Genomic DNA, 95386 nt, shown 5'->3' with positions numbered 1-95386 from the left:
CATCAGCGACAGACCGATCGCGGAGTCGTACGAGTACCGTCCGCCGACCCAGTCCCAGAACTCGAACATGTTGTCCGGGTCGATGCCGAACCCGGCGACCTTCTCTGCGTTGGTCGACAGCGCCACGAAGTGCTTGGCCACCGCGGACTCGGCACCGAGCGCGTCCAGCAGCCATGTGCGGGCCGAAGTGGCGTTGGTGATCGTCTCGATGGTGGTGAAGGTCTTGGAGGCGATGATGAACAGCGTCTCGGCCGGGTCCAGGTCACGGGTGGCCTCGTGCAGGTCGGCGCCGTCCACGTTCGAGACGAAGCGGACGGTGAGATCGCGGTCGGTGAAGCTGCGCAGCACCTCGTAGGCCATCGCGGGTCCCAGGTCGGAGCCGCCGATGCCGATGTTGATCACGTTCTTGATGCGCCTGCCGGTGTGCCCCGTCCACTGCCCCGAACGGACGCGCTCCGCGAAGTCGCCCATCTTGTCCAGCACGGCGTGCACGGCCGGGACGACGTTCTCGCCGTCGACCTCGATCACCGCGTCCCGCGGGGCGCGCAGCGCGGTGTGCAGCACCGCCCGGTCCTCGGTGACGTTGATCTTCTCGCCGCGGAACATCGCGTCCCGCAGGCCGAAGACGTCCGTCGCGGCGGCCAGCTCGCGCAGCAGCCGCAGTGTCTCATCGCCGACCAGGTGCTTCGAGTAGTCGATGTGCAGGTCACCGACCTGCAGGGTGTACCCGGCGCCGCGACCCGGATCGGCGGCGAACAGGTCCCGCAGATGGGTGTCGGCCAGCTCCTCCCGGTGCTTGGCGAGAGCGGTCCACTCGGGCGTCTGGTTGAGCCTGGTACGGCCGTCTGCGTTCATTTCCGACTTCAGCCTTCTTTCCTGCGACCTGTCCTGTTGCGTACCTTGCCCCGCTGCCGGTTCCAACCTAGTTGATCAGCGGGTTCCAGGAGCTCTTGTGGAGCCCTCCTCCGGGGCAACAACAGGTACGTCCGGCTTGCGCGCAGGTATCAGCGCGGTGACCGCGAGGACGAAGAACGCGGCCGTGAGCAGCGGCGGCGTGTTGAGGCCCCAGGCGGTCGCGACGGCACCGCCCAGCAGGGCGCCCAGGGGCACTCCGGCGTAGGCCAGGGTCCGGAAGGCCGCAGCGACCCGGCCGAGCAGTGCGGCGGGGCTGCGCTGCTGCATGAGGGTCGTCGTGTTCACGTTCCACACCATGCCCATGAGCCCGAAGACGGCGAGCGCCCCCACCAGCACGGCCAGGCTGCGCACGGTGCCCATGACGACGAGCGCCCCGGTCTGCACCGTGCCGGCGAGCAGGACGGCACCCGTCCGGCCGAGGCGGTGCACCAGCCGGCCGTTCACCAGCCCTCCGGCCAGGCTGCCGAGCGTGACGGCAGTGCCCGCCGCCGCGAATCCCGCGGGTCCCGCGCCCAGCCATCCGGTCACCAGGACGACCAGGGTGGCGAGCAGTGCGCCCATGCCGATGTTGCACAGGGCGGTGGCGGCACAGAGTCCGCGCAGGGGGCTGTCGCCCCACAGCGTGCGCAGTCCGTCCGTGATCTCCCGGCGCAGAGTGCTGCCCCCGGGGTCGGCCGCCCGCCGGGGCCGCGTGGCCGGGAGGGACACGACCAGGGCGGCCGCCACCAGGAACGTGACCGCGTCCACGGCGAAGGGGAGGGCCGCTCCGGCGGCGATCAGCAGCGGCACGGCAGGCCCGCCGAGCAGACCGCCGGCGATCCGCTGCCCGGTCATCAGCCGGGCGTTCGCGCTGCCGAGGGCCTCGGCGTCCACCAGGGCGGGCAGCAGGGCCGTCGACGCGTTGTCGAACAGCGTCTGAAGCGCGGTCAAGGTGAAGGCCAGCAGGATCAGCAGGCCGATCGAGGCGTGGCCCAGCCCGACGACGACCGCGAACCCCGCGACCAGCAGGCCCCGTACCGCGTCCACGGTCCACATGGCCCGCCGCTGGTCCACCCGGTCGGCGACGGCGCCACCGAGCAGCCCGAAGGCGATCCAGGGCAGATAGCCGCAGGCGGTGACCGAGGCGATGAGCAGGGGTTCGTCGGTCAGCGAGGCAGCCAGCAGGGGCAGCGCGGCCGTACGCAGCGCGTCACCGAAGCTGGAGAGCACCGCGGCACCCCACAGCCGTCCGAATCCCCCGCGCCACGCGGGCACACCTGGCTCCGCCGTCCCGACCGCCGCCACAACTCCCCCTCGCGGTTCTCGCCTTCACGAAAACCGTAGGGGGTGCCACTGACAGTCGGCCGGAGGCGAGGGAAGGAACGGCTTCGGCCAGGCGCCCTGGGGCACCCGGCCGATGACAAGTCCTAGATCTCGCCGCGCAGTTTCGCGAGCGCCTCGGCGAGGATCGCCTCGCCGTCCGCGTCGCTGCGCCGCTCCCGTACGTACGCGAGGTGCGTCTTGTACGGCTCGGTGCGCGGCGGGTCCGGCGGGTTGTCCCGGTCCTGGCCGGCCGGGAAGCCGCAGCGCGGGCAGTCCCAGGTGTCGGGAACCTGCGCGTCGCTGGCGAAGCTCGGCTGCGTCTCATGCCCGTTGGAGCACCAGAAGGAGATGCGCAGACGCGGCGCGGACTCGCCACGCTCGGCCTCGCCCATCGGCCCCGCCCCGACCCGGCTTCCTCGGATCGCGTTGCCACTTGCCACGGTCGTAACTCCCTGCGTGATGGTGCCGCGAAGCGAGTCGGCGTTTCGCTTCGTTGCGAGCGCCTCAGTCTACGTAAGGCCCAACGCGCGTCCAGTGATTGGAGTTACAGCCCGCACACCTAGACGCAAGCCCCATGATAGGCCGCGCTCACGAGCGCGTACCGAACATGGGGCCTTACGTACGGAATGTATGTGCTTGTGAGACGGCGATCAGTTGTTCGTCTTCATGAGGATGCCGAGGACGACGATGCACGCGAACCACAGCAGACCGATCACGATGGTGATGCGGTCGAGGTTGCGCTCGGCGACCGAGGAGCCGCCGACGGACGACTGCATACCGCCACCGAACATGTCGGAGAGACCGCCGCCCTTCCCCTTGTGCATCAGCACCAGCAGCATCATCAGCAGGCTGAAGACGATCAGGGCGATCGAGAACCCCAAAACCACGGCTGGACCAACTTCCTCGGATTCGGATGGACGACGGGGACACAGCACCACGGCTGTGCCCCCGCAAGGGTACGACGGATCGCGTCTAGCGCATACTCACTGGTCGCGGAAGCGCACGATCTTGACGAACTCGTCGGCGTCCAGCGAGGCGCCCCCGACCAGGGCTCCGTCGATGTCGGCCTGCGCCATGATCTCCGCGACGTTGCCGGACTTCACGGAGCCGCCGTACTGGATGCGGACCTTGTCGGCCACCTCCTGTGTGTACAGCTCGGCGAGCTTGCCGCGGATGGCCGCGCAGACCTCCTGGGCGTCCTCGGCGCCGCAGACCTTGCCGGTGCCGATGGCCCAGACGGGCTCGTAGGCGATCACGATCGACTCGGCCTGCTCGGCCGGGAGGTCCTTCAGACCGCCCTCGATCTGGGTGAGGGTGTGGGTGACGTGGTTGCCCGCCTCGCGGACGTCCAGCTCCTCGCCGACGCACAGGATCGGGGTGAGGCCGTGCTTGTAGGCGGCCTTGACCTTGGCGTTGACCAGCTCGTCGGTCTCGTTGTGGTACTGGCGGCGCTCGGAGTGACCGATCGCCACGAACGAGCACTTCAGCTTGGCCAGCATCGGACCGGAGATCTCGCCGGTGTACGCGCCGGAGTCGTGCGCCGAGATGTCCTGGGCGCCGTACTTGATCTTGAGCTTGTCGCCGTCGACCAGGGTCTGCACGGAGCGCAGGTCGGTGAAGGGCGGCAGGACGGCGACCTCGACGGCCTCGTAGTCCTTGTCGGCCAGGGCGAAGGCGAGCTTCTGGACGTGCGCGATGGCCTCGAGGTGGTTGAGGTTCATCTTCCAGTTGCCCGCCATCAGCGGCGTGCGCGTGCTCATCTAGGTCAGTCCTCCAGTGCGGCGAGGCCGGGGAGCGTCTTGCCCTCGAGGTATTCGAGGGAGGCGCCGCCACCGGTCGAGATGTGGCCGAATGCGTTCTCGTCGAAGCCGAGCGTGCGCACGGCGGCGGCGGAGTCACCGCCGCCGACGACCGTGAAGCCCGGCGAGTCGAGGAGGGCCTGGGCGACCGCCTTGGTGCCCTCGGCGTAGTCGGGGTGCTCGAAGACGCCCATGGGACCGTTCCAGAAGACGGTCTCGGCGTCGGCGAGCTTCGAGGCGTACAGCTCTCGGGTCCTGGGGCCGATGTCCAGCCCCTCCTGGTCGGCGGGGATCTTGTCCGCGTCGACCACGGTGTTCTCGGTGGGAGCCTTGGCCTTCAGGTCCGGGAATTCCCGGGAGACCACGACGTCGACGGGGAGCAGCAGCTCGACGCCCTGCTTCTCCGCACGCTCCATGTACTCGGTGACGGCCGGGACCTGGTCCTCCTGCAGGAGGGAGATGCCGACCTCGTAGCCCTTGGCCTTGAGGAAGGTGTAGGCCATGCCGCCGCCGATGAGCAGCCGGTCGGCCTTGCCGAGCAGCTCGTCGATGACGGCGAGCTTGTCGGAGACCTTGGCGCCGCCGAGCGCGACGACGTAGGGGCGCTTGACGTCCGCGGTGAGCTTCTTCAGGACGCCGACCTCGGTGGCGATCAGGTAGCCGGCGTAGTGCGGCAGGCGGGCCGGGAGGTCGTACACGGAGGCGTGCTTGCGGTGCACGGCGCCGAAGCCGTCACCGACGTAGACGTCGGCGAGGGCCGCGAGCCGGTCGGCGAACTCGCCGCGCTCGGTGTCGTCCTTGGAGGTCTCGCCGGGGTTGAAGCGCAGGTTCTCGATGACCGCGACCTGGCCGGGCTGGAGGCCGTTCACGGCGTCGTGGGCGGCGGGGCCGACAGTGTCCTGGGCGAACGCGACCGGCGCGCCGAGGAGTTCACCGAGCCGCTCGGCGGCGGGCAGCAGCGAGAAGGCGGGGTCCGCAGCGCCCTTGGGGCGGCCCAGGTGCGAGGCGACGACCACCTTGGCGCCCGCCTCGGCGAGGGCCTTGACGGTACGCAGGACGGCGCGGATGCGGCCGTCGTCGGTGATGACGCCGTCGGCGAGCGGAACGTTGAGGTCGGCGCGGACGAAGACCCGCTTGCCGTCCACACCCGCGGTGAGAAGTTCGTCGATGGTCTTCATGGGAGGGGACTCCTGAGGAGGGCTCTTTGATCCTACGGGGCCTGATCTTCGCAGGTCGGCCGGGTCGGCCTGTACGCGCGTAAGGGCTCGGACAGCGCGACGGTGCGCTGCCCGAGCCCTGCTTTAACGCATCGACTGCCCGCTGCGGGCGATCAGAGCTGGTTGCCGACGAAGACCGTCAGGTCCACGAGGCGGTTGGAGTAGCCCCACTCGTTGTCGTACCAGCCGATGACCTTCACGTTCTTGCCCTCCTGGACCATGGTCAGGGAGGAGTCGAAGGTGCAGGACGCCGGGGCGTTGACGATGTCGGAGGAGACGATCGGGTCCTCGGTGTAGTCGAGGAGGCCCTTCAGCTCGCCCTCGGCGGCCTTCTGGAAGGCGGCGTTGACCTCTTCCTTGGTGACCTCTCGGCCGAGCTCGACGACCAGGTCGGTGACCGAGCCGGTCGGGACCGGGACGCGCATGGCGATGCCGTCCAGCTTGCCCTTGAGCTGCGGCAGGACCAGGGCGGTTGCCTTGGCGGCACCGGTGGTCGTCGGGATGATGTTCTCGGCGGCGGCACGGGCGCGGCGCAGGTCCGTGTGCGGGAAGTCCAGGATGCGCTGGTCGTTCGTGTACGCGTGCACCGTGGTCATCAGACCCTTGACGATGCCGAAGTTCTCGTCCAGGACCTTCGCCATCGGCGCCACACAGTTGGTGGTGCAGGAGGCGTTGGAGATGACGTGGTGGTTGGCCGCGTCGTACTTGTCCTGGTTGACGCCCATCACGATGGTGATGTCCTCGTCCTTGGCCGGGGCCGAGATGAGGACCTTCTTCGCGCCACCGGCGATGTGCTTCGCGGCGTCTACCTTCTTGGTGAAGATGCCGGTCGACTCGATGACGATGTCGACGCCCAGCTCGCCCCAGGGGATGTCGGCCGGGTTGCGCTCGGAGAGCACCTTGATGGTGTGGCCGTCGACGGTGATGGTGTCGGCGGTGTGGGTGACCTCCTGCTTGAGGCGGCCCAGGATCGTGTCGTACTTCAGCAGGTGAGCGGTGGTCGCGGTGTCACCCAGGTCGTTGACAGCCACAACCTCGATGTCGGCACCCTGCTCCAGCAGTGCGCGGAAGTAGTTACGCCCGATACGGCCGAAGCCGTTGATGCCTACGCGGATCGTCACGAACCGATCTCCTCGTTGGTACGCCGGCCATGCGGTGCCGGCGAGCTGTATTTGGGATGTCCCCGACCACCCCCGACCCTACCTCTCTGAGGCCCCCGCAGTGACATCGAGATGCCGCATACACGGGCAGGCGGTCCGTACCGGCCAGTAGGGTACGGACCACCTCGGATCGACGGTCGTTTCGCGGGTCTTTGTTACGTAATGCCGCCGCCCGTTGGCGCTCTTTTCACTCGTTCGTGAGCGGGTCGGCTCACCTGAGGGGTGACGCTTTCGCGCACCGTTGAGAGAGGGTCCCGCTCACCTGTCGAGTGGGGCCTGCGCTCACCCGTCAAGAGAGGCGAACGCCTTCCTCAACAGGGCCACTCGGTCGGCCGCCGACGGCACCTGTTCCAGACCGAAGCCGAGCAGCACGGTCCTGTCGGTGGTGACCGCTCCGTACGTCTGGAAGAGCGTTCCGGTGCGCGTCCAGTCCTTCAGGACGGCCGGGCTGCCGGCAGGCGGTCCGGCCACCTTCCAGGCACCCAGGGACGTCTCGAAGCCCTCGGTCTCCTTCGCCGCGCCGCCGACGACGAGCGAGGCGTCGTCGGCGAGGACGCCGTGCCCGCCGCTGCCCGGGTCGGTGATGTAGCCGATCGAGACCTCGACGGACTTGCCGGCGTACGCGCTCAGGTCGAAGCCCACCTGCTGCCAGCCGCCGGAGCTGCCGGTGAGGCTGTTCCACGAGCCGCTGGTGCCGGTCGCGGTACAGGCGTTGCCCTCGAGCGTCAGGTAGTGCTTCAGCCAGGGGTGCTCGCCGATCAGGAACCCGGCGCCGCACTCGGCCGGCACAGCCGTCCTCGTGGCCCCGCCGGTCTCCGGGAGGGTCGTCCAGTCGTCGGCGCCCACGGTGTGGGCCTCGACGACCGCGTGGTCGTAGCCGGGTTCGGTGTCCCACAGCAGCCGGGTGCTCAGCGTCGGCCGGTCGGCGGCGGTGACACCGGTGAGGTCGACGGTGCGGGTCAGGCGCTTGTAGGCGTCGTCGGTGTGCAGGGCCGCGGCCATGTAGGAGCCGGAGTACGGGCCGTACGGGCTGACGGTCCCGGCGAACCGGCCCGCGCCCGCGCTCTTGAACTGCGGATATGCGTCGGCGGACAGCTCGTCCGAGGTGACGCCGTAGGTGCCCGCCTTCTCCAGCGGGTTGCCGGGCGCGTCACCGAGGGCGCCGGTGTAGCCGTCGAGGCTGCCGGAGCCGGTGAAGCCGGAGGCTCCCTTGGTCGACGTACGGCTGTAGGCACCCAGGTAGTACTGGCTGAAGTCGTCCGAGAGGGTGCCGTCGCCGAGGTCGACGCTGCCGCCGGCCAGTTCGCCGGCCTCGATCAGCCGTCCGCCCTCGTTGAGGTAGGCGCGCAGCTGGAGCTGGGTGGCGTTGGCCGGTCCGCCGGCACCGGAGTAGTGCACGACCGTCCTGAAGTGCCCCAGCACGCCGAGCGCGTCGGGCGCGCCCTGGGTGGCGACGTCCCAGACGATCGCCCTGTGGCCGCTCGCCTTCAGCGCGTCCACGTACTTCTGGGCCTGCGTGGCGGCCGCGCCCTCCTCGGCGACCACGAGGGTGTCCGCCCGGGGCCGCTCGGCGACGGTGTAGGTGAAGTGCGAGCTGGAGACCTTCCTGCCGTTCTTGGTCTCACCGGTGAACCACACCTCGACCTTGTCGCCCGGTTCGCCGTCCTGGACCTTCGCCCGGTACTCGTCGAAGTAGAGGTCGTCCTCGCCCCCGTAGGTCTCGCCGCCCTTCCAGTGCCTGAGCGTCTGGTCCCACGTACGGCCGCCGTTGACGCGGTACTTCAGCTCCTTGTCGCGCACGGACTTCCGTACGACGACCGAGACCTCCTGGTCCGCGCCGCGCGCGTACGACGTGGAGAACGCGGCCGGGGTGAAGTCGGGGGCGCTCAGGCCGACCGAGGAGACCGGTCGGTCGGGGTGGCCGGCGGTCTCGGCGACGGAGAGCGCGAACGGGACGTTCTTCTCGAACTCCTGCCGGATCAGCTTCTCGTCGTCGGGGAAGTTGAACACCGACTGGCAGTCGGCTGGGTTCCAGGCGTCGTTCGGGTCGATGTTCGACGCGGTCTGGCAGGTCGACATCTCGGGGGTGAACATCGCTATGCCGTTGACGTTCGAGGCATGGCCGTCCGCCTCGCCGTTGGTGGTGTACAGCTCCGAGGAGATCTGCGAGCGGTAGCCGGGGATGGCCGGGTTGTCGGGGGTGCCCGCGAGCGCCTTGTAGAGCACGTCGTCCGGGGTGGGGGTGGCCACCTGCCAGCCGACGCCGTACAGGAGGAGTTCGGCGGCGGAGTGGTAGTTGATGCTGTACCTGAAACCGATGCGCTTCTCGAAGCCGTCGAGCGCCTTGGTCTCGGGCTCGGACTCGGGGCTCGCGCCGCGGTAGGTCTGGCTGGTGGGGTTCGGGGACGAACCCTCGTCGTCGTAGCCCCACTTGTAGGGGAAGTTGCGGTTGAGGTCGACGCCGTCGCCCGCGCTGATGACGCCGTCGCCGTTGACGTCCCGGAGGTTCTTGCGCCACAGGCGGGTGGTGGAGTCCTTGAACGTGTAGTCGTAGCCGTCGGGGTTGGCCGAGAGGACGAACCACAGCTCGGTCGAGTCGACGATCTTCTTGATGCGCTTGTCGGTCTTGTAGTTGTCCAGGTAGTAGTGCATCAGACGCCGGGTCATCTCCGGTGTGATCCACTCACGCGCGTGCTGGTTGGACATGTACAGCACGGAGGGTTTCGAGCCGTCCTTCGACTTCTTCGCGTTCTTGGTCAGTTTGAGCGCGAGGATGTCCTGGCCGTTGATCGTCTTGCCGATTGACTCGACCTTGGTGAGATCGGGGTGGGCCTGCCCGGTCCGGACGATCTCCTGTTCCAGGCCTCCGCTTCCGCCGTACGGACGGAACACGCTCTGGGAGGCGTCCTGGACGCGCGCCTCGGCCCTGGCCGAGAGGGTGTGCTCGGTGAGGTCGACGCCCTGCTGCTCGAGCTTCTTCGCCTGCTGGTCGGTGAGGTAGACCTCGACCTTGGTCTTCCCCTTCCCGGCCACCTGCTCGCCGAGTTCATGGCCGTCCTGTCCGGCCTTGAGGAGCAGGGGAATCTGCTGCTGGGTGACGTCGGCTCGGAAGACCTTGACCTCGTCGGGGTCGGACGGGGAGGGACTTCCGCTCTGGGCCTGGGCGATGGGTGCAAGGCTCGCTCCTCCGATCAGAAGCGTGCCGACAGCGAGGATCGATCTCGCTCTGTGTCTCATGAACCCCCCTACCGGTGGTCCGCCACAGCGGCGAACAGGTTGCCAGGCTCATGTCACTCCATGATCGAGTCAAGAGCGCCTCACGGACACGCAAACGCCGGTGCCGATCACCCGAACGGGCGTCGGCACCGGCGAATTGACGGGGCTTCGGATCAGCCGACGAGGTTGTCGGCCAGCTCCTCCGAGAGGTTGGCCTCCGTGCCCGGGATGCCCAGGTCGGCGGCGCGCTTGTCGGCCATCGCCAGCAGGCGGCGGATACGGCCCGCGACCGCGTCCTTGGTCAGCGGCGGGTCGGCGAGCGCGCCCAGCTCCTCCAGGGAGGCCTGCTTGTGCTCCATGCGCAGCCGGCCGGCGGCCGCGAGGTGCTCGGGCACCTCCTCGGCGAGGATCTCCAGAGCCCGCTGGACGCGGGCACCGGCGGCCACGGCGGCGCGGGCCGAGCGGCGCAGGTTGGCGTCGTCGAAGTTGGCGAGCCGGTTGGCGGTGGCCCGCACCTCGCGCCGCATCCGGCGCTCCTCCCAGGCCAGCACGGACTCGTGCGCACCGAGCCGGGTGAGCAGGGCGCCGATCGCGTCACCGTCGCGCACGACCACCCGGTCCACCCCGCGCACCTCGCGGGCCTTCGCGGCGATGGAGAGCCTGCGGGCGGCGCCGACCAGCGCGAGCGCGGCCTCCGGACCCGGGCACGTCACCTCCAGGGAGGAGGAGCGGCCGGGCTCGGTCAGCGAACCGTGTGCCAGGAAGGCCCCGCGCCAGGCCGCCTCCGCGTCACAGGTGGCCCCGGAGACCACCTGCGGGGGCAGGCCGCGGATCGGGCGGCCCCGGCCGTCGACGAGGCCGGTCTGGCGGGCCAGCTGGTCGCCGCCCGCGACCACGCGCACCACGTAGCGCGAGCCACGGCGCAGTCCGCCGGGCGCCATCACGATCAGTTCCGAGCTGTGACCGAAGATCTCCAGGATGTCCCGCTTGAGCCGACGGGCCGCCATGGCGGTGTCCAGCTCCGCCTCGATCACGATGCGCCCGCTCACCAGGTGAAGGCCGCCGGCGAACCGCAGAATGGCGGAGACCTCCGCCTTCCTGCAGCAGGTCCGGGTGACGGGGAGCCGGGAGATCTCGTCCTTCACCGCTGCCGTCATCGCCATGGGCCGATCCTTCCATGCATCCGAAAAATACGGTCGTACGCGGCGGCCAGCAGCTCCGGGTCGTGCCGGGGGCTGCCGTCGGTCCGGGCCACCGGCGCCAGCTCGACCGCGGCCCCCAGCCGCTTGCCGGCCTCGGTGAGCGAGTCGCGGTCGGGCACCGCGGCCTCGTCGGCCAGCACCACGTCCAGGGCGAGTTTAGGGGCGTGTCGCCCCAAAACCTCCAAATGACGCTGCGGGGAGAAGCCCTCGGTTTCTCCGGGCTGCGGGGCGAGGTTCAGGGACAGGACCTTGCGCGCCTTGGTCTCGGTGAGGGCGTCCAGCAGCTCCGGGACGAGCAGGTGCGGTATCACCGAGGAGAACCAGGATCCGGGGCCGAGCACCACCCAGTCCGCGTCCAGGACCGCGGCGACGGCCTCGGGGACGGCGGGCGGGTCGTTCGGCACGAGGTGCACGGACTGCACCTCGCCGGGCGTGAGGGCGACCGTCGCCTGCCCGCGCACCGTGTCGACGTCGTCCGGGCGCTCCGGGTCGTGCCCCTTGACCAGGGCCTGAAGCTCCAGCGGTACGGCGGACATGGGCAGCACGCGCCCGTGCGCACCGAGCAGCTTGCCGACCAGGTCCAAGGCCTGGACGTGGTCGCCGAGCTGCTCCCACAGGGCCACGATCAGCAGGTTGCCGACCGCGTGGCCGTGCATCTCGCCCTGGGACTGGAAGCGGTGCTGGATGACCCGGGCCCAGGTCTGGCCCCAGTCGTCGTCGCCGCACAGCGCGGCCAGCGCCTTGCGGAGGTCGCCGGGCGGCAGCACGCCCAGCTCGTCGCGCAGGCGCCCGCTGGAACCGCCGTCGTCCGCCACGGTGACGACGGCGGTGAGGTCGCCGGTGATCCGGCGCAGCGCGGCGAGCGAGGCGGACAGGCCCATGCCGCCGCCGAGGGCGACGACCTTGGGCTGGGCGCCGCGCCGGCGGACCCGGCCGCCGCGGGCCTCGGCGGGGCGGGCCGCCCTTGCCTCGGCCGCGGCACGGCTCGAACGGCCCTCCGGCACCACCCGGCGCAGTCTGCTCAGCCGCGGTGTACGTTCCGTCATTCCCGTCCCATGTCCCGGTGTACGACCACCGTCTCCACGCCCTCGGCCGCGAGGCGCGCGGCGAGCTTCTCCGACACCGCGACCGAGCGGTGCTTGCCGCCGGTGCAGCCGATGGCGATCGTCACATAGCGCTTGCCCTCGCGCCGGTACCCGGTCGCGATCAGCCGCAGCAGCTCGGCGTACCGGTCGAGGAACTCCTTGGCCCCGGGCTGGTTGAAGACGTAGGCGGACACCTCTTCGTTGAGGCCGGTGAAGGGGCGCAGCTCCGGGACCCAGTGCGGGTTGGGCAGGAACCGCATGTCCGCGACCAGGTCGGCGTCGACCGGCAGGCCGTACTTGAAGCCGAAGGACATCACGGTGGCCCGCAGCTCGGGCTCCTCGTCGCCCGCGAACTGGGCGTCCATCTTGGCGCGCAGCTCGTGCACGTTGAGGCTGGAGGTGTCGATCACCAGATCGGCGTCGCCGCGCAGCTCGCGCAGCAGCTCCCGCTCTGCGGCGATGCCGTCGACGATGCGTCCGTCGCCCTGGAGCGGGTGCGGGCGGCGCACCGACTCGAAGCGGCGCACCAGGGCCTCGTCGGAGGACTCCAGGAAGACGATCCGCCGGGTCACGCTCCGGGTGTCGAGGTCGGCGAGGGATTCGCGCAGGTTGTCGAAGAAACGCCGGCCGCGTACGTCGACGACGACCGCGATCCGCGCCACGTTGCCCTGGGACCGGGCGCCCAGCTCCACCATGGTGGGGATCAGGGCCGGCGGGAGGTTGTCCACGACGAACCAGCCGAGGTCCTCCAGACACTTCGCGGCCGTCGACCGGCCCGCTCCGGACATGCCGGAGATGATCACCAGCTCGGGGATGGCCGCCTCTTCGGGGGCCCCGGCCGGTGTGACGTCGGTACTCACCTGTGCTCCGTTTTCCTCAGCCGCCTGCTGCGGCTCCCCCGCGACCGCCTGTTCTCGGTCCGCTGTGGGCTGTGCGTCGTGCTCGTTCATGTCTCCTGCCCCCGTCGTTCGTCCGGGAGGCCCGCGGTCACGGGCTCCCCCGAGGAACCCCCCGTCGTATCGGGTTCCTCGTCCTCAATGATCTCTCCGGTCGCCGTGTTCACGGCGGGTGCGGCCGGAGCCGCCCGGGCGAGGGCCACGGCGATGGTCTCGGCCGTCTTCCGACCTATGCCGGGCACCTCCTGGATCTGCTCGATTGTGGCGGACCGCAGCTTCTTCACCGAGCCGAAATGCTTGATGAGCGCCTGTTTACGGGTCTCGCCCAGACCGGGCACGTCGTCCAGGGGGCCGGCGCGGAAACGCTTGGCGCGCTTGGTGCGCTGGTAGGTGATCGCGAAGCGGTGGGCCTCGTCGCGGACACGCTGGAGCAGATAGAGGCCCTCGCTGGAGCGGGGCAGGACCACCGGGTCGTCCTCACCGGGCACCCAGACTTCCTCCAGGCGCTTGGCAAGGCCGCACACGGCAATGTCGTCGATGCCCAGCTCGTCCAGCGCCCGCCGGGCCGCCGCGACCTGCGGCTGCCCGCCGTCGACCACGACGAGCTGGGGCGGGTAGGCGAACTTCCTGGGGCGGCCGTCGTCGTCCTTGAGGGCCCCGGTGAGGGGATCGCCGTCGACGAGGACGCTCTCACCGTCGGCGAGGCCGGCCTCGCCGTCCGTCCACTCGCCCGTCCTCTCCTTCTCGGCCAGGTAGCGCCGGAAGCGGCGGGTGATCACCTCATGCATGGAGCGGACGTCGTCCTGACCCGCGAAGCCCTTGATCTGGAAGCGTCGGTACTCGCTCTTGCGCTGCAGGCCGTCCTCGAAGACGACCATGGAGGCGACCACGTCGTCACCCTGCAGGTGCGAGATGTCGTAGCACTCGACCCGCAGCGGGGCGCTGTCCAGGTCGAGGGCCTCCGCGATCTCCTCCAGCGCCCGCGAGCGCGTGGTCAGGTCGGAGGCGCGCTTGGTCTTGTGCAGGGCGAGGGCCTGCTGGGCGTTGCGCTGCACGGTCTCCATCAGCGCCTTCTTGTCGCCGCGCTGCGGGATGCGCAGCGAGACGTTCGACCCGCGGCGGCCTGTCAGCCACTCCTGGACCGGCTCGACCGGCTCGGGCAGGGCCGGGACGAGGACCTCCTTGGGGACGGCGTCCCCCGTCTCCTCGCCGTACAGCTGCTGCAGGGCGTGCTCGACGAGGGCGGCGGTGGTGACCTCCTCGACCTTGTCGGTCACCCAGCCGCGCTGCCCGCGCACCCGGCCGCCGCGCACGTGGAAGATCTGGACGGCCGCCTCCAGCTCGTCCTCCGCGACGGCGATGAGGTCGGCGTCGGTCGCGTCGGCGAGCACGACCGCGTTCTTCTCCATGGCCTTCTTCAGGGCCTCGATGTCGTCGCGCAGGCGGGCGGCCCGCTCGTACTCCATCTCCTCGGCCGCCTCCGTCATCTGCTTCTCCAGACGGCGGAGGTAGGTGCCGGTCCGGCCCGCCACGAAGTCGCAGAACTCCTCGGCCAGGTCCCGGTGGTCCTCCGGGGTGACGCGGCCGACGCAGGGGGCGGAGCACTTGCCGATGTAGCCGAGCAGACAGGGGCGGCCGGTGCGGGCGGCGTTCTTGAAGACGCCGGCCGAGCAGGTGCGCACCGGGAAGACCCGCAGCAGCAGGTCGACGGTGTCCCGGATGGCCCACGCATGGCCGTAAGGGCCGAAGTACCTGACGCCCTTCTTCTTGTGACCGCGCATCACCTGCACGCGCGGGAACTCCTCGTTCATCGTCACCGCGAGGTACGGGTAGCTCTTGTCGTCGCGGTACTTGACGTTGAACCGGGGGTCGTACTCCTTGATCCAGGAGTACTCCAGCTGCAGTGCCTCGACCTCCGTGGACACCACGGTCCACTCCACGGACGCGGCGGTGGTCACCATCGTCCGGGTGCGCGGGTGCAGGTTCGCCAGGTCCTGGAAGTAGTTCGCCAGGCGCTGGCGCAGGCTCTTCGCCTTTCCGACGTAGATCACCCGGCGGTGCTCGTCACGGAACCTGTACACCCCCGGGGAGTCCGGGATCTCACCCGGCCTGGGGCGGTAGCTGGAGGGGTCGGCCATGTCTCACACCCTACTGGCGAGCACCGACACCGCGTCGGGCCTGTGGACAACGCCCACCGGCGCGGCCCGCCGTCCGGCGCAGGTCGGCGCGGTCAGGGCCGCACGGCCCCTGAGGGCAGCATTCCGGCCATGCTGCACCCTGTGGAGCCGCCCGCCGGGGCACCTCGGCGGGCCGTCCCGCGGACCGTCCGGGCCCCGGCCCGCAGGTGCGGGGGTCGCGGCTCGGCCGGGAGTACACCCTGACCGGGCCCGAGGTGTTGTCGGGGTCTTGTCAACACGCTTCAATGCGGGGGAACTCGGGGCCGTGCACGCCGACGAACGGACGCGGCATGCGCAGACACGGGCGCCCCTGCGCCCACGGGGGTGGCCCCGCACACCTGCGCCGACGGTCCGACCAGCCGTCGTGACACCTCATAGAAAGGCCCCTGTGCATGCGGCACGCCACCGAGCACGCGGACGTCCCCACCGCGGAACTGGACACGGCCCTGCGGGGCGGCCCCTTCCACGTGGCGCTGCGCGCCGCGATCGCCGCCCGCGGACTGCCGCTCCAGCGCGTGCAGCACCATCTGTCGCGTCACGGGGTCAAGGTCGGGGTCACCAGCCTCAGTTACTGGCAGCAGGGCGCCCGCCGCCCGCAGCGTCCCGAGTCACTGCGGGCCGTACGAGCCCTGGAGGAGATCCTCCAGCTGCCCGACGAGTCCCTGATCCGGCTGCTCGTCCAGGCCGGCGAGCCCGCCTCCCACGGCCGCCCCTCGGCCCGCTCCTACCGCTCCCTGGTCGAGGCCTCCGACGTCCTGAACCGGCTCCAGACCGGCCTGGGCTGGTCCCTCGACGGCGGGCTGCACACCCTCGGCCATCACGAACGCGTCCGGATCGGAGCCCACCGCGAACTGGCGGGCCGCGAGTCCCACCACATCGTGCGGGCCCACCGCGACGGCGTCGACCGCTTCGTCGCCGTCCACCACGGCGACCCCGGCTGCCGACCGCGCGACATGACGGTGCACGCTCTGGAGAACTGCCGCACGGGGCGCGCCCGTTGGGACCAGGACACCGGCGTGCTGGTGACCGAACTCCTCTTCGGCACCCGACTGCGCGCCGGCGACACCTTCCTCTTCCGCTACGGCATCGAGGACGGCACGGCCGGGGTCTCGCACGAGTACGTGCACCGGTTCGGCTTCCCGGGCGGCCAGTACGCGCTCCAGGTGCGCTTCGACCGGGCCGCACTGCCGACGCACTGCCAGCGCTTCGCCCAGCACTCGCCCGCGGCCCCCCGCAGCGGCCGCCACGAGCTGGCGGTCAGCGGACCGCACCACAGCGTCCACGTGGTCGAGCCCCGGATACGGCCGGGCGTGGTCGGGATCGCCTGGGACTGGGGGTGACGGGGACACGGCCTGCCGGGCCCGGCAGGAGAGGAGTGGGCGTGAGGGGTGTCCGCGAGTGAGCGCCTGACCGTCGTTCGGCCGTGCGCGCAGGTCAGGCGCCCGGACCGGCGATGATCCTGCCGTTCGACGTCTTCACCGGCAGCTCGTTCAACGGCTCCGTGGCCGGCGCCTGGACCACCTTGCCCGTCACAGCGTCGAACTGGCTCCCGTGGCAGGGGCAGATCAGGGTCGTCCCCTGGAGCTTGTTGATGGGGCACCCCGCGTGCGTGCAGATGGTGCTGTAGGCCTTGAGGGCCCCGCTCCCGTCCCGGCTGACCACGACGTTGTGGTCGCGGTAGAGCTGGGCGCCGCCCTTCGCGACCTCGCTCTCGGCGCCGAGGTCGACCGGTGCGGTCGGGGTCGCGTCGGCCGTGGTGCCTCCCGGAGCCGAGCAGGCGGCCAGCCCGAGCCCGGCGACCGGGGCCACGGCGGCTCCTCGAAGGACGGTACGACGACTCGTGGACGGGCGGGCCGATCGGGCGGGCATCAGGTCTCCACTGGTCAGAGGGCGTGCAGGCCGACGATACCCGGGCAGAACGGCCGGCTTCGGAGCGGGGGCGGGGCAGGGCAGGAGGGGGGCCGGGCAACGGGGACGGGAGGTGAGCGAGGAGGTGGGCGGTGTCGGTGCGTAATCGATTGCGTAAGCGTTTACGCGAGGGTGGTGGATGGGATACCTTCCCGGCGTTCAGCGGCGCAGCGACTCAGTGGTTTGGCTACGTGACCGGCTCGGCGACGTGACCGGCTCGGCGGCTCAGGAAAGGGGAAGCGCGATGCCCACCATGGCGGACGTGGCCCGGAGTGCCGGTGTCTCCGTGGCAACCGTCTCCCACGTGCTCAACGGCACGCGTCCGGTGCTGCCCCACACCCGCCAGGCCGTACTGGACGCCATGGACGCCCTCGACTACACGCCCAACACCCTCGCCCGCTCCCTGGTGACCTCCCGCACCCGCTCCATCGGCCTCGCGGTGTCGGCGATCAGCAACCCGTACTTCACGGAGATCCTTCAGGGCGTCGAGGCCGCCGCCGTGGACGCGGGCTACAGCCTGCTCATCGCCGACCCGCACGACGACCCCGCGCACGAGCGGAAGGTCGTCCAGCTCCTCCACGAGCGCCGGGTGGACGGCATGATCGTCGCCCCGTCCGCACGCCCGGACGACCTCGTCGCCTACCTCAGCCGCCACGCCGTGCCGACGGTGTTCCTGGACCGGGTCCTCCCGACCGGCGCCTCTGCCACGGACGGTCCGGGAGCTGATCAAGCTCGCCTCGACCCGGGTAGCTTCGATCAGGTCTGCGCCGAGAGCGCCGAGCCGATGGCCCGGCTCGTCGCCCACCTCGCCGGGCTCGGCCATCGCCGAATCGGCCTGGTCGCGGGCCTGCCCGGACTCAGCACCACCAGCGAGCGGATCACGGGCTACCAGCAGGCCCTCGGCGCCGCCGGCCTTTCTCTGGACGACGACCTCGTGGTGTCCGGCAACTCGGAGTCGTCCGGCGCCGAGCGGGCCACGAACGTCCTGCTCTCCCTCCCCTCTCCGCCCACGGCGCTGGTCACCGCCAACAACGCCATGACCATCGGTGCCCTGCGCACCCTGCGCCGCCAGGGGCTGGTGGTACCGGACGACATCGCCCTGTGCTGCTTCGACGACTTCGCCTGGGCCGACCTGTTCTCGCCCCGGCTCACCGCCATCGCCCAGCCCAGCAGGGAGATCGGCGCCCAGGCCGTCCGGGTGCTCCTGGACCGGTTGGCCACGCCCGACCGGCCGGCCCGGACCGTACGGCTGCCCTGCGCCTTCGTCCACCGCACCTCCTGCGGGTGCCCGGAGGACCGGGACGGGGCCGGAGTCCCCTGGCCGGCCGGGCCCGGCGGGCAGACCGAATCATCCGCACCCTCCACGTCGTCTGCGCTTTCCGCACTGTCCGAGAAGGGAACCGCCTCGTGATCGTCGTCGCCGGTGAGGCACTGATCGACCTGGTACCGCACGGCCCGGGTGCCCTGGCGGACCTGAAGCCGGCGCTCGGCGGCGGCCCGTACAACACCGCCGTGGCCCTCGGCCGCCTAGGCTCCCCGACCGCCTTCTGCTCCCGCACGTCGTACGACGCCTTCGGCGAGGCCCTGCTCGACGGGCTGCGCCGGGCCGGGGTGGACGTGTCCGGCGTGCAACGCGGCCCCGAGCCGACCACCCTCGCGGTGGCCACCATCGACGCCGGCGGCTCGGCCGCCTACTCCTTCTACGTCGACGGCACCGCCGACCGCATCTTCAGCACCCCTGCCGGTCTCCCCGCGGGTACACGCGCGGTGTCCTTCGGTACCTGCTCGCTCGTCCTGGAACCCGGGGCGAGCGCCTACGAGGAGCTGATGCGGACCGCGGCCGCACAGGGCCTGTTCACCGCCCTCGATCCCAACATCCGAGCCGGACTCATCCCGGACGCCGATGCCTACCGGGCGCGTTTCAAGAGCTGGCTGCCCTCGGTGACGCTGCTGAAGCTCTCCGCGGAGGACGCCGAGTGGCTGGGTGGCACCCCACGCGAGTGGCTGGCCGCGGGACCGGCGGCCGTCGTGGTCACCCGCGGCGGTGACGGCCTCACCGCGCACACCCGGGAGGGCGCCGAGTACTCCGTACCCGGTGAGAAGGTCGAGGTCGTGGACACCATCGGAGCCGGTGACACGGTGAACGCGGCCCTGCTGCACGGCTTGTCCGCTCAGGACGCGCTGACGCCGGAGGCGCTCGCCGCTCTGGGCGCGGACGGCTGGCAGCGGCTGCTGCGGTTGGCGGCGCGCGCGGCAGCGATCACCTGCTCACGCGCGGGGGCGGAGCCTCCGTACGCGGCCGAGCTGGGCGAGCTGTAAGCCGACCGCGGAGGACGTCCGAGTCCTCGGTGATGTTGTCAAGGTGCAGCTGGACCTGCAGTCCGTGCGGCCGGTCGTGTCTGTCGCACCGCAGGGCCAGGGTGGCTGATGGTGGAACGAGCGGCGCCCCGCGGGGAGTTCCCGCGGGGCGCCGTATTTTTGATGTCGTGTCGGAGCTTTGATGATGTGTCAGGGCATGTCCCGAACCGACCTCAGGCCTTGCGGGCCCGCGTCGTCTTCTTCGCCGGTGCCGTCTTCTTCGTGGCTGCGGCGGCCTTCTTGGTCGCCGTGTTGTTGGCCTTGGCCGTCACCGTCTTCTTCGACGTCGACCTGGCCGCGGCCGTCTTCTTGGCCGCCGTGCCGCGCGGTGCCTTCACCGGCTCCGCGTCACTGATGCGGTCGGCGCCGAGGATCTCGCGCAGGAACTTGCCGGTGTGGCTGTCCGGAACGCCGGCGACCTCTTCGGGTGTGCCCTCGGCGACCACCAGGCCACCGCCGGCGCCACCCTCCGGCCCCATGTCGACGATCCAGTCCGCGGTCTTGACCACGTCGAGGTTGTGCTCGATGACGATGACCGTGTTGCCCTTGTCGACCAGGCCGGCGAGGACCTTCAGCAGCTTGCTGATGTCCTCGAAGTGCAGACCGGTGGTCGGCTCGTCCAGGACGTAGACCGTGCGTCCGGTGGAGCGCTTCTGCAGCTCGCTGGCGAGCTTCACGCGCTGCGCCTCACCGCCGGAGAGGGTGGTCGCGGACTGGCCGAGCCGGACATATCCGAGGCCGACGTCCTTCAGCGTCCGCAGGTGCCGGGAGATGGCCGGAACGGCCTCGAAGAAGTCGGTCGCCTCCTCGATCGGCATGTTCAGGACGTCGGCGATGGACTTGCCCTTGTAGTGAACCTCCAGGGTCTCCCGGTTGTACCGGGCGCCGTGGCAGACCTCGCACGGGACGTAGACGTCCGGGAGGAAGTTCATCTCGATCTTGATGGTGCCGTCGCCCGCGCAGTTCTCGCAGCGGCCGCCCTTGACGTTGAAGGAGAAACGCCCGGGCAGATAGCCGCGGACCTTCGCCTCGGTCGTCTCGGCGAACAACTTGCGGACGTGGTCGAAGACACCGGTGTACGTCGCCGGGTTCGATCGCGGGGTGCGGCCGATGGGCGACTGATCGACGTGGACGACCTTGTCGACGAGGTCGTCTCCGTCCACGCGCGTGTGCCGTCCCGGGACGCTGCGCGCGCCGTTCAGCTCACGGGCCAGGTGCGTGTAGAGGATGTCGTTGACCAGCGTCGACTTGCCGGATCCGGACACCCCCGTGACGGCCGTGAACACGCCAAGCGGGAAGGACACGTCGATGTCCTGCAGGTTGTTCTCACGGGCACCGTGCACGGTCAGCTGCCGGGACGGGTCGAGGGGCCGTCGTACGTCCGGGAGCGGAATGGACTTGCGGCCCGAGAGGTACTGGCCGGTCTGCGACTCGGTGTTGGCGAGCAGCTCCTTCAGATGGCCGCTGTGCACCACCTTGCCGCCGTGCTCGCCCGCGCCGGGACCGATGTCGACGATCCAGTCGGCGACCTTGATCGTGTCCTCGTCGTGCTCCACGACGATGAGCGTGTTACCCATGTCACGCAGCCGGACCAGGGTCTCGATCAGTCGATGGTTGTCGCGCTGGTGCAGGCCGATGGACGGCTCGTCCAGGACGTACAGGACGCCGACGAGGCCGGAGCCGATCTGGGTGGCCAGGCGGATGCGCTGCGCCTCGCCGCCGGAAAGGGTGCCGGCGGCACGGTTGAGGGAGAGGTAATCGAGGCCGACGTCGACCAGGAAGCGCAGCCGCTCGTTGACCTCCTTCAAAACGCGCTCGGCGATCTTCTTGTCGCGGGCGTTCAGCTTCAGCTCGCCCAGGAAGTCAGCGCAGTCGCTGATCGACATCCCCGAGACCTCGGCGATCGACTTCTCCATGATCGTGACCGCGAGGACGATCGGCTTCAGGCGCGTGCCCTCACAGGAGGGGCAGGGCACCTCACGCATGTAGCCCTCGAAGCGCTCGCGACTGGCGTCGCTCTCGGCTTCACCGTGCCGGCGCTTGATGAAGGGGACGGCGCCCTCGAAGGGGGTGGTGTACACGCGCTCGCGGCCGTACCGGTTGCGGTACCGGACCTCGATCTGCGTCTTGTGGCCGTAGAGCAGGGCCTTCCGGGCACGCTGCGGCAGGCCCGCGAAGGGAATGTCCGTCCTGAATCCCAGCGCGTCCGCGAGGGCACCGATCAGGCGGCCGAAGTAGTCCTTGGTGTGTCCGTGCGACCAGGGGTGGATGGCGCCCTCGTCCAGGGACTTGTCCTCGTCCGGGACGATCAGCTCCGGGTCGACCTCCATACGCGTGCCGATGCCGGTGCACTCGGGGCACGCACCGAAGGGCGAGTTGAAGGAGAAGGAACGGGGCTCCAGCTCCTCGAAGGACAGGTCGTCGTACGGGCAGTACAGGTGCTCCGAGTACATGCGCTCGCGCTCGGGGTCGCCCTCGGGGAGGTCCACGAAGTCGAGCACGACCATGCCGCCGGACAGGCCGAGGGCGGTCTCCACGGAGTCGGTGAGGCGGCGCTTGGCCGTGTCCTTCACCGTCAGGCGGTCGACGACCACCTCGATGGTGTGCTTCTCCTGCTTCTTCAGGGTCGGCGGGTCGGAGAGCTGGATGGTCTCGCCGTCCACACGCGCGCGTGAGTAGCCCTTGGTCTGGAGGTCCGCGAAGAGGTCGACGAACTCGCCCTTGCGCTCGCGCACCAGCGGCGACAGCACCTGGAAGCGGCTCCCCTCCGGCAGCTCCAGGACCCTGTCGACGATGGCCTGCGGCGACTGGCGCGAGATCGGGCGACCGCACTCCGGGCAGTGGGGCTTGCCGATGCGCGCGAAGAGGAGACGCAGGTAGTCGTAGACCTCGGTGATGGTGCCGACCGTCGAGCGCGGGTTGCGCGAGGTCGACTTCTGGTCGATGGAGACAGCCGGGGACAGACCCTCGATGAAGTCGACGTCCGGCTTGTCCATCTGGCCGAGGAACTGCCGGGCGTACGAGGAGAGCGACTCCACGTAGCGCCGCTGGCCCTCGGCGAAGATCGTGTCGAAGGCCAGGGAGGACTTGCCCGACCCCGACAGGCCCGTGAAGACGATGAGCGAGTCACGCGGCAGGTCGAGCGAGACATTCTTCAGGTTGTGCTCGCGCGCGCCACGGACGATGAGACGGTCGGCCACGCCGGTCCGCACCTTTCTTGAGAGAAGTGACAGGGGCGGGGCCCCCGTGCTTCTTCGAGACTAGGGGGAGCCACTGACAACGCCGGTCGGATTCCCGAGTTGCATAACAACCCCCGGCCATCCAGCATGCCCGACGCCGCTCCCGACGATATAGCACGCGCATTCGATTTGCGGGCAGGGTTCACCACCTTCACCCGAAGGTGTGGCGGGATTAAGGTCAGGCCCATGATTGATCACGCTCATGACCTGGACTGTGTACGTGACGCGACCGAGCGGCTCCTCACCGCTGTCGCCAAACTGGACAACGCCTCGCTCACCGAGCCGTCACGCCTGCCCGGCTGGACCCGTGGCCACGTCCTCGCGCACCTCGCCCGCAACGCGGACGCGCTCGTGAACGTCCTCGAGGGCCGGCCCATGTACCCGAGCGCCGAGACCCGGGACGCCGACATCGAGCGGGACGCCCCGCGTCCCCTGGACGTCCAGCTCGCCGACGTGCGCGAGAGCGCGGCCGGCTTCCAGGAGACGGGGGCCGCTCCGGCGGACTGGACGCGCACGGTGGAGCTGCGCAACGGGGTCACCGACTCCGCCTCCCGGGTGCCGTTCCGACGGTGGGTCGAGGTCGAGCTCCACCATGTGGACCTCGGGGTCGGCTACGAGCTGGAGGATCTTCCGGCGGAGTTCACGGAGCGGGAGATCGACTTCCTGGCGCGGCGGTTCTCCGGGCACCCCGACGTCGCGGCGACCCGCGTCACGGACAGCACGCGCGCGTGGAGCACGGGACGCGAGGCGGCCGAGCCCGAGGTCACGGTCAGTGGTTCGCCGGCGGATCTGTTGGGCTGGCTCGCCGGACGCCGCGACGGGGCCGCATTGGCAGCGACGGGCGGCATGCTTCCACAACTGCCGCCGCTCTAGGGCCTGTCGGCGGATCAGGCCGGCTTCAGCCAACGGTGCCTCATGACCACAGGTGAGCGGGGCGTGGTGCGTCCAGCTGCAAGGCGGAGGAGGGAGTCGACGCCATGGGGTCCCCCTCCCCCGCGAGCGCAGCCGAGCGTGGGGGAGTCGGCAACCGGCGACAACGCGGTTGCGGGTACCCCCTCTGGGGGGAGGGCGTGCCACGCCCCGCGATTCCGGCACGATCCGCCGGACAGGCCCTGGCGCGACGTCGGCCCGCCGGACGCTCCCCCGCTATAGGCTGATCGCCATGATGTACAGCGGAGAGGTCAGGGTCGGCGGACCGGCCGACGTGCATGAGCTGAAAGACCTGATGATCACCAAGATCGCGGTCGGCCCGATGAACAACAACGCCTATCTGCTGCGCTGCCGGGCCACCGACGAGCAACTCCTGATCGACGCCGCCAACGAGGCGCAGACCCTGCTGGGCATGATCGGTGACGACGGCATCGCGTCCGTCGTCACCACCCATCAGCACGGCGACCACTGGCAGGCGCTCGCCGAGGTGGTCGCGGCCACCGGTGCCCGTACCTACTCCGGCCGGGAGGACGCCTCCGGCATCCCGGTCCCCACCGACGTCCTGGTCGACGACGGTGACGTCATCCAGGTCGGGCGCGTGGAACTCACGGCGCGCCATCTCGTCGGGCACACTCCGGGCTCCATCGCACTGGTCTACGACGACCCTCACGGCCACCCGCACGTGTTCACCGGGGACTGCCTGTTCCCGGGCGGTGTCGGCAACACGCGCAAGGACCCGAAGGCGTTCGCCAGCCTGATCCACGACGTCGAGACGAAGATCTTCGACGTGCTGCCCGACGAGACCTGGGTCTACCCCGGGCACGGCAACGACACCACGCTGGGCGCGGAACGCCCGCAGCTGCCGGAGTGGCACGCGCGCGGGTGGTGAGTGGGCCGAGCACCCCATGGCAAGGGGCTGATTTCGTGTGCGCCTGCGGGTGCGTGGGGGTTTGTCGCGCCCACGCGGCGGAGCCTCACAGAGATACAGCCCCACGCCCCTTGTAGCGCGCGGCTCGAGAAGCAAGTTTTCTGCACGACCGGCGCACGCCCGCACGTACGCCCGGCGCGCACTCGACCGCTCGCGCCCCGTGTGAACACTTCGCACACACCGGACTCGCGTGCGCGCTCCCGAAGGCCGACGTCACGCAGTCAACTGGGAGCAGCCCCGCACGGGATGAGGCTCCTGCGCGGTATGGGCCGCCGGTCTTCCCACCCCGCCCTCGGCCGGCGGCCCAGGCCAGCGCCACAGCTCAGACCCGGTTCAGGGGCAGATTTCACACGGCTGCAACACCGGTTCCCACGATGCGGACAGTGAACGGCGTGACCTGGACAAACGGGGGGTTCGCTGCCAATCTCCCGCCATGCACCTTGCCCCCCGCACACTGCGCGGCGCGGTAGCCGCCGCCACCGTAGCCCTGCTCGCCACTGCTGTCGGCTGTGCTCCGCAGCCAGAGGAGAAGGGGGCGGCCGCCCCGTCCGGATCCGCCGCGAAGAGCTGTGCCAAGGGCAAGTTGGCCACCAAGACGTCCGGGAAGCTGACGATCGCGACGGACGAGCCTGCTTACGAACCGTGGTTCAAGGACGACAAGCCCGCGAACGGCAAGGGCTTCGAGTCTGCGGTCGCCTACGCCGTGGCCCAGCAACTGGGCTATGACAAGAGCGCGGTGGTCTGGCAGAGCGTGCCCTTCAACAAGGCGTTCGCGCCCGGTGTGAAGACCTTCGACTTCGACATCAACCAGGTGTCGATCAGCGCCGAGCGCAAGAAAGCCGTGAACTTCTCCTCCGGTTACTACGACGTGCGCCAGGCCGTCATCGCGCTGAAGGGCAGCAAGGCCACGAAGGCGACCGGCATCGCGGACCTGAAGGACCTCAAGCTGGGTGCCCAGGTGGGCACCACGAGCCTCGACTACATCACCGATGTGGTGAAGCCGAAGCAGGAGGCCGCCGTGTACGCGAAGAACGACCAGGCGAAGTCCGCGCTGAAAAACGGTCAGGTCGACGCCATCGTCGTCGACCTGCCGACCGCGTTCTACATCACCGCGGCCGAGGTGACGGACGCGAAGATCGTCGGCCAGTTCGAGAACCGGAGCGGCACGCCCGAACAGTTCGGGCTCGTACTCGACAAGGGCAGCGCGCTGACGTCGTGCATGACCGGTGCCGTGGACGCCCTGCGCAAGGACGGCACGCTGGCGCGGATCGAGAAGCAGTGGCTCTCCGACGCCGTCGACGCACCGGTGCTCAAGTGACGGTCACCAAGGGCGAGTCGGCTCCGGAGGGGGCGGACGGCACGGGTGACATGACCGGCGGCGCCGGGGAGGCAGTGCCCGGCGCCGGTGACGGCTATGTGCCTTCCGGGCGGCGGATTGAACGAGAGCGCTACAAGCGGGCGCGCACCCGCCGCGCCACGGCCATAGCGGCGTTCTCCACCCTGGTCACGGCTGCCGTGCTCTACCTGATCGTCGTCAACGCGCCGGGCTGGCCGCGCACCAAGGAGACGTTCTTCAGCGCGCAGTACGCGCGCGAGGCGTTCCCGAAGGTCCTCGACGGCCTGTGGCTGAACGTCCGCCTCCTGCTCGTCTGCGGGGTCGCCGTGCTGGTCCTCGGCCTGCTGATCGCCGTCGCCCGCACCCTGCGCGGCCCGGTGTTCTTCCCGCTGCGCGTCCTGGCGGCGGCGTACACGGACTTCTTCCGCGGTCTTCCGCTCATCATCAACTTGATGATCGTGGTGCTGGGCGTGCCGGCGCTGCGGCTGCAGGGTGTGACGGTCGACCCGGTGCTCCTGGGCGGTACGGCACTGACGCTGACGTACTCCGCGTACGTGGCCGAGGTGTTCCGGGCCGGCATCGAGTCCATCCATCCCTCGCAGCGCGCCGCGGCCCGCTCGCTGGGCCTCACCAACCGGCAGGCCCTGCGCCACGTCGTGCTGCCCCAGGCGGTGCGCCGTCAGGTGCCGCCGCTGCTCAACGACCTGGTGTCGCTGCAGAAGGACACCGGTCTGGTGTCGATCGGCGGCGCGGTGGACGCCGTACGGGCCGCCGACATCATCGTGGGCCGGAGCCTCAACTACACGCCGTACATCGTCGCGGGCCTGGTCTTCGTGGCGCTGACCATCCCGATGACCCGCTTCACGGACTGGGTGACGGCCAGGATGGACCGGCAGCGGGCCCAGGGAGGATCGATATGAGTACGACAGCCCAGGAGGGCTCCCCGGTGCTGCGGATGGAGTCCGTCCGCAAGACCTTCGGGGGCTCGGTCGTGCTGCGGGACGTGGACCTGGAGGTCGCCCCACACACCGTGACCGCGCTGATCGGCGCTTCCGGTTCGGGCAAGTCCACGCTGCTGCGCTGCGCCAACCTCCTGGAGGACATCGACGACGGCGCGATCTGGCTGGACGGCGAGGAGATCACCGACCCGCGCGTCGACCAGGACGCGGTACGGCGCCGTATCGGCGTGGTCTTCCAGGCGTACAACCTGTTCCCGCACATGACCGTGCTGGACAACATCACGCTCGCCCCCCGCCGGGTGCACGGCGCCTCCCGCGCTCAGGCCGAGGAGCGGGCCAGGGAGCTGCTGGAGCGCCTGGGGCTGGGCGGCAGGACGGATGCCTACCCGGACCGGCTGAGCGGCGGTCAGCAGCAGCGTGTGGCGATCGTACGGGCCCTCGCCGTGCGGCCCCGGCTGCTGCTGCTCGACGAGATCACCGCCGCGCTCGACCCGGAACTCGTCGGCGAGGTCCTCGAAGTGGTCCGCGGTCTGAAGGACGAGGGCATGACCATGGTGCTGGCGACGCACGAGATGGGCTTCGCCCGGGACGTCGCCGACCAGGTCTGTTTTCTGGACGGAGGGGTCGTGCTGGAGCGCGGCACCGCCGAGCAGATCTTCGGCGACCCGCAGCAGGAGCGCACACAGCGTTTCCTGCGGCGGATCGTGGAGGCCGGACGCCTGTAGGCCCGGGGTGGCTACGCGTCGGTCTGGACCGCCCCCACCAGGGCGGCCACCCGCTCCACGCCGAACACGTAGCCCTGCACCCCGCAGCCCGCGATCACGCCGTCGGCGCGCAGCGAGACGTACGAGTGGTGCCGGAACGACTCGCGCTGGTGGATGTTGGAGATGTGCACCTCCAGCACCGGCATGCCGTCGCAGGTGTTGAGTGCGTCCAGAATTGCGACCGACGTGTGCGAGTAGGCACCGGGGTTGATGACGATCCCGCAGTGGTCGAGCCGTGCCTCGTGGATCCAGTCGACCAGCTCGCCCTCGTGGTTTGACTGCCGGAAGTCGACCGTGCCGCCGTGCGCGGCCGCCGCCTTGGCGCACATCGCCTCGACATCGGCGAGCGTGTCCTTGCCGTAGATCTCGGGCTGGCGCTGGCCGAGGAGGTTCAGGTTGGGCCCGTTGAGGATCATGATCGGGGCGTTGGCCAGGGTGCGGGGCACGGTTCCTCCGGTCCGTTCGGGGCGGTTCGTCTGCGACCGCTCGCTGGGACCCGGTCTATCACGGCGCACGGAGCGGGCGAGGGGGTGTACCGCGGTCACCTCGGCGCGCGCCGAGGCTCGTTGATCACCTCTGCACGCCCCCGTAACCCGTGATCACGGTGGGTAGTTGACGCGGCATGCACGATGCACAGGCCGTAAGGGCCCCTTCCATGCCGCGGCTCGCGGCCGCTTCCCTCGCCGGCACCGCGATCGAGTTCTACGACTTCTTCGTCTACGGGACCGCGGCGGCTCTGGTCCTCGGGCCGCTGTTCTTTCCGACGTTCTCGCCGGTGGCGGGGACGCTCGCGGCGTTCGCGACGTTCGGGGTGGGCTTCGTGGCCCGGCCGCTGGGTTCGGTGCTGTTCGGACACATCGGCGACCGGCGCGGACGGCGGCCGGTGCTGGTGATCTCCCTGCTGCTGACCGGCGCCTCCACCGTCGCGGTCGGGTGTGTACCGACGTACGGGTCCATCGGCATGGCTGCCCCCGTGCTGCTGCTCGTCCTGCGCTTCCTGCAGGGGCTGGGGCTCGGCGGTGAGTGGGGCGGAGCGGTGCTGCTGACCGCCGAGCACGCGCCAGCGGGGCGGCGCGCCCTGTGGTCGAGCTTCCCTCAGGTGGGTCCCGCATGCGGTTTCGTGCTCGCCAACGGGGTGATGCTCGTGCTGTCGGCGACGCTGTCCGACGCGCAGTTCGCTCAGTGGGGATGGCGGGTGCCGTTCTGGGCGGCCGGTGTGCTGGCGCTGGCCGGGCTGTGGCTGCGTTCGTCGCTCGCGGAGAGTCCCCGGTTCCTGGAGATCGACGACCACGCGCGCGTGCCGATCCTCGAGGTCCTGCGGCACCACGGGCGGCTGGTGTTGCTGACGGCCGGAGCGCTGGCCGTCGGGTACGCGGTGTTCTACGCGGTGACGACGTGGTCGCTGGCGTATGCGACCGAACGGCTCGGGGTGAGCCGTACCGTCATGCTGACCTGTGTCATGGCCGCCGTGATGGTGAAGGGAGCGCTCACGCCTCTCATGGCACTGCTCGGCGACCGCTGCGGGCGCCGTCCGATGTGCCTGGCGGGGTGCACGGCATGCGCCCTGTGGATGCTGCCCATGGTCGCGCTGCTTGCGACGGGTGAGCCGCTGCTGATGTTCCTCGGCATCCTGGGCGCCCTGCTCGCCTTCATCACCATGTTCTCGGTGATCGCCGCGTATCTCCCCGAGCTGTACGAGGCACGGGTGCGCTGCACGGGAGCCGCGGTCGGCTACAACCTCGGCGGGGTCCTGGGCGGCGCGCTCACCCCGATCGTGGCGACGGCCCTGGCGGAGCGCGGCGGGCGCGTTCCCTGGAGTGTGGGCGGGTATCTGACGGGGATCGCCCTGCTGAGTCTGGTCTGCTTCGCGCTGTTGCCGGAGACGCGGCCGGTGCCCGTGGCGGTGGTGGAGCCGGCCACGGGCTGACCGGGCGCGCCCTACTACGGGTTGATGGCCAGCTCCAGGTAGGCCGCGAACAGCACGAGGTGCACGCCGCCCTGCAGGGGTGTGGCGCGGCCCGGGACCACCGTCAGGGAGCTGACGACCACGGTCAGCAGGAGCAGCAGCATGTGCGTCGGGCCCAGGCCGAGGACGAGCGGTCCGGACAGCCAGACGGAGGCCAGGGCGACGGCGGGGATGGTCAGGCCGATGCTGGCCATGGCCGAGCCGAGGGCGAGGTTGAGGCTGGTCTGCACCCGGTCGCGGCGGGCCGAGCGCAGTGCGGCGATCGTCTCGGGCAACAGCACGAGCAGGGCGATGATCACACCGACGACCGCCTGGTGCAGGCCGGCCGCCTCCACACCGGACTCGATGGTGGGCGACACCCCCTTGGCGAGGCCGACCACCCCGATCAGGGCGAGGCCGAGCAGGCCGAGGCTGGTCCAGGCGGTGCGCACCGACGGGGGCACTGCGTGATCGTCGGCGGTGATGACCTCGCCCTGCCGGGTGATCGGCAGGAAGTAGTCGCGGTGCCGCACGGTCTGGGTGGCCACGAACAGGCCGTACAGGATCAGTGAGGACAGCGCGGCGAACGTCAACTGCACGGTGGAGAACTCGGGGCCCGGCTTGCTGGTGGTGAAGGTCGGCAGCACCAGGCTGAGCGTGGCCAGCGTCGCCACGGTCGCGAGCGCGGCGCCGGTGCCCTCGGGGTTGAAGACCGCGGTGCCGTGGCGCAGGGAGGCCACGAGGAGGCAGATCCCGACGATGCCGTTGCACGTGATCATCACGGCGGCGAAGACGGTGTCGCGGGCCAGGGTGGAACTCTTGTCGCCGCCGTCAGCCATGAGGGTGACGATCAGGGCCACCTCGATGACCGTGACGGCGATGGCGAGCACCAGTGATCCGAAGGGTTCACCGACGCGGTGGGCGACCACCTCGGCGTGGTGCACGGCTGCGAGGACGGCCCCCGCGAGGACCAGGGTCATGAGCGCGACGACCGCGCCGGGCAGATTCCGGCCCCAGGTGAAGATCAGCAGGACGACCGCGAGCACCGGCACGAGGAGCGTCCACTGAGCGGTGAGCCACCTGAGCCGAGTGATCATGTTGCGATCGTGGCAGACACCTACAGGATGCGCATTCCACTCTTTTCGGATCCCTTCTCATCCTTTCCTGTGCGGGGCACCGGCGCTGGTACGGCCGGTGCCTCGCAGATTCGAGTGGTGGCCCCGCGTCCCGTACGGTCAGGCGTCGACGCTGTCCGTCGCCTCGACGGCCGCCTGCTTCCTGGACGCCATCAGGCTGGTGATGGTGGTGACGACCAGGACCGCGCAGATCACGCCGAGGGAGACCGGGATGCTGATCTCGGGGACATGAACCCCGGACTCGTGCAGTGCGTGCAGGACCAACTTGACGCCGATGAAGCCGAGGATGATCGACAGGCCGTAGGACAGGTGGACCAGCTTCCTCAGCAGTCCGCCGATGAGGAAGTACAGCTGGCGCAGACCCATCAGCGCGAAGGCGTTGGCGGTGAAGACGATGTACGGGTCCTGGGTGAGGCCGAAGATCGCGGGGATGGAGTCCAGCGCGAACAGGACGTCCGTCGTACCGATGGCGAGCATCACGACCAGCATGGGGGTCATGACCCGCCTGCCGTTCTGCTGGATCCAGAGCTTGGTGCCGTGGTACCGGTCGGCCACGCCGAACCTGCGCTCCGCAGCCTTCAGCAGCTTGTTCTCCTCGTACTCCTCGCCCTCCTCGTCGGCGCGGGCCTCCTGGATGAGCTTCCAGGCAGTCCAGATCAGGAAGGCGCCGAACAGGAAGAAGACCCAGGAGAAGCTGGCGAGGATCGCGGCTCCGGCCGCGATGAAGATGGCCCGGAGGACCAGGGCTATGAGGACACCGACGAGCAGGACCCGCTGCTGGTACTGCGAGGGCACCGCGAACTTCGCCATGATCAGGACGAAGACGAAGAGGTTGTCGACGCTCAGCGACTTCTCCGTGATGAAGCCCGCGAAGAACTCGCCGGCCGGTTGGCCGCCGCCGAAGACGAGAAGACCGAAGCCGAAGAGCCCGGCCAGCACGATCCAGACGACGGTCCAGATACCGGCTTCCTTGATCGACACGTCATGGGGCTTGCGACCGATGAAGAAGTCGACCGCGATCAGGGCGGCAAGACCCAGGATGGTCAGGACCCACAGGGTCATGGAGACTTCCACTGCACCTCCGGCATTACGTAACGGCAAACACATTCAGCGTTGTCGCTGCCGGAGGTCTCTTCCGCCCGGGTCGGGCCGACGCCCCGGGATCCACATCGATCCGTACTGACGGGTGCGCCGCAATCAGGGAGTACTCCCCTCCGTACGGAAAACAGTACCCCAATCACCAAGGAAAGGTAAAGTGATTGGTAAAGGAAACCCCAAACTCCCTGTTCAGATGCATTTTACCCACGCTTGGTACTTGCGGCTGTCACCTCGGTGAGCACCTGCTGGAGGACCTGGCTGCCGGACGGCACGAGCGAGGGCTCGTACGTCCAGGCGTGGCCGACCCAGGGGTCGGCGAGGTGGTCGTCGGGCACGGGGGTGAGTCGCATCAGCGAACGCCACAGCGGGTCGAGCAACGGGCCGTAGGCCTCGGCCTCCTCGCGGTCCGCGACCATCAGCAGGTGGACGCCGACCGCCGGCCCCTCGTCGGCGATATAGCGCAGCTGGGTCACCGCCCGGTCGTCGAAGCCGTGCGGAAAGTCGTTGACGATCAGCAGCTGCCGGGCGGTGTCGATGTCGGGGGGCAGCGATTCGGCGGCACCGCCACGGACCGCCATCTGCGTCAGGTCGACTCGCCGGGTGAGCCGTCCCAGGATGTCCGCCACGCCCGCCGCACCGCTCGCCCGCGGTGCGGCCACGGCCGCCGACCGTGTCAGCGGCAGGAGCGCCTGGGCTGCCGCACCGGCCGGGTCCACGAGCTGCACGGCGAACTCTCCCGCCGGGTGGACGGCGAGCAGCCGGACCGCGAGCGCCAACGCTGCGTCCATGGCGAGCCGACGCGCCTCGGCGGAGTCCAGGAAGGAGTCGTCGGGGCCTGCCACGGGGCCGCTGTCGATCCACAGACCGCGTTCCAGCGGCAGCCTGACCAGCATCGGAATACGCAGCGGTGCGCTCTCGGGAAGGTGGAGATCGCCGAGTCGTACGGCCGTCGGCGGCTCGGTCGGCACACGGTAGCCGTGCCAGACGGGGTTGTCCCAGCGGGCATAGGCCGGTGGGAGCGCGGGCTCGACGACCTCGGACTCGGCGGTGAGCTGGGCGAGGTCGCGGTCGAGGGCGGCCCGTGCCTGGCCGGCCAGCTGGGTGTGTCGGGCGTGGGCAGCCTCGCGTGCTGCATCGCCCGCCGTGCCCATGCGGCTGCGCGGGTCGGCGAGCACCTGGTCGAGTTCCTTCTCCAGACGGGAGTCGGCGAAGTCGACGGCACTGCGGTACGCGGCCGTGCTGCGGGCCAGGTCCTCGAACATGCCCCAGACCTGGTTGTACAGCCGCTCGTCCATCGACCAGCCGACCGCGTCGCCCGCCACGGGCTGGGCAGGCTGCTCGGGCGGGGCCGGGGACGCGGTGGGCGGGCGCGGCGGGGCCGCGTTCTGCCGTCGGGGATGGCGGTAGTCGATCCGGCCGCCGTCGAACGACGCGGAGGAGCGGGAGGAGTCCGAGGACTCGCCGGTCGGCCCGGTACCGTCCGGGCATGCGAGCTGCTGCGACGACGCGGCGGATGCTTGGGCACCGCCGGCGCCGCGTCGTCCATGGGTGCTCGCCCGGTCCGGGTGAGCCACCGCCGCCTGGCCATGTGCCGGACTCGGCGGTGCGCCGTCCTCCGCGTCCCACGTCGCAGCGGCTGCGGGCTCCGGGCCCCGCTCCGGTTGCCGGGAGCGCTCGCGGTCCAGCCGGCCCGATACGGGCGGCGCGGCAGAGTCGCGCGGGTGCCGGGCCACCGCCGCATCGATGTCGGCCGCGAGCCGGTGGGCCCCGGTATGGCCCTGGTCGGCGAGGAGTTCGACAAGGCCTCCTGCGTATCCCTGGCCGACCGCACGGGCCTTCCAGGCACCGTGCCTGCGATAGAACTCCAGGACGACGAGCGCGGACTCGGAGTCCAGGCCGGTGACGGCATAACGCGCGATGTCGGCGCCGTCCAGGTCGCCGACCACGACGTGCGGGGCGCGGAGCACTCCGAAGCGCTGCGGGCTGTCGGCGCCGCCGGGGAGCGCCAGGAGCACACCGGCCCTGACTACCTGCTCCGGCAGCGCCTCGAGGTCGATGTCCAACCGCTGCTCGGTGGCGGCCGACCGCGGTACCTCCAGCCCCAGGAGGACCGGCGAGCCGGGGTGCGCGACCCATCCGGGCCGCGCCGGCCCATTGTTCCCGTCGCTGAGCGTGACGCCGACTATCACTGGATGCTCCGCCGTCAGACGGATCGTCAGCTGCAGTGCGGGCAGCAGCAGGTTCTGCCCGCGCACCAGCTCGGCGGCCATGAGTCCCCCTCGCCCGGTCGTCGAGCCGTCTACAGGTGGGGCACGATCGCCGGGCCGAGGTCCTGGATCGTCCGGCCGTGGCTCGGTTCCCCGATCGCCTGCATGCTCCAGCCATCGCCCTGGCGGGCCACCTTCGCCATGATCTGGGCCGTGGCGGAACCGCCACCGGTGAGTGTGTAGCGAGCGAGTTCCTGGCCGTTGGTCTCGTCGACCAGCCGGCAGAACGCGTTCTCCACCTCGGAGAACGTCTGTCCGGTGAAGGAGTTGACGGTGAACACGATCTGGTTGACGTGCACGGGCACGCGTTGGAGGTCGACCAGGATCGATTCGTCGTCGCCGCCCTCGCCGGTGCCGCCGACGACGTTGTCGCCGGTGTGACGGACGGATCCGTCGTTGCTCACGAGGTGGCGGAACCAAACGGCGTCCACGACCTCCTTGTCGGCGAAGAGGACGGCCGAGGCGTCCAGGTCGACCTCCCGGGTCCGGCTGCCGAAGAGGCCGCGGCGACGGGCGGCCTTCCAGCCCAGGCCCATCCGGACCGCCGTCAGAGTGCCGCCGCCGGACTTCTGCAGACTGACGGCCTCTCCCTTGGACAAGTTGACGCTCACGCGGGTCTCCTCCTCATGCCGTGTCGTCGGCTCGACGGCCGGGCACCCCGGCGATCTGTCTGTTCTGCGGCAACCCTATGGGCTGTGGCCTCGGGCGTCGCCAGCCGGTGGAAGGGATTGTGGCAAGGCTGCGACACAGCCGGCCCACGGCGGTGCCGGCAACCGGAGCACACGACGAGCGCCTGTGGAAAGTCGCGCGGCAAGCTCCTGTGGAAAGCGGTGAACGGGCAGGCCTTGTACGTCTACGCTGCTGTCGGCAGCGCTGAGCGGGAACAGTCGCATGCTGATGGGTGCGACGCGGGGGCGACGGGGGTGCGATGAGACCTCGACTGGTGTTCGTGCACGGGGTGGGTGGTCCACGGGACGCGGTGGGGGAACTGGCCGACTGGACTCGCGCCCTGGCCGCCGGGATGCACAACGCAGGCCACTCCGCGGTGGCTGACGGCCTGTTGGGCGGGGAGTTCGACTGCCGGTTCGTCCACTACGCCGATCTCTTCCGCCCGGTGCAGGCCCAGGGGTCCGCGGTGGAGGTCGACGACGAGCAGGCCGCTGGCATACTGCTGGAGTTGCTCGACGAGGTTCTGGCAGGCCTTTCCGAGTCGCTCCCCAACACTCCGCATGCCCAGCACGATGCGCAGGTCGCCCGGGTCCTCGCCCACGCGCGGGCGGAGGCCGCCCCGCAGCCACAGGAACAGGGCACGATGGCAGCGGTGCGGCGCGCCCTGAACGCGGCCACCACCGTCCTGTCCGTACGGATGTTCCGCGGTCTCGGGCAGTGGACCGCACCGAAACTCATGGTGCGCGACCTGGGTCAGGTGGCCCGCTACCTCGCCCGCCGGGAGACCGACGGGTCGGGACTGACCCTCGATGCCCGCATCCGGATCCGGGTGGCGCGGGAGTTGGATTCCCCCACCACGGTGCTGGTCGCCCACTCCCTGGGCAGCATCGTCGCCTGGGAAACGCTCCACGAAGGCCCCGTGCCGGTACGACTGCTGGTGACGCTGGGCTCGCCCCTCGGGATGCGTACGGTCGTACGGCCGCGGTTGGTGCCCCAGCCGCCGTGCACTCCCGATCGGGTCGGCGCGTGGCTGAACTTCTTCGACCACGACGACCCGGTGGCCGTACGCCCCCGGCTGGAGGATGACTTCGGTCCCAACGGCACACAGGTACGGCCGGTCAGCAGGAGGGTCGACTCCGTGGGCTTCTGGGTGCACCCGGCCAGGCTCTATCTGGCGCAGCCCGGCGTGGCCGGCCCGATAGCCGAGGCGCTGCGCACCGCCGCGGCCACCACCGGAGAGCCATCAGCGTGAGCCCGTTTCCCCCGCGTCATCTGCTGGTGATCGGGGCCCAGTGCGCCGCCATGGATCGCCTCGACCGACTGACGGAATCGGCCTCGCTGCTGCACACCGTCCTGTCCGATCCGGACCTCGGGGGCTGTGCGCCGGGGCTGCCCGACGGCCGTTCCTTGCTGTGGGGAGCGGACCTGACGGGCGACAGTATCGGCAGGCATGTGCGCGAGGCGTACCGCTTCGCGGGCGATCGCGGAGCCGTCCTGGTGTTGGCGCTGCTCGGGCACGGTATGGTCCCGGGAACCACCAACTCGCTCTACTACATGGGCGCCGACTCCCGGCCCGAGGAGCGCGAGGGCGCCGTCGAGGTGGGCCCGCTGCTGCGGGACGCGGCCGACCGGCACGGCGTGCACGGGGTCGTGTGTGTCGTGGACACCTGCCATGCCGGCGGCGCCATGCCGAATTCCCAGGAGCTGGCCGCCGGAGTGCGGGGCGGCAGCACGCGGCTGGCGGTTCTGATGTCCTGCGGGGCGGCTCAGTCGTCCATCGACCTGCGGCTGTCCCGGGAGCTCGCCGACCTCCTGCAGCGGGGGGACGTCCAGGCCGGCCGGTTCATCGAGGTCGGGACGGCCGCCAGGGCACTGCGGGGCCGGCTGCCCGGGCAGAACATCGGGTGCGGGGACTGGGACGGGCACCCGTTCGCGCAGGAACCCCTGTGGCTCGTACGCAACGCCCGACACCCGGAGCACGTCGCACCGCGCGCCGGCACCCCCGGGCCGCGGGCGCGGGAGGAACTCGCCGCCGCCCTCGCCGCCCTGGATCCGCCTCTCCGTCAGGGCCAGTTGCCGACCTCCCTCGACGACGCCGTGGCACTGCTCGACACCCTGGCCGCCCGCCCGGCCGACCCCATGACCCAACGGGCCGTGCGTGCCGTGAAGGGCCTCGTGATCGCCTTCCGCACAGTCGGCCTGCTGTCCGACTGGCTGGGCGGCGACGTCACGACCGCGCATCTGCGGCGGGCGCTCAGTGCCGTGCTGACGGCTGAGGCCCAGCGTCCGACAGCCGTGCCTCGTCCCACCCTCCCAGAGTCCGTAGACCATTTCGTCTACGAGCATCCGGTCACCGATCCGGATTGTCTGCGCTGGCTCACCCGGTTCGTCGTCCTGCTGGCCGAGGAGGCCGGGCAGGACCCCGCGGATCCCGTCGTCAAGCGCTGGGCCCAGTCCGTCGACGCCTCCGTCGCGCTCAACGACGCCCTCTGCTTCGCCCGCGACCTGCGGAAGAATCAGCAGCTCAGCCTCGTGATCAGTTTGCATGCGTCACTGACCGGCAACTGGCCCGACTCGGTGGACGCGTGGCTGCTGCGGGACGGGGCTGTCATCGGCCACGAACAGTACGAGACGCCTGATGCCGACCAGGAACGCGTGGAGGCGGCGCTGGACGAAGCGGTGCTCTGGGCCGAGGAGAAGGCCGAGGAACTCGACGTCGAACTCCGCAGGCTCGATGTCGCCCTGCCGACCACGAGGCTGCTGGACTGGCATCCGGAGGAGGCCGGTCTGGGCGTGCGATTGGGCCACCAGTTCGTCGTGGTCCTCCACTGGAGCGGACGACTCGCGCCCACCCGGCAGGTGAGGCGGCTGCACAGTGTCGTGAAGGACCGCTGGGAGCGGATGCTGGACTGCACCGCCGACGTACCCGTGGACTGGCTGGACCGCCACGCCGTGCACGATCCCGAACTGCTGACCAACGAGCTGCGCAACGGCCGGTACGCCAGGGGCATCGGGCTGACGTATCACCCGGAGGGCGAAGAAGCGCTCATGGACATGCTCCTGTCCTACACACCGGTGTTCCTGTGGCCTCGGCGCGACGACCACCGTGCCGCCTGGCGGCACTGCCTCGACCGGTACTGGCCGACCATGCCCGTGGGGCTTACCCACGCTTACCGACGGCGCTGGCTCGGCGAGGACGGGGAGCCGGTCGCGGACCTGCGGGCCGTGTGGGACAGCGGAGACTGGCTGGCGTTCTGCCGCAGCATCTCTCATCGTGTGCCGCCGTCAAAGTCCTGACCTCGCAAGGAGGAGACATGACCTGGAACACCTTCTACACCGGCACCGGGGAGTCGCGGCCGCAGACCTGGCTGCCGCCCGCCCCGCCCTGGCGGACCTTCCCGCACCGGCCGAGCGGCGATGTCTTCCAGCCGCCCGAAGGCCTGACCGACGCCGTGAACGCCGCGCTGTGCCTGCGACGCCCGCTGCTGCTCACCGGCCCACCGGGCTCCGGTAAGTCGACGGTGATCGAACAGGTGGCCCTGGAGCTGGGCCTCGGGGCTGTGCTGCGCTGGCAGATCACCTCCCGCAGCACCCTGGCCGACGCGCTCTACCGCTACGACGCCCTGGGCCGGATCCACGCCCACCGGCTCGCTCAGGACCGCGACGAAGCCCCCGGCTCGACGGACGACATCGCCGCCTTCCTGCAGCTCGGTCCGCTGGGCACCGCCCTGCTGCCGGTCCGGCGGCCGCGCGCCCTGCTCATCGACGAGATCGACAAGGCCGACCTCGATCTGCCCGGCGACCTGCTGGACGTCCTGGAACGCGGCGAGTACACCGTCGTCGAACTGCTGCGCGAGAACCGCAGGGTGGCCGAGGTGCGCACATGGGAACCGGAGGTCGTGCACAGCATCGAGAAAGGCCGGGTTCGCTGCACCGAGTTCCCCTTCATTGTCATGACCAGCAACGGGGACCAGGAACTGTCTCCCGCGTTCCTGCGCCGCTGCGTCCGCTACACCATGCCTCCTCCCACCATCTCGCTGATGCAGAACGTGGTGCGCAGGCACCTGGGGCTGGAGATCCACGAGGGGAGCCCGGAGGCGGACCTCGTCCGGGAATTCGTCGAGCGCGTGGGGGCGGGCGAGACGGTCGCCGTCGACCAGCTGCTGAGCACGCTCCACATCCTCAACGGCACCGCGGTGACGGACGTCGCCGAACGGGAGCGAGTGAAGCGGCTGTTGATGAAGGATCTCTCCCGTGCCTGACCCAGGGTCCGACGCGGGACCGGACGATGCGCTGGCGAGCGTCGTCCGAGCGGTGCTGCGCGCGGACCCGGGGCGGGACGCGCTAGGCGTCGCGGAAGTCTTGTGGCTCTCCGGGATCGGCTCGTCCCCGCCGGAAGAGGCACATGACGAGGAGCCGAGGTCCCTCGGCGAGCCCGAGTCCCCCGAGAGGGGTCCCACTGTTGGCGCGGCATCCGGGTCCTTGCCTCCGGGTGCGGAGCCCGGCGCGGACGACGAGGTGTCCACCCCCGAGGACGAGGATCTGCCCGAACGGCCCGTCGTGGTTCCGGGCCGGAGGCAGCTCCTCAAGGAACGCGAACTGGTGCGCGCGGTCTACCCGCTCAGGCGGAAGTGGCCGCACGGCCGGGCTCGGCGGCTGGATGTCGACGCCACGGTGGCGGAGTACGGGCGTACCGGCGAGCTCTCGCCGGTGTTCTCCCCCGCGCCGGAGCGCTGGTTCGATCTGACGCTGGCCGTCGACGTCAGCACGTCCATGTCCGTATGGCAGGAGACGACCGGTCAGCTCAGTCGCATGCTGGCCTCCCTCAACGCCTTTCGTACGATCCGGATCCGCACCTTCGACGCCGATCTGCCCACTCCCGTACTGCACGCTCCCACCCGGCACGCCACGTACGGCGCCCCTCTGTCCAGCCCGGCGCCGCCCGGCCGGCGGGGCCTGGTCCTCGTCTTCTCCGACTGCACGGCACGCGCGTGGCAGAGCGGGCAACTCTGGGAGCTGTTGCACCTGTGGGCGCGGACCAACGTCACCACCCTCGTCAACCCGCTTCCCCCGCGCATCTGGCGGCACGTCGGCGTGGATCTCTCCGCGGTCCGAGTCACCTCTCCGGGGGTGCCGGGGGCCCCGAACCGCAGGCTGCTCTTCCGGGCACCGCCGGGCGAGGGGTGCCTGGCCGTGCCGACGGTCACGCTGTCGGCGCGGCCCCTGGGGCGCTGGGCGCGCACGCTGATGCGGTGCAGCCCCGACGGCTGTGACGCGCTGCTGGTGCCGGCTTCCGGCACGTGGGCCCTGGAGCGAGGGGAGCCGTGGGCCGAGGCGAACGGTGCGCAGGATGCCGAGGACGCGCTGGCGAAGGCCTTCCAGAACCGGGCCTCGGCCGCTGCGGTGCGGCTGGCCGTACTGTGCTCGCCCTTCCCGGAGTTCGGCATCCCGCTGCTTCGGCTGATCGCGGAGGAGCTGGTGCCCGAGGCCACCGAGTCCGCTCTGGCGGAGTTCCTCGTCGGCGGGCCCGTCGTGCCGGCCAAACGCACGCCCGCCGCCGACGCGGATTCGGCGTGGGTGCGTTACCGGCCGGCGGCCCGGGACCACTTCACCTCCCTGCTCAGCTCGCGCGAGGCGTGGCAGTTGTACGACGTGCTGACCCGGGCCGTGGCTCGCGGCCCCACACTGCGGGCACGGCCATGGGAGCAGGGGCTGCCGGGCGGCGGTGCCTGGGCGGCCCTGGCCGGAGGGCCGTCGCTCGCGGAGGCGCCGGCCCAGGTACTGAAGTTGCTGGGCATCGTGCTGGGTCAGGAGACGGGCGAGGCGCCGGTCGAAGCGGTGGTGGACCAGCCCGTCGAAGAGGACGGGGGCGAGACCGACCAGGCCGAGGAAGAGACAGCCCCAAGCGATGAGATCATCACACTGCGGACGGGGCAGACGATCAGGCTGAGGCAGGCCGGAGTCAGGCCTCTGCGCACCGTCCGCATCGACACCAGCTGGGTCAGCCGTCGACGGCGCGGCATCTTCCGCTCGCGTACCCAAAGCATCGACCTGGACGCCTCGGCCGTGTTGTTCGCCGACCGACAGCCGGTGGATGTGGTGTTCTTCCGCCACCTCGTCAGCGATGACGGCTCCGTCCGGCACAGCGGGGACAGCTTCGTCGGCGACAGCATCGGCGACAGCGAGTCCATACTCTTCGACCTCCACCGCATCCCCCTGCACGTCGACAGCATCGTCGTGGCGCTGAACTCCTTCACGGGCCAGGTGTTCGCCGACGTCGAGGTCGTGACCTTTCGCCTCATCGACGAGGCCGGCGCACGCGAGGTGGCGGTCCACACTCTCGCCGGAGGCGGCACACACACCGCACGGCTCTTGGCCAAGCTCGGTCGCCAGGGCTCCGATTGGTGCATGACCGCGCTCGGGACCCCGGCCAGCGGCCGCACCTTCCAAGAACTGCTGCCGACGATGCTGCAGGTCCTCTAGCCCGGTCCGACTCGGCAGAGCCGGGCCGGGCCCCTTCCCTCCCTAGGCGAGGCCCGCCTCCCGCATCTGGCGCAGTTCCTTCTTCATCTCCGAGACCTCGTCGCGCAGCCGCGCGGCGATCTCGAACTGCAGCTCGGCAGCGGCGGCGCGCATACGCTCCGTCATCTCCTCGATCTGCTCGGCGAGTTCGGCCGCCGGACGGTCCGTGGGCACCGCGGCCCCCGCCTTGCCCTTGGTGGACTGGGTGGCCTTGCCGGCCTTCGCACCCTTGGCTGCCTTGTCGCCGAGCGACGGGACGGGTGCCTTGGCGCCCTTGCCCTCCTTCAGCTTGCGATAGCCGGAGCCGAGCAGCTGTTCGGTGTCTACCTCTTCGCGGGCGATCTGCGCGACGATGTCGTTGATCTTCTTGCGCAGCGGCTGCGGGTCGATGCCGTTGGCCTTGTTGTAGGCGACCTGCTTCTCCCGGCGCCGGTTGGTCTCCTCGATGGCCTTCTCCATCGCCGGGGTGATCTTGTCGGCGTACATGTGGACCTGGCCGGAGACATTGCGCGCCGCGCGGCCGATGGTCTGGATCAGCGAGGTCCCGGAGCGCAGGAAGCCCTCCTTGTCGGCGTCGAGGATCGCCACCAGGGACACCTCGGGCAGGTCGAGGCCCTCACGGAGCAGGTTGATGCCGACCAGGACGTCGAACTCGCCGGAGCGCAGTTCGCGAAGCAGCTCGACGCGGCGCAGCGTGTCGACGTCGCTGTGCAGATAGCGCACCTGGATGCCGAGTTCCAGGAAGTAGTCCGTAAGGTCCTCGGCCATCTTCTTGGTGAGCGTGGTGACCAGGACGCGCTCGTCCTTCTCGGTGCGCTTGCGGATCTCGTGCACCAGGTCGTCGATCTGGCCCTCGGTGGGCTTGACCACGACCTCCGGGTCGATCAGGCCGGTGGGGCGGATGATCTGCTCCACGACGCCGTCCCCACGCGACAGCTCGTAGGTGCCCGGGGTCGCCGACAGGTAGACGGTCTGCCCGATGCGCCCCTGGAACTCTTCCCACTTCAGGGGGCGGTTGTCCAGCGCGGAGGGCAGCCGGAAGCCGTGCTCGACGAGGGTCCGCTTTCGGGAGGCGTCACCCTCGTACATGGCGCCGATCTGCGGGACCGTGACGTGCGACTCGTCGATGACGAGCAGGAAGTCGTCAGCGAAGTAGTCCAGCAGGGTGTTGGGCGGGGAGCCGGGCAGGCGGCCGTCGAAGTGCATCGAGTAGTTCTCCACGCCGGAGCAGGTGCCGATCTGGCGGAGCATCTCGATGTCGTACGTGGTGCGCATGCGCAGGCGCTGGGCCTCCAGGAGCTTGCCCTGCTTCTCCAGCTCCGCGAGGCGCTCCCCCAGTTCCTTCTCGATGTCGTTGACGGCCCGCTCCATGCGCTCGGGACCCGCTACGTAGTGGGAGGCCGGGAAAACGTACAGCTGCTGGTCGTCGCTGATGATCTCGCCGGTGAGCGGGTGGAGCGTGGACAGCGCCTCGATCTCGTCGCCGAACATCTCGATGCGGACGGCAAGTTCCTCGTAGACCGGGAAGATCTCGATGGTGTCGCCGCGGACCCGGAAGGTGCCGCGGGTGAAGGCCATGTCGTTGCGCGTGTACTGGATGTCGACGAAGCGGCGCAGCAGATCGTCGCGGTCGATCTCGTCGCCGACCCGGAGGGGGACCATCCGGTCCACGTACTCCTGGGGAGTGCCGAGGCCGTAGATGCAGGACACCGAGGCGACCACGATGACGTCGCGGCGGGTGATCAGCGAGTTCGTCGCCGAGTGGCGCAGCCGTTCGACCTCCTCGTTGATCGAGGAGTCCTTCTCGATGTAGGTGTCCGACTGCGGGACGTAGGCCTCGGGCTGGTAGTAGTCGTAGTACGAGACGAAGTACTCGACCGCGTTGTTCGGGAGGAGCTCGCGGAACTCGTTGGCCAGCTGGGCGGCCAGCGTCTTGTTCGGCGCCATCACGAGGGTGGGGCGCTGGAGCTTCTCGATCATCCACGCGGTGGTGGCGGACTTGCCGGTGCCGGTCGCGCCCAGTAGGACGACGTCCTTCTCACCGGCCTCGATGCGCTTGGCCAGCTCGGCGATGGCCGCCGGCTGGTCGCCACTGGGCTGGTAGGGGCTGACGACCTCGAAAGGCGCCACCGTGCGTTCGATGTGGGAAACGGGCCGCATGGGATCCACCGTACGACCCCGCACTGACAACGGGTCCCGATCAGCGGTTCTGCGGGGTGCGGGAGCTGTGGTGCCCGGGGTGGCGGACCGGTTCGCGGCCGGAGTGGAGCGGCGGGTGACGGTCCTGGTGAGAGGCGACGGCGGCGGCCGGGACGCCCGGTTTGTCCTCGACGGGGAGCCGGGCCGGCCTGCCCATGACCATCAGCGGGTCGAGCATCACGACGACGCCGGCCAGGAGCAGGAAGGCGAGCGGGCCGATCAGCATCGGCGCGAGCACCCCGGCCTGCGAGCTGCTGGTGGCAGCGGTGGAGGTGCCGTGGAGGTGGACGTCGAGGGCGGCCATGCCCGTGTAGTGCATGCCGGTGACGGCGAGGCCCATCACCAGGCTGGCCCCGACGCTCCACAGAAAGCCCCGGACCTGCCCGGCCGCCCACAGGGCGGCCGTGGCGGCGACGACCGCTATGACGACGGAGGCTGCGACCGTGAACGTGTTGTACGTGAACCGCCCGTCGAAGTGCATGCCCGCCATACCGAGGTAGTGCATCGAGGCGACGCCGAGACCGGTGATCGTGCCGCCGGTGAACAGGGCGGTGCCGGTGGCACCCCGGTAGCCGACGATGTAGATCCCGATGCCCACCATGACGATGGCGAGGCCGAGGCTCGCGTAGGTAATCGGTTTGTCGTAGTGGATCGGCGCTTCCTTGATGGTGAAGCCCATCATGGCGACGAAGTGCATGGTCCAAATACCGGAGCCGATCGCGGCCGAGCCCAGGGCCAGCCAGGCGGGCCGCCGCGCGTGCGTGACCAGCAGGGAGCGGGTGGTGCACCGCAGGCCGAGGGCGGCCCCGAGGCAGGCCATCAGAAAGGCCACCACCGGGGTGACGACCCCGTAGCTGAATCCGTCGACCGTGCCCTGCATGCGCGGCTGCCCTTCCGCCCTCTTGCGTCCCGGAATATCTGGAATGCGCCCCCGTCCCAGGACCGCGACGGCGGTCCGGGTTGACGCAGAGAGTATGACCCCCACCAGAATGGTCGAACGATTTTCCGGTAAAGAAACACGGCCTTGCCCCACATGTGCGGCACCGGTGAGCAGACTTGCACGTCACCATTCATCGTGTGACGGTCCTGCGCCCGGCGCTGTCGACCCTCTGCTGTCAAGCTGGTGCAGCCGGTATTCGCTCGACGCGAGGAGTCCGCATGTACGCGCGCGCAGGCGCCGCCACGATTGCCGCGGTCCTGGGGACGGCAGCCCTGGTGAGCCTCACCGCGGACGCCCGGGCGGGTGAGACCGCCAGGCCCACGGTGGTCGCCCACCGAGGTGCCTCCGCCTGCGCTCCCGAGAACACCCTGGCCTCCATCGACAAGGCCGCGGAGATGGGCTTCACCTGGGTGGAGAACGACGTGCAGCGCACCAAGGACGGCGAACTGGTCGTCATCCACGACGACAGCCTGGAGCGCACCACGAACGTCGAGGACGTCTTCCCGGGCCGGGCACCCTGGAAGGTGAAGGACTTCACCGCCGCCGAGATCGCCCGGCTGGACGCGGGCAGCTGGTTCTCACCCGCCTACGCGGGCACGCGCGTGCCGACGCTGAAGCAGTACATGCACAGGGTCGAGCACAACCACGAGAAACTGCTCCTGGAGATCAAGAACCCGCAGCTGTACCCCGGCATCGAGCAGCAGACCCTGAAGCTTCTCGGCAACGAGGGCTGGCTGGACCAGCAGCACCTCGGGCGGCTGATCGTGCAGAGCTTCAGCGCGGACAGCGTGCGCACCGTGCACGAGCTGAAGCCGGCTCTCACCACCGGGTTGCTCGGCACTCCGTCCGTGTCGCAATTGCACGAGTACGCGCGCTTCACCGACCTGATCAACCCCTCCAACGGGTCGATCTCCACCAGCTACGTCTCCTCCGTGCACGCCGTCACCGGACCGCACAGCAAGCGGCTCGGGGTGTTCGCCTGGACGGTGGACGACGCGGCCACCGCCCGGAAGGTCGCGGGCTACGGAGTCGACGGGATCATCACCAACAAGCCCGACGTGGTCCGGGCGGCGCTGGACGCGGACTGAGCCGGAGCGGCCGTACGTCGGGCGTTGTCAGTGGCGGGTCGTACCGTGGGCGCATGGACAGCCATGGGCAGGACGAGCAGCGGGTCGTGTGGGCCGTCGTGGGCACCGGCATCGGCCCGCTGATGCTGGCGGCGACCCGCGAGGGACTGGTCAACGTCGTCTTCCACGCCACGGACGCGGTGCGCGAGCGAGCCTTGGAGCGGCTGGCGGCCCGACTGGGCACCGAGCCCGTCGAGGACCCGGACTCACCGCTGCTGGCCGAGGCGATACAGCAGGTCGAGGCGTACTTCGCCGGCGAGCGCCACGACTTCGACCTGCCCCTGGACTGGTCGCTGATCTCTGGCTTCAACCGGCAGGTGCTGCGCGAGCTGGCCTCCGGCGTCCCCTACGGAACGGTGGTGGGGTACGGCGATCTGGCGGGGCGGGTCGGGCAGCCGGGCGGGGCGCAGGCAGTGGGCGCGGCGATGGGGGCCAACCCGCTCCCGGTCGTCGTGCCGTGCCATCGGGTCGTGGAGAGCGACGGCGGCATCGGCGGCTTCGGCGGTGGTCTGGAGGCCAAGCGCAAGCTGCTCGCCCTGGAGGGCGTGCTGCCCGAGCCGCTGTTCTGACGGCGTCGGGCCCGCACGCCCCAGGTGCGGTTCACGCGTAGTGCCGCGCCTCGAAGACGTTGCCGTCGGGGTCCTGGAAGTAGAAGCTCCGCATGGCTTTTCCGCGGGCGCCGAAGGAGTCGTACCCGATGTCGCTCATGGGGACTTCATGTTCGGCCAGGCGGGCGAGCAAGGCGTCGAAGTCGGCGGACGGCAGCGACAGGCAGACGTGGTTGACGGGGTGGCCCGCGCTGTCGGCGGAACCGGGGAGCATGTTCATGCGCTCCGCGATACCGCGCGGTGCGAGGTCCAGGATGGTCTCCTCGTTGACGCGTATGGAGGGGAACGACACCTTTCCCTCGGCGAACTCGGCGAGCCTCAGGGGCTCCAGACCGACGGCGTCCTCGTAGAAGCGGGCCGCCGCGACCGGGTCGGCCACCCACAGGACGACGTGGTCGAGACGCGTGGTGTGGTTTGTCATGCCGTCCAGGCTGGTGGTGTCCCCCACAGACGGCAAGCGTTTAGCCGGGCGCGGCGCCCGCCAGAGATGAGGAAGGACCGACGGACAGGAGGCGGGCGTGGTGCTGGTGGTGTCGGAAGAAGTCCGGGAAGCGATCGACGCGCGGCGGCCGGTGGTGGCCCTGGAATCCACGATCATCGCGCACGGGCTGCCGCGTCCGCGCAACCTCCAAGTGGCCTTGGAACTGGAGCGCGTGGTGCGGCAGGAAGGCGCCGTCCCCGCGACCATCGCCGTACTCGACGGGCGCCCGCACATCGGCCTGGACAAGGAGCAGCTGGAACGGGTCGCGAACGAGGACGGCATCCGCAAGCTGGGCCACCGTGACCTGGCGCCGGCCGTGGCTGCGGGGGCGAGCGGGGCGACCACGGTGTCGGCGACGGCACAGCTGGCCGCGCTGGCGGGCGTCCGGGTGTTCGCCACGGGCGGGCTGGGCGGTGTGCACCGGGAGTGGACGGTGACCCAGGACGAGTCGGCCGACCTGGGCCTGCTGGCACGGACGCGGATCACGGTGGTGTGCGCCGGCGTGAAGTCGATCCTGGACGTGCCGGCGACCCTGCAGCGGCTGGAGACGCTGGGCGTGGCCGTCGCCGGGTACCGTACCGACCGGTTTCCCGGCTTCTACCTGTCCGACTCCGGACATCCGGTGGACTGGACGCTGCAGAGCCCGGAGCAGGTCGCGGAGGTCATGCGGGCACAGGACGCGCTGGACGCGCCGGAGTCGGCGCTGATCGTCGCCAACCCCGTCCCGGAGGAACAGCAGCTCGATCCGGCGCTGCACGCGCGTGTGCTCGCCGACGCGCTGCGTGCCTGCGAGGAGGAGGGGGTCACCGGCCAGGCGGTCACGCCGTTCCTGCTCGACTTCCTGGTCCGGCACACGGAGGGCGCCTCGCTGGAGGCCAACCTGGCCGCGGTGCGCGGCAATGTGCGGCTGGCGGCGCGGATCGCCGTGGCGTGGACCACAGAGTGACCACGGGCCCGGACGGGGCTCTGCTGGTCGTCGGGGACGTCGTCACCGATGTCGTCGCCCGGCACCGGGGACCGCTCGCGGCCGGCACCGACACGGCCGCCGCGATCCGGACCCTGCCGGGCGGCGCGGGCGCCAATGTCGCCTGCTGGGCCGCCCACGCGGGCTGTCCGGAGGTACGGCTGCTGGGGCGGGTGGGCGCGGATGCGGCACAGTGGCACGAGCGCGAGCTGGTGGCGTGCGGGGTGCGGCCCCGGCTGGTGGTCGACCGGGAGGCCCCGACCGGGACGGTGATCTGCCTCGTCGACACGGGTGCGTCGGCCGAGCGTACGTTCCTCACGGACAGCGGGGCGTCCCTGCGCCTCGAACCCGCCGACTGGTCCGACGCGTTGCTCGACGGGGTCGCGAGGCTGCACCTGTCGGGCTATCTGCTGTTCTCGGAGCCGAGCCGGGCGCTCGCCGGGGTGGCCCTCGCCGCGGCACGCGCGCGTGGCGTGCCGGTCAGTCTGGACCCGGCATCGGCGGGCTTCCTGGTGGAGTTCGGGGTGGACCGTTTCCTGGCGTTCGCTGAGGGGCTGGACGTGCTGCTGCCCAGTCGGGACGAGGCCTGTCTGCTGACGGGGCTGACGGAACCGGCCGATGCGGCGGCCAAGTTGAGCCGACTCGTCCCGCTGGTGGTGGCGAAGTCGGGTGGGGCCGGGGCGCTGGTGGCCCGCTCCGGTGCCGTGGTCGCCCGGGTTCCGGCCGTGCCGACGACCCCGCTGGACACCACGGGTGCCGGCGACGCCTTCACCGGTGGGTTCCTCGCCGCCCTGATCGCGGGCGCCGATCCGCAGGAGGCGGCGACACACGGGTGCAGGGCGGGAGCGCGGGCGGTGGAACGGGTGGGCGGCAGACCACCGCACGGGGACACCGGCGGCCAGCCACAGGCCGGCACCGTCGCCTCCCTGCGACTCGACCGGCCGGACAGGCCCTAGTCCTGGCCCTTGCGTCCCCACGCCGAGATCATCGGTGCGGTGGCCAAGTCCATACCACCTGCCTCCACATTGGCCAGGTGACGGTCGATGTCCTCGTCGGTGGCGAGGCCCGCGGTGACGAGTCGGCCACGGATCTGGCGGACCGTGGCGGCCTCCAGTGCGGTGCAGGCGGGCGAGGTCACGGCGAAGTAGGCGTCGGCCGTCACCTCGCGCAGCCCTGCCTCGCGGAGCAGGCGCGGGAGCTTGCGGCCGTACGACAGGTCGGCGCCGCGGTCGGCGAGCAGCCGGCGGAATCCCTGCCGCAGGCGGTTGGCGAGCTGCTGCTCGGGGCCGTGCTCGTCGGGGCAGAGCAGGGGCTGGAGGGCAGGGTCGCGTCCTCGATCAACAGCGTCCCGTCCGGTCGCAGCGCCCTGATCATGGAGTCCAACACCCTTTCCCGGTCCGGGACATGGACGAGGACCAGGCGGGCGTGCACCAGATCGAAGCCCTCCCCCGGCGGCTCCTCCGCCCCCACGTCATGGACGCGCACCTCGACGGGAGGGCGGTCCACGGCAGCGAGTCGCGAGGTGTCGATGTCGGTCGCCACGACCTTGCCGGTGGGTCCGACCTGCTCAGCGAGCCAGGACACCACGGAGTTGCCGCCGGCTCCGACCTCCCAGCAACGCCAGCCCGGCCCGAACCCCAACGCCGCGAGATGCCGGAACGTCGTGGGATCGAAGAGGGCGACGAAGGCGTCGAAGCGCTGTGCCGCCTCGCTCTGCTTGTTGTCCAGGAGGTATCCGCCGGAGGGTGTCATGCCACGATCCTCCAAGTCGCCCGGGTGGTCCGCAGCGGCCGGTGCTCCCTCCACAGGCGGGAACAACCGCTCCGTCCACAGGCGGGAACAAAGCGGAACGAACTGTTCCCACAGGCTTACCCGCGCTTTGCGCCGGGCTGGCACACTGGCCGGGCAAGGCGCAAGAGCGGTGTGCGGGGAGATCCACGCAAGGAGATCCGGATGTCCATGGCAGGGAATCTACGGAAGGTCACAGGGCTGGGCAGGGTCGGCGGCCTGCGCAAGGTGGCACGGCTGGCCCGGCGGCGGCCGCGCGTCGACCTGAGCCATCCCGCCCGGTCACCGCTGGGTTCCTCCGTGGTGAACTGCGTCACGTACCAGGACGGAGTCCGGGTGCCTGGGTGCACCGACCTGGTGGCTGCCGTGGAGATGGTGCGCAAGAGCGGCGAGGGGTTCGTCTGGCTGGGACTGCACGAGCCGACGGACAGTGAGTTCGCGGGCATCGCCGAGCTGTTCGACCTGCACCCGCTGGCGGTGGAGGACGCGGTGGAGGCCCATCAGCGCCCGAAGCTGGAGCGGTACGGGGAGACCCTCTTCGCGGTGTTCAAGACCGTCTGTTACGTGGAGCACGAGAAACTGACGGCGACGAGCGAGGTGGTCGACACCGGCGAGATCATGGTGTTCGTCGGCGAGGACTTCGTGATCACGGTACGGCACGGGCGGCACGGCTCACTGGGCCCGCTGCGCGAGGAACTGGAGGCCGACCCCCAGCAGCTCGCCAAGGGGCCGGCGGCAGTGCTGCACGCGATCGCGGACCACGTCGTGGACGACTACCTGACCGTGACGGACGCGGTGCAGGCCGACATCGACCAGGTCGAGACGGACGTGTTCTCGGAGAACGGCGCGCGGGCCGACCCGGGGCGCATCTACCAACTGAAGCGTGAACTCCTTGAGCTGAAGCGGGCGGTGGTGCCGCTCGGCCGCCCGGTGGAGGATCTGGCGACGCGGCCCATACGGGTGGTCGACCCAGAGATACAAGCGTACTTCAGGGACGTGCTCGACCACCTGATGCGGGCCAAGGAACAGATAGCCGCGTTCGACGAACTGCTCAACTCCATCCTGCAGGCGCATCTCGCGCAGGTGACGGTCGCGCAGAACGAGGACATGCGGAAGATCACGGCCTGGGCGGCGGTGATCGCCGTGCCGACGATGGTGTGCGGGGTCTACGGCATGAACTTCGACCACATGCCGGAGCTGCACTGGCGGTTCGGCTACCCGCTCGTCATGGGCGTGATGGCGGCGGCCTGCCTCACGCTGTACCGCGGTTTCCGGCGCAACGGCTGGCTCTGACCGCCCACGCCGGGAAGGCACCGACCTTCCGCGGGCAACCACGCTGCCGGGGCCGAGGATGGGCGACGCCCACGGGGCCGAAGGGCGCGACACCGGCAGGGCCGACGGGGGCGACATTGAGGCGGGGCCGAGGAGGGCGCCACCGGCGAAGCCGTCTGGATCAGCCGTTCCAGGCAGGGTGGCGCGGATCGTCGGCGCGCACGAGGACGTCAGCCGTACCGGCCGGGTCGGTCTCGGCCTCGTAGCGCTCGAAGGCGGGGAGGGTCCAGTGGTCTGCCTCAGGAGTGCGGCGGCGCAGGGCGCCCGGAGAGAGGAGGAGGTGGACGGTCAGGTCGAAGGGGAACCAGTGCCGCAGGAGGAGGGGGCCGTGGAACAACAGGATTCCGCCGGGTGGGAGTTGGACGTACGGGCTGCGGGTGGCGCGATCGGTGGCCGGGTCCCACAGGTCGGGCAGGACGCGGCCGCCGCCGCCGGGGTCGAGCGGGCCGAAGACCTCGCGCCACAGGGCGCCCGTGTCGAACCAGCCGCCGAAATACGACTCCGCGTCCCGTCGCCCATGCTCCAGGCGGAGGGAGGCGGGGCGCAGAAAGCCCTCGGCGCCGACGACGAACGACTGCCGGCCGCGCACGCGCAGCGCCTGGGCAACGCGCTCGGCGAGGTCCACCGGATGGGCGGCCGGTGCCCCGTCGAAGCCGACGCGCGGCCAGGCACCCCCGTCGGCGGGCTCCAGCTCGACCAGCCGGTCGGCAAGCAGTTCGGCGAGCCGGTCCCAGGTGATCGCTTCGAGTCGCACAGCCCCCATGATGCCGGGCCGGGTCGGTGGCGGCAGGAGGGGGGCGCGGCCCGGCTGCCGTAGGCGGACCCCGCGGTCGGCTGCCGTGGGCGGACCTCGTGCTCGGCTGCCGGCCTCGCCGTCGGCTGTCGTAATCGGACCTCGTGCTCAGCCGTCGCAGCCGGACTTCGCGGTCACGGTGGTGGCCGAAGGGCGCCACACCAGTACGGCGCCGCACGCAGGTGGCCGGGTTCCACATCGCCCGGGAGGAGCGGGCGGGTTCCATGTCGGCAAGGAGGAGCCGGCGGGACGGGTAAGGCGTGGGAGCGGTGGGCGGTGACGGGGAAAGAACCGCGTATGGCGCCTTCTGCAACTCCCTTCCTCCCCGGTGGGCTTGTCGTCGTCCAGCCGCTGCGGCGCAAGCGCTGTTCCCGATGCTGGCGCGGTCCGCTGTCGATGCTCGTGCTGGAGGACGGGGCCCCGCGCTGCCTCGTCTGCGCCGACCTGGGGCACCTGGTGTTCCTGCCGCGCGGTGACACGGCGCTGACCCGCAGAGCGCGGGAGGAGAGCACGCTGTCGGCGGTGGTCGTGCGCTTCAACCGCCGTCAGAGCCGGTACGAGCGGCAGGGCCTGCTCGTGGAGGAGGCGGCGCTGGCCAGGGCCGAGGCGCGATGCCTGGCGGACGCGGAGGTGCGGCGCCGGCGGCGGGCCCGGGAGGCACGGCGCAGGGCGTCGGAGGACGAGCAGTTCGTGGCGGCGTTCGCGGCGGAGATCCTGCGGCACTTTCCCGGGTGCCCGGCCGAGCGGGCCTGCTCGATCGCGGCGCACGCGTCGGTGCGGGGCAGCGGGCGGGTCGGGCGCAGTGCGGCCGGGCGGGCGCTGACGGAGGGGGCGGTGATCTCGGCGGTCGTGGCGGCCGTACGGCACGTGGACACGCCGTACGACCAGCTGCTGATGAGCGGGGTGCCGAGGTTCGAGGCGCGGCGGCGGATCGCGGCGGCCGTGGAGAGCGTGCTGAGGAGGTGGGGGGAGGCGGCCGACGTCGGCTGAGGATACGGGAAGGGCAGTGCGGACCTGGACGCTCGCGCATGCCGCCGCGGCCCTCAGCCATGGTCGGGCGGGCCCGGTGCGCATTCACTGGGAGGAAGGGAAGAAAGGCCGGTGCCCGGTCTTGGCCCGGGCGGTGTGGGAGTGAGGTGGGATCGTGATCGAGGGGCCGTTCTTCGTGCTGACCGTGCTGGGGGTGCTGGGGACCGGGCTGGTGGCGGGGGTGTTCTGCGGGTTCTCGACCTTCGTGATGCGAGGGCTGGCCGTGCTGCCTCCCGCGCAGGGCGTGGCCGCGATGAAGGCGATCAACGTGGCCGCCGTGCGGGCCGCGTTCATGCTGGTGTTCCTCGGCTCGGCGCTGCTGTGCGCGGTGATCGCGGTGGTGACGTTCGTGGTGTGGCCGGACGAGGGGAAGCTGGAGCTCCTGCTGGGTAGCGCGCTGTACCTGCTGGGCTCCTTCGGGCTGACCATGGTCGCGAACGTGCCCCGCAACAACAGACTGGCCGGGATGGCCCCGGGCAGCCCCGAGGCGGTGGCGTACTGGCCGGAATACGTGCGCGAGTGGACGTTCTGGAACCACGCCCGCACGGTCGTCTCGGCCGCGGCCGCCGTCCTGTACGTGCTGGCCATAGCCTGAACCTTCCCTGTGCGGGCCGCGAGGGCGGCCGGGGCGGCGAGGGCGGCCAGGGCCTCACCGGTCAGGACGGATCGGGAGCCGTCGGCCACACGCTGCGGGGATCCCGCGAGAAAGCGCTGTCCACCACTCTGCGGGTGTGTCGGCGGAGACGTATCGTGGCCGAAAGAGTGCCGCCCGATGACGCACGGCCCGTCGTACACGGAGTACCCCCCGGTACGCGTACGCGAGGAAGACGACCATGGCCGATCCCAAGGGGTTCATGACCACGCCACGCCAGGAGTGGCCGCGGCGGCCCGTCGAAGAGCGGGTCCGGGACTGGGACGAGGTCTACGTCCCGCGAGCGCTGCTGCCGATCATCAGCAAGCAGGCCGACCGCTGCATGGACTGCGGCATCCCGTTCTGCCACGACGCCTGCCCCCTGGGCAACCTGATCCCCGAGTGGAACGACCTGGTCTCCCGCGAGGACTGGCGGGCGGCGAGCGACCGGCTGCACGCGACGAACAACTTCCCCGAGTTCACGGGACGGTTGTGTCCGGCGCCCTGCGAGGCCGGGTGCGTGCTCGCGATCAACCAGCCGGCCGTCACGATCAAGAACGTCGAGTGTGCGATCGCCGACCGGGCCTGGGAGGAGGGTTTCGCCCCGCCGCGGCCCCCGGAGCGGCTGTCGGGGAAGACCGTCGCGGTGATCGGCTCGGGGCCCACCGGGCTCGCCGCGGCGCAGCAGCTGACCCGGGCCGGGCACACGGTCGCCGTGTACGAGCGGGACGACCGGATCGGGGGGTTGATGCGGTACGGCATCCCCGGGTTCAAGATGGAGAAGCGGCATCTGGAGCGACGGCTCGAACAGATGCGGGCCGAGGGGACGAGGTTCCGTACCTCGACGACGGTCGGGCGGGATGTCCCGGCGGCCGATCTGCGGGTCCGCTACGACGCGGTGGTGCTGGCCACGGGCGCGACGGCGTGGCGGGAACTTCCGGTGCCGGGCCGGGCGTTGACCGGAATACATCAGGCGATGGAGTACCTGCCGCTGGCGAACCGGGTGTGCGAGGGGGATCTGGAGGTCTCGCCGCTGTCCGCGGCCGGCAAGCATGTGGTGATCGTGGGCGGTGGGGACACCGGGGCCGACTGTCTGGGGACCGCGGTGCGCGAGGGCGCCGCGTCCGTGACCCAGCTGGACATCTATGCGCAGCCGGGTGCCGAGCGCGACGAGGACATCGAGCCGTGGCCGACGTACCCGAAGGTCTACCGGCTGTCGGCCGCGCACGAGGAGGCCCGGGACCTGCGGACGGCACCGGCGGCGGACGCGGACGCACGCCTGTTCGCGGCGTCCACGCTGCGCTTCCTCGGGGACGACAGCGGGCATGTGCGGTCACTGCACCTGGTCGAGGTGGACGAGCGGCGGCAGCCGGTACAGGACACCGGACGGACGCTGCCCGCCGACCTGGTGCTGCTCGCGCTCGGTTTCTCCGGGCCGGACCGGGAGGACGGGCTCGTCGACCAGCTGGGGCTGGTGATGGAGCCGCGCGGCACGATCGCCCGCGACGACGGCTTCGCGACCAATGTGGCCGGCGTGTTCGCCGCCGGTGACGCGGCGCGTGGGCAGTCGCTCATCGTGTGGGCGATCGCGGAGGGGCGGGCGGTGGCGGCAGCCGTGGACCGTTACCTGACGGGGAGTTCACGGCTGCCGGCGCCGATATCGCCGTACGACCGTCCGATGGCCGTGTAGCGGACGGGAGTCGGGGCGGGGCGACAGCGCCGGACCGCAACACGTTCGATCTGCGCCCCCAGAAGTCCCCCGAAGTCGCCGGAAGTCCCCCGGCAGTTCAGCGGCGTCGTTCGTCGGTGCCCGCCACCTTCCCCGTCGCCAGTGCCACACGGTTCCAGGTGTTGATCGCGAAGATCAGGGCGAGGACGTGGGCCAGTTCCGTCTGGTCGAAGTGGGCGGCCGCCTGCTCGTAGGCCTCGTCGGGGACGCCTGCGTCGACGACCCGGGTGACCGCCTCGGTCAGGGCGAGGGCCGCCTGTTCCTTCGGGGTGAAGAAGTGCCGGGCCTCGCGCCAGACGGCGACCATGTGCAGCCGGTCCTCGCTCTCGCCGGCCTTGCGGGCGTCGTTGGTGTGCATGTGGAGGCAGTAGGCGCAGTGGTTGAGGTGCGAGGCGCGGATCTGGATCAGCTCGACGAGGGCCGGGTCGAGACCCTCCCGTGCGGCGGCGTCGAAGCCGATGAGGGCGCGGAAGGCCTTCGGGGCCGCCTTCCCGAAGTCCAGGCGGGTGCGGGCCGTGTCGGCCGCGGCGATCGCGGTGCCGGTGCCGGCAACAGTGCTGGTGGTCGGGGTGGCGGCGGTCGCGGTGTCGATCGTGTTCGTCGTCGTCATGTGCTCCAACCTAGGAGACCGAAAGACCGGCTGTAGGGTGCAATTTCATGACGGAATCATGGGTCAATTCCGCGGAGCGGATCGGCGCCGACCTGCACCTTGAGCTGTCGGGACCGGGCGGGCGGCGGGCGGCGCTGATGCGGGCGCTGCGCGAGGCCGTGCGCAGCGGGCGGCTGGCGCCCGGCACCCGGCTGCCGCCCTACCGCTCGCTCGCCGCCGACCTGGGCGTGGCCCGCAACACCGTCGCCGACGCGTACGCGGAGCTGGTCGCCGAGGGCTGGTTGACCGCGCGGCAGGGCTCCGGGACCCGGGTCGCCATGGGGGTGCGTCCGACGCCGTCGGGGCAAGGGGGGAGTGCCGAGCCGTTGCGACACGCCGCGCGAGTGCCCGTAGAGGCACCTCCACGCGCGCGTGGCCCGCGGCACGACCTGAGGCAGGGCACTCCGGACGCGTCGGCCTTCCCGCGGGCGGCCTGGTCGGCCGCGTACCGCAGGGCGTTGCAGGCGGCGCCCAGCGAGGCGTTCGGGCCGGGGGATCCGGCCGGGCGCCGGGAGCTGCGGGAGGCGCTCACCGAGTACCTGGCACGCGCGCGCGGGGTGCGTACCGAGCCGGACCGGATCGTGATCTGCTCCGGCTTCGCGCACGCGCTGCGCCTTCTGTTCGGCCAGGGCGGCGGAGGCGTGCTGCGCGGTCCGCTGGCCGTGGAGGCGTACGGACTGGACTTCCACCGGGGGCTGCTCACGGCGGCGGGTGTGCGGACCGTGCCGCTCCCGCTGGACGAGCACGGGGCCCAGGTGGCCGGGCTGGGGCGGGAGCGGGCCGTGCTGCTCACGCCCGCGCACCAGTTCCCGACCGGCGGTCCGCTGCATCCGGAGCGCCGGGCGGCGGTGATCGACTGGGCACGCGCGCGTGGCGCGGTGGTGCTGGAGGACGACTACGACGGCGAGTTCCGGTACGACCGCAGGCCCGTAGGCGCGCTCCAGGGGCTCGACCCGGAGCGGGTGATCCACATCGGCTCGGTCAGCAAGAGCCTGTCGCCGGCGCTGCGGCTGGGCTGGATGGTGCTGCCCGAGCGGTATGTCGCGCCCGTGCTCGCGGCCAAGGGCGAGCGGGAGGCGTGGGCGAGCGTGCTCGATCAGCTGGCCCTCGCGGACTTCTTGGTCTCCGGGTCGTACGACCGTCATGTGCGCCGCATGCGGCAGCGCTACCGGCGCCGGCGTGACCGGCTGGTCGCGGCGCTCGCCGCGCACGCGCCGCACGTCGAGGTGACCGGCATCGCGGCCGGACTGCACGCCGTGCTCAGGCTGCCGCCCGGCACCGAGCGGTCGGCGGTGAAGGCGGCCGCGTGGCAGGGGGTCGCCCTGGACGGACTGGCCGCGTTCCGGCATCCGGAGACGGAGATGCCGGCGGCCGACGGCCTGGTCGTCGGGTACGCCACGGCACCGGAGCACGCCTACGGCGCGGCACTGGAGGCGTTGTGCGGAGTGCTGCCGCCGGGGTGACGAGTGAGCGGTGAGGTGAGGGGTGACAGACGGGGGCGATGCGTGACGGTTCGGAGATCGGGCCGGCGGCGGTACGGCGATCACTCCCGCCGGGGCGAGAACTCACGACGGAAGGATCCGCTGCATGCGCACCTGAACCGCACTCACCGTAGCCGCGGCGCCGGCGTCCGTGCGCCCGAATTGCGGCGCCGGGCCCGCCGCTTGCGTGCCACGGCGCCTGCATCCGGCACAACGAGTGATCAAGCAATGATCAAGTAGTGATCAAGCCATTACCAGAACAAGGAAGTTGAGCGAGCGGCTGAGCGAGAGCAGTCATCAGGGGCGGTTCAGGAGAGGAGGAAGTCGGCCTCCCCCGCCTTGGCGCCCTCGATGAATGCGGTCATCTCGTCCGTGGTGTAGATCAGCGCCGGTCCGTCCGGGTCGGTCGACTGCCGTACGGCGATCCGGCCGTCGGCGAGCTTCATCGCCTCCAGGCAGTTTCCGCCGTTGCCGCCGCTCCAGGGCTTGTGCCACCCCTCGCTGCCCAACTCCCGCGCGGGCATGCCGTTGTAGACGCGACTGCGCGGTGTGATCCGATCCATTCACAGCTCCTTGCGGAGATCCCGGAGGATCTCCTTCGTGCGTTGTGCCGTGGCGGCCTGCGCCGCCATGCGGTCCATGACCTCCAGGTGGGTCGCCACCTCGGAGCGCGCGTCCAGGTAGACCGCGCCGGTCAGGTACTCGCTGTAGACCATGTCCGGCAGTTCCGACATGGCGAATCGGAACAGGACGAACGGTCCGTACGTCCCCGGGTGGGGCCCGTTGAGGAACGGGGCGACCTGGAGCGTCACGTTCGGCAGTGTCGTGGCCTCGAGCAACTTGTCGATCTGCGTACGCATCACCTCCGGGCCGCCGACCGGGCGGCGCAGGGCCGTCTCGTCCATCACCGCCCAGAAACGGGGGGCGTCGGGACGAGTGAGCAGTTTCTGGCGTTGCATACGCAGCGCGACATGGCGCTCGATGTCGTCGGGGCTGGTCTGCCCGATGGCGCCCGACTTCAGCACGCCGCGCGCGTAGTCCTCGGTCTGCAGCAGGCCGGGGACGAAGTGCGGCTCGTAGGAACGGATCAGGCTGGCCGCGCCCTCCAGGCTGACGTACATCGAGAACCAGCCGGGCAGGATGTCGTGGAACCGCTGCCACCAGCCGGGCCGGTTGGCCTCCTCGGCCAGTTGGACGAAGACGTCGGCCTCGTCGTCGGGAACTCCGTAGGCCTTCAGGAGCAGTTGCAGGTACGGGATCTTGAGGGCGACCTCGGCCATCTCCATACGGCGGATGGTGGCGGGGGCGACGCGGAGCACACGGGCCGCTTCCTCGCGCTTCAGCCCGGCGCGCTCCCGCAGGTCCAGCAGGCGCCGGCCGAGGACCACCTGGCCCACGGTCGGCGCGGACCGCGGTTCGCTCACGCTCCCACCTCCGACACAAGAGTCCGCTCCGGCAAAAGAATCCCGACAGCCCTGCGGCGCCGTTCGAAGACACTTTCGAAGATCCGGTCGGATCACCGATGGTCCCAATTGGCGCCGCTCGAGGTGCTGTTGCGAGCAGTGTGCCACGGCCTCTGACCGAGTCGCATAGCACTCTGCATATTTCAGAGTGACACTTGCCAAGTGTTCACGCCGGGGAGATAGTGGCAAGCGTGATTCCGTCCGCGCCCTTAGGAACAGACGCCGCCGCAGACCGTCTCGGTCTACGTGGCGCAACGGGAGCAACCCCTGGTGGGGGCGCTGCCGAGCGCCGGTTCCGCTTCGAGCTGGCCGCACATCCGGGTTCGCCCGCCCAGGCGAGACGCCTGGCGCGCGCCCGGCTGACCGGTTGGTCGGTGTGCGCGGACACCTGCGACAGCGCAGCTCTGGTCATATCCGAGCTGGTCACCAACGCGATCGTGCACACCGCGAGCAGTCGCGTGGTGTGCGAGTTGCACGACCACGACGACACGGTGCGCATAGCCGTGCACGACCAGGGTTGTGCGCCCGGTGAGCCCCGCCCGTCCCCGCAGCGGCCCGATGAGGAGCACGGGAGGGGGTTGCTTCTCGTCGACGCGCTGTGCCGGGCCTGGGGTGCCCACGAGCACGGGCCGGGTCTGCTGGTCTGGGCCGAGCTGGCCCGCCAGACCGACGCGGCCCGCGACACCGCCGATCCGTGCAACGACCTGGGCTGGGGCGCCCGCCCCAAGCCGGGCGGCCCCCCGCCCGGCCCGGGCGGGGAAGACGAAGCGCAGGCTCGGCACGAGGCCCCGGCGGGCGAGCAGGGCGAGCAGTACGGGTGGTGTCGGCCGTGAGCGGCGCCGACGAATCCGGCCGGACACTCGGCCTGGACACCCTGGTCCGCCTCGGGCGCCGGCAGCACACGCCGGCCCCGGTGCGCCGCCTGCCGGTGCCGGAGGGCATGACGTCCCCGCTCGGCTGTGACGCCGTGGCCGTACCCGACCGCCTCGGACAGCAGATCGTCCCGCGGCTGCCCCGGGTGGGCTGTGTGTACGCCGACGGGACGCGCTGGTGGTGGATCGTTCCGTCGGACTCCGACTACGCCCTCCCCTGGCCGGCCCCCGCGCAGTACGCACCCGGCGCCCTGGTCCCCGTCACGGCCCGCCTGATCCACCGCCCCGAGGGCACGGTCCCCTACACCCCGCCGATCCCCCTGTACCTGGCCCTGTGCCGGGTGACGGGGACGACCCCGGACTGGTCCCGAGCCATCTCGGCGTGACGCTGCGGCGGCTTCGGCCGTCGAGGTGGGGCGAGTTGCGGGAGATTCTGATCAGAGGGTCTTTCACCGAAGATCCTTGACCTCGCCTCGCTCAGTCGGCGCCCTGCCCGCTCGCCCCTCGCCCGTCACCCCTCCACACCCCTTTCACGCCCCCAGTACCCCCCGCTCGCGCCCTGCCCCGCCGCTGCCGTGCCAGCGATAGTGGCCGTTCGGTCATGGGCAGGGGGTGGGCGGTGGGGAAGAAACATGGGGCGGGTGGGCCCGAGGTCTCGGGTTCGGAGCAGCTGCTGTTCGGGGGGCCGCTGCGGTACGACATGGGGTGGAACGAGCATGCGGACGCCTTCCTGGAGCTGAGCTTCCACGCGATGGTGGTCCGGTTGCCCGGCATGCTGGCGTCCAGTCTGCGGCTGGCCCGGCAGGCGGACCCGCGGGCCGCCCGGATCGCGCTGGCCGCCGAGGTGGGCCAGGGCGCGGCCCAGGCGGTGAGCCTGCTGGCCGTGAACAGCGCGCTCGGCAAGCTGCTCGCCGGCCCCGACATCGGGCAGCGGTTACGCGCTGCCGCTCCCGCGCTGGCCGTCGTGGCCGCCGTGATGCTGGTCGCGGCACTGCTGCGGGCCGCCTCGACCTTTGCCACCGGACGGCTGGAGCCGAAGGTGGAGCGGGTGGCCACCGAGCTGTACCTGGAGCGGGCGGCCAACGTGGAGCTGGCCGCGATCGAGGACCACGCCTTCCACAAGCTGCTGGACACCGCCCGGTACGGCGCCCAGTCCGCCCGCCGCATGGTCATGTACGGCGCCCGGTTGATCAACGCGGTGATCTCCCTGATCGCGGCAGCCGGTGTGCTCACCGTGCTGCATCCGGCGCTGCTGCCGCTGCTGGTCACCATGACCCTGCCCAGCGCCTGGAGCGCACTGACCAACGCGCGCCGGCGCTACGAGTCCTTCCACACCTGGGTGCAGCACGCGCGTGCCGGGCATCTGATCGGCGACCTGCTGACCGAACCGGCCGCGGCCCCGGAGATCCGGGTGCACGGCGTCGGCCCGTTCCTGCTGCGGCACTTCCGGTCCATGTCGGAGACCGCGGAGGCGGAGCAGGCGCGACTGTCCCGGCTGGCTGCCCGGACCGGCCTGATCGCGGCCTCCTGGACGGGTCTCGCGACCGTCGCGACGTACGCCACGCTGGGCGCCCTGCTGCTGACCGGTGCGACGGCGCTGTCCGTGGCCGGTACGGCGGTGATCGCGATCCGTACCGGGTCGGCGAGCCTGGACATGCTGGTGCTGGAGATCAACGAGCTGCACGAGGAGGCCCTGTTCGTGGCCGATCTGCAGCGGCTCTACACCGAGGCGGCCGAGCGGGCGATCCCGGACGGCGGCCTGCCGCTGCCCGAGGAGCCGCGGGAGATCCGGTTCGAGAACGTCACGTTCGGCTATCCGGGTGAGGCGGCCCGCCCCGCCCTCGACGACGTGACCCTCAGCTTCCCCCTCGGCCGGATCATCGCGCTCGTCGGTGAGAACGGCTCGGGCAAGACCACCCTGGTCAAGCTGCTCGCGGGCCTGTACACCCCGGACCGGGGCCGGATCCTGTGGGACGGTGTCGACGCGGCGGATGCCGACCGGCGGCTGCTCGCCGAGCGTATCGCGATGGTGGCCCAGGACTTCAAGCGCTGGCCCTTCACGGCCCGCGTGAACGTGGCCGTCGGCCGCTCCTCCGCGCCCCTGACCGAGGAGCGGCTGGCCACGTCGGTCGCCGAGGCGGGAGCCGAGGACGTGGTCGCGGATCTGCCGCGTGGCCTGGACACGCTGCTGGCCCGCCACTTCAGCGGCGGCCACGAGCTGTCCGGCGGCCAGTGGCAGCGCCTCGGCATCGCCCGGGCGGCCTACCGGCGCGGACGCATCCTGATCGTGGACGAGCCGACGGCCGCGCTGGACGCGCGGGCCGAGCTGGAGGTGTTCGACAAGATCCGGGCGCTCGCGGGCAGCGGTCAGACGGTCGTTCTGATCACCCACCGGCTGGCCTCGGTCCGCCACGCCGATCTGGTGCACGTACTGGAGCAGGGGCGGCTGGTGGAGTCCGGCACTCCGGAGGAACTCCTGGCCAGGGGTGGTGTGTACGCGGAGCTGTACGCGTTGCAGGCGGAGCAGTTCACGGCGAAGGTGCCGGCCCCGAAGCCGGCCTGAGCCGTCTCACTCCGTGGCGTCTGCGCGCACGATGACGAGGAAGGTGTCCGTGGCGAGGTCCATGACGACCTCGGCGGGCAGGCCTTCGAGGCGCCGCGCGTGCGCGAACTCCTCCGCGGGCCACGACCCTCGCGGGCCGCCGGCGGGAAAGCGCTCGAGCACTGTTCGCCCGTTCACCATCTCGCACCTCCAGAAAGCGTCGTACTTCTAGGAGTTAACGCCCTGGAGAAGGGAAACGGCTCGCCCAGTGACGGGACTGAGACATTGTTGACACCCGTTCACCGCAGACCGTGAGGGTACGTTCACCTTCCGGCATGAACGGTACGTTCGGCGACGATGAAGACACTTTGCGTGTCAGTCCTCGTACTCGTCGTGGTACCGGAGCCGGTCGCTGCCCAGCGGGTTGCGGCCGAGCGCGGTGAGGTCGAGCAGACCCGGGGTGGCGGCGAGTCCGTCCAGGCCGTCGTCGTGGACCGAGTAGGTGTGGAAGACCTGGTCGCGCTCCCGCAGGAAGCAGCTGACGCCGGGACGCTCGACGAGGTCGCCGTCCCTCTCCACGGTCGCCTCGAAGTCGTGGTTGAAGTCGCTGTGGCAGGACGAGTACCACGGCACCGCCCAGCCCATCCGCGCCTTGAACGGCAGGATCCGGGTGAACGGCGCCCGGGAGACGGCCGCGAACGAGGTGTTCCGGGCGCGCAGATGGGCGAGGTGGCCGACCTGGTCGAGGAAGGCCGCGCAGCACGGGCAGCCCGCCTCCCACTCGGGCGCGAACATGAAGTGGTGGACGACGAGCTGGGCCCGGCCCTCGAAGAGGTCGAGGAGGGTCGCCTTGCCGTCGCCGCCCTCGAAGACGTACTCCGGGTCGACCTCGACCCTGGGCAGCCGTCGCCGCTCGGCGCTCAGCACGTCCCGCGCCCTTCTGACCGCCTCCTCCTTGCGCAGCAACTCCTCGCGCGCCGCGCGCCACCGCTCACGCGAGACGATCTCCGGAAGCGACATGGGCCCTCCTGTCCGACGGTCCGTTCGGGGTGGTGACCGCCGACGGGAGCGGAACTCATCGCTGCGCACCGAGTCTTTTTCGGGACGGGTCCGGCCGGGCGTGAGCGGGACGCGGCGTGAGCGGGACGTCAGGGTGAACGGGACGTCAGGGTAGGCGGGACGTCAGTACCTGACCGGCAGTGCCAGCAGCCCGCGGGCTCGCAGCGAGGGGCGCCACCGCAGTTCGCCCGCGCCGAGGGCCAGTTCGGGCAGGCGCTCCAGCAGCGCGGCGAGGGCGATCTCCGTCTCCGCGCGTGCGAGCGGGGCGCCCAGGCAGTAGTGGATGCCGTGACCGAGGGCGAGTTGACCCGAGGCGTCGCGGGAGAGGTCGAGGCGGTCGGGCTCGGGGAAGCGGGCGGGATCGCGGTCGGCGGCGGACAGGGACACCCAGACCGTCTCGCCCGCCGGAATGGTCACCCCGGCGATCGTCACGTCCTCGACGGGGAACCGGCGCATGCCGAGCAGCATGGGCCCCTCGTAGCGGGCGAACTCCTCGACGGCGGCGGGGAGTCGTTCCGGGTCCTTGCGCAGAGCGGCGAGCTGGTCCGGGTGCTGGAGGAGGGCGAGCACGGCGTTGCCGATGAGCTGGACCGTGTTCTCGTACCCGGCGAAGAGGATGAGGAAGGCCAGGGACATCAGCTCGTCCTCACCGAGCCGGTCGCCCTCGTCACGTACGGCGATCAGGGCGGAGAGGAGGTCGTCGGCGGGCGCACGGCGCTTGGTCGCGAGCAGCCGGGTGAGGAAGCCGAGCATGGCCGCCATCGCCTCCTTGGCGGCGTGCGGGCGGGCCGGGTCGGGGGCCGTGAGCCCGTCGGTCCACTGCCGGAAGTCCAGCCGGTCCCCCTCCGGGATGCCGAGCAGGTCGCAGATGACGGTGATCGGCAGCGGGGCGGCGTAGGAGGCGACGAGGTCGGTTTCGCCGTGCGGGCCGAGCGCGTCGAGGAGCTGGTCCGCGGTACGCCGGATCGGTTCGCGGAGCTGCTGGACGCGGCGCGGGGTGAAGGCGCGGCCGACCAGGCGGCGGATGCGGGTGTGGTCGGGCGGGTCCATGTTGAGGAGGTTGACGTCGAGCTCGGGCGGCAGGGAGAAGCCCTTGTAGGTGCCGGCCGTGCCCTGCCGTTTGTCCAGGGAGAGGCGGGGGTCGGCGAGGGCGGCCTTGACGTCGTCGTACCGGGTGACCAGCCAGGCGGGGGTGCCGTCGGGGCCGGTGATGCGGTGCACGGGCGCGGTGTCGCGCAGGCGCCGGTAGACGTCGTAGGGGTGGGCGAGGAGGCCGTCCGCGAGATCCATGGCAGGCAGCCTACGCGGACTCAGGTGTCGTACTCCTGGATGCGCCGCCCGTGGCTCCGGTCGACCAGGCCGGGCAGCCGGTCCCCCAACTCCCGCACGACCGCGGGCACATCGAGGGTGAGCAGCTCGCGGTCGCGCATGAGCACGCGGCCGTCGACGACGGTGGTGCGCACGTCGGCGGAGCGGGCGCTGTGCACGAGGGTGGCGGCGAGGTCGTGGACCGGCTGGGTGTGCGGGCCGGTGAGGTCGACGAGGATGATGTCGGCGCGCAGGCCGGGAGCGAGGCTGCCCACGCGCGCGCCGAGGCCGACCGCGCGGGCGCTCTGCAGCGTGGCGTGGTGCAGGGCCTGGCGGGAGGTCAGCCAGCGCGGGTCGCCCTCGGTGGACTTCTGGATGAGGGAGGTCAGCGCCATCGACTCCCACACGTCGAGGGAGTTGTTGGAGGCGGCGCCGTCCGTGGCGAGTCCGACGGGGACGCCGATCGCGCGCAGGGCCCGTACCGGGGTGGTGTCGGGCCAGGCGAACTTGAGGTAGCCGCGGGGAGCGGTCGCCACCGCCGTACGGCCGCCCGTGCGGGCGAGGAGCGGCAGGTCGCGCTCGACGATGCCGGTGCCGTGAGCGATGAGCAGGTCGGTGTCGAGGAGTCCGGTACGGTCGAGGACCTCGACGGGGGTGACGCCGTGCCGGGCGAGGCTGGTGTCGGTCTGGTCGCGGTTCTCGGCGGCGTGGAGGTGGACGGGCAGGCCGTGGCTGCGGGCGAGTTCGGCGGTGGCGGCGAGGTCGGCGTCGGTGACGGTGTAGGGGGCGTGCGGGGCGAGGGCGGTGGTGATGCGCCCGCCGGCGGCGCCCCGGTGGCCCAGCGCGAACTCCAGTGACCGTTCCCGCCCTTGCGGGCCCTGCGAGGAGAAGTAGGCCTCGCCGAGGTGGGCCCGCATGCCGCACTCGGCGACCACGTCGGCGACCACGTCCATGTGGAAGTAGTGGTCGGCGAAGCAGGTGACCCCGCCGCGGATCATCTCGGCGCAGGCGAGCCGCGCGCCCAGTGCCACGTCCTGCTCCGTCAGATTGGACTCGACGGGCCAGACGACGTCGTTGAGCCACTCCTCGGTCGGCAGGTCCTCGGCGAGACCGCGCAGGGCGACCATCGGCGCGTGGGTATGGCAGTTGACGAGTCCGGGCATCGCGACCTGACCGCGTGCCTCGATCCGCTCCACGGCCGCCAGGCCCGCCACGTCCGCCGCGCCGGTCACGGCCTCGATCACCCCTTCGCGTACGACGATCGCGGCGTCCTCGCGGAAGGCGATCCGCTCCTCCTCGTCGTGCACGAGGACGGTGCAGCCGGTGACGACCAGGTCGGCGGGAGAGGCGCTCATGGCTCCCAACGTACGACGGTGTCGTCCGGTGCGGCGGGCGGAACCGCGCATCCGGGTGCTATGCGGCGGCGGGCAGCCCGGCCCATTCCGGCCGCTGCTCCAACTCGCCCAGCAGTTGCTGGAGTTGGCGGGTCTGGCGGGGACTGAGGCGACCGGTGTCGTCGAGGTGCACGGCACAGGCCGTGGTGGTGTCGACGAGGCGTTCGAGGACGGCGGCGACGGCGTCCGTGCCCTCGGTGTGCCGGGCGAGGGCGGGCAGTTCGGCGGCGGCGAGCGCGATGGCGGTCCGGGCCTCGGCGAGCGTGCGGTAGGCCTCGCGGCGCAGCGCCCACCGTTCGGCGCGGTCGCCGGACTCGCTCAGCACGTGCACGAGATAGGCGTGCGCGGCGCGCCCGGCGACGGCGAGCCGGGCGCGTACCCCGCCGCCCCGCTCCCCCGGCATCGGCAGATGCCCGACGATCAGCACGATCGCACAGGCCAGCAGCGTCTCGCCGATCCGGCTGGCGGAGGCCTGCGGCTCGCCGCCGACCATGACCAGGGCCAGGACGAGGACGGTGACGACCGCGGTCAGGGCGCCGAAGTTCCGGGTGGCGACGGGTACGAGCGCCCCGCACACCGCCACCAGCACGATCAACCCCTCCGGGCGCGGCAGCAGCGCGGCGAGCCCGGCGAACACCAGGGCGCCGAGGACAGTCCCGGTGGCCCGGCTCAGCACGCGGGAGGCGAGCGGCCCGAGGTCGGGCTTGACGAGGAAGACGGCGGTGGCGGGCAGCCAGTACCAGTGCTGGTGCTGGCCGTACCAGCGGGTGTGGTGCAGGGCCTGGGCAACGGCGGCGCTGGCCCCGAAGCAGAGGGCGACGCGCATCCCGTACTCCCGCCCGCCGGTGCCGAGAGCGGCCCGGACCGCGTCCTTGGCGCTGCGCCGCCTGGCGAGCAGCCGGTGTTCGCCGCTCTCGGTCCGGTCGAAGGCCTCGGCGGCGCGCAGGAGCGCGTCGTCGAGTGCCCGCAGGGCGGGCGCCGACCGGCTGGGGGCGGGCAGCGGCCCGGTACCGGTGTTGCCGCGGACGGCGGCGGCGAGCCGCCGGGGCCCTTCCGACGCGCGCGCGGTGACGGGCTCGCCCGCCCAGGCGAGGGCGGTGGCGGCCTCGGCGAGAGGCAGCGCGGCGGCGTACTGCGCATGCAGCCGGCGCTCGGCCGCGGAACTGGCGCAGCGGCGCAGCCGGGGTCCGGCGAGGGCGTCCTGGGCGTGGTCGAGGGCGGCGGTGAGTGCGGCCCGGCGAGCCGTGGCGGTGTCACCGCCCGCGGCGTCGAGCAGCGCGGCGACGGCGTCGTACACGTCGGCGACCGCCTCCCGCTCGCCGTCGAACCGGAAGTCCCCGGCCAGCGCACCGGGGGTGGGCAGCGCCAGCCGCAGCAGGAGCAGCCAGCCGGCGCCGGCGAGGAAGGCGAGAGCCCGCTCCCAGCCGCTCTCGGCCGCCGGCATCCCCGCGTCGATGGCGGCGGTGACGAGCAGCTGGGTACCGGCGGCGGAGGCGACGGGCCCGACGGCGCTGATGCCTCCGGCGGCCAGCCCGAGCACGGTGAGCAGCAAGGTCAGCGACACAGCGGCCAACTGCACCCCGGTGTACGTCCCGACGAGCAGCCCTACGGCCCCGGCCAGGGCGGGCACCCCGAGCCGTCTGACGGAGGCACGCCTGCTGCCGGGCCGGTCGTTGATGCCGGCGAGCATCGCGGCGATGGCGGCGACGACGCCGTCGGCGACCCGGCCGCCGAGCACACCGGCGAGCAGCAGTGGCCCGGCGGCGAGCGCACCCCGGGTCACCGCGCTCCAGGGGACGGGGCCGCGCTGGGTACGCAGGGCGTGCGCGAGCCAGGGGGGCAGTGACAGTGCGGCGGGGCGCGACACGGGGCTCCTGTTCATACGAGGGCGGCAGGGCCTTCGGACGACGGTGGCCGGGCTGCAGGACGTGCTCCCACGGTAGATCGCGTTTCCCGAGCAAACGGAGCGATCACGTTTCGGGCAGGTGAAAGGTGCCGAGGTGGGCGGTTTCTTTATGAACGCAATGCGGAGCGCCGCAGGCGCTTCCTCAGTCGAGGGCGAACGGGTCCCTGATGGACGGCGGCCTCTGATCGGAGAAGAGCCCTTCCGGTGGCTCCGCGATCGGCAGCGGCTCGGGTTGCCGGTGGCCGTCGACGCAGCGGGCGAACGGCCCGGTGACGGGGTCCGTCAGGGCGCGCATGTGCGGGTCGGCGTGGTGGGTCCACCAGCTCGACATGCCCAGCCCCGGGTCCCAGCGCAGGTTCTCCCAGGCACGCCACACGGAGTCGAGCCGGGAGAGCGCCTGGGCGTGGCGATACCATTCCGGGCACCACACGCGCCCGGATTCGGGGGTGGGCCGCGAGACGAGATAGATGAAGCGGTCGCTGACGAATTCCGCGACGTTCGGGTACCACAGTTCCCCCGGGCGGGCGGCGTTCGCCTCCTCCCGCCGGATGTCCTCGGCCGACTCGCCCCGCTCCTCGTCGTGGACAGGTGATGTCATGGCGTCATGCTCCTCTTCGCAGCCGTACTTCGGCGGCCTCGGCGTGGCGGCCGGTGCGGTCCAGAACCCTCGCGAGCCCGGAGACGGCATATCCCAGGTCGGACTGCTTGCGCGGGTCCTGGTCCACCATGTCCCGGTAGAGACGGACGGCCCGCTGTGCCGGTGCCACCGCGCGGGCGGCCAGGCGCACGTCGTGCCGGCCGCACAGGCTCAGCGTCCCGCCCAGTCGGTACAGGAGCCACGCGGTCCGGTTCGACCCTTCGGCGGGGCCGGCGGTCAGCCTCGCGCAGGCCTCCTCCGCCTCGAGGGCGGTGCGCCGGGCGGCGGCCGTCTCCCCGGCCATCGCCCGTGCATCGGCCAGCCGCAGGAGTGCGTGGCACAGGGGCCGCTCCTGACCGTCCCGGTCCGTGACGAGCAGGCGACGCCGAATGCTCACCTCGTGCTCCGCGATGCGCACGGCCTCCGGGAAGCGGCTCGTGCGCAGCAGCGCATGCCCCAGCTCCGCGCAGGTGTCGGCCAGGCCCGCCTCGTGTCTCGCGTCGCCGGCCGACAGTTCCACGCGCAGCTCGTACGCCTCCCGCAGCACGGGAACCGCGCGGCCGGCCGTCGCCCAGGACGTCGCGTAGCTGGTGCCCAGGTCGTGCAGGCAGAAGGCCAGCCCCTCGCGCTTCTCCGCGTTGGCGCGGGACAGCCGGCGGTACCGCGGCAGCGCCTGGCGCAGCAGGATGCGCCCCGCGACCTGCCGGTCGTACCTGCGGTACAGGTCGGAGCCGTCGTGGAGGCCGGTGGCATGGCTCTCCGTGTAGAGACTGGGGGCGTACGCGCTCAGCCGGGCCCGGACGGCGAGGGCCTCGTTCAGGGCGGCGAGCGCGTCCGCCGAGCGGCCCAGGGCGTCGTAGGAGTAGGCGAGGTCGAGAGCGACCTCGGACTGGGATTTCAACTGGCTCGAACTGAGCGGTAGTTCGGCATCCGCGTAGATCCGGAGGGCCTCTTCGAATCCCTCCACCGCCGCACGGTGGTCGCCGAGACGCGCGCGGAACGTGGCCAGCACGTCCACCGACTGGGCCAGCGCCGGCGCGGAGACCCCGTACGCGTCGCGTGCCAGAGCCCTGCGATGCTCGACGGCCTCCCCGATGGATGCCATCGCCGCCTCGTGCTCCCCCTCGTAGAACTGGTCCCAGGCGAGGTTGAGCAGCATCTGGGCCAGGGTGGAGCGATAGCCCTCGGGCAGTTCCTCGGCCCGCGGGCGCACCAGTGCGATCGCCTCCCGTACCAGCGCCATCGACTCGCGGCGCGGCCGGGACGCGTTGCCGTAGTCGACCGCGAGACCCATCAGGGCCTGCGCGAGGTCGGCGTCGTAGGCGTCCGGGTTCTCCGTCGCCAGCCGGCGGGACGTCGCGACCGCCTCCTCGCTCAGCGACAACGCCTCCGAGTGCCGCTGGAAGCGCCAGAGGTTCGTACCGCGCTCCTTCAGCGCCTCCGTGAGCAGGAGCGGGTCCAGATCCGGGTGATCGGCCACCAGATCGCGGGCGCGCCGGACGGCCTCGTCGGTGTGCTGGTCGGACTGGGCGATCTGGTCGAAGCGGATCGCGCTCGGGTCGAGCCACCAGAGCACCCGCGACAGGTTGACGAGTGCCCGCACGAGACCGCGCTCGCGTTTCTCCCACTCCTCGCCGTCCTCGGCCGCCAGCGCGCGGAAGAGGCCCAGCGCCAGGTCGCCGGCCTCGTGCGCGTCCGTCAGGCGTCCGGTCATGCGCGAGGCGTGCGACAGGACCAGCAGCGAGTCGGCCCACTCCGTGCGGTGGGTCACCGCCCCGTCGTCCGCCAGCCGTCGCCGGATCGCCGCCGCGTCGCCGGCCGCCACCCGGGCGTCCTCCCAGGCGCCGACCGCCAGGTGCCGTTCGGCGAGGTTGTGCAGCGCCCACGCGCGGTCGCGCAGCGCCTGCGGGTCGTCGCCCGTGGTCCGGCACTGCCGGTTCAGTTCGCGGGCGACGTCGAGTGCGTACGCGCGCAGCACATGGGTCTGTTCCGGCAGCGCGTCGGAGTGGGCGCGCAGCATGGCAGCGGTCAGCGGCGCCTCGGCGGGGACCGCGCGCAGCGCCTCGCGCAACCGGTCGACCACCTGATGCGCCTTCGACGTGCGTCCCTCGTTGGCATGGGCCACGGCGGAACGGGCCAGGACGGTGAGGATCTGCACCCGCTGGTGGTCCGGGGCCAGGGCGAACAGTCTCCCGAGCAGCCCGGGCTTCTCGATGATCTGATCGGAGGCCTGGAACTCCGCCAGCCGGTCCGGCTCGAGCCGGCCCCAGTAGCGGCCCTCGGGAGGCGGGTACAGGTCACGCAGCCAGGCGGTGACGTCCCTGGTCCGCCACGACGGCTCGTCGGGCAGCAGCCGGACGATGGTCGACCGCGCCTCCCGCTCGTCCTGCGCGGGACACAGGACGGCCGCCGCCACGGCCTGTTCGAGCAGATCCGTCTCCCGCGCCCCCAGGCCCCGCCCGCCGGCGGTGTCCAGCCAGTACTTCCTCTCGTGCCCCAGGAGTTCGGCCTCCAGCGCGCCACCGCCCCGCTCGGGGGTCCGCACCTGGCGCAGCAGCGCGGCCAGGGCCGCCATCTGCACGGTCAGCGCCGTCTCGGCCCCTGAACCGGGCCCGGGGCGGGCGGCCGGCAGTCCGTCCATGAGCCCGGGCCAGTCGACGTCCGTCCCGCCGGTCACCTCCGCCAGCCGGCGGGAGAGGTCGCGGGCTGCCGTCCGGAACGCCTGCTCCCGGTCGGCGGTGTCGAGGCTGAGCGCGTGCAGCCTGGTCTCGGGGAGCGCGCCGGTCGCCCTGGTCCGCCAGGAGCCGAGCGAGCGGGCGAGCAGCAGCAGGCGCACCGGATACCCGGCCTCCTCGGTCTGCTCCCGCAGCTCCCTGACCAGCTCGGGTCGGGTCTCGGCGTAGTCGACGACCAGCAGCAGCGGGTGCTGGACCCTGCGCAGCACCTCCAGGCCGCCCGGCTTGCGGCGTACCTGACCGGCCACCCAGCCGCGGTCCCGCATCCGCGCCATCAGCTGCCGCGCCAGCCGGGTCTTGCCCTGACCGCCGGGAGCGGTGAGCACGCGGGCGGCGGGGGCGCCGTCCGGATCCGCCAGGCACCACCCCTCCAGCTGGGCGAGCGTGTCCTCCCTGCCGTGGAACGACACCACCTCCGCGTCGGCCCGCAGCAGCATGGTCGGCGACGTCACCTCACGCTTGGGCGGCGCCGGTTCCAACAGGCCTACCAGCTCGGCCGGTTCGGGCTGCGGGTCGACGGAGGTCACCTCGCGGACCACCGCGCGGAAGTCGTCACACTCCAGCAGGTCCTCGCTGCGGGTGTACTTCAGCCGGGTGCCCCGGTCCGGCCGGCGGTCCGCTCGCACCAGGCCGAGCAGCAGATTCTGGCCCTCCAGGAGGACGGCCGCGCCCGACATCCCGGACCAGTGGGTGGTGCGCCGAGCGGTTTCGTGGTCCAGCCCTGTGGTGTCCGCCGCCAACAGGCCGGCGTTGTCGAGGATCTCGAAGGCCGCACCGCCGTGCGGCCTGACCAGGCCGACCAGCGGCTCCGGAAACCGTTCGCCGGCTTCCGTCCGCTGCTGCCGCGGGAATCCCGTGGCGGCGACCCGTACTTCGGTGCCGCCCGTCACGCACCGGCCCCAGCGCTGCGGGCGGCGGCCTCGGGCGCCGCGCAGCGTGGTGGGTGTCGGCCAGTCCGGGTTGCCGGCCGGGATCTCCAGCAGGGCGGCGTCCACGGTCTCGTCGCGCCGACGCCACCGCACCACGACGGGGAACCGTGCATCCGAACCCGGGAAGGACACGGTGATGTCCCCCGGTGTGCGCGGCGGTGGCAGCAGGTGCGCGGCGGTCAGGACGAGCCGCGGCGCGATCAGATAGCCGCTGCCGAAGCCCGAGCCGCGGACCTGGACGACCTGCTCCTCCATGATCAGCCCTTCGCCGGACTACTCGACGTCGCCCACGGCCACGTCCCCGCCCCCGCGTTGCTCCGGGTTCAGGCGCAGGGTCACACGCTGCGCGGACCGTTTCGTGCGCTCCCCGCGGGCGTTGGCCTCCGCGACGCCGAACCGCAGCGCCCCGCCGCCGTTCTTCGTCCGCACCAGCTCGATCTCGAACTCCGCGGTGATCTCGCCCAGTACGAAGCGCAGGGGGGAGTCCTGGCCACGGCGTTGCGCCTCCGACAGCTGGGCTCGCAGCACCTCGATGGCATCGGCCAGATCCAACCAGTCCTCGTCCTGCTCGCCCCGTGTCATGCCCCGGCCTCCGTCGTCACGTCATCGGGCTCGCACATCCTAATGACTTGAGTCAGGGCCTGCCCAGGGAACCTGTTCCGTCACAGCAGATGCGAAGAGGTCTTCGGCCTTCATGAGCGCGGTCGTCAGGGATCCCGTCGCGGGGTCGGCGACCTCCCTCATGAGGTCGTCGACCGCACGCGGTCCGGCCCGCTCCAACAGCCGCTTCTCGTTCGTCACCCACTCCCCGCGCGCCGCCGGCACCGCGTGGCCGGCCTGTACGGCGGCGGTGGCCGGCGCGCCGGCGACCTCGGTGAGGCGGCCGTGCGGGGCGTGGTTGGCCCTGGCGTAGGCCAGGGTCGCGCGGGCGGTGCCGGACCAGCGCTCGGCTGCGGTCCGGCGCAGTGCGGGCGGGTAGGCCTCCGGGCGGGGCAGTCGGCCCCTCAGCACCTGGTTGACGGCCACCTCGGCCACGATCAAGTAGCTGGGAATCCCGGCGAGATGGAAGAGCAGCGACTCCACCCGGAACCGTCCCGCCGCCGCCTCCGCCAGCTCGTGCTCGACCACGTCGAGGTCCCGGTAGTGCACGTCGACCCGACGTCCGTCGATGGTCAGCCAGGCCCCGCCGTTGAAGACACCGCCGCCCCAGCCGCCGATGCCGGACACCTCGCCCTCCCAGCCGAGGGCGCGCAGGTCGTCCGGGTCGAAAGGGCCCCGGTAGTAGACGGCCAGGTCCCAGTCGCTGTCGGGGGTGTGCGTGCCCTGGGCTCGGGAGCCGCCCAGGGCCACCGCCCGGACCGTGGGGAGGGAGGCGAGACGGTCGGCCGTGGTGGTGAGGAAGTCGGGGTCGGGGAGCGTGGGCATGAGGGCTCCAGCTGCGGTGGGGGTCCTGGTGCGGGGAGCGTAGGGCGGGGGCCGGGGGCGCGGCGACCCGATTGTCAGTGGCGCGCGTTATCAAGGAAGTCGTCACTCATTGTCACGACGGGGGAGGTCATGGTGACGGCTCGGGAGGACGGCGCTCAGGGGCGCCGCGGCCATCTGTCGCCGGCCGGGATGCGTGCCCGCGGGTGGACGGCGGGGCTGGTGCGCCGGCTGCTGGGCGAGCCCGATCTGCTGCGCGACAATCCGTACACCGCGTCGGCTCCGCGGACCCGGCTCTACCGCGTGGAACGGGTCGAAGCGGCGGAGCAGAGCGCCGAGTTCAGAGCCGTGGCGGCGGCAGTCGTACGGCGGTCCGTCGCGGCGAGGGCCGTCGTACGACGGCGGCGGGAGGTGCGGGCACGGCTCGCGGCGGAGCAGCGGGCGGCGGGCGGCGACATGCCCGAAAGCTCGCCCCGGTCCGACAGCGGGGCGGAGAGTCGGCCTTCCTCGTCCGCCGACGAAGCGGTGAGCAGGCCTCCTCGGGTCGGTGAGGCGGAAACGCGGCCTGCTCGGGCCGCCGGTGCGGCGGAAATTCGGGTGCGCAGGTCCGGGCGGGCCGCCGATGATCAGGAGGTTGTCCACCCACGACTCCAGGAGCCGCCATGATCCGGCGAGTGACCGCACCCGGGCTCTTCCCTCCGCCCACCTACTCCCACGCCTCCGTCGTCGAGGCCGGGACGAAGCTCGCGTTCCTCGCCGGGGCCGTGCCGCTCGACGAGAAGGGGGAGGTGGTCGGAGTCGGGGACCCCGTGCGGCAGGCCCAGCAGGTGGTCGCCAATCTGCGCGAGCAACTGCGCGCGGTGGGCAGCGACTTGACGCATGTTCTGTCGACCGACGTGTACGTCGTGAGCAGCGAACCCTCGGTGCTGTCCGCCGTCTGGGAGGTGGTCGAGGCGTCGGGGCTCAGTGCCGGGCCGCACTCGTCGACCCTCCTCGGTGTGGCCTGCCTCGGATACACGGGGCAGCTGGTGGAGATCACGGCGACGGCCGTCGTCCCCGAGGGTGCGCGTCCGTGAGCGCGGGTGCCGGGACGGAGGTCGTTCTGCGCCGGGCGGCCGGCCCGGACGCCGCCGCAGTCGCCGACGTCTGGCTGCGCTCCTACAGCGCCGCCTTGCCCACGGTCGTCCGGGCCCGCTCCGACACCGAGGTGCGCGACTACATCCGGGACGTCGTGGTGCCGTCGCGGGAGACCTGGGTCGCGGACGCCGGTGGCGGCATCGTGGGCATGATGGTGCTCGCCGGGGATCTGCTGTCCCAGCTGTACCTGGCCCCCGAGTGGCGTGGCCGCGGCATCGGCGACCGGTTCGTCGCGCTGGCCAAGGAGCGCAGTCCGGGCGGGCTCGCCCTGTGGACCTTCCAGGTCAACAAGCCCGCCCACCGCTTCTACGAGCGGCACGGCTTCGTCGCCGTCGCGCACACGGACGGCAGCGGCAACGAGGAGCGGGAGCCGGACGTGCGGTACGTGTGGCGGCCCTGAGGGGTACGCCTCACCCCGTCGGCCTCCCCCACGTCCTCCCCTTCGGCAACGGCTGCGCATAGCTGCCCGCCCGGCTAGTCGTCAGGCCCAACGACACCAGCGACTCCGTCAGCTTCACCGCCGCCCCGACCCCGTCGACCACCGGAAGCCCCAGCTTCTCCCCCACCGTCCGTTGCAGACCGGTCATCCCGGCGCAGCCGAGCACCAGGACCTCGGCGCCGGCCTCGCGGGCCCGTACGGCCGCAGCGAGGAAGGCGGCCTCGGTGCGGACCGGGTCGTCGGCGAGGTCGAGGACGCCGAGGCCGGTGCCGATCACGGCAGCGCAGTTGCGGGCCACGCCGGCGGTCTCCAGGCTGTCCTCGATCTGGCCGCAGGACCGGTCGAGGGTGGTGACGACGCCGTACCGACGCCCGAGTAGACAGGCGAGGTGGGCGGCTGCCTCGGTGATGTCCACGACAGGTACCTCCACCAGCTCCCGTACGCCCTCCCGGCCGTGCTCCCCGAACCCGGCCAGCACGACGGCGTCGTACGACGGCCCTTCGTAGGTGCGCAGCGCGTCGAGGACGGCGGCGGCCGACAGGTAGCTGTCGAGCCAGCCCTCCGCCGACTCGGGGCCCCATGCGGGGGTCAGCCCGATCACGGCGGTGCCCGGGCCTGCTGCGGCCCGGGCACCTCGGACGATCTCCTCGGTCATCTCCTGCGTGGTGTTGCAGTTGGTGACGACGATCCGCACGTCCGTCAGACCTCCACCCCGGCCGTCCGGGCCCGCTCGCCGCGGCACAGCACCGCGTACAGCCCGGCGGCCAGCGCCGTGCCGATGAACCAGGAGTACGGCGCCACGTCGCTGAAGGTCTTGACCAGCGCCAGCACCGCGGCGACCGCGGCCGAAGGCAGGAACGCACACAAGGCCTTGGGGTTGACGCCCTTGCGGTAGTGGTAGGGGGAGCCGGGGGTGGCGTCGAAGAGTTCGTCCACGTTCACCCGGCCGCGCTTGACCGCGTAGTAGTCGACCATGATCACGCCGAACAGCGGACCCAGGAAGGCGCCGAGGCCGCCGAGGAAGTAGTTGACCACGGTCGGGTTGGAGAAGAGGTTCCAGGGGGTGACGATCAGGGCGGCCACCGTGCTGATCATGCCGCCGACCTTGAAGGTGATCTTCTGCGGCCAGACGTTGGCGAGGTCGTACGCCGGTGAGACGAAGTTGGCGACGATGTTGACGCCCATGGTGGCTACGGCGAACGTCAGCGCGGCCAGTACCAGCACCCAGGTGTTGCCGACCTTGGCGACCAGCTCCGCCGGGTCCGTGATGGCCTCGCCCCAGACCTCCAGCGAGCCCGCGGTGACGATGACGGAGACGACGACGAAGGCGGTGGAGTTGATGGGCAAGCCCCAGAAGTTGCCGCGACGGACCGTCTTGTAGTCGGGTGCGAAGCGGGAGAAGTCGCAGAAGTTGAGCATCAGCGTGCCGTAGGTCGCGAGGATCAGGCCGATCGCGCCGAACCACTGCCGCCACTGCTCGCCGACGGAGACCGGGTGCGGAGTGGAGGTCAGCGAAATGCTCCAGTGGGCCTTGGCCAGGACCCATACCGCCAGCGCGATCATCACCAGCCAGATCGCCGGACCGCAGAAGTCCTGGAACTTCCGCACCGATTCCATGCCCTGACTGATGATCAGCGCCTGGACCAGCCAGAGGGAGACGAAGGAGATCCAGCCGAGGGCGTCCAGGCCGAGGAAGGAGCTGTGGGTGAGGGACTCCAGGCCGGGCCAGGCCGCCAGCAGCATCACATTGACGGCGACGGAGGCCAGATAGGTCTGGATGCCGTACCACATGATGGCGATCACGGCCCGGATCAGGGCCGGGATGTTGGCACCCCAGACGCCGAAGCTGATGCGGCTGACGACGGGGAACGGGACGCCGTGGCGCTGGCCGATCTTCCCCATCCAGTTCATGCCGATGTAGATGAGCACGAAGCCGGCGAGCAGAGAGGTGAAGACCTGCCAGACGTTCATGCCGAGGACCAGCAGGCCGGCGGCGAAGGTGTAGTTGCCGAGGTTGTGGACGTCGGACATCCACATGGCGAACAGGTCGAAGACCTTCCAGTTCCGCTGCTCGGCGGGGGCGAGGTCCTCGTTGGTGAGGCGGGGGTCGGGGACGAACGCTGGGACGCCGGTGGCTTCGGCGTGGTCGGCGAGGGACACGGGGCCTCCATGGGTTAAGGGACGGAGGAGAACGGCTGCTGGCCTCGGATGCCGGACCGGGGATGCCGAGTGGAGTGTGTTTGGTATACCAAACTGCCGTCATGGTCCCGCCGTCAAGCGTTCGGACCGATGTCATCCCTGTTACTTCTCCGTAAATGCGCCGCCAGGTCGGCGAAGATGGCCCCATGAGCTCCACGAAGACGAAGACCGAACCCCTCGGTGCGGTACGCGAACGGGTCCTCGCGACCCTGCGGCAGGACATCATCGCGGGGCGCCTCGGGCCGGGCGACCGGCTCGTCGAACGGGAGCTGGCCGAGCGGTTCGGTGTCTCGCGGGTGCCGGTCCGGGAGGCGATCCGCGCCCTGGTCGCCGAGGGCTTCGTCCTCTTCGAGTCGGCACGGCGCACGGTCGTACGCCGGCTCACCCCGACCGATGTGAAGGAACTCTTCGAGCTGCGCGAGGCGTTGGAGGTGTACGCGGCGGGACTGGCCGCGGCACGGGCGACACCGGAGGCGCTGGCGGAGCTGCGGGGGCTGCTGTCCGAGGCCGCGACGGCGACGAAGGAGGGGGACGGCGAGGCGATCACGGACATCAACACCCGCTTCCACGACAGCATCCTGGCCCTGGCCGGCAACACTTTGCTGATCTCCGTCATGGAACCGGTCGACGGCCGGCTGCGCTGGCTCACCCGGCAGAACGCGGAGTGGCCCCAACTCCTCGACGAACACCGCGAGTTGTACGAGGCCATCGCCTCCGGCGACCCGGAAAGCGCCCGCACCCTCGCGCTCGCCCACGTCCGCGCCAACTACCGCTCGACGGTACGCCACCTGTTCGGAACCGACCCCGAGGACGCCGGCTGAGGGCCCGCTACGGCAGCCCGGCCGCGTCGGCCGCCGTCCGCAGCACCTCCCGCAGCATCTCGGGGGTGAGCCGGCCGGTGAAGGTGTTGCGCTGGCTGACATGGAAGCAGCCGAACACCTCCAGGCCGTCCAGGGCGACCCGGGTGCCGTGGGCGAAGACGGGACGAGGCCGGGGTACGGGCCAGCCGGCCTCCGCGAACGCGGGCAGCGCCGCCTGCCAGCCGAAGGCACCGAGCACCACGGCCGCCCTGAGTGTCGGGCGCAACAGCTTCAGCTCCTGGACCAGCCAGGGGCGGCAGGTGTCACGTTCGCCCGGGGTGGGCTTGTTGGCGGGCGGGGCGCAGTGCACGGGCGCGGTGACACGGACGCCGTGCAGCTCCAGGCCGTCGTCGGCGCGCACGGAGGTGGGCTGCGAGGCCAGCCCCACGTCGTACAGCGCCTGATAGAGCACGTCTCCGGAACGGTCACCGGTGAACATACGGCCCGTGCGGTTGCCTCCGTGCGCGGCGGGGGCCAGCCCGATGATCACCAGGCGCGCGTCGGCCGGGCCGAAGCCGGGCACCGGCCGACCCCAGTAGGTCCAGTCGGCGAACGCGGCCCGTTTGGTCCGGGCCGCCTCCTCCCGCCACTCGACCAGCCGGGGGCAGGCCCGGCACGCGGCGACGCGCCGGTCGAGCCGAGCGAGCGCGCTGCTGTCGTCCATACCGCCACGGTATGCCCGGCCCCGCCGCGCCACCCCGGGCCGGGGCCGCGTCCGGGATGGGCCGAGGTGCACGGGGACCGCCGGGCCGGCGGGGTCGCGAGGCTGGGTCTCCTTCACCGTCCTCCTGGCGTGGGCCCCGGAAAAACGCCTCCGGCTCATCCGGCCCGGCGGGTTAAGGTCGGGGCATGGCTTCCGAGGATGCGGACGAGAACGTGCACCGTGACACCGGCGGACCGGGCGAAGCGAGCGGACCGGCTCCCGCCCAGGACGCCAAGGGTTCCGAAGCCTCCGACACCCTGCCGCTCGACCCCGAGACCACCGCCGACGCCCAGCCGCTCGACCCCAAGATCGCCGCCGCGGTGGCCGCTGCCGAGGCCGCCGGACCGGCGAAGGGCGAGACCGTACGGCTCGACAGCTGGATCTGGGCCGTCCGTCTGATCAAGACCCGCTCCCTGGGCGCCACCGCCTGCCGTGGCGGGCACGTCCACGTCAACGGCGAGCGGGTGAAGCCCGCCTACTCCGTGCGCGTCGGCGACGAGGTGCGCCTCCGGCAGGAGGGCCGGGAGCGCGTCGTGATCGTCAAGCGCCTGATCCGCAAGCGCGTCGGCGCGCCCGTGGCCGCCCAGTGCTACGTCGACAACTCCCCTCCGCCCCCGCCTCGGGAGGCCGTGGCCCCCGCCGGTCTCCGCGACCGCGGCACCGGCCGCCCCACCAAGCGGGACCGCCGTGAGCTGGAACGACTGCGAGCGCTGAACAGTCTCGGCGGGCCGGGCAGCCCCGGCGGGTCGCAAGGAATCAGCGGGTCCCAAGGACTCGGCGGCCGGCCCCGGGGGCGATGAGCCGCTCGCGGACGGAGACCCACCCCGGTCGACGGACTTCGACGGACTTCGACGCACAGCGACGGACACCGGTGACGTCGGCCAGGCCCCCGCGGCCCGGCCGACGTCACCGACGGTGTCCCGCACAGGTCACGCCCTCCGGCCCGCCCGCTGCACCAGCCGCAGCAGCTCCGCAGTGTGCCCGCGCCGGGCCCAGGCGATCACGACGAGCGGCACGATCAGGATCAGCGGGGTCGCCGCGTACTGTCCGTCGAAGACGGTGAGCTGGACGATGAACGCGCCCACCATCAGCGCACTCAGCGCCACCGCCGCAACCGACTGCAGAACCGGCACCAGCAGCGCGACCGCGCCGGCCAGTTCGAGCGCGCCGATGATGTACATGCCCGCACTGCCCCAGCCGATCCTGTCGAAGGACTCCACGGCCGACGGGTGCGCGATCAGCTTGGGCAGCGCGCTCGCGATCCCGAAGAAGAGGGCGAGCAGCACCTGCACCGTGCGCAGGGCGATCCGGGCGAAGCGACCACGAGCGGTCCCGGAAGCGGCGGAGGACGAAGCGGCGGAGGACACGGAAGAAGCGGAAGCGGCGGGGGCGGTGGTCTCGGACATGAGGGTCTCCTGGGTGAAGCGGTCCCGGTTGCTGTCACCGAGATAGACCGGCCGCGGCCCGAGAACTCATCGCCCGCTACGCCACCGGCACCGGCACCGCCCTCACCCACATCCCGTCCGGGGTCAGATACGCGTCCACCTCCAGTCCCGCCTCCGCCAGCGCCTCCTCGAACTGCTCCTTCGTCAGGGGCCGGGCCAGGAAGGTCTGCGTCCAGCCCGTGTCCGGGAACACATACTCGGCGCGCACCGAGCGCACCCCGTCGCCTACCGGCTCCGACGACGCGATCCGCACGGTGAAGCCGCTCGGGTCGACCCGCTCTCTCGGCACCTTCGTGTGATAGTCCGCGCCCTCCCGCTGGATGAGCACGCAGCCGCCCTCCGCCACATGCCGGGCGCAGGCGCGCAGCATGCCCCGGCGCACCTCGACGTCACCGGTGTGCACGAGGAAGGACGCGAGCATCACCACATCGAACTTCTCGCCCAGGTCCAGGTCCTCGACCGGACCGCATATCGTGCGCGCTCCTCGGACACGGGAGAGCATCTCGGCCGACTCGTCCACCGCCGTGACCCTGAAACCGCGCTCCAGCAGGGCGTGGGTCACCCGGCCCACTCCGCTGCCCAGCTCCAGGATGTGCGCCCCGGCGGGCACGGCCCCCGCGATGACGTCCGGCTCGTCGCCCACCGGGAGCCGCGCGTACAGCTCGACCGCGCAGCCGTCCGGGGTGATCGCGCCCGGTCCTGTTCCCTCGTATCCCTCACGCATTTCGACCGTCATGCCCGAACAACGGGCGGCCTCCGCACGCCCGTTCCCACCCGGCCCCGGTTCACTCGTTCGGGCTATTCATCCCTGAGCGGGAACCATCCGTGCCCGACGTACCAGTGGCCTCCCACCCGCAGATGGTCGCCGACGGCCCGCTCCACGGAGGTCCGCCGCGGCAGTTGAGCGACCGGCAGGTCCGGATCCCCGAAGACGAACTGGACGGGCTCGGTGTCGGCCGGTTCCGTGTCCTGGCGGGCGATGCGGAACCGCTCCTGGAAGCGGACGATGTTGGACTGCGCGGGCAGGTACCGCTTCAACTGGGCGTCGAGCAGCCAGGAATGGCACAGCACGGCTTCGGCCTGTTCCTCGGGGAAGTACAGGTCGAAGAACTCCCGGGCCAGCGCCAGGGAACGGTCGCAGGCGGACGGCGTCAACGGGCCGTGGAAGTCGGGGATGTGCAGGTCCAGGCAGGGCATGCCGGGTGCCGCGTCCAGGCCCGCCGCGGCGATGACCGGTGCGCAGCGCCGCTCCAGCCGCGCCCGCTCGAACTGCAGCCGTCCCAGCTGGTACAGCTCCCCGCGGAAGTGATGGGCGAGCCAGCGCGGCGACTGCACCCCTGCCCTGCCGTGCCGTCTGCGGTGCACCGTCATGTGCCGGCCCAGGTCGGCCAGGGTGCGCCGGGAGATCTCGGACGGGATGCCGCGTTCCCGGTGATAGCCGAGGGTGCGCGGGACCGCGGCGACGAAGACGTACACGGCGAGGAGGCCGTTCAGCGCGGGCGGAGCGGATGCGAGCAGCTCGCCGAGATCCGGTGTGCGGTCCGTCTCCCCCAGGTCCCGGAGCAGCTCCTCGACGCACTCCTCGAGGAGGCGCCGGGTGCCCGCGTCACCCGTCACCGTGCGCCGCATCGCCACCAGTTCGTTGATGTCCTCGTGCGGCACGGCCAGGTCGAGGAGCAGTTCGGGCAGGTCGTCGGCGTCCGGCAGCATGCGCGTCCCCCTTCGGCGCACGTCGTTGATGAACGTCCCCCACGAAGAGTACGTTGCAAGGAGGACTGGTGAACCGATGCGTACGGGCAGTGAGCCGGCGACCGCGCGCAGTGCGCTGCGAGCGCGCTTCTGGCTGAGCATGTGGGGACTGGTCTGGGCGATCTTCGGCACGGCGGCGTTCGCGCTCGTCGGGCGCCCCGGCTGGGCGGTCGCCTGCGGGGTGCTGTGGCTGGTGGCCACCGTCGACATGACCATGATCCTCAGGCACATCCGACAGGGCCCGCACTACCAGCCGGGCCGGACCATCCCGCCGTACCGGCCGCCGGAGAGCCGTCCGCCCTACCCGCGGCCGCCCCGGCACCCGTGACCCCAGGGTGCCGGCACGCTGGGGTCAGGAGTCGAAACGGGCCGCCTTCAGGTACTGCGGATTGGGATCGAGCGCGGCGGCGAGCCGGAAGTGACGCCTGGCCTGGTCGGCACGGCCCTGGCGCTCGTAGGTGCGGGCGAGCGCGAAGTGCGCGAACGCGTTGTCCGGCTCACGCTCCAGCACGATGGTGAACTCCAGCTCGGCGGGCCGCAGTTGCGCGGCCGCGAAGAAGGCACGCGCGCGCAGCAGCCGGGCCGCGGTGTTCTCGGGGTGCGCGGCGATGACGCCGTCCAGCAGCTTCACCGCACCCCGCGGATCCCGCGCGTTGAGCAGTTGCTCCGCCGCGCGGAAGTCGATGACATGCGTCTCCGGAGTGCGTCCGGTCGAACCGCTGGTCTCGGGCACGGCAAAGTCCTTCCCTCACTACAGCGGTTCAACGCGCTGGCACGGGCTGCTATTCCGTGCCGCCGTCACGCGGGCGCCCGTCCCCGGATGCCGCCCGGGACGCGCGTGCCCTGCGCACGAGGTCGTCCCAGACCTCCGCCACGCGCTTGTGCAGCGCGTCCAGGGGTACGTCGTTGTCGATCACGATGTCCGCGATCTCTCTACGCTGCTCGCGGGTCGCCTGCGCGGCCATACGCGCGCGTGCGTCCGCCTCGTTCATCCCGCGCAGCCGGACCAGCCGGTCGAGCTGGGTCTCGGGGCTCGCGTCGACGACGACCACCAGGTCGTACAGCGGCGCCAGGCCGTTCTCGGTGAGGAGCGGCACATCGTGGACCACGACGGCATCCTCGGCCGCGGCGCTCTCCAGCTCACGGGAGCGTACGCCCACCAGGGGGTGCACGATCGAGTTGAGGACGGCCAGCCTCTCGGGGTCGGCGAAGACGACGGAGCCGAGTCTGGGCCGGTCCAGGCTGCCGTCCGCGGCGAGGACCTCCTCGCCGAAGGCCTCCACCACGGCCGCGAGTCCGGGCGTCCCGGGCGCCACGACCTCACGCGCGATGCGGTCGGCGTCGATCAGGACGGCCCCGTGTTCCACGAGCAGCCGCGACACCTCGCTCTTGCCGGCGCCGATGCCGCCGGTCAGGCCCACTTTCAGCATGAGCGGAAGCTTAGGCCCTGCCACTGACAGGGCCGCCCGCGGCGTCGGGCCGCAGCCCGGACAACTGCCCTAGCTGTCGCCCTCCCGCTCGGCGAGGAACCGCTCGAACTCCCGCCCGATCTCGTCGGCGGACGGAATCTCGACCGGCTCGGCGAGCATGTTGCCCCGCGTCTCGGATCCGGCAGCCGCGTCGTACTGGTGCTCCAGGCCCTCGACGAGTGCCGTCAGCTCCTCGTCGCCCTCCTGGATCTGGCGGTCGATCTCGGTCTGCGTGCGATGCGCGTCCGTGCGCAGGGAGTGTGCGACGGCCGGCAGCACCAGACCCGTGGCGGCCGTGACGGCCTCCAGGACGGTCAGCGCCGCGTCCGGGTACGTGGATCGGGCGATGTAGTGCGGGACGTGCGCGGCGACGCCCAGCACATCGTGTCCGGCCTCCATGAGGCGGTACTCCAGCAGCGATTCGGCGCTGCCGGGCACCTGGGCCTCGTCGAAGGGGCTGCGGTGACCGGGCACCAGGTCGGTGCGGTTGCCGTGCGGGGTGAGGCCCACGGGGCGGGTGTGCGGGACGCCCATGGGGATGCCGTGGAAGTTCACGGACAGACGGACGCCGAGCCGCTCCACGATCTGCCGGACGGCGGCCGCGAACCGCTCCCACTCGACGTCCGGTTCGGGTCCGGACATCAGCAGGAAGGGTGCGCCGGTGGCGTCCTGGACGAGGCGGACCTCGATGCTCGGCTCCTCGTAGTCGGCCCAGCGGTCGCGCTTGAAGGTCAGCAGCGGGCGACGGGCCCGGTAGTCCACGAGCCGGTCGTGGTCGAAGCGGGCCACGAGCTGGTGGGGCAGTGAGTCGAGGAGCCGGTCGACGATCTGGTCGCCGGTCTCGCCCGCGTCGATGTATCCGTCGAAGTGGTAGAGCATGACAAGTCCGGCCGACTCCTGGGCGAGCGCCATGTCGACGACGGCCAGGCCCTTCGGCTCCCATGCGTACAAACCCTGCGGATCAAGCACTGTGACCGCTCCTCCTCGTGTTCCACATCGACAACGCGCCCTGGGGCGTGGGCATTCCCGCGTCAGGCACCTGATCGGTCACCGCATGCCGCGCACCTTGACGCCCCGTCAGCTGGTCCGTACCTTCACGAAGAACCGATGTTCACATCCACACACTCTGTTCATGTATGAGATTCCGTGTCCGCTCGACAGGAGGCACCCCCCATGCGCACGCGTACGCTGCTCACCTCCCTGCTCGCCGCGACCAGCGCCACCGGCGGCCTGCTCCTGTGTGCAAGCCCGGCCCCGGCCGCCTCGACCATCGAGGTCGGCACCGCGGCACAGCTCAAGACCGCGCTCGGCAGCGCGAAGCCGGGCGACACGATCCACCTCGCGGACGGCACGTACACCGGCAACTTCAAGGCGACCACGCCGGCCACAGCCGGGGCGCGCATCACCCTGACCGGTTCCCCGAAGGCCGTGCTCACCGCGGGCGGCGGTTACGGCCTGCACCTGAACGGCGCCTCCTACTGGACGGTCGACGGACTGACCGTGACCGGCGGCCAGAAGGGCATCATGATCGACACGGCCAGGGGCGTCGTGGTGGACGGCGTGACGGTGCACGACCTCGACATGGAGGGCGTGCACTTCCGCAACTCCAGCACGGACGGCGTGATCAGGAACTCGAAGATCTACGACACCGGACACGACGGCCGGGGCATGGGCGAGGGCGTGTACGTGGGGACCGCGAACACGCTGTCCGACAAGAGCGACCGCATCCGGATCCTGGGCAACACGATCGGCCCCGGTGTCGGCGGTGAGAACGTCGACATCAAGGAGGGAACAACGGGCGCGCAGATCGTCGGCAACACCTTCGACGGCAGCGGGCTGACCGGCGCCAACTACGACGACTCCTGGGTCGACGTGAAGGGCGACAACGTCCTCGTCCAGGACAACACCGGCAAGAACACCGGCAACGACGGCTATCAGACCCACACCCAGCAGTCCGGCTGGGGCTGCGGCACGGTCTTCAGGAACAACAAGTCAACTTTGACCGGCGCGACGGGCGCGACACAGCTGGCGATCAACGTCACCAGCCACAGCTCAGGCTGCACAACGACGGTCTACAGCAGCAACACGGTGACAGGCGGCAAGGGCTTGACCAACATCACGGTCACTCCCTGAGGACGCGGGGAACTGCGCGACGAGCCCTCGACGGGCCGCCCTCGAAGCAGGGCCGGCAGCCCCACGAACGTCTGAGGGCCCGCACCTCGAAAGGTACGGGCCCTCAAAGCTAGAGGTTGACCCTCAGCTCAGTGACCGAGCTCAGCTCTGCCCACCGGCCAGCTTCTCGCGGAGAGCGGCCAGCGCCTCGTCCGAGGCCAGGGCACCGGAGGTGTCCGCACCCTCGGAGGAGTACGAACCGCCACCCGACGCGGCCGGAGCGGCAGCCTCGCCACCCTCGGCGGCAGCGGCAGCGTCGGCCTCGCGGGACTTGATGACCTGCTGCTGGTGCTGCTCGAAGCGGGTCTGCGCCTCGGCGTACTGGCGCTCCCACTCCTCGCGCTGCTTCTCGTAGCCCTCGAGCCAGTCGTTGGTCTCGGGGTCGAAGCCCTCGGGGTAGATGTAGTTGCCCTGGTCGTCGTAGGACGCGGCCATGCCGTACAGGGTCGGGTCGAACTCGACCGAGGCCGGGTCGGCACCGAAGGACTCGTTGGCCTGCTTCAGCGAGAGGCTGATGCGACGACGCTCGAGGTCGATGTCGATGACCTTGACGAAGATCTCGTCGTTGACCTGGACGACCTGCTCCGGGATCTCCACGTGGCGCTCGGCCAGCTCGGAGATGTGGACCAGACCCTCGATGCCCTCGTCCACGCGGACGAACGCACCGAACGGAACCAGCTTGGTGACCTTACCCGGGACGACCTGACCGATCTGGTGGGTCCGGGCGAACTGCTGCCACGGGTCTTCCTGGGTCGCCTTCAGCGACAGGGAGACGCGCTCGCGGTCCATGTCGACGTCGAGGACCTCGACGGTGACTTCCTGGCCGACCTCGACAACCTCGGACGGGTGGTCGATGTGCTTCCAGGACAGCTCGGAGACGTGGACCAGACCGTCGACGCCACCCAGGTCCACGAAGGCACCGAAGTTGACGATCGAGGAGACCACACCGGAGCGGACCTGACCCTTCTGGAGGGTCGTGAGGAACGTCTGGCGGACCTCGGACTGGGTCTGCTCCAGCCAGGCACGGCGGGACAGGACCACGTTGTTGCGGTTCTTGTCCAGCTCGATGATCTTGGCCTCGAGCTCCTTGCCGACGTACGGCTGGAGGTCGCGGACGCGGCGCATCTCGACCAGGGAGGCCGGGAGGAAGCCACGGAGGCCGATGTCGAGGATGAGACCACCCTTGACGACCTCGATGACGGTACCGGTGACGATGCCGTCCTCTTCCTTGATCTTCTCGATGGTGCCCCAGGCACGCTCGTACTGGGCGCGCTTCTTCGAGAGGATCAGGCGGCCTTCCTTGTCCTCCTTCTGGAGAACAAGGGCTTCGATCTCGTCGCCGACCTTGACGACCTCGTTCGGGTCGACGTCGTGCTTGATCGAGAGCTCGCGGCTCGGGATGACACCTTCGGTCTTGTAACCGATATCGAGCAGGACCTCGTCCCGGTCGACCTTCACGATGACGCCGTCGACGATGTCGCCGTCGTTGAAGTACTTGATCGTCTCGTCGATCGCGGCGAGGAAGGCTTCCTCGTTACCGATGTCGTTGACCGCAACCTGCGGGGTGGTGGCGGTGGTCTCGGTGCTGCTCGTCATGTGGGAAAGGGCTCCGGTTACGGACAGAAAGTCGTAGGTACTGCTACGCCGGGAGCCCGTATCGCTCTGATGAAGCCGGACAGCCAAGGAAGCGCCCCACCAGTAACTGGTGATGGCGCCTCGACAACCGAGGGGACATACAACAGATGCGAGCGCAGCCTGCTACGTCTGAGGTGCGCAGGCCCGCAGCGCAACTTGTAGCATACGGGGGCAGCCGGACATGGTCAATGCGCGAAGGCGCACACCCGGGGCGGATCGCCGCATACCCGGCACAAGATTCGTCCCGGGAGGCCACGCAGGGCTGCGGAACCCCTTCCGCGACACGCGCGCGTCCGGCGGGTTGGACGGAAGAGTACGACGAGGGAGCCGATCATCCAAGAGTCCGAAGCGCTCGACCCTGAGGGGTTCGAGCCGGAAGCCACCCGCCGTGACGCCTCGGTCGCGGAAAGCTCCCGCGCCAACCGTGGCTGGTGGGACCGAAACGCGGACGAGTACCAGGTCGAGCACGGCACGTTCCTCGGCGACGACCGCTTCGTGTGGGGCCCGGAGGGCCTGGACGAGGTGGAGGCCGAGCTGCTCGGCCCGCCGGAGGACCTGAAGGGCAAGGAGGTCCTGGAGATCGGCGCGGGCGCGGCGCAGTGCTCGCGCTGGCTGGCCGCCCAGGGCGCCCACCCGGTGGCGCTGGACCTCTCGCACCGCCAGCTCCAGCACGCCCTGCGCATCGGCGGATCGTTTCCCCTGGTCTGTGCGGACGCCGGCGCGCTGCCCTTCGCGGACGCCTCTTTCGACCTGGTGTGCTCCGCGTACGGGGCACTGCCGTTCGTCGCCGATCCGCGGCTGGTGCTGCGCGAGGTGCGCCGGGTGCTGCGGCCGGGCGGCCGGTTCGTCTTCTCGGTGACCCATCCGATCCGCTGGGCGTTCCCGGACGAGCCCGGCCCCGAGGGTCTGTCGGTGGCCTCGTCCTACTTCGACCGCACGCCCTACGTGGAGCAGGACGACGAGGGCCACGCGGTGTACGTCGAGCACCACAGGACGCTCGGCGACCGCGTCCGGGACATCGCGGCCTCGGGCTTCCGGCTGGTGGACCTGGTGGAGCCGGAGTGGCCGGCCTGGAACACCTCGGAGTGGGGCGGCTGGTCTCCGCTGCGCGGGAACCTCATCCCGGGTACGGCGATCTTCGTCTGCGAGCGGGACTGACAAGCCCCTCTCTTCCGCGTACGCCTTTCCAGGCACGTCTTTCTCGGCACACCTTTACTGCGCATACTGCGCACGCGCGCGTGAGGGGTGTTTCCACGTGCGTACGACACTAGGGGCGTGATCCGTTACGACGCCCTGGACGTGCTGCCCGTCCGTGCCGCCCTGCCCGCGCTGAGCGACGCCCTGGAGGGGCACGGCACGGCCGTGCTCGTGGCGCCGCCCGGCACCGGCAAGACGACGCTGGTGCCGCTGGTGCTGGCGGGGCTGGTCGGCGGCGGTCCGGCCCGACGGGTCGTGGTCGCCGAGCCGCGGCGGATCGCGGCGCGGGCGGCGGCCCGGCGGATGGCGTGGCTGCTGGGCGAGAAGCCCGGCGAGAGCGTCGGGCTCACGGTGCGCGGCGAGCGGGTCGTGGGGCGGCACACGCGCGTGGAGGTCGTGACGACCGGTGTGCTGTTGCAGCGGCTGCAGCGCGATCAGGAGCTGGCGGGCGTCGACGTGGTGGTGCTCGACGAGTGTCACGAGCGGCATCTGGACGCCGACACGGCGGCCGCGTTCCTGTGGGACGTGCGGCAGACGCTGCGGCCTGACCTGCGGCTGGTGGCCGCGTCGGCGACCACGGACGCGCAGGGCTGGGCGCGGCTGCTCGGCGACGCTCCGGTGGTCGAGGCCGAGGGCGTCTCGCATCCCGTGGACGTGGTGTGGGCGCCGCCCGCGCGTCCGGTACGGCCGCCGCACGGCATGTGGGTCGATCCGGCGCTGCTGGGGCATGTGGCGTCGGTGGTGCGGCGGGCGCTGGCCGAGCGGGAGGGGGACGTGCTGTGTTTCCTGCCCGGTGTGGGCGAGATCGCGCGCGTGGCCGGGCAACTGGGCGAGCCTCGCGGGGTCGAGGTGCTGCAGGTGCACGGGCGGGCGCCGGCCGCCGTGCAGGACGCGGTGCTGGCGCCCGGGCAGCGGCGCCGGGTGGTGCTGGCGACCTCCGTGGCGGAGTCGTCTCTGACGGTGCCCGGGGTGCGCGTGGTGGTCGACTCGGGGCTGGCGCGGGAGCCGCGTGTGGACCACGCGCGCGGGTTGAGCGGGCTGGCGACGGTACGGGCGTCACGGGCGGCCGGGCGGCAGCGTGCGGGGCGGGCCGGGCGTGAGACGGCGGGGGTGGTGTACCGGTGCTGGGCGGAGACCGAGGACGTCCGCCTGCCGGCTTTTCCGGCGCCGGAGATCAAGGTGGCCGACCTGACCGCGTTCGCCCTTCAGACGGCCTGCTGGGGCGATCCGGACGCCTCCGGGCTGGCGTTGCTGGACCGGCCGCCGGGCGGGGCGATGGCGGCCGCGCGCTCCGCGCTGACCGCGGTGGGGGCGGTGGACTCGGCCGGGCGGGCCACGGAGTTCGGTGTGCGGCTGGGGCGGCTGGGGGTGCACCCTCGGCTGGGGCGGGCCTTGCTGGACACGTCCGGTGGGGGCGCCTCGGTGGTCGCCCTGCTTTCCGAAGAGGTGCCGCGGGACTACGGAGATGATCTTGCCGCTGCTTTGCGGCGTGCCCGGCATGGAGGTGATGCCTACGCGGCGCGGTGGGCTGCGGAGGTACGGCGGCTGCGGGCCGTCTCGGGGGAGTTCTCCCACCCGCCCGCCGATGACCGTCGGTCACAGGTGACCGTCCAAGCCGAGCCAGGCACCGGTGACGACCGGCTCGTCGGCGTCGTCGCCGCTCTCGCCTTTCCCGAGCGTGTCGCCAAGCTCGACGGCGGGTCGTACCTCATGGTGTCCGGGACCCGCGCCGAGCTGCCCGAGGGGTCGGCCCTGCGCGGAGCGTCCTGGATCGTCGTCGCCGTTGCCGATCGGCCCGGCGGGAAGGGGCACGCGCGCGTGCGGCTCGGAGCGGCCGTGCACGAGGACGTGGCGCGGGCCGCCGCCGGGGCGCTCCTCGAGGAGCGGGACGAGGTGCACTGGGCCGACGGGGATGTCGTGGCCCGGCGTGTCGAACGGCTGGGGGCCATCGAGCTTGCCGTACGGCCCCTGAAGGACGTCGGTCCCGGTCTCGTACGCGGCGCCCTCCTCGAAGGGCTCAGGCAGGAGGGGTTCGGGCTGCTGCGCTGGTCCCCGGAGGCGGAGGTGCTGCGGCAGCGGCTGGCGTTCCTGCACATCCGCCTCGGGGCGCCGTGGCCGGACGTGTCCGGCGAGGCGCTGCACGTGCGCGTGGACGAGTGGCTGGAACCGGAGCTGGGCCGGGCCCGGCGGCGGGCCGATCTGGGGCGGATCGACGCCGGGCAGGCGCTCGCACGGCTGCTGCCCTGGGCGAGCGGTGAGGCCGCCCGGCTGGACGAGCTGGCGCCCGAACGGATCACCGTACCGAGTGGGTCCAGAATCCGGATCGACTACGGGGATCCGGAGCGGCCCGTCCTCGCGGTGAAGTTGCAGGAGCTGTTCGGGTTGCAGGAGACGCCCACCGTGGCGGGGCTGGCGCTGCTCGTCCATCTCCTCTCCCCCGCCGGACGGCCCGCCGCGGTCACGGCCGACCTCGCCTCCTTCTGGAAGGACGGCTACAAGGGCGTGCGCGCGGAGCTGCGCGGGCGCTATCCGAAGCATCCGTGGCCCGAGGACCCGGCGACCGCCGAGCCCACCCGGCACACCAACGCGCGGCTCAGGCGCTGACCGGTTCGGGTTCCGCCGCCTGTGTGGGTGCCGGGTCCTCGGGGCGGCGGCCGTGTGCCTCCAGGTAGAGGGAGAGCGCGAGGAGCAGGACGCCGAGGGCCAGGAAGCCCCAGGGCAGGTAGGAGGTCATCAGCAGGACCAGGGTGCGGTTGTGCTTGACCAGGGCGACGGTGTGCTCGATGTAGTCCTCGCGCATCTTCACGTCCCCGGCGAACGCCGTCACCTTGGCGCGGCCGCCGAGCAGGGTGCCGCCGCGCAGTTCCTCCCTGTGGAGCTCCTCGCCGTAGACGGGCGCTCCGGTGACCGGTTCGACCCAGAACTTCCGGACCGTGCTGTACCAGCGGGTGGTGCCGGTCTTCGCCACCGACTCGGGGGTGATGCCTTTGACCGGCATGGTCTTGGGCATGCCGACCTTGGTCCAGGGGATGGTCTGTTCGAAGTAGTAGACCTTCAGACCGCGGAAGGTCTGGGTGCCCTTGTAGTGGATGGGGTTGGTGGCGCGGGTCTGCGCGTCGAAGTACTCGTAGTCGCGCTTCTGGGTCAGGAAGGGCCACTTGAACTCGATGCCGTCCCGCTTGACCGGGTCGCCGTCGACCGACTCGCCGGTGGCGTGGACGGGGTCCTGGCTGTGGGCGTCGAAGATGTAGCGCTCCGGGATCCGGGAGATCATCTTGCCGTCGGGGCCCTGGAGGTAGGACAGTCCGTCCCAGACGACGACGGGCCGTCCCGCGCTCTTCTCGATCTTCTCGGCGGCTTCCACGTTGCCCTTGAGGGTCTGCACGATGGTCACCTCGGAGACCTTCTTCGCGCTCATGGTGCCGTAGTCGAGGAGGGTGGCGCCCTTGGCCTCCAGGACCATGTCCTGGTACTGGTTCGCGGGGATCCTGGCCAGGCGCGGGAAGGCGTACCAGCGCAGCAGCGGGGACAGCGCCGCGAAGAACACGGCGCAGGCGAGCAGGACCAGGCTTGCCTTGCGGCGCATTCCGGCCTCCCTCCCGGACGGGCGCTGCTACGGGTGCGCGGGCACCGTCGTCAGCAGCGGCTTGGGGGACGTCCGGCCCGTCGGCGTACCCATGGCGCTGATCGCCAGGACCAGGGCGAGCGCGAGGGCGAGACCGGACGCGGCGGCGATCAGGGCACGCATGCGGACCTCCCGTCGGACGGTTCCTGATGGATCGTCAGGTGCGGCAGGCACCGTAGCAACGGGCGGCCGAGATGAGAACACATTGCGCACACGGACGAGGGCGCCCCCTCCGTGACGGAGGGGGCGCCCTGCGGTCCTGCGTGTCGTCCGTGCCGTCAGGAGGTCGCGGACGGGGACGGGCTCGGCGAGGGGCTCGCCGGGGCGTCGGCCGCGGCGACCGTCAGTTCGACGGTGAGGGTCGCCCCGCCGGTGGTGGTGATGCGGAGCAGGAAGGTGCCGGTGGTGTCGTCCGCGTACAGCTTCGGCAGCGTGAGCAGACCCTTGTCGTCGGTCTGCAGGTTGGCGAGGGTGCGCAGGGGCTTGCCGTCGGCGTCCTTGAAGTAGGGGCCCTTGTCGTTCCCGGTGGGGTCGTCGGCTGACTTGATCAGGGTGGCGGTGGCCGCGACCTGGTCGGCGACAGCACCCTTGTACGTCGCCTTCACCTGGACCTGGTCGGCGAACTCGCCGCCCGGGGTGCAGGTCAACGGGGTGTCAGTGGTGCGGGCGAGGGCGTCGGCGGCGCGCGCGGTGACGGTGGCCGTGTAGCCGACGACCTTGACCTTGTGGCCGACGACTGCGGTGGTGATCTTGAAGTCGCCGGTCTTCTCGCCCGCCTTGAGCACGGGTGCGAGCGCCACGCCCTTGGCGTCGGTGGCAATGGTGGCCACGGTCTCGCCGCCGGCGAAGGTGGCGTCGGTGTCGCCGGTGATGGTGAACCGGATCCTGACCTTGGCGACGGCCGCCCCGGCCTTGGTCTCGGCGCGGGTGCCGATCCGCTGCCCGAACACGTCGCCGGCCGTCGCGGTGAGCTTCGCCGTGCCCGTGTCCTCCAGGTGGTCCACGGTGTCGGAGGGCGTCTGCGGAACCGGCGGCTTCGGCGGCGTCGGCGGCTTGGGCGGCTTCGGGTCGGGGGTCTCCTTGCCGCCGCCGGGCTTGTCCGGCTTCGGCCTGGTCTTCGGCGGGTCGGAAGGCTTCGCCCTGCCGTCGTCGCTGCGGCGGGAGGGCACGGTGCCGGTGCCGTCGGGCACGGAGTGGGTGCCCTTGCGGTAGTACTCCAGCCAGTTCAGGACCAGGTTCAGGTAGTCCTGCGAGTTGTTGTAGCTGAGGATCGCGCGGTGCAGGTCGGACTCGTGGGACAGGTCCCAGCCGTAGCGGCACAGGTAGTGGCCGGCGGCGAGCGCGGCGTCGTAGACGTTGTTGGGGTCCGCCTTGCCGTCGCCGTTGCCGTCGCGGCCCGCCCAGGCCCAGGTGGACGGGATGAACTGCATCGGGCCGACGGCGGCATCGTAGGTGCTGTTGCCGTCGTACGCGCCGTTGTCGGTGTCCTTGATGAGCGCGAAGCCGTTGCCGTCGAGCTGCGGACCGAGGATCCGGCCCAGGGTCGTGCCGTTGGCGTCGACGCGGCCGCCGCGGGCCTGGCCCGACTCGACCTTGCCGATGGCGGCCAGGAGTTGCCAGGGCAGGTTGCAGCCGGCCTTGGAGCCGCGCAGCTCGGCCTCGGCCTTCTTGTAGGCGTCGAGGACCGTCGCGGGGATGCCGGCCTCGGCCTCGCCCCGGGAGACGGGCGTGCCGATGGTGGGCGACGGGCTGGGGTTGGGGCTGTTGAGCGGCGGCAGATCCGTGTAGTACGGCGAGTTGCCGGTGGCGTTGCCGTCAGCGGTCGCGTCGGGTACGGAGGTGCTGGCGCCGGCCGCGGCCTGTCTGCCGTGGTCCTCGCTGCCGGCCGCTCCCGGACCCTGGGACGCGGACAGAGCCGCGACCGCTGCGGCGGCCACCGCGGTGGTCGCCGCTCCCTTGCGCATCCGCCTGCCGATGTGCGCCGCCATAGAGTGAACCCCTCCCGTGAACGCCCGTGCGTCCGTCTCCGTCTGTGTGCCTCGCTCTGGTGTGACGGTTGACCCGGTGCTGTGGTTGCCCCTGTTCCACCATTCCACCCGTGGGACATGCATTCGATCACGTCTGGCACGGCGACCCAGGTGACCCTACGACAACCTGCCTGGCGCGGGCACCCGTTCGCGCCCGGTTTTCACCGATTGGCCAACTATCGTTGGCACGTACGGCCCCGGCCGACCCTCACGCATACTGGACGGACATGATCACCGGTTCGGGTACGACGGCCGACGACTGCTCCAGGGGGCCCTGTTGCCGTTCACGCTCAGCCATGCGGCAGCCGTACTGCCCGCCGTCCGCCGGGACGGCAGCGGCCGGGGCCGGCTGGTGCCCTCGGTGCTCGTCGCGGGCTCCTTCGCGCCCGACTTGACCTATTACGCCGCGAGCGTCCTGCCGGGCGGGATGGAGTTCGGTACGGTCACCCACTCCCTGCCCGGTGTGGTCGGCGTGGACGTGCTCATCTCCTGGGCGCAGGTGGGTTTGTGGCTGCTCGTCCGGGAACCGCTGGTGGCGCTGCTGCCCCGGGGTCGGCAGGGCCGGCCGGCCGCTCTGTTGCGCTGCGGTGCGCCACGCGCGCGCGTGCGGGTCGTCTCCGTGCTGTGGTGGTACGTCTCCGCGGTGCTCGGCGCGCTGACGCATGTCGTGTGGGACGCGTTCACGCATCACGACCGGTGGGGGTCGCGGCTGATTCCGGCCCTCGGCCGGGAGGTTGAGGGCATGCCGCTCTACACATGGCTGCAGTACGGCACGTCCGCGGTGGCCGCCGTGGTGATCGCCGTGTTCCTGGCCCGCGCGCTGCGGCGGGCGCCGGCCGGCGAGCCGGCGGGGGTGCCCGCGCTGTCCGCACGGGACCGGTGGTGGGCCGGTGCCGTGCTCGGCGGCTGCGCCCTGGTGGCGGCGGTGCAGCGGGCGACGCGGTGGTGGGCCTACTGGGGTACGAACGCGAATCCCTGGGACCTGGTGCCCACGCTGTGCTTCGGTGTGGGCGCCGGGCTGGTCCTCGGGGTGCTGGTGTACGCGGCCGGGGTCAGGGTGTGGCGCCCGGCCGGGGTTCCGGGCGGTCCCGGTGGGGTGGTCGGTGCGGGGCGGGACCGTACGGCCGCTCGGCGAGGGTGACCTCGAAGACGGTGAGGGTGCGCCGGGGCCGTGTCCTCGGGATCAGGGTGAGCAGCAGCGCGAGGTAGCCGCGGGCGAGGTCCGGCCAGGCGCGCCAGTCGGGGGCACGGCGGGTACGGGCGGCCAGCCGGCGCCGGAGGTCCGCCACGGTCCTGCGTACGGTCGTGGCCAGGTCGGCGGGGATGCGGGCGGTGCTTGCGTCGGCCGCGAAGGGCGGGACCGGCGAGGCGGGCGTGGCCTGGGCCGAGGCGGTGTCCGCCCGGGCCGGGATGCCGTCGCGCGCCTCGGGCGTCCGGCGGTGTTGCATGCGTATACCCATGCTCGCAGTGTTGCGGCTGCAAGGCTCGGGCGGCGTTTTGGCGGGGGCCACGTGAGTGAAAGGCCCTCCGGGGGTTCAGCCGCATCCGGGAGGAGATTCGCATGCAAGGGCGATTCGTAGGAAGGGAAGCGAGAGGGCGTTGCCGGGTTCCCGGTCATCGTCTACGCCGACGACTGGGAGACGTACCGGACCACCCGGGGCGTCTACTTCGACCTGATGGCCG

General features: G+C 71.2%; 84 protein-coding genes and 3 pseudogenes. 37 read left to right on the top strand and 50 right to left on the bottom strand.

Going from position 1 to position 95386, the window contains the following annotated elements:
• The 12 genes and pseudogenes from ABZ471_RS23040 to uvrC form a co-directional block, all read right to left on the bottom strand.
• Positions 1-855 (bottom strand): annotated as a pseudogene (locus tag ABZ471_RS23040) (glucose-6-phosphate isomerase); the annotation flags it as partial.
• Between the two features lie 75 nt (positions 856-930).
• The gene (locus ABZ471_RS23035; protein WP_359068660.1) at positions 931-2169 is read right to left on the bottom strand and encodes an MFS transporter; all 1239 of its coding nucleotides are present in this window, start codon (positions 2167-2169) and stop codon (positions 931-933) included.
• Between the two features lie 152 nt (positions 2170-2321).
• Positions 2322-2657, bottom strand: a complete 336-nt coding sequence (locus ABZ471_RS23030) for an RNA polymerase-binding protein RbpA (RefSeq protein WP_003957010.1) — start codon at positions 2655-2657, stop codon at positions 2322-2324.
• A gap of 210 nt (positions 2658-2867) precedes the next feature.
• Positions 2868-3104 carry a preprotein translocase subunit SecG gene (gene secG / locus ABZ471_RS23025; protein ID WP_359068659.1) on the bottom strand — a complete coding sequence of 79 codons (237 nt, stop codon included), beginning with the start codon at positions 3102-3104 and terminating at the stop codon, positions 2868-2870.
• 96 nt (positions 3105-3200) lie between these two features.
• Positions 3201-3977 (bottom strand): triose-phosphate isomerase, encoded by a 777-nt coding sequence (gene tpiA, locus ABZ471_RS23020; protein WP_359068658.1) that lies wholly within the window; start codon positions 3975-3977, stop codon positions 3201-3203.
• A gap of 5 nt (positions 3978-3982) precedes the next feature.
• On the bottom strand, positions 3983-5194 hold the full coding sequence (locus ABZ471_RS23015) for a phosphoglycerate kinase (RefSeq protein ID WP_359068657.1): 1212 nt from the start codon (positions 5192-5194) through the stop codon (positions 3983-3985).
• A gap of 152 nt (positions 5195-5346) precedes the next feature.
• Positions 5347-6354 (bottom strand): type I glyceraldehyde-3-phosphate dehydrogenase, encoded by a 1008-nt coding sequence (gene gap, locus ABZ471_RS23010; RefSeq protein ID WP_359068656.1) that lies wholly within the window; start codon positions 6352-6354, stop codon positions 5347-5349.
• 321 nt (positions 6355-6675) lie between these two features.
• Positions 6676-9630, bottom strand: a complete 2955-nt coding sequence (locus ABZ471_RS23005) for a M14 family zinc carboxypeptidase (RefSeq protein WP_359068655.1) — start codon at positions 9628-9630, stop codon at positions 6676-6678.
• Positions 9631-9782: 152 nt separating this feature from the next.
• On the bottom strand, positions 9783-10772 hold the full coding sequence (whiA, locus tag ABZ471_RS23000; protein ID WP_359068654.1) for a DNA-binding protein WhiA: 990 nt from the start codon (positions 10770-10772) through the stop codon (positions 9783-9785).
• A complete protein-coding gene (gene yvcK / locus ABZ471_RS22995) occupies positions 10763-11857 on the bottom strand; it encodes a uridine diphosphate-N-acetylglucosamine-binding protein YvcK (protein ID WP_359068653.1) in 1095 nt (364 codons plus the stop codon). The genes whiA and yvcK overlap by 10 nt, the downstream gene beginning before the upstream one ends.
• Positions 11854-12846, bottom strand: coding sequence for an RNase adapter RapZ (gene rapZ, locus ABZ471_RS22990; protein WP_359068652.1), 993 nt, complete (start codon positions 12844-12846; stop codon positions 11854-11856). Before rapZ ends, yvcK begins: the two co-directional genes overlap by 4 nt.
• Positions 12843-14930 carry an excinuclease ABC subunit UvrC gene (uvrC, locus tag ABZ471_RS22985; RefSeq protein ID WP_359068651.1) on the bottom strand — a complete coding sequence of 696 codons (2088 nt, stop codon included), beginning with the start codon at positions 14928-14930 and terminating at the stop codon, positions 12843-12845. Before uvrC ends, rapZ begins: the two co-directional genes overlap by 4 nt.
• A gap of 431 nt (positions 14931-15361) precedes the next feature.
• Between uvrC and ABZ471_RS22980 the strand changes: the two genes are divergently transcribed.
• Positions 15362-16309, top strand: a complete 948-nt coding sequence (locus ABZ471_RS22980; RefSeq protein ID WP_359068650.1) for a hypothetical protein — start codon at positions 15362-15364, stop codon at positions 16307-16309.
• A gap of 94 nt (positions 16310-16403) precedes the next feature.
• On the opposite strand, the gene ABZ471_RS22975 is transcribed toward ABZ471_RS22980, so the two are convergent.
• The gene (locus tag ABZ471_RS22975) at positions 16404-16838 is read right to left on the bottom strand and encodes a Rieske (2Fe-2S) protein (protein WP_359068649.1); all 435 of its coding nucleotides are present in this window, start codon (positions 16836-16838) and stop codon (positions 16404-16406) included.
• 283 nt (positions 16839-17121) lie between these two features.
• On the opposite strand from ABZ471_RS22975, the gene ABZ471_RS22970 reads away from it, so the two are divergent.
• Together ABZ471_RS22970 and ABZ471_RS22965 are read left to right on the top strand one after the other, a co-directional pair.
• On the top strand, positions 17122-18288 hold the full coding sequence (locus ABZ471_RS22970; protein WP_359068648.1) for a LacI family DNA-binding transcriptional regulator: 1167 nt from the start codon (positions 17122-17124) through the stop codon (positions 18286-18288).
• Entirely contained in the window at positions 18285-19196 is a 912-nt protein-coding gene (locus ABZ471_RS22965) for a carbohydrate kinase (RefSeq protein ID WP_359068647.1), read from the top strand. The genes ABZ471_RS22970 and ABZ471_RS22965 overlap by 4 nt, the downstream gene beginning before the upstream one ends.
• Positions 19197-19408: 212 nt before the next feature.
• On the opposite strand, the gene uvrA is transcribed toward ABZ471_RS22965, so the two are convergent.
• Positions 19409-22435: an excinuclease ABC subunit UvrA gene (gene uvrA / locus ABZ471_RS22960; RefSeq protein WP_359068646.1), complete on the bottom strand. Its 3027-nt coding sequence runs from the start codon at positions 22433-22435 to the stop codon at positions 19409-19411.
• A gap of 225 nt (positions 22436-22660) precedes the next feature.
• Here uvrA and ABZ471_RS22955 point away from each other — a divergent pair, with 225 nt between their 5' ends.
• From ABZ471_RS22955 to ABZ471_RS22935, 5 genes are all read left to right on the top strand, one after another.
• Positions 22661-23347, top strand: coding sequence for a maleylpyruvate isomerase family mycothiol-dependent enzyme (locus ABZ471_RS22955; protein ID WP_359068645.1), 687 nt, complete (start codon positions 22661-22663; stop codon positions 23345-23347).
• A gap of 289 nt (positions 23348-23636) precedes the next feature.
• The gene (locus ABZ471_RS22950; protein ID WP_359068644.1) at positions 23637-24293 is read left to right on the top strand and encodes an MBL fold metallo-hydrolase; all 657 of its coding nucleotides are present in this window, start codon (positions 23637-23639) and stop codon (positions 24291-24293) included.
• A gap of 472 nt (positions 24294-24765) precedes the next feature.
• Positions 24766-25650, top strand: coding sequence for an ABC transporter substrate-binding protein (locus tag ABZ471_RS22945; RefSeq protein ID WP_359068643.1), 885 nt, complete (start codon positions 24766-24768; stop codon positions 25648-25650).
• Entirely contained in the window at positions 25647-26588 is a 942-nt protein-coding gene (locus ABZ471_RS22940) for an amino acid ABC transporter permease (RefSeq protein WP_359068642.1), read from the top strand. The genes ABZ471_RS22945 and ABZ471_RS22940 overlap by 4 nt, the downstream gene beginning before the upstream one ends.
• Positions 26585-27352 (top strand): amino acid ABC transporter ATP-binding protein, encoded by a 768-nt coding sequence (locus ABZ471_RS22935; protein ID WP_359068641.1) that lies wholly within the window; start codon positions 26585-26587, stop codon positions 27350-27352. Before ABZ471_RS22940 ends, ABZ471_RS22935 begins: the two co-directional genes overlap by 4 nt.
• 11 nt (positions 27353-27363) lie before the next feature.
• Here ABZ471_RS22935 and aroQ read toward each other — a convergent pair whose 3' ends face one another.
• Positions 27364-27837 carry a type II 3-dehydroquinate dehydratase gene (gene aroQ, locus ABZ471_RS22930; protein ID WP_359068640.1) on the bottom strand — a complete coding sequence of 158 codons (474 nt, stop codon included), beginning with the start codon at positions 27835-27837 and terminating at the stop codon, positions 27364-27366.
• Positions 27838-28046: 209 nt separating this feature from the next.
• On the opposite strand from aroQ, the gene ABZ471_RS22925 reads away from it, so the two are divergent.
• The gene (locus ABZ471_RS22925) at positions 28047-29318 is read left to right on the top strand and encodes an MFS transporter (protein ID WP_359068639.1); all 1272 of its coding nucleotides are present in this window, start codon (positions 28047-28049) and stop codon (positions 29316-29318) included.
• A 14-nt stretch (positions 29319-29332) separates the two neighbouring features.
• On the opposite strand, the gene ABZ471_RS22920 is transcribed toward ABZ471_RS22925, so the two are convergent.
• The 4 genes from ABZ471_RS22920 to ABZ471_RS22905 form a co-directional block, all read right to left on the bottom strand.
• Positions 29333-30433: an ionic transporter y4hA gene (locus tag ABZ471_RS22920; RefSeq protein ID WP_359068638.1), complete on the bottom strand. Its 1101-nt coding sequence runs from the start codon at positions 30431-30433 to the stop codon at positions 29333-29335.
• Positions 30434-30571: 138 nt separating this feature from the next.
• Entirely contained in the window at positions 30572-31546 is a 975-nt protein-coding gene (locus ABZ471_RS22915) for a TerC/Alx family metal homeostasis membrane protein (RefSeq protein ID WP_359068637.1), read from the bottom strand.
• Positions 31547-31770: 224 nt separating this feature from the next.
• The gene (locus ABZ471_RS22910; protein WP_359068636.1) at positions 31771-33840 is read right to left on the bottom strand and encodes a TerD family protein; all 2070 of its coding nucleotides are present in this window, start codon (positions 33838-33840) and stop codon (positions 31771-31773) included.
• Between the two features lie 29 nt (positions 33841-33869).
• On the bottom strand, positions 33870-34448 hold the full coding sequence (locus tag ABZ471_RS22905; RefSeq protein ID WP_359068635.1) for a TerD family protein: 579 nt from the start codon (positions 34446-34448) through the stop codon (positions 33870-33872).
• A gap of 317 nt (positions 34449-34765) precedes the next feature.
• On the opposite strand from ABZ471_RS22905, the gene ABZ471_RS22900 reads away from it, so the two are divergent.
• The 5 genes and pseudogenes from ABZ471_RS22900 to ABZ471_RS22880 all read left to right on the top strand — a co-directional run bounded on the left by ABZ471_RS22900 (position 34766) and on the right by ABZ471_RS22880 (position 40989).
• Positions 34766-35758 (top strand): hypothetical protein, encoded by a 993-nt coding sequence (locus ABZ471_RS22900; protein WP_359068634.1) that lies wholly within the window; start codon positions 34766-34768, stop codon positions 35756-35758.
• A complete protein-coding gene (locus tag ABZ471_RS22895) occupies positions 35755-37803 on the top strand; it encodes a hypothetical protein (protein WP_359068633.1) in 2049 nt (682 codons plus the stop codon). Before ABZ471_RS22900 ends, ABZ471_RS22895 begins: the two co-directional genes overlap by 4 nt.
• A 17-nt stretch (positions 37804-37820) precedes the next feature.
• Positions 37821-38768, top strand: coding sequence for an AAA family ATPase (locus tag ABZ471_RS22890; protein WP_359068632.1), 948 nt, complete (start codon positions 37821-37823; stop codon positions 38766-38768).
• Positions 38761-40167: pseudogene (locus ABZ471_RS22885) on the top strand (SAV_2336 N-terminal domain-related protein); the annotation flags it as partial. The gene ABZ471_RS22890 and the pseudogene ABZ471_RS22885, both read left to right, overlap by 8 nt.
• A gap of 252 nt (positions 40168-40419) precedes the next feature.
• On the top strand, positions 40420-40989 hold the full coding sequence (locus ABZ471_RS22880) for a TerD family protein (RefSeq protein ID WP_359068665.1): 570 nt from the start codon (positions 40420-40422) through the stop codon (positions 40987-40989).
• A gap of 42 nt (positions 40990-41031) precedes the next feature.
• Here ABZ471_RS22880 and uvrB read toward each other — a convergent pair whose 3' ends face one another.
• Together uvrB and ABZ471_RS22870 are read right to left on the bottom strand one after the other, a co-directional pair.
• Positions 41032-43188: an excinuclease ABC subunit UvrB gene (gene uvrB, locus ABZ471_RS22875; RefSeq protein ID WP_359068631.1), complete on the bottom strand. Its 2157-nt coding sequence runs from the start codon at positions 43186-43188 to the stop codon at positions 41032-41034.
• Positions 43189-43228: 40 nt separating this feature from the next.
• The gene (locus tag ABZ471_RS22870) at positions 43229-44107 is read right to left on the bottom strand and encodes an MHYT domain-containing protein (RefSeq protein ID WP_359068630.1); all 879 of its coding nucleotides are present in this window, start codon (positions 44105-44107) and stop codon (positions 43229-43231) included.
• A 278-nt stretch (positions 44108-44385) separates the two neighbouring features.
• Here ABZ471_RS22870 and ABZ471_RS22865 point away from each other — a divergent pair, with 278 nt between their 5' ends.
• On the top strand, positions 44386-45255 hold the full coding sequence (locus ABZ471_RS22865) for a glycerophosphodiester phosphodiesterase family protein (protein ID WP_359068629.1): 870 nt from the start codon (positions 44386-44388) through the stop codon (positions 45253-45255).
• 53 nt (positions 45256-45308) lie between these two features.
• Positions 45309-45863: a methylated-DNA--[protein]-cysteine S-methyltransferase gene (locus ABZ471_RS22860; protein ID WP_359068628.1), complete on the top strand. Its 555-nt coding sequence runs from the start codon at positions 45309-45311 to the stop codon at positions 45861-45863.
• 31 nt (positions 45864-45894) lie between these two features.
• Here the strand turns inward: ABZ471_RS22860 and ABZ471_RS22855 are convergent, their stop codons facing one another.
• Positions 45895-46323, bottom strand: a complete 429-nt coding sequence (locus tag ABZ471_RS22855) for a VOC family protein (RefSeq protein ID WP_359068627.1) — start codon at positions 46321-46323, stop codon at positions 45895-45897.
• Between the two features lie 97 nt (positions 46324-46420).
• Between ABZ471_RS22855 and ABZ471_RS22850 the strand changes: the two genes are divergently transcribed.
• Positions 46421-47329: a pseudouridine-5'-phosphate glycosidase gene (locus ABZ471_RS22850; RefSeq protein ID WP_359068626.1), complete on the top strand. Its 909-nt coding sequence runs from the start codon at positions 46421-46423 to the stop codon at positions 47327-47329.
• Entirely contained in the window at positions 47326-48303 is a 978-nt protein-coding gene (locus ABZ471_RS22845) for a sugar kinase (protein WP_359068664.1), read from the top strand. Before ABZ471_RS22850 ends, ABZ471_RS22845 begins: the two co-directional genes overlap by 4 nt.
• Here the strand turns inward: ABZ471_RS22845 and ABZ471_RS22840 are convergent.
• Positions 48300-49099, bottom strand: a pseudogene (locus tag ABZ471_RS22840) (methyltransferase domain-containing protein). The gene ABZ471_RS22845 and the pseudogene ABZ471_RS22840 overlap by 4 nt on opposite strands.
• A gap of 201 nt (positions 49100-49300) precedes the next feature.
• Here ABZ471_RS22840 and corA point away from each other — a divergent pair.
• Positions 49301-50428, top strand: coding sequence for a magnesium/cobalt transporter CorA (gene corA, locus ABZ471_RS22835; protein ID WP_359068625.1), 1128 nt, complete (start codon positions 49301-49303; stop codon positions 50426-50428).
• Between the two features lie 160 nt (positions 50429-50588).
• On the opposite strand, the gene ABZ471_RS22830 is transcribed toward corA, so the two are convergent.
• Positions 50589-51230: a uridine kinase gene (locus tag ABZ471_RS22830; RefSeq protein WP_359068624.1), complete on the bottom strand. Its 642-nt coding sequence runs from the start codon at positions 51228-51230 to the stop codon at positions 50589-50591.
• A gap of 327 nt (positions 51231-51557) precedes the next feature.
• On the opposite strand from ABZ471_RS22830, the gene ABZ471_RS22825 reads away from it, so the two are divergent.
• The 3 genes from ABZ471_RS22825 (at position 51558) to ABZ471_RS22815 (ending at position 54610) form a co-directional block, all read left to right on the top strand.
• Complete coding sequence (locus ABZ471_RS22825) at positions 51558-52250, top strand: DUF2293 domain-containing protein (RefSeq protein WP_359068623.1); 693 nt, start codon at positions 51558-51560, stop codon at positions 52248-52250.
• 154 nt (positions 52251-52404) lie between these two features.
• A complete protein-coding gene (locus tag ABZ471_RS22820) occupies positions 52405-52884 on the top strand; it encodes an anthrone oxygenase family protein (RefSeq protein WP_359068622.1) in 480 nt (159 codons plus the stop codon).
• Between the two features lie 238 nt (positions 52885-53122).
• Positions 53123-54610, top strand: coding sequence for a glutamate synthase subunit beta (locus ABZ471_RS22815; protein WP_359068621.1), 1488 nt, complete (start codon positions 53123-53125; stop codon positions 54608-54610).
• 97 nt (positions 54611-54707) lie between these two features.
• On the opposite strand, the gene ABZ471_RS22810 is transcribed toward ABZ471_RS22815, so the two are convergent.
• Positions 54708-55259 (bottom strand): carboxymuconolactone decarboxylase family protein, encoded by a 552-nt coding sequence (locus ABZ471_RS22810; protein WP_359068620.1) that lies wholly within the window; start codon positions 55257-55259, stop codon positions 54708-54710.
• A 47-nt stretch (positions 55260-55306) separates the two neighbouring features.
• Between ABZ471_RS22810 and ABZ471_RS22805 the strand changes: the two genes are divergently transcribed.
• Positions 55307-56761 (top strand): PLP-dependent aminotransferase family protein, encoded by a 1455-nt coding sequence (locus ABZ471_RS22805; RefSeq protein ID WP_359068619.1) that lies wholly within the window; start codon positions 55307-55309, stop codon positions 56759-56761.
• A 326-nt stretch (positions 56762-57087) separates the two neighbouring features.
• On the opposite strand, the gene ABZ471_RS22800 is transcribed toward ABZ471_RS22805, so the two are convergent.
• A complete protein-coding gene (locus ABZ471_RS22800) occupies positions 57088-57342 on the bottom strand; it encodes a DUF397 domain-containing protein (protein ID WP_100825625.1) in 255 nt (84 codons plus the stop codon).
• Positions 57343-58203: a helix-turn-helix transcriptional regulator gene (locus ABZ471_RS22795; RefSeq protein ID WP_359068618.1), complete on the bottom strand. Its 861-nt coding sequence runs from the start codon at positions 58201-58203 to the stop codon at positions 57343-57345. It abuts the gene before it with no gap.
• Positions 58204-58424: 221 nt separating this feature from the next.
• On the opposite strand from ABZ471_RS22795, the gene ABZ471_RS22790 reads away from it, so the two are divergent.
• The 3 genes from ABZ471_RS22790 to ABZ471_RS22780 all read left to right on the top strand — a co-directional run bounded on the left by ABZ471_RS22790 (position 58425) and on the right by ABZ471_RS22780 (position 61677).
• Positions 58425-59075 (top strand): ATP-binding protein, encoded by a 651-nt coding sequence (locus tag ABZ471_RS22790; RefSeq protein WP_359068617.1) that lies wholly within the window; start codon positions 58425-58427, stop codon positions 59073-59075.
• On the top strand, positions 59072-59500 hold the full coding sequence (locus tag ABZ471_RS22785; RefSeq protein ID WP_359068616.1) for a hypothetical protein: 429 nt from the start codon (positions 59072-59074) through the stop codon (positions 59498-59500). The genes ABZ471_RS22790 and ABZ471_RS22785 overlap by 4 nt, the downstream gene beginning before the upstream one ends.
• 314 nt (positions 59501-59814) lie before the next feature.
• Positions 59815-61677 (top strand): ABC transporter ATP-binding protein, encoded by a 1863-nt coding sequence (locus ABZ471_RS22780; RefSeq protein ID WP_359068663.1) that lies wholly within the window; start codon positions 59815-59817, stop codon positions 61675-61677.
• A gap of 6 nt (positions 61678-61683) precedes the next feature.
• On the opposite strand, the gene ABZ471_RS22775 is transcribed toward ABZ471_RS22780, so the two are convergent.
• From ABZ471_RS22775 to ABZ471_RS22735, 9 genes are all read right to left on the bottom strand, one after another.
• The gene (locus ABZ471_RS22775; RefSeq protein ID WP_359068615.1) at positions 61684-61857 is read right to left on the bottom strand and encodes a hypothetical protein; all 174 of its coding nucleotides are present in this window, start codon (positions 61855-61857) and stop codon (positions 61684-61686) included.
• 174 nt (positions 61858-62031) lie between these two features.
• Positions 62032-62676 carry a DUF899 domain-containing protein gene (locus ABZ471_RS22770; RefSeq protein WP_359068614.1) on the bottom strand — a complete coding sequence of 215 codons (645 nt, stop codon included), beginning with the start codon at positions 62674-62676 and terminating at the stop codon, positions 62032-62034.
• A gap of 162 nt (positions 62677-62838) precedes the next feature.
• Positions 62839-64005 carry a cytochrome P450 gene (locus ABZ471_RS22765; protein ID WP_359068613.1) on the bottom strand — a complete coding sequence of 389 codons (1167 nt, stop codon included), beginning with the start codon at positions 64003-64005 and terminating at the stop codon, positions 62839-62841.
• Positions 64006-64025: 20 nt separating this feature from the next.
• Positions 64026-65378, bottom strand: a complete 1353-nt coding sequence (locus ABZ471_RS22760) for an amidohydrolase (RefSeq protein ID WP_359068612.1) — start codon at positions 65376-65378, stop codon at positions 64026-64028.
• A 58-nt stretch (positions 65379-65436) separates the two neighbouring features.
• Positions 65437-67299, bottom strand: a complete 1863-nt coding sequence (locus ABZ471_RS22755; RefSeq protein WP_359068611.1) for an FUSC family protein — start codon at positions 67297-67299, stop codon at positions 65437-65439.
• Between the two features lie 166 nt (positions 67300-67465).
• Positions 67466-67921: a DUF4913 domain-containing protein gene (locus tag ABZ471_RS22750; protein WP_359068610.1), complete on the bottom strand. Its 456-nt coding sequence runs from the start codon at positions 67919-67921 to the stop codon at positions 67466-67468.
• 4 nt (positions 67922-67925) lie between these two features.
• The gene (locus ABZ471_RS22745; protein WP_359068609.1) at positions 67926-71879 is read right to left on the bottom strand and encodes a hypothetical protein; all 3954 of its coding nucleotides are present in this window, start codon (positions 71877-71879) and stop codon (positions 67926-67928) included.
• An 18-nt stretch (positions 71880-71897) separates the two neighbouring features.
• On the bottom strand, positions 71898-72206 hold the full coding sequence (locus tag ABZ471_RS22740) for a trypco2 family protein (protein ID WP_359068608.1): 309 nt from the start codon (positions 72204-72206) through the stop codon (positions 71898-71900).
• A gap of 39 nt (positions 72207-72245) precedes the next feature.
• Positions 72246-73049 carry a nucleotidyltransferase domain-containing protein gene (locus tag ABZ471_RS22735; RefSeq protein ID WP_359068607.1) on the bottom strand — a complete coding sequence of 268 codons (804 nt, stop codon included), beginning with the start codon at positions 73047-73049 and terminating at the stop codon, positions 72246-72248.
• A 129-nt stretch (positions 73050-73178) separates the two neighbouring features.
• On the opposite strand from ABZ471_RS22735, the gene ABZ471_RS22730 reads away from it, so the two are divergent.
• From ABZ471_RS22730 to ABZ471_RS22720, 3 genes are read left to right on the top strand one after another with little or no spacing between them, the layout of a single operon-like run.
• Positions 73179-73712: a hypothetical protein gene (locus ABZ471_RS22730; protein WP_359068606.1), complete on the top strand. Its 534-nt coding sequence runs from the start codon at positions 73179-73181 to the stop codon at positions 73710-73712.
• Entirely contained in the window at positions 73709-74122 is a 414-nt protein-coding gene (locus tag ABZ471_RS22725; RefSeq protein WP_359068605.1) for a RidA family protein, read from the top strand. Before ABZ471_RS22730 ends, ABZ471_RS22725 begins: the two co-directional genes overlap by 4 nt.
• Positions 74119-74583 (top strand): GNAT family N-acetyltransferase, encoded by a 465-nt coding sequence (locus ABZ471_RS22720; protein WP_359068604.1) that lies wholly within the window; start codon positions 74119-74121, stop codon positions 74581-74583. Before ABZ471_RS22725 ends, ABZ471_RS22720 begins: the two co-directional genes overlap by 4 nt.
• Positions 74584-74593: 10 nt before the next feature.
• Here the strand turns inward: ABZ471_RS22720 and ABZ471_RS22715 are convergent, their stop codons facing one another.
• The gene (locus ABZ471_RS22715) at positions 74594-75316 is read right to left on the bottom strand and encodes an aspartate/glutamate racemase family protein (protein WP_359068603.1); all 723 of its coding nucleotides are present in this window, start codon (positions 75314-75316) and stop codon (positions 74594-74596) included.
• Between the two features lie 5 nt (positions 75317-75321).
• Complete coding sequence (locus tag ABZ471_RS22710; RefSeq protein ID WP_359068602.1) at positions 75322-76782, bottom strand: NCS1 family nucleobase:cation symporter-1; 1461 nt, start codon at positions 76780-76782, stop codon at positions 75322-75324.
• A 185-nt stretch (positions 76783-76967) separates the two neighbouring features.
• On the opposite strand from ABZ471_RS22710, the gene ABZ471_RS22705 reads away from it, so the two are divergent.
• The gene (locus ABZ471_RS22705; protein WP_359068601.1) at positions 76968-77642 is read left to right on the top strand and encodes a GntR family transcriptional regulator; all 675 of its coding nucleotides are present in this window, start codon (positions 76968-76970) and stop codon (positions 77640-77642) included.
• Positions 77643-77649: 7 nt separating this feature from the next.
• Here ABZ471_RS22705 and ABZ471_RS22700 read toward each other — a convergent pair whose 3' ends face one another.
• A complete protein-coding gene (locus tag ABZ471_RS22700) occupies positions 77650-78345 on the bottom strand; it encodes a uracil-DNA glycosylase (RefSeq protein WP_359068600.1) in 696 nt (231 codons plus the stop codon).
• 185 nt (positions 78346-78530) lie between these two features.
• On the opposite strand from ABZ471_RS22700, the gene ABZ471_RS22695 reads away from it, so the two are divergent.
• A complete protein-coding gene (locus ABZ471_RS22695) occupies positions 78531-79184 on the top strand; it encodes an RNA-binding S4 domain-containing protein (protein ID WP_359068599.1) in 654 nt (217 codons plus the stop codon).
• A gap of 129 nt (positions 79185-79313) precedes the next feature.
• Here ABZ471_RS22695 and ABZ471_RS22690 read toward each other — a convergent pair whose 3' ends face one another.
• The 3 genes from ABZ471_RS22690 to ABZ471_RS22680 all read right to left on the bottom strand — a co-directional run bounded on the left by ABZ471_RS22690 (position 79314) and on the right by ABZ471_RS22680 (position 81539).
• Complete coding sequence (locus tag ABZ471_RS22690) at positions 79314-79790, bottom strand: DoxX family protein (protein ID WP_359068598.1); 477 nt, start codon at positions 79788-79790, stop codon at positions 79314-79316.
• A 76-nt stretch (positions 79791-79866) separates the two neighbouring features.
• The gene (locus ABZ471_RS22685; RefSeq protein ID WP_359068597.1) at positions 79867-80553 is read right to left on the bottom strand and encodes a class I SAM-dependent methyltransferase; all 687 of its coding nucleotides are present in this window, start codon (positions 80551-80553) and stop codon (positions 79867-79869) included.
• Positions 80554-80627: 74 nt separating this feature from the next.
• Positions 80628-81539, bottom strand: coding sequence for an acyltransferase domain-containing protein (locus ABZ471_RS22680; protein ID WP_359068596.1), 912 nt, complete (start codon positions 81537-81539; stop codon positions 80628-80630).
• Positions 81540-81615: 76 nt separating this feature from the next.
• Here ABZ471_RS22680 and ABZ471_RS22675 point away from each other — a divergent pair, with 76 nt between their 5' ends.
• A complete protein-coding gene (locus tag ABZ471_RS22675; protein WP_359068595.1) occupies positions 81616-81906 on the top strand; it encodes a DUF6343 family protein in 291 nt (96 codons plus the stop codon).
• Positions 81907-81930: 24 nt separating this feature from the next.
• On the opposite strand, the gene ABZ471_RS22670 is transcribed toward ABZ471_RS22675, so the two are convergent.
• From ABZ471_RS22670 to ABZ471_RS22660, 3 genes are all read right to left on the bottom strand, one after another.
• Complete coding sequence (locus tag ABZ471_RS22670) at positions 81931-82311, bottom strand: tetratricopeptide repeat protein (protein ID WP_359068594.1); 381 nt, start codon at positions 82309-82311, stop codon at positions 81931-81933.
• A 49-nt stretch (positions 82312-82360) separates the two neighbouring features.
• Entirely contained in the window at positions 82361-83008 is a 648-nt protein-coding gene (gene coaE, locus ABZ471_RS22665; RefSeq protein WP_359068593.1) for a dephospho-CoA kinase, read from the bottom strand.
• Between the two features lie 69 nt (positions 83009-83077).
• Positions 83078-84016: a PAC2 family protein gene (locus ABZ471_RS22660; protein WP_359068592.1), complete on the bottom strand. Its 939-nt coding sequence runs from the start codon at positions 84014-84016 to the stop codon at positions 83078-83080.
• A gap of 204 nt (positions 84017-84220) precedes the next feature.
• Here ABZ471_RS22660 and ABZ471_RS22655 point away from each other — a divergent pair, with 204 nt between their 5' ends.
• Positions 84221-85180 carry a right-handed parallel beta-helix repeat-containing protein gene (locus tag ABZ471_RS22655; RefSeq protein ID WP_359068591.1) on the top strand — a complete coding sequence of 320 codons (960 nt, stop codon included), beginning with the start codon at positions 84221-84223 and terminating at the stop codon, positions 85178-85180.
• A gap of 141 nt (positions 85181-85321) precedes the next feature.
• Here ABZ471_RS22655 and rpsA read toward each other — a convergent pair whose 3' ends face one another.
• Complete coding sequence (gene rpsA / locus ABZ471_RS22650; RefSeq protein ID WP_020939377.1) at positions 85322-86815, bottom strand: 30S ribosomal protein S1; 1494 nt, start codon at positions 86813-86815, stop codon at positions 85322-85324.
• A gap of 369 nt (positions 86816-87184) precedes the next feature.
• Here rpsA and ABZ471_RS22645 point away from each other — a divergent pair, with 369 nt between their 5' ends.
• Positions 87185-88012, top strand: a complete 828-nt coding sequence (locus ABZ471_RS22645; protein WP_359068662.1) for a class I SAM-dependent methyltransferase — start codon at positions 87185-87187, stop codon at positions 88010-88012.
• 117 nt (positions 88013-88129) lie between these two features.
• The gene (gene hrpB, locus ABZ471_RS22640) at positions 88130-90655 is read left to right on the top strand and encodes an ATP-dependent helicase HrpB (RefSeq protein WP_359068590.1); all 2526 of its coding nucleotides are present in this window, start codon (positions 88130-88132) and stop codon (positions 90653-90655) included.
• On the opposite strand, the gene ABZ471_RS22635 is transcribed toward hrpB, so the two are convergent.
• The 3 genes from ABZ471_RS22635 to ABZ471_RS22625 form a co-directional block, all read right to left on the bottom strand.
• Complete coding sequence (locus ABZ471_RS22635) at positions 90645-91637, bottom strand: DUF3068 domain-containing protein (protein ID WP_359068589.1); 993 nt, start codon at positions 91635-91637, stop codon at positions 90645-90647. The genes hrpB and ABZ471_RS22635 overlap by 11 nt on opposite strands.
• A gap of 27 nt (positions 91638-91664) precedes the next feature.
• Entirely contained in the window at positions 91665-91799 is a 135-nt protein-coding gene (locus ABZ471_RS22630; protein WP_359068588.1) for an SPW_0924 family protein, read from the bottom strand.
• Positions 91800-91954: 155 nt separating this feature from the next.
• Entirely contained in the window at positions 91955-93664 is a 1710-nt protein-coding gene (locus tag ABZ471_RS22625; RefSeq protein WP_359068587.1) for a lytic transglycosylase domain-containing protein, read from the bottom strand.
• Positions 93665-93980: 316 nt separating this feature from the next.
• Between ABZ471_RS22625 and ABZ471_RS22620 the strand changes: the two genes are divergently transcribed.
• Complete coding sequence (locus tag ABZ471_RS22620) at positions 93981-94844, top strand: DUF4184 family protein (protein ID WP_359068586.1); 864 nt, start codon at positions 93981-93983, stop codon at positions 94842-94844.
• On the opposite strand, the gene ABZ471_RS22615 is transcribed toward ABZ471_RS22620, so the two are convergent.
• On the bottom strand, positions 94756-95163 hold the full coding sequence (locus ABZ471_RS22615; RefSeq protein ID WP_359068585.1) for a hypothetical protein: 408 nt from the start codon (positions 95161-95163) through the stop codon (positions 94756-94758). The genes ABZ471_RS22620 and ABZ471_RS22615 overlap by 89 nt on opposite strands.
• A 156-nt stretch (positions 95164-95319) precedes the next feature.
• On the opposite strand from ABZ471_RS22615, the gene ABZ471_RS22610 reads away from it, so the two are divergent.
• A partial coding sequence (locus tag ABZ471_RS22610) for a CDP-glycerol glycerophosphotransferase family protein (RefSeq protein WP_359068661.1) occupies positions 95320-95386 on the top strand: 67 nt, incomplete at its 3' end.

It is taken from the genome of Streptomyces sp. NPDC005728 (assembly GCF_040630895.1).
Classification (GTDB): domain Bacteria; phylum Actinomycetota; class Actinomycetes; order Streptomycetales; family Streptomycetaceae; genus Streptomyces.
Note: the sequence above shows the minus strand (reverse complement) of the source record. Positions and strands in the feature narration are given on the sequence as shown.

Coding starts and splice junctions, on each gene's coding strand:
- ABZ471_RS22975 (WP_359068649.1), bottom strand. CDS start 16,838: ATGCCCGCCCGATCGGCCCGCCCGTCCACGAGTCGTCGTACCGTCCTT.
- ABZ471_RS22970 (WP_359068648.1), top strand. CDS start 17,122: ATGCCCACCATGGCGGACGTGGCCCGGAGTGCCGGTGTCTCCGTGGCA.
- ABZ471_RS22865 (WP_359068629.1), top strand. CDS start 44,386: ATGTACGCGCGCGCAGGCGCCGCCACGATTGCCGCGGTCCTGGGGACG.
- ABZ471_RS22830 (WP_359068624.1), bottom strand. CDS start 51,230: ATGGGGGCTGTGCGACTCGAAGCGATCACCTGGGACCGGCTCGCCGAA.
- ABZ471_RS22955 (WP_359068645.1), top strand. CDS start 22,661: ATGATTGATCACGCTCATGACCTGGACTGTGTACGTGACGCGACCGAG.
- tpiA (WP_359068658.1), bottom strand. CDS start 3,977: ATGAGCACGCGCACGCCGCTGATGGCGGGCAACTGGAAGATGAACCTC.
- ABZ471_RS22615 (WP_359068585.1), bottom strand. CDS start 95,163: ATGGGTATACGCATGCAACACCGCCGGACGCCCGAGGCGCGCGACGGC.
- ABZ471_RS22870 (WP_359068630.1), bottom strand. CDS start 44,107: ATGCAGGGCACGGTCGACGGATTCAGCTACGGGGTCGTCACCCCGGTG.
- ABZ471_RS22815 (WP_359068621.1), top strand. CDS start 53,123: ATGGCCGATCCCAAGGGGTTCATGACCACGCCACGCCAGGAGTGGCCG.
- ABZ471_RS22675 (WP_359068595.1), top strand. CDS start 81,616: ATGCGTACGGGCAGTGAGCCGGCGACCGCGCGCAGTGCGCTGCGAGCG.
- ABZ471_RS22750 (WP_359068610.1), bottom strand. CDS start 67,921: ATGACATCACCTGTCCACGACGAGGAGCGGGGCGAGTCGGCCGAGGAC.
- ABZ471_RS22690 (WP_359068598.1), bottom strand. CDS start 79,790: ATGTCCGAGACCACCGCCCCCGCCGCTTCCGCTTCTTCCGTGTCCTCC.
- ABZ471_RS22635 (WP_359068589.1), bottom strand. CDS start 91,637: ATGCGCCGCAAGGCAAGCCTGGTCCTGCTCGCCTGCGCCGTGTTCTTC.
- ABZ471_RS22900 (WP_359068634.1), top strand. CDS start 34,766: ATGAGACCTCGACTGGTGTTCGTGCACGGGGTGGGTGGTCCACGGGAC.
- ABZ471_RS22755 (WP_359068611.1), bottom strand. CDS start 67,299: ATGAACAGGAGCCCCGTGTCGCGCCCCGCCGCACTGTCACTGCCCCCC.
- ABZ471_RS22925 (WP_359068639.1), top strand. CDS start 28,047: ATGCCGCGGCTCGCGGCCGCTTCCCTCGCCGGCACCGCGATCGAGTTC.
- ABZ471_RS22920 (WP_359068638.1), bottom strand. CDS start 30,433: ATGATCACTCGGCTCAGGTGGCTCACCGCTCAGTGGACGCTCCTCGTG.
- ABZ471_RS22945 (WP_359068643.1), top strand. CDS start 24,766: ATGCACCTTGCCCCCCGCACACTGCGCGGCGCGGTAGCCGCCGCCACC.
- ABZ471_RS22825 (WP_359068623.1), top strand. CDS start 51,558: ATGGCGCCTTCTGCAACTCCCTTCCTCCCCGGTGGGCTTGTCGTCGTC.
- ABZ471_RS22765 (WP_359068613.1), bottom strand. CDS start 64,005: ATGGATCTCGCGGACGGCCTCCTCGCCCACCCCTACGACGTCTACCGG.
- ABZ471_RS22775 (WP_359068615.1), bottom strand. CDS start 61,857: ATGGTGAACGGGCGAACAGTGCTCGAGCGCTTTCCCGCCGGCGGCCCG.
- corA (WP_359068625.1), top strand. CDS start 49,301: ATGTCCATGGCAGGGAATCTACGGAAGGTCACAGGGCTGGGCAGGGTC.
- rapZ (WP_359068652.1), bottom strand. CDS start 12,846: ATGAACGAGCACGACGCACAGCCCACAGCGGACCGAGAACAGGCGGTC.
- yvcK (WP_359068653.1), bottom strand. CDS start 11,857: ATGACGGAACGTACACCGCGGCTGAGCAGACTGCGCCGGGTGGTGCCG.
- ABZ471_RS22695 (WP_359068599.1), top strand. CDS start 78,531: ATGGCTTCCGAGGATGCGGACGAGAACGTGCACCGTGACACCGGCGGA.
- ABZ471_RS22910 (WP_359068636.1), bottom strand. CDS start 33,840: ATGGCCGCCGAGCTGGTGCGCGGGCAGAACCTGCTGCTGCCCGCACTG.
- ABZ471_RS22700 (WP_359068600.1), bottom strand. CDS start 78,345: ATGGACGACAGCAGCGCGCTCGCTCGGCTCGACCGGCGCGTCGCCGCG.
- ABZ471_RS22685 (WP_359068597.1), bottom strand. CDS start 80,553: ATGCGTGAGGGATACGAGGGAACAGGACCGGGCGCGATCACCCCGGAC.
- ABZ471_RS22730 (WP_359068606.1), top strand. CDS start 73,179: ATGGTGACGGCTCGGGAGGACGGCGCTCAGGGGCGCCGCGGCCATCTG.
- ABZ471_RS23005 (WP_359068655.1), bottom strand. CDS start 9,630: ATGAGACACAGAGCGAGATCGATCCTCGCTGTCGGCACGCTTCTGATC.
- whiA (WP_359068654.1), bottom strand. CDS start 10,772: ATGGCGATGACGGCAGCGGTGAAGGACGAGATCTCCCGGCTCCCCGTC.
- ABZ471_RS22760 (WP_359068612.1), bottom strand. CDS start 65,378: ATGAGCGCCTCTCCCGCCGACCTGGTCGTCACCGGCTGCACCGTCCTC.
- ABZ471_RS22725 (WP_359068605.1), top strand. CDS start 73,709: ATGATCCGGCGAGTGACCGCACCCGGGCTCTTCCCTCCGCCCACCTAC.
- ABZ471_RS22770 (WP_359068614.1), bottom strand. CDS start 62,676: ATGTCGCTTCCGGAGATCGTCTCGCGTGAGCGGTGGCGCGCGGCGCGC.
- rpsA (WP_020939377.1), bottom strand. CDS start 86,815: ATGACGAGCAGCACCGAGACCACCGCCACCACCCCGCAGGTTGCGGTC.
- ABZ471_RS22780 (WP_359068663.1), top strand. CDS start 59,815: ATGGGGTGGAACGAGCATGCGGACGCCTTCCTGGAGCTGAGCTTCCAC.
- ABZ471_RS22805 (WP_359068619.1), top strand. CDS start 55,307: ATGACGGAATCATGGGTCAATTCCGCGGAGCGGATCGGCGCCGACCTG.
- ABZ471_RS22800 (WP_100825625.1), bottom strand. CDS start 57,342: ATGGATCGGATCACACCGCGCAGTCGCGTCTACAACGGCATGCCCGCG.
- ABZ471_RS22735 (WP_359068607.1), bottom strand. CDS start 73,049: ATGCCCACGCTCCCCGACCCCGACTTCCTCACCACCACGGCCGACCGT.
- ABZ471_RS22680 (WP_359068596.1), bottom strand. CDS start 81,539: ATGCTGCCGGACGCCGACGACCTGCCCGAACTGCTCCTCGACCTGGCC.
- ABZ471_RS22740 (WP_359068608.1), bottom strand. CDS start 72,206: ATGACACGGGGCGAGCAGGACGAGGACTGGTTGGATCTGGCCGATGCC.
- ABZ471_RS22625 (WP_359068587.1), bottom strand. CDS start 93,664: ATGGCGGCGCACATCGGCAGGCGGATGCGCAAGGGAGCGGCGACCACC.
- uvrC (WP_359068651.1), bottom strand. CDS start 14,930: ATGGCCGACCCCTCCAGCTACCGCCCCAGGCCGGGTGAGATCCCGGAC.
- ABZ471_RS22890 (WP_359068632.1), top strand. CDS start 37,821: ATGACCTGGAACACCTTCTACACCGGCACCGGGGAGTCGCGGCCGCAG.
- ABZ471_RS23015 (WP_359068657.1), bottom strand. CDS start 5,194: ATGAAGACCATCGACGAACTTCTCACCGCGGGTGTGGACGGCAAGCGG.
- coaE (WP_359068593.1), bottom strand. CDS start 83,008: ATGCTGAAAGTGGGCCTGACCGGCGGCATCGGCGCCGGCAAGAGCGAG.
- ABZ471_RS22980 (WP_359068650.1), top strand. CDS start 15,362: ATGCGGCACGCCACCGAGCACGCGGACGTCCCCACCGCGGAACTGGAC.
- ABZ471_RS22745 (WP_359068609.1), bottom strand. CDS start 71,879: ATGGAGGAGCAGGTCGTCCAGGTCCGCGGCTCGGGCTTCGGCAGCGGC.
- ABZ471_RS22810 (WP_359068620.1), bottom strand. CDS start 55,259: ATGACGACGACGAACACGATCGACACCGCGACCGCCGCCACCCCGACC.
- ABZ471_RS22855 (WP_359068627.1), bottom strand. CDS start 46,323: ATGACAAACCACACCACGCGTCTCGACCACGTCGTCCTGTGGGTGGCC.
- ABZ471_RS22655 (WP_359068591.1), top strand. CDS start 84,221: ATGCGCACGCGTACGCTGCTCACCTCCCTGCTCGCCGCGACCAGCGCC.
- ABZ471_RS22630 (WP_359068588.1), bottom strand. CDS start 91,799: ATGCGTGCCCTGATCGCCGCCGCGTCCGGTCTCGCCCTCGCGCTCGCC.
- uvrB (WP_359068631.1), bottom strand. CDS start 43,188: ATGCGGCCCGTTTCCCACATCGAACGCACGGTGGCGCCTTTCGAGGTC.
- ABZ471_RS22860 (WP_359068628.1), top strand. CDS start 45,309: ATGGACAGCCATGGGCAGGACGAGCAGCGGGTCGTGTGGGCCGTCGTG.
- ABZ471_RS22935 (WP_359068641.1), top strand. CDS start 26,585: ATGAGTACGACAGCCCAGGAGGGCTCCCCGGTGCTGCGGATGGAGTCC.
- ABZ471_RS22950 (WP_359068644.1), top strand. CDS start 23,637: ATGATGTACAGCGGAGAGGTCAGGGTCGGCGGACCGGCCGACGTGCAT.
- ABZ471_RS22705 (WP_359068601.1), top strand. CDS start 76,968: ATGAGCTCCACGAAGACGAAGACCGAACCCCTCGGTGCGGTACGCGAA.